87 protein-coding genes, 2 tRNA genes, 1 pseudogene and 1 riboswitch (2 of these 91 only partly in view) are annotated in these 115,343 nt (G+C 60.3%); of the genes and pseudogenes, 62 read left to right on the forward strand and 28 right to left on the reverse strand.

Annotation, left to right across the window (positions count from 1 at the left end; translation table 11 throughout):
- From AB4N41_RS11185 to AB4N41_RS11215, 7 genes are all read left to right on the forward strand, one after another.
- Positions 1-21 carry the 3' portion of a carbamoyltransferase family protein gene (locus AB4N41_RS11185; RefSeq protein WP_024011327.1) on the forward strand. The gene continues 1,737 nt to the left of window position 1, outside the view, so 21 of the gene's 1,758 nt are visible here — the last part of the coding sequence; the start codon falls outside the window, past its left edge; it ends in the stop codon at positions 19-21.
- The gene (locus AB4N41_RS11190) at positions 5-1,135 is read left to right on the forward strand and encodes a glycosyltransferase (protein ID WP_252877314.1); all 1,131 of its coding nucleotides are present in this window, start codon (positions 5-7) and stop codon (positions 1,133-1,135) included. Before AB4N41_RS11185 ends, AB4N41_RS11190 begins: the two co-directional genes overlap by 17 nt.
- Positions 1,135-2,031 carry an antimicrobial resistance protein Mig-14 gene (locus AB4N41_RS11195; protein WP_252877315.1) on the forward strand — a complete coding sequence of 299 codons (897 nt, stop codon included), beginning with the start codon at positions 1,135-1,137 and terminating at the stop codon, positions 2,029-2,031. Before AB4N41_RS11190 ends, AB4N41_RS11195 begins: the two co-directional genes overlap by 1 nt.
- Before the next feature lie 8 nt (positions 2,032-2,039).
- On the forward strand, positions 2,040-3,440 hold the full coding sequence (locus AB4N41_RS11200) for a PIG-L deacetylase family protein (protein ID WP_252878151.1): 1,401 nt from the start codon (positions 2,040-2,042) through the stop codon (positions 3,438-3,440).
- A gap of 81 nt (positions 3,441-3,521) precedes the next feature.
- Positions 3,522-4,478, forward strand: coding sequence for a glycosyltransferase (locus tag AB4N41_RS11205; RefSeq protein ID WP_252877316.1), 957 nt, complete (start codon positions 3,522-3,524; stop codon positions 4,476-4,478).
- 54 nt (positions 4,479-4,532) lie between these two features.
- Entirely contained in the window at positions 4,533-5,294 is a 762-nt protein-coding gene (locus AB4N41_RS11210) for a glycosyltransferase family 2 protein (RefSeq protein WP_252877317.1), read from the forward strand.
- 54 nt (positions 5,295-5,348) lie between these two features.
- Positions 5,349-6,443 (forward strand): glycosyltransferase, encoded by a 1,095-nt coding sequence (locus AB4N41_RS11215; protein ID WP_150638316.1) that lies wholly within the window; start codon positions 5,349-5,351, stop codon positions 6,441-6,443.
- On the opposite strand, the gene AB4N41_RS11220 is transcribed toward AB4N41_RS11215, so the two are convergent.
- Entirely contained in the window at positions 6,438-7,004 is a 567-nt protein-coding gene (locus AB4N41_RS11220; RefSeq protein ID WP_224787295.1) for a lipopolysaccharide kinase InaA family protein, read from the reverse strand. The two genes, AB4N41_RS11215 and AB4N41_RS11220, sit on opposite strands and share 6 nt — an antisense overlap.
- Before the next feature lie 150 nt (positions 7,005-7,154).
- Between AB4N41_RS11220 and AB4N41_RS11225 the strand changes: the two genes are divergently transcribed.
- The 3 genes from AB4N41_RS11225 (at position 7,155) to hldE (ending at position 11,669) form a co-directional block, all read left to right on the forward strand.
- Positions 7,155-8,327: an O-antigen ligase family protein gene (locus tag AB4N41_RS11225; protein ID WP_056787494.1), complete on the forward strand. Its 1,173-nt coding sequence runs from the start codon at positions 7,155-7,157 to the stop codon at positions 8,325-8,327.
- Between the two features lie 15 nt (positions 8,328-8,342).
- A complete protein-coding gene (msbA, locus tag AB4N41_RS11230) occupies positions 8,343-10,148 on the forward strand; it encodes a lipid A export permease/ATP-binding protein MsbA (RefSeq protein ID WP_016771984.1) in 1,806 nt (601 codons plus the stop codon).
- 99 nt (positions 10,149-10,247) lie between these two features.
- A complete protein-coding gene (gene hldE, locus AB4N41_RS11235; RefSeq protein ID WP_041477636.1) occupies positions 10,248-11,669 on the forward strand; it encodes a bifunctional D-glycero-beta-D-manno-heptose-7-phosphate kinase/D-glycero-beta-D-manno-heptose 1-phosphate adenylyltransferase HldE in 1,422 nt (473 codons plus the stop codon).
- Between the two features lie 78 nt (positions 11,670-11,747).
- Here hldE and AB4N41_RS11240 read toward each other — a convergent pair whose 3' ends face one another.
- The 4 genes from AB4N41_RS11240 to AB4N41_RS11255 form a co-directional block, all read right to left on the reverse strand.
- Complete coding sequence (locus tag AB4N41_RS11240; RefSeq protein WP_073471655.1) at positions 11,748-12,716, reverse strand: metal ABC transporter ATPase; 969 nt, start codon at positions 12,714-12,716, stop codon at positions 11,748-11,750.
- A 32-nt stretch (positions 12,717-12,748) separates the two neighbouring features.
- A complete protein-coding gene (locus AB4N41_RS11245) occupies positions 12,749-13,561 on the reverse strand; it encodes an aldo/keto reductase (RefSeq protein WP_095180984.1) in 813 nt (270 codons plus the stop codon).
- Positions 13,558-14,733 carry an NAD(P)/FAD-dependent oxidoreductase gene (locus tag AB4N41_RS11250; protein WP_252877319.1) on the reverse strand — a complete coding sequence of 392 codons (1,176 nt, stop codon included), beginning with the start codon at positions 14,731-14,733 and terminating at the stop codon, positions 13,558-13,560. The genes AB4N41_RS11245 and AB4N41_RS11250 overlap by 4 nt, the downstream gene beginning before the upstream one ends.
- A 202-nt stretch (positions 14,734-14,935) precedes the next feature.
- Positions 14,936-15,268, reverse strand: coding sequence for a DMT family transporter (locus AB4N41_RS11255; RefSeq protein WP_150638310.1), 333 nt, complete (start codon positions 15,266-15,268; stop codon positions 14,936-14,938).
- 107 nt (positions 15,269-15,375) lie between these two features.
- On the opposite strand from AB4N41_RS11255, the gene AB4N41_RS11260 reads away from it, so the two are divergent.
- Both AB4N41_RS11260 and waaA read left to right on the forward strand, forming a co-directional pair.
- Positions 15,376-16,272 (forward strand): LysR family transcriptional regulator, encoded by an 897-nt coding sequence (locus tag AB4N41_RS11260; RefSeq protein ID WP_252877320.1) that lies wholly within the window; start codon positions 15,376-15,378, stop codon positions 16,270-16,272.
- An 11-nt stretch (positions 16,273-16,283) separates the two neighbouring features.
- The gene (gene waaA / locus AB4N41_RS11265; RefSeq protein ID WP_252877321.1) at positions 16,284-17,558 is read left to right on the forward strand and encodes a lipid IV(A) 3-deoxy-D-manno-octulosonic acid transferase; all 1,275 of its coding nucleotides are present in this window, start codon (positions 16,284-16,286) and stop codon (positions 17,556-17,558) included.
- Positions 17,559-18,563: 1,005 nt separating this feature from the next.
- Here waaA and AB4N41_RS11270 read toward each other — a convergent pair.
- A complete protein-coding gene (locus AB4N41_RS11270; protein WP_150638304.1) occupies positions 18,564-19,997 on the reverse strand; it encodes a TolC family outer membrane protein in 1,434 nt (477 codons plus the stop codon).
- 204 nt (positions 19,998-20,201) lie between these two features.
- A riboswitch (TPP riboswitch) is annotated at positions 20,202-20,307 on the forward strand.
- A gap of 145 nt (positions 20,308-20,452) precedes the next feature.
- On the opposite strand from AB4N41_RS11270, the gene thiC reads away from it, so the two are divergent.
- The gene (gene thiC, locus AB4N41_RS11275) at positions 20,453-22,342 is read left to right on the forward strand and encodes a phosphomethylpyrimidine synthase ThiC (RefSeq protein WP_041477643.1); all 1,890 of its coding nucleotides are present in this window, start codon (positions 20,453-20,455) and stop codon (positions 22,340-22,342) included.
- Between the two features lie 140 nt (positions 22,343-22,482).
- Positions 22,483-23,775 (forward strand): putative hydroxymethylpyrimidine transporter CytX, encoded by a 1,293-nt coding sequence (gene cytX, locus AB4N41_RS11280; protein ID WP_056787515.1) that lies wholly within the window; start codon positions 22,483-22,485, stop codon positions 23,773-23,775.
- On the opposite strand, the gene AB4N41_RS11285 is transcribed toward cytX, so the two are convergent.
- Positions 23,744-24,490, reverse strand: a complete 747-nt coding sequence (locus tag AB4N41_RS11285; protein ID WP_252877322.1) for an RsiV family protein — start codon at positions 24,488-24,490, stop codon at positions 23,744-23,746. The genes cytX and AB4N41_RS11285 overlap by 32 nt on opposite strands.
- A gap of 227 nt (positions 24,491-24,717) precedes the next feature.
- On the opposite strand from AB4N41_RS11285, the gene AB4N41_RS11290 reads away from it, so the two are divergent.
- The 9 genes from AB4N41_RS11290 (at position 24,718) to AB4N41_RS11330 (ending at position 34,218) form a co-directional block, all read left to right on the forward strand.
- Positions 24,718-25,335, forward strand: coding sequence for an NUDIX domain-containing protein (locus AB4N41_RS11290; RefSeq protein ID WP_236168143.1), 618 nt, complete (start codon positions 24,718-24,720; stop codon positions 25,333-25,335).
- Positions 25,326-25,778, forward strand: coding sequence for a DUF1249 domain-containing protein (locus AB4N41_RS11295; protein WP_016771972.1), 453 nt, complete (start codon positions 25,326-25,328; stop codon positions 25,776-25,778). The genes AB4N41_RS11290 and AB4N41_RS11295 overlap by 10 nt, the downstream gene beginning before the upstream one ends.
- 97 nt (positions 25,779-25,875) lie before the next feature.
- On the forward strand, positions 25,876-26,691 hold the full coding sequence (gene cpdA, locus AB4N41_RS11300; protein WP_252877323.1) for a 3',5'-cyclic-AMP phosphodiesterase: 816 nt from the start codon (positions 25,876-25,878) through the stop codon (positions 26,689-26,691).
- Between the two features lie 291 nt (positions 26,692-26,982).
- Positions 26,983-27,591: a YqiA/YcfP family alpha/beta fold hydrolase gene (locus tag AB4N41_RS11305; protein ID WP_041477646.1), complete on the forward strand. Its 609-nt coding sequence runs from the start codon at positions 26,983-26,985 to the stop codon at positions 27,589-27,591.
- 41 nt (positions 27,592-27,632) lie between these two features.
- Complete coding sequence (gene parE / locus AB4N41_RS11310) at positions 27,633-29,540, forward strand: DNA topoisomerase IV subunit B (protein ID WP_095180975.1); 1,908 nt, start codon at positions 27,633-27,635, stop codon at positions 29,538-29,540.
- Entirely contained in the window at positions 29,540-30,529 is a 990-nt protein-coding gene (locus AB4N41_RS11315) for an esterase-like activity of phytase family protein (protein ID WP_150741674.1), read from the forward strand. Before parE ends, AB4N41_RS11315 begins: the two co-directional genes overlap by 1 nt.
- On the forward strand, positions 30,526-31,050 hold the full coding sequence (locus AB4N41_RS11320) for a retropepsin-like aspartic protease family protein (protein ID WP_150741673.1): 525 nt from the start codon (positions 30,526-30,528) through the stop codon (positions 31,048-31,050). Before AB4N41_RS11315 ends, AB4N41_RS11320 begins: the two co-directional genes overlap by 4 nt.
- Before the next feature lie 7 nt (positions 31,051-31,057).
- Positions 31,058-33,322 (forward strand): DNA topoisomerase IV subunit A, encoded by a 2,265-nt coding sequence (parC, locus tag AB4N41_RS11325; protein WP_024011349.1) that lies wholly within the window; start codon positions 31,058-31,060, stop codon positions 33,320-33,322.
- A 185-nt stretch (positions 33,323-33,507) separates the two neighbouring features.
- Positions 33,508-34,218, forward strand: coding sequence for a PqiC family protein (locus AB4N41_RS11330; RefSeq protein WP_024011350.1), 711 nt, complete (start codon positions 33,508-33,510; stop codon positions 34,216-34,218).
- Positions 34,219-34,566: 348 nt separating this feature from the next.
- Here AB4N41_RS11330 and AB4N41_RS11335 read toward each other — a convergent pair whose 3' ends face one another.
- Positions 34,567-36,078, reverse strand: a complete 1,512-nt coding sequence (locus AB4N41_RS11335) for an AhpA/YtjB family protein (RefSeq protein ID WP_095180973.1) — start codon at positions 36,076-36,078, stop codon at positions 34,567-34,569.
- Positions 36,079-36,212: 134 nt separating this feature from the next.
- Between AB4N41_RS11335 and serB the strand changes: the two genes are divergently transcribed.
- On the forward strand, positions 36,213-37,427 hold the full coding sequence (serB, locus tag AB4N41_RS11340; protein ID WP_041477650.1) for a phosphoserine phosphatase SerB: 1,215 nt from the start codon (positions 36,213-36,215) through the stop codon (positions 37,425-37,427).
- Between the two features lie 91 nt (positions 37,428-37,518).
- On the opposite strand, the pseudogene AB4N41_RS11345 reads toward serB, so the two are convergent.
- The 4 genes and pseudogenes from AB4N41_RS11345 to AB4N41_RS11360 form a co-directional block, all read right to left on the reverse strand.
- A pseudogene (locus AB4N41_RS11345) lies at positions 37,519-39,266 on the reverse strand (molecular chaperone).
- Positions 39,267-39,332: 66 nt separating this feature from the next.
- Positions 39,333-40,193, reverse strand: coding sequence for an archaetidylserine decarboxylase (gene asd, locus AB4N41_RS11350; protein WP_024011354.1), 861 nt, complete (start codon positions 40,191-40,193; stop codon positions 39,333-39,335).
- An 18-nt stretch (positions 40,194-40,211) separates the two neighbouring features.
- Complete coding sequence (gene rhdA / locus AB4N41_RS11355) at positions 40,212-41,027, reverse strand: thiosulfate sulfurtransferase (RefSeq protein WP_076565369.1); 816 nt, start codon at positions 41,025-41,027, stop codon at positions 40,212-40,214.
- Between the two features lie 42 nt (positions 41,028-41,069).
- Positions 41,070-42,608: an HDOD domain-containing protein gene (locus tag AB4N41_RS11360; protein WP_150638291.1), complete on the reverse strand. Its 1,539-nt coding sequence runs from the start codon at positions 42,606-42,608 to the stop codon at positions 41,070-41,072.
- A 166-nt stretch (positions 42,609-42,774) separates the two neighbouring features.
- On the opposite strand from AB4N41_RS11360, the gene motA reads away from it, so the two are divergent.
- Positions 42,775-43,626, forward strand: a complete 852-nt coding sequence (gene motA, locus AB4N41_RS11365) for a flagellar motor stator protein MotA (RefSeq protein WP_024011357.1) — start codon at positions 42,775-42,777, stop codon at positions 43,624-43,626.
- A gap of 3 nt (positions 43,627-43,629) precedes the next feature.
- Positions 43,630-44,676 (forward strand): flagellar motor protein MotB, encoded by a 1,047-nt coding sequence (gene motB, locus AB4N41_RS11370; protein WP_041480740.1) that lies wholly within the window; start codon positions 43,630-43,632, stop codon positions 44,674-44,676.
- Positions 44,677-44,735: 59 nt separating this feature from the next.
- Here the strand turns inward: motB and AB4N41_RS11375 are convergent, their stop codons facing one another.
- The 3 genes from AB4N41_RS11375 to rsgA all read right to left on the reverse strand — a co-directional run bounded on the left by AB4N41_RS11375 (position 44,736) and on the right by rsgA (position 47,525).
- A complete protein-coding gene (locus AB4N41_RS11375; RefSeq protein ID WP_041480739.1) occupies positions 44,736-45,221 on the reverse strand; it encodes a toll/interleukin-1 receptor domain-containing protein in 486 nt (161 codons plus the stop codon).
- On the reverse strand, positions 45,221-46,180 hold the full coding sequence (locus AB4N41_RS11380; protein ID WP_252879325.1) for a caspase family protein: 960 nt from the start codon (positions 46,178-46,180) through the stop codon (positions 45,221-45,223). The genes AB4N41_RS11375 and AB4N41_RS11380 overlap by 1 nt, the downstream gene beginning before the upstream one ends.
- Before the next feature lie 313 nt (positions 46,181-46,493).
- Positions 46,494-47,525, reverse strand: coding sequence for a small ribosomal subunit biogenesis GTPase RsgA (gene rsgA, locus AB4N41_RS11385; protein ID WP_024011360.1), 1,032 nt, complete (start codon positions 47,523-47,525; stop codon positions 46,494-46,496).
- A 107-nt stretch (positions 47,526-47,632) separates the two neighbouring features.
- Between rsgA and orn the strand changes: the two genes are divergently transcribed.
- From orn to AB4N41_RS11415, 6 genes are all read left to right on the forward strand, one after another.
- Entirely contained in the window at positions 47,633-48,175 is a 543-nt protein-coding gene (orn, locus tag AB4N41_RS11390) for an oligoribonuclease (protein WP_016771957.1), read from the forward strand.
- A 151-nt stretch (positions 48,176-48,326) separates the two neighbouring features.
- Positions 48,327-48,941, forward strand: coding sequence for a trimeric intracellular cation channel family protein (locus tag AB4N41_RS11395; protein WP_177342722.1), 615 nt, complete (start codon positions 48,327-48,329; stop codon positions 48,939-48,941).
- 177 nt (positions 48,942-49,118) lie between these two features.
- A complete protein-coding gene (locus AB4N41_RS11400) occupies positions 49,119-50,144 on the forward strand; it encodes a hypothetical protein (protein WP_150741669.1) in 1,026 nt (341 codons plus the stop codon).
- A gap of 185 nt (positions 50,145-50,329) precedes the next feature.
- Positions 50,330-52,849 (forward strand): leucine-rich repeat domain-containing protein, encoded by a 2,520-nt coding sequence (locus AB4N41_RS11405; RefSeq protein WP_460138391.1) that lies wholly within the window; start codon positions 50,330-50,332, stop codon positions 52,847-52,849.
- A 341-nt stretch (positions 52,850-53,190) separates the two neighbouring features.
- Positions 53,191-54,177, forward strand: a complete 987-nt coding sequence (locus tag AB4N41_RS11410) for a hypothetical protein (protein ID WP_323620032.1) — start codon at positions 53,191-53,193, stop codon at positions 54,175-54,177.
- 81 nt (positions 54,178-54,258) lie between these two features.
- Positions 54,259-59,001, forward strand: coding sequence for an RHS repeat domain-containing protein (locus AB4N41_RS11415; RefSeq protein ID WP_252877327.1), 4,743 nt, complete (start codon positions 54,259-54,261; stop codon positions 58,999-59,001).
- Between the two features lie 55 nt (positions 59,002-59,056).
- Here the strand turns inward: AB4N41_RS11415 and queG are convergent, their stop codons facing one another.
- On the reverse strand, positions 59,057-60,157 hold the full coding sequence (gene queG / locus AB4N41_RS11420) for a tRNA epoxyqueuosine(34) reductase QueG (protein WP_252877328.1): 1,101 nt from the start codon (positions 60,155-60,157) through the stop codon (positions 59,057-59,059).
- Between the two features lie 63 nt (positions 60,158-60,220).
- On the opposite strand from queG, the gene AB4N41_RS11425 reads away from it, so the two are divergent.
- The 9 genes from AB4N41_RS11425 (at position 60,221) to hflC (ending at position 70,292) form a co-directional block, all read left to right on the forward strand.
- Positions 60,221-61,720, forward strand: coding sequence for an NAD(P)H-hydrate dehydratase (locus tag AB4N41_RS11425; protein WP_252877329.1), 1,500 nt, complete (start codon positions 60,221-60,223; stop codon positions 61,718-61,720).
- Positions 61,708-62,178 carry a tRNA (adenosine(37)-N6)-threonylcarbamoyltransferase complex ATPase subunit type 1 TsaE gene (gene tsaE / locus AB4N41_RS11430; RefSeq protein WP_041480731.1) on the forward strand — a complete coding sequence of 157 codons (471 nt, stop codon included), beginning with the start codon at positions 61,708-61,710 and terminating at the stop codon, positions 62,176-62,178. Before AB4N41_RS11425 ends, tsaE begins: the two co-directional genes overlap by 13 nt.
- A 51-nt stretch (positions 62,179-62,229) precedes the next feature.
- Positions 62,230-63,609, forward strand: a complete 1,380-nt coding sequence (locus AB4N41_RS11435; RefSeq protein ID WP_370593506.1) for an N-acetylmuramoyl-L-alanine amidase — start codon at positions 62,230-62,232, stop codon at positions 63,607-63,609.
- On the forward strand, positions 63,606-65,513 hold the full coding sequence (gene mutL / locus AB4N41_RS11440; protein ID WP_252877330.1) for a DNA mismatch repair endonuclease MutL: 1,908 nt from the start codon (positions 63,606-63,608) through the stop codon (positions 65,511-65,513). The genes AB4N41_RS11435 and mutL overlap by 4 nt, the downstream gene beginning before the upstream one ends.
- Entirely contained in the window at positions 65,513-66,484 is a 972-nt protein-coding gene (gene miaA / locus AB4N41_RS11445) for a tRNA (adenosine(37)-N6)-dimethylallyltransferase MiaA (protein ID WP_150638272.1), read from the forward strand. Before mutL ends, miaA begins: the two co-directional genes overlap by 1 nt.
- Before the next feature lie 95 nt (positions 66,485-66,579).
- Entirely contained in the window at positions 66,580-66,846 is a 267-nt protein-coding gene (gene hfq / locus AB4N41_RS11450) for an RNA chaperone Hfq (RefSeq protein WP_016771947.1), read from the forward strand.
- Positions 66,847-66,858: 12 nt separating this feature from the next.
- Positions 66,859-68,160, forward strand: a complete 1,302-nt coding sequence (gene hflX, locus AB4N41_RS11455) for a ribosome rescue GTPase HflX (RefSeq protein WP_041480728.1) — start codon at positions 66,859-66,861, stop codon at positions 68,158-68,160.
- Between the two features lie 96 nt (positions 68,161-68,256).
- The gene (hflK, locus tag AB4N41_RS11460; RefSeq protein WP_252877331.1) at positions 68,257-69,423 is read left to right on the forward strand and encodes an FtsH protease activity modulator HflK; all 1,167 of its coding nucleotides are present in this window, start codon (positions 68,257-68,259) and stop codon (positions 69,421-69,423) included.
- Positions 69,423-70,292, forward strand: coding sequence for a protease modulator HflC (gene hflC, locus AB4N41_RS11465; protein ID WP_016771945.1), 870 nt, complete (start codon positions 69,423-69,425; stop codon positions 70,290-70,292). Before hflK ends, hflC begins: the two co-directional genes overlap by 1 nt.
- Before the next feature lie 17 nt (positions 70,293-70,309).
- On the opposite strand, the gene AB4N41_RS11470 is transcribed toward hflC, so the two are convergent.
- Complete coding sequence (locus AB4N41_RS11470; protein WP_252877332.1) at positions 70,310-70,516, reverse strand: hypothetical protein; 207 nt, start codon at positions 70,514-70,516, stop codon at positions 70,310-70,312.
- Positions 70,517-70,604: 88 nt separating this feature from the next.
- Here AB4N41_RS11470 and AB4N41_RS11475 point away from each other — a divergent pair, with 88 nt between their 5' ends.
- From AB4N41_RS11475 to AB4N41_RS11485, 3 genes are all read left to right on the forward strand, one after another.
- Entirely contained in the window at positions 70,605-71,792 is a 1,188-nt protein-coding gene (locus AB4N41_RS11475) for an ATP phosphoribosyltransferase regulatory subunit (protein ID WP_095180957.1), read from the forward strand.
- A gap of 54 nt (positions 71,793-71,846) precedes the next feature.
- Positions 71,847-73,136, forward strand: a complete 1,290-nt coding sequence (locus AB4N41_RS11480; RefSeq protein WP_016771943.1) for an adenylosuccinate synthase — start codon at positions 71,847-71,849, stop codon at positions 73,134-73,136.
- Positions 73,137-73,275: 139 nt separating this feature from the next.
- Entirely contained in the window at positions 73,276-75,210 is a 1,935-nt protein-coding gene (locus tag AB4N41_RS11485) for a methyl-accepting chemotaxis protein (RefSeq protein ID WP_217851188.1), read from the forward strand.
- Between the two features lie 90 nt (positions 75,211-75,300).
- On the opposite strand, the gene AB4N41_RS11490 is transcribed toward AB4N41_RS11485, so the two are convergent.
- The 4 genes from AB4N41_RS11490 to AB4N41_RS11505 all read right to left on the reverse strand — a co-directional run bounded on the left by AB4N41_RS11490 (position 75,301) and on the right by AB4N41_RS11505 (position 78,415).
- A complete protein-coding gene (locus AB4N41_RS11490; protein ID WP_095180955.1) occupies positions 75,301-76,866 on the reverse strand; it encodes an ABC transporter permease in 1,566 nt (521 codons plus the stop codon).
- Positions 76,866-77,876 (reverse strand): extracellular solute-binding protein, encoded by a 1,011-nt coding sequence (locus tag AB4N41_RS11495; protein WP_016771941.1) that lies wholly within the window; start codon positions 77,874-77,876, stop codon positions 76,866-76,868. The genes AB4N41_RS11490 and AB4N41_RS11495 overlap by 1 nt, the downstream gene beginning before the upstream one ends.
- A gap of 185 nt (positions 77,877-78,061) precedes the next feature.
- A tRNA-Leu gene (locus tag AB4N41_RS11500) sits at positions 78,062-78,148 on the reverse strand.
- A 180-nt stretch (positions 78,149-78,328) separates the two neighbouring features.
- Positions 78,329-78,415: transfer RNA gene (locus AB4N41_RS11505), tRNA-Leu, on the reverse strand.
- A gap of 225 nt (positions 78,416-78,640) precedes the next feature.
- Between AB4N41_RS11505 and rnr the strand changes: the two genes are divergently transcribed.
- The 7 genes from rnr (at position 78,641) to dnaB (ending at position 85,926) form a co-directional block, all read left to right on the forward strand.
- Positions 78,641-81,271 (forward strand): ribonuclease R, encoded by a 2,631-nt coding sequence (gene rnr, locus AB4N41_RS11510; RefSeq protein WP_024011371.1) that lies wholly within the window; start codon positions 78,641-78,643, stop codon positions 81,269-81,271.
- The gene (gene rlmB, locus AB4N41_RS11515; protein WP_252877333.1) at positions 81,268-82,035 is read left to right on the forward strand and encodes a 23S rRNA (guanosine(2251)-2'-O)-methyltransferase RlmB; all 768 of its coding nucleotides are present in this window, start codon (positions 81,268-81,270) and stop codon (positions 82,033-82,035) included. Before rnr ends, rlmB begins: the two co-directional genes overlap by 4 nt.
- A gap of 296 nt (positions 82,036-82,331) precedes the next feature.
- Positions 82,332-82,754 carry a 30S ribosomal protein S6 gene (gene rpsF / locus AB4N41_RS11520; protein WP_016771938.1) on the forward strand — a complete coding sequence of 141 codons (423 nt, stop codon included), beginning with the start codon at positions 82,332-82,334 and terminating at the stop codon, positions 82,752-82,754.
- A gap of 29 nt (positions 82,755-82,783) precedes the next feature.
- Positions 82,784-83,014: a 30S ribosomal protein S18 gene (rpsR, locus tag AB4N41_RS11525; RefSeq protein WP_002551829.1), complete on the forward strand. Its 231-nt coding sequence runs from the start codon at positions 82,784-82,786 to the stop codon at positions 83,012-83,014.
- Between the two features lie 36 nt (positions 83,015-83,050).
- On the forward strand, positions 83,051-83,944 hold the full coding sequence (locus AB4N41_RS11530) for a hypothetical protein (RefSeq protein WP_016771937.1): 894 nt from the start codon (positions 83,051-83,053) through the stop codon (positions 83,942-83,944).
- 18 nt (positions 83,945-83,962) lie between these two features.
- On the forward strand, positions 83,963-84,409 hold the full coding sequence (gene rplI / locus AB4N41_RS11535; protein ID WP_003221136.1) for a 50S ribosomal protein L9: 447 nt from the start codon (positions 83,963-83,965) through the stop codon (positions 84,407-84,409).
- A 119-nt stretch (positions 84,410-84,528) separates the two neighbouring features.
- Complete coding sequence (gene dnaB / locus AB4N41_RS11540; RefSeq protein WP_016771936.1) at positions 84,529-85,926, forward strand: replicative DNA helicase; 1,398 nt, start codon at positions 84,529-84,531, stop codon at positions 85,924-85,926.
- Positions 85,927-85,965: 39 nt separating this feature from the next.
- Here the strand turns inward: dnaB and AB4N41_RS11545 are convergent, their stop codons facing one another.
- Together AB4N41_RS11545 and AB4N41_RS11550 are read right to left on the reverse strand one after the other, a co-directional pair.
- Positions 85,966-90,606: an NEL-type E3 ubiquitin ligase domain-containing protein gene (locus AB4N41_RS11545; protein ID WP_252877334.1), complete on the reverse strand. Its 4,641-nt coding sequence runs from the start codon at positions 90,604-90,606 to the stop codon at positions 85,966-85,968.
- A 3-nt stretch (positions 90,607-90,609) separates the two neighbouring features.
- Entirely contained in the window at positions 90,610-93,315 is a 2,706-nt protein-coding gene (locus AB4N41_RS11550; RefSeq protein WP_252877335.1) for a hypothetical protein, read from the reverse strand.
- A 229-nt stretch (positions 93,316-93,544) separates the two neighbouring features.
- Here AB4N41_RS11550 and AB4N41_RS11555 point away from each other — a divergent pair, with 229 nt between their 5' ends.
- The 4 genes from AB4N41_RS11555 (at position 93,545) to AB4N41_RS11570 (ending at position 103,051) form a co-directional block, all read left to right on the forward strand.
- The gene (locus tag AB4N41_RS11555; protein ID WP_016771932.1) at positions 93,545-95,848 is read left to right on the forward strand and encodes a YgiQ family radical SAM protein; all 2,304 of its coding nucleotides are present in this window, start codon (positions 93,545-93,547) and stop codon (positions 95,846-95,848) included.
- 456 nt (positions 95,849-96,304) lie between these two features.
- A complete protein-coding gene (locus AB4N41_RS11560; RefSeq protein WP_252877336.1) occupies positions 96,305-99,580 on the forward strand; it encodes a transglutaminase family protein in 3,276 nt (1,091 codons plus the stop codon).
- Between the two features lie 88 nt (positions 99,581-99,668).
- Entirely contained in the window at positions 99,669-102,155 is a 2,487-nt protein-coding gene (locus AB4N41_RS11565; RefSeq protein ID WP_252877337.1) for a circularly permuted type 2 ATP-grasp protein, read from the forward strand.
- Complete coding sequence (locus tag AB4N41_RS11570) at positions 102,155-103,051, forward strand: transglutaminase family protein (RefSeq protein ID WP_024011377.1); 897 nt, start codon at positions 102,155-102,157, stop codon at positions 103,049-103,051. The genes AB4N41_RS11565 and AB4N41_RS11570 overlap by 1 nt, the downstream gene beginning before the upstream one ends.
- 208 nt (positions 103,052-103,259) lie before the next feature.
- Here AB4N41_RS11570 and AB4N41_RS11575 read toward each other — a convergent pair whose 3' ends face one another.
- Both AB4N41_RS11575 and AB4N41_RS11580 read right to left on the reverse strand, forming a co-directional pair.
- On the reverse strand, positions 103,260-103,448 hold the full coding sequence (locus AB4N41_RS11575) for a hypothetical protein (RefSeq protein ID WP_016771927.1): 189 nt from the start codon (positions 103,446-103,448) through the stop codon (positions 103,260-103,262).
- A gap of 68 nt (positions 103,449-103,516) precedes the next feature.
- Positions 103,517-104,104, reverse strand: a complete 588-nt coding sequence (locus AB4N41_RS11580; protein WP_252877338.1) for an LOG family protein — start codon at positions 104,102-104,104, stop codon at positions 103,517-103,519.
- A 342-nt stretch (positions 104,105-104,446) separates the two neighbouring features.
- Between AB4N41_RS11580 and azu the strand changes: the two genes are divergently transcribed.
- Positions 104,447-104,890 (forward strand): azurin, encoded by a 444-nt coding sequence (azu, locus tag AB4N41_RS11585; protein ID WP_252877339.1) that lies wholly within the window; start codon positions 104,447-104,449, stop codon positions 104,888-104,890.
- A 157-nt stretch (positions 104,891-105,047) separates the two neighbouring features.
- Here the strand turns inward: azu and nadE are convergent, their stop codons facing one another.
- The 3 genes from nadE to AB4N41_RS11600 all read right to left on the reverse strand — a co-directional run bounded on the left by nadE (position 105,048) and on the right by AB4N41_RS11600 (position 108,216).
- Positions 105,048-105,875: an ammonia-dependent NAD(+) synthetase gene (nadE, locus tag AB4N41_RS11590; protein ID WP_056787583.1), complete on the reverse strand. Its 828-nt coding sequence runs from the start codon at positions 105,873-105,875 to the stop codon at positions 105,048-105,050.
- A gap of 4 nt (positions 105,876-105,879) precedes the next feature.
- Complete coding sequence (pncB, locus tag AB4N41_RS11595) at positions 105,880-107,103, reverse strand: nicotinate phosphoribosyltransferase (RefSeq protein WP_252877340.1); 1,224 nt, start codon at positions 107,101-107,103, stop codon at positions 105,880-105,882.
- Between the two features lie 213 nt (positions 107,104-107,316).
- Positions 107,317-108,216, reverse strand: coding sequence for a LysR family transcriptional regulator (locus AB4N41_RS11600; RefSeq protein WP_150638256.1), 900 nt, complete (start codon positions 108,214-108,216; stop codon positions 107,317-107,319).
- 164 nt (positions 108,217-108,380) lie between these two features.
- Between AB4N41_RS11600 and amaB the strand changes: the two genes are divergently transcribed.
- The 6 genes from amaB to AB4N41_RS11630 all read left to right on the forward strand — a co-directional run.
- On the forward strand, positions 108,381-109,871 hold the full coding sequence (gene amaB / locus AB4N41_RS11605; RefSeq protein ID WP_095180947.1) for an L-piperidine-6-carboxylate dehydrogenase: 1,491 nt from the start codon (positions 108,381-108,383) through the stop codon (positions 109,869-109,871).
- Positions 109,872-110,068: 197 nt separating this feature from the next.
- Entirely contained in the window at positions 110,069-111,352 is a 1,284-nt protein-coding gene (amaA, locus tag AB4N41_RS11610) for an L-pipecolate oxidase (protein ID WP_252877341.1), read from the forward strand.
- A 368-nt stretch (positions 111,353-111,720) separates the two neighbouring features.
- On the forward strand, positions 111,721-112,854 hold the full coding sequence (locus tag AB4N41_RS11615) for an ABC transporter substrate-binding protein (RefSeq protein WP_041480713.1): 1,134 nt from the start codon (positions 111,721-111,723) through the stop codon (positions 112,852-112,854).
- Between the two features lie 244 nt (positions 112,855-113,098).
- Complete coding sequence (locus AB4N41_RS11620; protein ID WP_041480712.1) at positions 113,099-114,013, forward strand: ABC transporter permease subunit; 915 nt, start codon at positions 113,099-113,101, stop codon at positions 114,011-114,013.
- A gap of 3 nt (positions 114,014-114,016) precedes the next feature.
- Positions 114,017-115,318 carry a high-affinity branched-chain amino acid ABC transporter permease LivM gene (gene livM / locus AB4N41_RS11625; protein ID WP_016771917.1) on the forward strand — a complete coding sequence of 434 codons (1,302 nt, stop codon included), beginning with the start codon at positions 114,017-114,019 and terminating at the stop codon, positions 115,316-115,318.
- Positions 115,315-115,343, forward strand: the start of a protein-coding gene (locus tag AB4N41_RS11630) for an ABC transporter ATP-binding protein (protein ID WP_041480710.1). It continues 844 nt past the right edge of the window; only the first 29 of its 873 coding nucleotides appear in the window; the start codon lies at positions 115,315-115,317; its stop codon lies beyond the right edge, outside the window. The genes livM and AB4N41_RS11630 overlap by 4 nt, the downstream gene beginning before the upstream one ends.

Consider the following 115,343-nt stretch of genomic DNA (forward strand, 5'->3'; position numbering starts at 1 on the left):
GCTTATGACTCGCTCGGCTGAACGCCATGTGCTGCAGTTCTGTCACGGCTATGACGGGCCGTTCCTGGACTGCGCGCGGCAGTACGCCAGCCTGTTTGCCGGCACCGGCTATCGGGTGACCACGGTGTTTCTGACCGGGGCCGCCGATAGCGAGGTGGCCGCAGCGTGTGCTTCCGATGAAGTGTTGTTCATGGAGTACAGCTCCAAGGCCATTCGTGGCCTGAAACTAGGGGCTATCGGCGATCTGCGCAAGATCGTCGCCTCACGCAATTTCAGTCTTTGCATCGCCCATCGCTTCAAGCCGATCTATATCGCCTTGCTCGGCACATCGCTGCCGGTCATTGGTGTGCACCACGCGTTCGGCGATTACCAGCGTGGGACGCGCAAGTTGTTCGCGCATATTTTCCGCCAGCGCCTGAGCCTTCTCGGCGTGTCGGATGCAGTGCGTGACGACATGCGGCGCTGCCTGCCGAAATGGCCGGCAAGCCGAATCCAGACGTTGTACAACCGCATCGATGTGCCTGCACTGCAAGCCCGTCAGGTACCTTCCGAAGAAGCGCGGCAGATCCTCGGGCTGTCGCCGGATGCCTGGATTGTCGGCAACGTCGGCCGCCTGCACCCGGACAAGGATCAGGCCACGTTGCTGCGCGGGTTTGCCCAAGCGCTGCCAGGCCTGCCGGCCAACAGTCAGCTGGTCATTCTCGGCAGTGGTCGCCTGGAGCAGGATCTCAAGGGGCTGGCCCGTGAGTTGGGCATTGCCGACCGAGTGCTGTTTCTCGGTCAGGTGCCCGATGCGCGCAATTATTTCCGCGCCTTCGATGTGTTCGCCTTGAGCTCCGATCATGAACCGTTCGGCATGGTCTTGCTGGAGGCCATGGCCGCCGGCTTACCGTTGCTGGCCACCGCGTGCGGCGGGGCGAAGGAAGTGGTGGAGGGTGTGGGCATTCTGTTTCCATTGGGCGATGCCGAGCATCTGGCTCAGGGGCTGCAACATCTGGCCGCGATGGATGCGCAGCAGCGTCGTCAATGTGCGCAGATGATGCTCGAGCGACTGCATGAGCGTTTCTCCGACCGTGCGGTGCGCGAGACCTTCTGGCGCCTGCCGCCAGTTACCGATCTGGCAACGAGGGGCTGATGCTCAACCGATTTCAAGGCTGGCGCGAACGTGGCTGGTCGCCCGTTGACGCCTCGACCTACGCCACTGCCTGGCAACGTTATGGCGGCAGTGTCGCGACACATCCGCTGGTCATCGAGCGCCTGGCGGACCTGGCCGGGATCCCGGTGCGTTATCTGGCCTGGCAGCAGCAGGGCGAGGTTAAAGCCGCTATTGCTACCTGGGGGCGCGACCTGGCTCTGTCCAAGGACGTGCTCAAACGCAACGGCAAGAAAGGCCTGTTCGACCTCGGCAATGCCGAGCTGATCCTGCCAGCCGCCGTCGATGCCCAGGCATCGCTGCGACATCGGGCGCGCTATCTGTCGGCACTCAACGAAGGCCGTTTCAGTGGCCTGAAGTTGCAGGCTGAGCAACTGGCCATGGCCCGCACGCCGGAAGAGTTGTCGAAAAAGTTTCGCTATAACCAGCGTCGAGAGCGGCGTCTGCTGGAAGAAGCGGGCGGTGTGGTGCGAGCGGTCAGCGAGTTTTCCAGCGTTGAGCTGGCCGCGATGTACTGCGATCTGTTTCAGCGCCGCTGGGGCTTTCCGGCGACCGGCGCGGCGCGCATGGCCGAGGTCATCGAGTTGCTGCGCGAGTTGCTGATCGGCTCGGTCATTTTCCTCAACGATGCGCCGATTGCGATTCAATTGGTCTACCGCGTTGAGGCGGCAGAATGGATCAGTGTCGAATACGTGAATGGCGGCGTGGATCCCGAAACCCGCGAGTTCAGCCCCGGCAGCGTGCTGAGTTTTCTCAATACGCAAAGCGCCTGGGAACACGCACGGGCACTCGGCAAGCCGCTGCGTTTTTCGTTCGGTCGCGCTGACCGTGAATACAAGGACCGCTGGTGCAACCCTGTGCCGGTGTTCACCGTATGAGTCAGACCATGAGCCGCAAACAGCAATTGCTCAGACGCCATCGACGCAACAAGCGCGTGGCCATGTTGGTCGCGCTGGCCGCCATCATCGCGCTGAGCGTGCTGGTCGCCTGGTGGCTGGCGCCGGTGTTGCTGATTGGCGGCTGGATCGCCCATGAGGCGTGGTTTGCCGATCATCTTTTCTACGCGCCCGGCGACGATTACCAATACAGCTTCCCGGCGTATACGCCGCAGCCTAAGGTGCATCTGAACGGCGAGCAACTGCGTCTGGATGAAGGGGTGATGCTGGCTGACGAAGCCGTGCTGATTCTGGCTGTACAGGTCAAAAGCACTTGGCTGGGACGTTTTCTTGATCCTTTCATCGAGTTGTCGGGTGGCGCCAATCCTGACGTCCAGACCTTTGAACGCGGTGTCGGCGGCCTGCGCTATCTGAACCTGAGCGGTCAGGCGCAAGCGTTGTCCGAAGGAGTATTGCGTCTGCGCGGCCGTTTCTGTCGAGTGTCGGGCGAGCCGGTACTGTGGGCGCTGGAACACGCTGATTATCGTCGCCAGCGGGTCATGGTCATTGCCCCTCACGCGGATGATGCGGAGCTGGCGGCATTCGGGTTGTACAGTCAGGCCGATGAAGCCTGGATCGTCACCCTGACCGCTGGCGAAATCGAGGCCGAACATTATCAGCAGATGGGCATGAGCAAGGTCGACGCAGCGCGGCTGAAGGGACGCTTGCGCGCCTGGGACAGCCTCACCGTGCCGCAATGGGCTGGTGTCCCCCAGGAACGCTGCGTGCAGTTGGGCTATTTCTGCCTGCAACTGGCCGCTATGCGGGACAAGCCGGAGCAATCGGTGGGCTCGCGCGAGGCGGATTTGAGCGATACCCGTCTGTTCCGTCAATTCAACCGGTTTGTTCTGCCAAGTGACGCCGATGGCGCGCCGACCTGGAACAATCTGCTGGCTGATCTGCGCGAAACAATGCTGCGCGCGCGTCCGGACGTTATCGTGCTGCCGCATCCGACGCTGGACCCGCACCCCGACCACGTCTGCGCGCAGCAGGCTGTGCTTGAAGTGTTGAAGGGGCTGGACTGGCAGCCGACGCTGCTCGGTTATGCCAACCATCTGCACGATAACGACCGGTGGCCGATGGGCAATAGTGGCGATGGCGTGGCGCTGCCGCCAGCCTTTGATGCTGGCGTGCCGGTGCAGCCTGTATGCCTGACGTTGTCCGTGGAGCAGCAGCGTGACAAGGCAATGGCCCTGGGCATGATGCATGACCTGCAGCCGCCCGCGCCGTTCAAGCGTCGCTTGCGTCGAAGCTTGCAGCGATTGCTGGCTGGGCGCGCCGGTTCGCCTTATGGCGAAAACGAATTTTTCCGCAAGGCGGTTCGGCGACATGAACTGTTCTGGCGTTTGTAGCGACACAGGCGCCCGCGCAAGACTTTCTTGCGGGCGGGCATGTTCAGGTTTGCTCGGGTTGCTGTTGCGGCAAGGAAGACAATGAAAGTTCTATTTCTGGTGCAGAAAGATCAGCGGGCCATCCTCGATCGCTTGTATGAGGGTGTCGCCGCCCATTGTGAGTGCGATCTGCGCTGGTTGAGCGGTGACGAGCAGCGCAATCTGCGGCGATATTTCCGCCGCGAAGTCGATGTTACCCGCTATGACCGCATCGTGTTTTTCCTGCGCTTCAAGCAGGAGATCCGGCAGGTCGGGTTTATCCGCACTATCCCCAATCTGGTGATTCTGGAGCACGATGCCTATCAGAATTACATCCCCTGCAAGTACACCGGCAAGTTCAGTGCGCACTATCGGCGTTTGCCGTGGGCACGGGTGATCAGTTCCGGTTTCGTGGTGGCCGAGCGCTTGCGCTCGGAGGGCTTCGACGCCGTGTTCGTGCCCAAGGGCTACGATCAGACGCAATTGCAGGACCAGGGGCGCGAGCGGGATATCGAACTCGCCTTCGTCGGCAGCACCAACAGTGTGGCCTACAGTGGCCGCAAGGCGCTGCTGGATGAACTGGGCCAGGTCGAGCCGCTGCTGGTGACGCGGACCAAGTCCGGGGCTGAATACCTGGAAACGCTCAACCGTATCCGCTTTTTTGTCAGCGCGGACGTAGGCATGGGCGAGTTCATGATCAAGAACTTCGAAGCCATGGCTTGCGGCTGCGTCCTGCTGGCCTATGATCAAGGCGCCGCCGAAGCTGCGGCGCTGGGTTTGCAGGACATGCACAACGTGGTGTTCTATCAGACGATCGCGCAGTTGCAGGAAAAGCTGGCCACGCTGCGCGAGGATCCGCAACTGGCGCAACGCATCGCTGACAACGGTCGCGAACTGGCGGTGGAGCAGTTCAGCTTCGCGCGGATCGGTCAGCGCATCGTTGAAGAACTTGAGCCGCCGTTGCGTGATCGGGCGCCGCTGAGCCTGCTGGAAAAAATCCGCCTGAAAGTGGGCATTTGACAAGTGTCATATAGCCAGTGATATTGCTGGCGACTTCTGATTAACGAGATATCGGTGCAATTTTCCAAAGAAAGCCAGATTACATTGGTGGTTACCAGCTGCGGTCGACTCGATCTGCTCAAGGCCACTCTCGATAGCTTCGACCGGTACAACACGGCACCCATTCGTGAAGTGTTCATCACCGAAGATGCCGGCGACGAAGGCGTTGCCGGGATTCTGCCTGCTCACTGGAAAGAGCATTGCACGGTCTTCGTCAATCGTCCGAAGCTGGGCCAGTTGGCATCGATCGACCTGGCCTACGGACACGTCAGCACCCCCTACATTTTTCATTGCGAAGATGACTGGGAGTTCTATCGTCCGGGGTTCGTCGAAGACTCGATGACCATTCTGCAAGCGCGGCCGGAAATTCTGCAGATCTGGTTGCGCAGCTATAATCACGATCTGCGTGTTCACAGCCCATACATCCATTTGGGCGCGCGCGAGATTGTCGATGGCGTCGCGTGTTATCCGCTGATTTCCGACAAGCCGGAGTGGCAGGGGTTCTCGCTGAACCCGGGGTTGCGCCGACTCGAGGATTATCGGTTGTGTGCGCCTTTCGCCGGACACGGTGGCGAGAAGGCCTTGTCACAGCGCTACTCGCAACTGAACAGGGAGGCCTTGATACTCGAGGCAGACGCGGTCATGCACACCGGTTTTGGTTTGCATGTGCAAACGGATATCGAGCGTGAACGCAAAGCGCGCCGCAATCGCCGCGAGCAGATTAAATTTGCCTTGTTTCTGTTGCTGGGAGTCTGCATTGGCTGGTTCATCAACTGAGTTCGAGTACGCCGCAGCTTGTCCCCGCAAATCCGTGCAACGGCTTTCTGCCCTATGAATATTCTCAATATCATGTGGGCCGGTGGCGCTCCGTTCGCATCAATTCACAAAGTGCACCAGCAGATACTCTCTCAGGCTGCGCCGTCGGCGGTGGTCAAAACCTGGCTGCTCCAGGGGCAGGGAGCCGAGTGCGGCGTGGATGTCGGTGAGGTCCGGGAGTGGCAGTTATCGTCAGCCCGCCTGAAGGGCCGGCATTTCTGGCGTTTGGCCAAACCCGTGATGCGGGCGAGGTTTCGCCAGGCGCTCGTGGACAGTGACGCTCGATTGCTGCTGCTGGACGGCATGGGTGTCGCACGCACGTTATTACCGGTCCTCAAGAAACTGCCGCATATCCGCGCGGTAGTGATCTTCCACGGTTCGGCGCGTTTGAATGCCGGCGACCAGGCTCTATTCCAGGCAATCCCTGCGTCCCGGCTGAAACTGGTTGCCGTTTCCAGCACTCTCGCCGATTCACTGGCCCGCGATCTGCAGATGCCTGTCACCCCGTTGCGAAGTGCGTTCGATCCGGAAGCGTTTCGTGCTGACCTGTTCACCCGCGAGCAAGCCCGGACACGGTTGGGGTTGCCGCAAGGCGATACGCCGGTATTGGGCGCGGTAGGGCGGCTGGTCTCCGAGAAGGGGTTCGGTTATTTGCTGGATGCCTTTGCCGCAGCACTCGACAGCCGCCCGGACTTGCGCCTGGTCATTATCGGCGAAGGCTCCAAACGCGCGGCGCTGGAGCAGCGCATCGACGCGCTTGGCTTGCAGGAGAAGGTCTTGCTGACCGGGCATCTGAACGAAGCAGCGCAGCTTTATCGTGCGTTCGACTGGGTTGCCATCCCTTCGCTGGAAGAGGGCTTGGGTCTGGTGATGCAGGAGGCGGTGATGGCCGGCGTACCGGTGCTGTGCAGCGATCTGGAGGTGTTCAGCGAACAGCTGGGCAGCGCCGGCTGGTATGCGCCGGTCAATGACACGAAAGCCTGGGCCGAGGCCATCGACCGCGCCTTCAGTGCCTCATCTCAAGCGATCAATGCCGAGCAGTACAGGATGCTCGCTCCGGACGAGGCCTGGTCGAGCTTCAGCCAGGCTGCCCGCGCATTGTTTTCATGACGACAAGACCGCGCGCTCCAGTGCCTGCATCGGAAAGCTGTCGTTCAGCTTTTCGCGCGCAATATAGCGGGCGAAATGTTGCAGGTTGCGTTTGATCAAGCGCTTTGGCAACGGTCCGCGGGTGAAGCGCATGTCGGCGACATCGATCAGGCCCATGCGGTTGTCTGGTGTGACGACGATGTTGCCAAGATGCAGGGAGCGGAAATAGATGCCCGAGCGGTGCAGGCTGCGTATCAGCTCGGCCAGATCCGGCAATGCCTGAGTCCAGTTGAAACCTTGTTTTGCGGCGATCTGGCGCAGCGTTTGCCCGGGCAGAGGCTCATACAGCACGGCGGTCATGCCTGGTTTCTCAAGGCGAAAGAACTGGAGGATCTGCAAGGTCGGCACGCCGAGTTTGTGCAGCTCGACGGCGTTGTCGATGAATCGCTTCGAGTAGGGGCGAAACAAGGCGGATGAAAAAAACCTTTTGCGACGAAACAGTTTGAGAATTTTCCCATCCTGCAGCAGGTAGACTTTCGGCCCATAGCTGTCCGCTTCCAGAACTTTGGCGGCGTCGATCATTTGGTCTAGAGCGGCTTGTGAGAGCCGGGAGCATCGCATCGTAGGAAGCCTTGTCGAAAGTGCGGGGTGTAGTAGCGGGCAATGATGCCGAAAAGTTTCGATTTTAACCATGCCGCGTCGCATGGGCGAACCCTTGTCAGGAGCAGATTGATGCAGGAAACACGCTGGGCGCAACTATGGATGGCGATGGGGCTCTTGTGGTTTTTACTGGCTATTGCCGTAGCGCCCACCAACAAGGTCTACCAGCAGGGGCTGGTGGCTCTCGTCTGGTTGCCGGCGCTAGTGCTGGGCTGGGCTGCGCGGCACCGCGTCAGAGAAGTGCTCCATGAACAACGCTGGATCTACCTGCCATTGCTCGGATTGCTGGTCTGGTCGCTGATCAGTCTGGCATGGACAAACGCACCGGAAACGGGGCGCGAGGCCAAGCGTCTGTTGTATATCGTGGTGTTCCTGCTGTTTTTTCCGGTGTTTGCCAGCGGACGCCCCGAGCGATTGATTCGTCTCATGCAGTGGGGCGGGCTGGGATTGGCAGTAACTGCGCTGGTGGCCATCGTCAGGTTTTACGTCATCGAAGGTAACGCCTGGTCTGCCCGGGTGGAAGGGCTGGGTGAGCTGGCGCATCCGATCCTCGGCGGCTATGTCATCGGCCTGGCGGCGGTGTGGCTGGCCCTGTGGGCGCCGCGTGGCGTGATGTGGCAAGGGGTCTGGACACTGGCGTTGGCGGTGCTGGGTATCTTTGTACTGATGAGTCAGAGTCGAGGCGCGGCGCTGGCGTTGTTTCTGACCATCCTGGCCATGCCGATCTGGTGTCGTGACCGCCACAGCCGAATCGTCGCAGCCGTGGCCCTGGTGGTGGCGATTGTGGCGCTGTGGCTGTTCGAACCGTTGGTGCTGGCGCGCGGAGTTTCCTTTCGTCCGCAGATTCTGATGGCCTCTCTGGATATGATTGCCCAACATCCCTGGGGTGGGTTGGGCCTGGGTGGGGACTACAGGGTTTTCTGGTCGGGCATGACCTTCGATCACGCCCACAATCTGTTCACCCATGTCGCGATCGTGCTGGGTCTGCCGGGACTGCTGTTGTGGTCTGCCGTCTGGTTCGCCGTTATTTTCCAGGCGTGGAAAGTTCGGGAAACGCTGTATGCCCGGGGGATCATCGGTATCTGGCTGTTCTCGACACTGGCGATGCAGTTCGACGCTGCCAGCCTCACCGGCACCCCGCGCGCCGAGTGGTTCATCAGCTGGCTGCCGTTGGGGCTTGCCAGCGTTTTGGTATGGGCGCGGGCCAATGGCGGCGCTTGTGATAAAATTTCGCGTTCTTCTTAACCAGTGAGCTCTACGATGACTGACGCACCGCCCAAAGCGGAACAGGAATCCAGCCTGAAAATCTACTTTCGGCTGTTGGGGTACGTAAAACCCTATATCGGTCTTTTCCTGCTGAGTATCGTGGGCTTCGTGATCTTTGCTTCCACGCAACCAATGCTGGCCGGGATTCTAAAGTATTTTGTCGATGGCCTGAGCAACCCGGAAGCGGTGCTCTTCCCCAACGTTCCCTATCTGCGAGACGTGCAATTGCTGATGGCTGTGCCGTTGCTGATCATCCTGATCGCAGCGTGGCAAGGCCTCGGCTCGTTTCTCGGCAACTATTACCTGGCGAGGGTTTCGTTGGGGCTGGTGCATGACCTGCGTATCGAACTGTTCAACAAGCTGTTGGTACTGCCCAATCGCTATTTCGATACCCATAACTCGGGTCATCTGATCTCGCGCATCACTTTCAACGTGACCATGGTCACCGGCGCCGCCACGGATGCCATCAAAGTGGTGATCCGCGAAGGCCTGACCGTGGTTTTCCTGTTCGCCTATCTGCTGTGGATGAACTGGAAACTGACTCTGGTGATGCTGGCCATTCTGCCGGTGATCGCGTTCATGGTCGGCAACACCAGCAAGAAATTCCGCAAGCAGAGCAAGAAGATTCAAGTGGCCATGGGCGACGTCACCCATGTGGCTTCCGAAACCATTCAAGGCTATCGCGTCGTGCGCAGTTTTGGTGGCGAAGCTTATGAGCAGCAGCGTTTTGCGGCGGCCAGCCAGAGCAACACCGACAAACAGTTGCGCATGACCAAGACTGGCGCGGTGTATACGCCGATGCTGCAGCTGGTGATCTACACCGCCATGGCCGTGCTGATGTTCCTCGTACTGTTCCTGCGCGGTGATGCAACGGCCGGTGATCTGGTTGCCTACATCACGGCTGCCGGTTTGCTGCCCAAACCGATCCGGCAATTGTCTGAAGTCAGCTCGACCATCCAGAAAGGCGTGGCCGGAGCCGAAAGCATTTTCGAGCAACTCGATGTTGAACCGGAAATCGACACAGGTACGATCGAGCGTGATCGGGTCAGTGGCCATCTGGCGGTGAACAACCTCAGCTTCACTTACCCGGGCACTGAACGGGAAGTGCTGAAAAACATCAGCTTCACCGCGTCGCCAGGTCAGATGATCGCCCTGGTCGGGCGTTCCGGCAGCGGCAAATCGACGCTGGCCAGTCTCATTCCGCGCTTCTATCACCACGAGACCGGCGAAATCCTGCTCGATGATGTCGAAATCGAGGACTATCGTCTGCGCAATCTGCGTCGCCATGTAGCGCAAGTGACCCAGCACGTGACGCTGTTCAACGACACCATCGCCAACAACATCGCTTACGGCGATCTGGCAGGCGCGCCTCGCGAAGATATCGAGAAAGCCGCCAGGGATGCATTTGCCATGGACTTCATCGCGCAGATGCCTCAAGGCCTGGATACCCAGGTGGGCGAGAACGGTGTGCTGTTGTCTGGCGGACAGCGTCAGCGCCTGGCGATTGCCCGGGCCTTGCTGAAAAACGCCCCGCTGCTGATCCTCGACGAAGCGACTTCGGCCCTTGATACCGAGTCCGAGCGGCACATTCAGGCGGCACTCGACCATGTCATGAAAGGCCGCACCACGCTGGTGATTGCCCACCGTTTGTCGACCATCGAGAAGGCCGATCTGATCCTTGTCATGGATCAGGGCGAGATCGTCGAACGCGGCACTCATGCCCAACTGCTTGCTCATAATGGCTACTACGCGCGTCTGCATGCGATGGGGCTGGATGCTCCGGCTGAAGACATTGCCTGATCTGCAGATGAGGGTGGGCCAGCCTCACCCTCGTGTATTCCCGGCGCGCGCGATCCTGTTAATATCGCGCCCCTGTTCATTTTGTATGTGGGTTGCTCCATGAAATTGTCGATGCCGCGATTCGATCAAGCCCCTGTCTTGGTGGTCGGCGATGTCATGCTCGACCGTTACTGGCATGGCGGAACCTCACGGATTTCTCCTGAAGCGCCGGTGCCGGTGGTCAAGGTCGAGCAGATCGAGGATCGCCCGGGCGGTGCCGCCAACGTGGCGCTGAACATTGCCGCGCTGGGTGCACCGGCATCGCTGGTGGGCGTGACCGGCGATGACGAAGCCGCCGACAGCCTGAGCAACAGTCTCAAGGGCGCGGGCGTGCGCGCCTTGTTTCAGCGCATCGCGCACCAGCCGACCATCGTCAAGCTGCGGGTCATGAGCCGGCACCAGCAGTTGCTGCGTATCGATTTCGAAGAAGTGTTCGCCACCGATGCTCTGGCACTGGCCGCGCAGGTTGATGGGTTGCTTGAAGGCATCAAGGTGCTGGTGTTGTCGGATTACGGTAAAGGCGCACTGAAAAATCACCAGGCCCTGATCCAGGCCGCCCGTGCCAAAGGTATACCGGTATTGGCTGATCCGAAGGGCAAGGACTTTTCGATCTACCGCGGTGCCAGCCTGATCACACCGAATCTCAGCGAGTTCGAAACCATCGTCGGTGGTTGCGCCGATGAGCACGAACTGGTGAGCAAGGGCGCCGTCCTGATGCAGGAGCTCGACCTCGGCGCGCTGCTGGTGACCCGTGGTGAACACGGCATGACCTTGCTGCGTCCGGATCATCCGGCGTTGCATCTGCCGGCCCGCGCCCGCGAAGTGTTCGACGTGACCGGTGCCGGCGATACGGTGATTTCGACCCTGGCCGCGGCCATTGCCGCAGGCGAAGAACTGCCGCACGCCGTGGCGCTGGCCAATCTGGCAGCAGGCATCGTCGTCGGCAAGTTGGGTACCGCAGCGATCAGCGCCCCGGAACTGCGCCGCGCCATTCAGCGCGAAGAAGGTTCGGAGCGAGGCGTGCTGGGACTTGAGCAGCTGCTGCTGGCGGTCGACGATGCCCGTGCGCACAACGAGCGGATTGTTTTCACCAATGGCTGCTTCGATATCCTGCATGCCGGCCATGTCACCTATCTGGAACAGGCCCGTGCTCAGGGCGACCGCCTGATCGTCGCAGTCAACGATGACGCTTCGGTCAGCCGCCTGAAAGGCCCGGGCCGGCCGATCAACAGCGTGGATCGCCGCATGGCGGTACTCGCCGGTCTCGGCGCGGTGGACTGGGTGATCAGCTTCTCTGAAGGCACACCGGAAAACCTGCTGCGCGAGGTCAAGCCGGACGTGCTGGTCAAGGGCGGCGATTACGGTATCGATCAGGTGGTCGGCGCGGATATCGTCACCGCCTACGGCGGCACCGTGAAAGTGCTGGGGCTGGTGGAAAACAGCTCGACGACAGCGATCGTGGAAAAGATCCGCGGCCAATAAGCTCAAGAGATCGCAGCCTGCGCCAGCGCCTGCACAATTCTGTTCAGGCGCTGGCGCAGGCTGCGATCTTTTTGCTTTTCAGGAATTCACTTTCTTGCGCGGTACGATTTTCTTCAGCAGCTGCCTGGCCTTGCCGCGCAGGCGTGCCAGTCCAGTAGCCTTCTCGGGTGGCGTCAGACCCTGTTGGCGCAACCAGTCCTTCCAGCGAATCCGCTCATCACGCACCAGCCAGCCATCCTGTCGCGCGAAGCTTTCGGCCAGATACAGACCGCGGGTACTCGCCGGATACAGTTGATCCTTTTTCAGGGTGTACAACTCAGGCAGCGGCTGGCCGTCGTGCAATGGCATCAAGTACAGGTCTGGCCGTTTGCGATCGAGCCGCGCCACCAGTTGATCGCCTTCCAGACGCTCGTCGACATGAAACAGGCTCAAGGACTTCGCCTCCTTGGGCACGTCCAGGCGCAAGTCATAGATCAATTGCAGGGACGCCGTCGGCAGATGCACGTACGCCCTTGGTCGCTCCAGCAATTGCAGGTTGGCGCAGCGCACCGGACGCGCCGAACCGGACAACGGCGTCAGGCGAAACGGCAGCGCCTCGCGATAATGCAGTGCAGCGGAATAGGGTGCTGGTAGCCAGGTGTCGTTGAAACGCCCGCCGAGCCAGCCTTCCGGGGTTTCCAGCAGACACTCTTCGGCAATCTCCTGAATCGCCGTGTGCAGCGGAATGTTCAGCTCATGGGCCGGCACGTAGCCGGAAATGAGCTTCAGTACCACGTCGCCGCGATCCTGCCGACGCTGGCGCACCAGCACCCAGTAATCACGATTCTGCCAGTGCAGGGTCAGGCGCACGGACACGCCGAGGTTGGCCAGTTCCAGCGCGAAGCGCTCGCTGTCGGCGACACTGACCGGTTTGCGCCGTTGCAGGGTCTGGGCGAAGTTCAGCGGCATGCCGACGCTCTGATAGCTCAGGCCTTCGGGCGTGGCTTCGACGAACAGCGGCAGTGTCTTGAAGTTGCTCGGGTTCTTGCGGATGAGCGTGCGCGGCATATCGGCTCCTGGCTTAAGGCCGCGGGGCGGCGTCAGTGACTACGCAGGACCTGGGCAACGGTCGCTACGTTATGGGCGAGGTGCAGCGGATTGATCGTGCCGACAATAGCACTGGCAACGCCGGGATGAGTGAACAGCAACTCGAAGCTGGCGCGCACCGGATCGACTCCCGGACTCAGACAGACATGACCGCTGGCCAGGGCTTTTTTCACCAGAATGGCTTTGCCGTGGGCAGCAGCATAGTCAATGACCGCCTTTTCGTTTTGTTCGTTCAGATTGTAGGTGACCATCGCGCAGTCGCCTTGCTCCAGCGCTTTCAAGCCGCCTTCGACGGTTTTGCCGGAAAACCCGAAGCCGCGAATCTTGCCCTCGGCCTTCAGCGCCGCGAGGGTGGCGTAGACCTCTTCGTGCTCGAGGATGGCCATGTCGTTGCCGTCCGAGTGCACGAGGACCAGATCGATAAAATCCGTTTCCAGACGTTGCAGGCTGCGCTCGACCGACATTCGCGTGTGCGCGGCGCTGAAATCGTGACGCGACAGGCCATCGGCAAACTCTTCACCGACCTTGCTGACGATCACCCAGTCCTGACGCTGACCGCGCAGCAGCGGGCCGAGGCGTTCTTCGCTGCGACCATAGGCCGGTGCGGTGTCGATCAGGTTGATGCCCAGATCGCGCGCCTGGCGCAGCAGCATGCGCGCCTCGTCATCACCGGGAATCTGAAAGCCGTTGGGGTATTTCACCCCTTGATCGCGGCCGAGTTTGACCGTGCCCAGGCCCAGCGGCGAAACCGTCAGGCCGGTGCTGCCCAGTGGGCGATGCAGTTCGTGCAGAGTGGCAATGCTCATGGCAGCAGTTGCTCCCATGCGGGGACGCCGAGCGGCGGTTTCGGCAGCGGCGGCAGCGGCTCGGTCGCCTGCGGCTGGATGCCGTCGCGTTGCAGCGAGCCGATAACGCGGTCGGCGAAGTCCGGCGCCAGTGCCAGTTTGGTCGGCCAGCCGACGAGCAAGCGACCTTCCTCGGCGAGGAATGCGTTGTCCGGACGGGTCAGGCCGGTTTGCAGCGGCTCCGCGCGGTCGACGCGCAGGGTGGCCCATTGCGTGGTGCTGAGGTCGATCCACGGCAGCAATTGGGCGATTTCCTTTTGCGCAGTGGCGATCTGTTCGGCTGGCTCGCGGGCCACGCCTTCGCTTTCGGCGATGTCGCCGCCCATGTACCAGACCCACTGGCCATCAGCCGCCGGATGCGTGGTCACGGTAATGCGCGGCTTGGTCCCGCCGCCCAGGCAGTGCGCGTACAGCGGTTTCAAGCCGGGGCCTTTGGCGAGGATCATGTGCAGGGGGCGGCGCTGCATGGCCGGACGGCTCAGGCCCAAGGCTTCAAGCAGTTCGGCCGTGCCGGCGCCGGCGCTGAGGACGATGCGCTGAGCGCGGATCTCACGGCCATCGACTTTCAGGCCGACCAGCACGCCGGCTTCCAGCAACGGTTCGATGACCTGCCCGGCGAGCAGACCGTCGCCGGCCAGCTCGGCGAGACGCTGGATCAGGCTCGGGACATCCACTACCAATTCGGCGAGGCGATAGACTTTGCCCTTGAAACGCTTGTCTTGCAGGGCTGGCGGCAGTTCATCGCCCTTGACCTGATCGACCCGGCCACGCACGGCTTTGCTGGCGAAGAAACTGGTCAGGTTGCCGGCCAAAGTGCCTGGCGACCACAGGTAATGGGCTTCGGACAGCAGACGCACGCCGGACAGATCCAGCTCACCATTACCGGCCAGCGCCTCGCGCCAGCGGCGCGGCATGTCGGCGATGGCTTCCGAGGCCCCGGTCAGCGCGCCGTGCAGCGCGTACTTGGCGCCGCCGTGGATGATGCCCTGGGACTTCACGCTCTGCCCGCCACCGAGGCTGGCGCTTTCCACCAGCACGGTCGAGAAACCCTGACCGCGCAGGCGCGCATTCAGCCAGAGGCCGGCGACACCAGCGCCGACAATCAGAACGTCGGTGGAAATAACGGATGGCATGCAACGACCTCAGTGCTCAAGACGAGGGCGCAGTATACAGACTCGGGAAAGGGGCGGATTTGTCGATGATCAACATGCCGAACATATGGGCCAATGTGGGAGCGAGCCTGCTCGCGAAGAGGGAATGCCAGTCGACATATGTGTTGACTGATGTACCGCATTCGCGAGCAGGCTCGCTCCCACAGGGGATTGTGTCTGGCAGTTAATGGCCGGCGGTTTTCGAGAACAATTGAATCACCACCACGCCCAGCACGATCAACGCCATCCCCAGCATCGCCGGGATATCCAGCTTCTGCCCATAGATAAACAGTGCCGCCACGCTGACCATCACAATGCCCATACCGGCCCAGACCGCGTAGGCCACGCCGACCGGAACGGTGCGCACTACCAGCGTCAGCATCCAGAATGCAATCCCGTAGCCGACAATCACCAGAATCAGCGGTAGAGGAGTGCTGAAGCCCTTGACCGCTTTCATCGAAACGGTGGCGATCACTTCGGCGCAGATGGCGATGGCCAGATAGACGTAGGCGTTCATGGTTTGATCCTCAAATAAATCATTGCTTGCTGGAGTGACATTCTAGGGATTGCTCAGATGGGGTAAAGTCATTACCTATCTGTTCAGTAGATAGGTTGAAAAATCGTATGCAATGGAATCTTGAGCACCTGCGGGTATTTGTCGACGTCGCCGAACAGCGATCGTTCTCCGCCGTGGCACGTCGACAACGCAAGGCGCAATCGGCGATCAGCAGTGCTGTCGCGATGCTCGAAGAGGATTTGCGCGTGAGCCTGTTCGAGCGCAGCAGTGGCCGTCAGCCCAGTCTCACCGAGGCGGGCGAGGCATTGCTGGAAGAGGCGCGGGAAGTGTTGCGCCAGTGCGAGCGCCTCAACGGCCGCGCGATGGCCATGCTGCGCGGCCAGGAGGCGCAGTTGCGGGTGGCTCAGGACGAGGCGATGCCCTATCAGGCGCTGGTGGAAAGTTTCGGCGAACTGGCCGAGCAGTTTCCCAGCCTGGAAGTGCAACTGACCAGCGCCGCCCAAGGCGAAGTCGCGCGCAAACTGGTCGAACGCCGGGCCGATCTTGGCTTGTTGTTCTATCACGATGAAATCCCCGAAGCCCTTGAGCGGCGCGTACTAGGTCGAGTGGAAATGGTCACGGTCTGTGGCGTCAATCATCCGTTGGCGCAGCAGTCCTATGTGACCTGCCAGCAACTGGCGCAGCACCGGCAATTGCTGATGTCGACGCAGACCAGCGTCTATCCCGGCAACGAGCCGGCCAGCCCACAGGTATGGCGCGCCGACAGTTTTTACGTAATGTCCGAATGGCTGGTGCGCGATCTCGGCTGGGCCTGGTTGCCGCGCCACGTTGTGCAGTACTCGGCGTATCAAGGCCAGATGATTGAGCTCGACAGCGAATGGACGCCGCCAGCGCTGGTGGTGGAACTGGTCTGGCGCCGCGACGAACCGCTCGGCCCGGCCGCGCGCTGGCTGGCGGAACGTTTTGCCGTGCACTTGCGGGCGATCGGCGACAAAAGCCGATAAACTCCGCCGCCATGAATAGAACTCTCTACACCGCGCTGTTTTACCTGGGGCTGCCATTGGTGGCGATTCGACTATGGCTGCGTGCGCGCAAGGCGCCGGCGTATGCCAAACGCATTGGCGAGCGCTTTACTTATGGCATGCCGACGTTGCAGCCCGGTGGCATCTGGGTGCACGCGGTGTCGGTCGGCGAAAGCATTGCCGCCGCGCCGATGATCCGCGCGCTGCTGGAACGCTATCCGACGCTGCCGATCACCGTGACCTGCATGACCCCGACCGGTTCGGAGCGGATTCAGGCACTGTTTTCCAACGAGCCGCACATTCAACACTGCTATCTGCCGTATGACTTGCCTTGTGCGGCGGCGCGTTTTCTTGATCGCGTACAGCCCAGGCTTGCAGTGATCATGGAGACCGAGCTGTGGCCTAACCATATTCATCAATGTGCCAAGCGCGGGATTCCGGTGGCGTTGGCCAATGGGCGGTTGTCGCAGCGTTCCGCCAAAGGCTATGGCCGCTTCAGCAAACTCACTGCGCCGATGCTCGCCGAGATGAGTTTGCTGGCCGTGCAGACCGCAGCCGAGGCCCAGCGCTTCCGCGATCTTGGCGCACGTCCGGAAACTGTCGAGGTCACCGGTTCGATCAAGTTCGACCTGACCATCGACCCGCAACTGTTGCAGCGTGCAGCCGAACTGCGCAGCCGGTGGCAGGCGCAGGATCGCCCGGTATGGATCGCTGCGAGCACCCACGAAGGCGAAGACGAAGTGGTGCTCGACGCCCATCGTCGTTTGCTGGGCAGTCATCCCGATGCGTTGCTGGTTCTGGTGCCGCGTCATCCCGAGCGTTTCAATTCGGTGTTCGACTTGTGCCAGCGCGAAGGTTTCGCCACGGTACGTCGCTCGACCGGGGCCAATGTCGATGCGCAAACGAGCGTGCTGCTCGGCGACACCATGGGTGAGTTGCTGTTTCTCTATGCCCTGGCCGACAGCGCATTTGTCGGCGGCAGTCTGGTGCCGAACGGCGGGCACAACCTGCTCGAACCCGCCGCGCTGGCGAAACCGGTACTCAGCGGCCCGCACCTGTTCAACTTCCTCGACATCGCCGCGCAATTGCGCGAAGCCGGGGCGTTGGCCGAAGTGGATGATGCCGAAGGGCTCGCAGTCGAGGTGCAGCGCTTGTTCGAACTGCCGCGTGATGCGCAGCGCATGGCCGAGGCCGGGCTGGCGGTGATGCGCCGCAATCAGGGCGCGTTGCAGCGCTTGCTGGATGGCTTGGCGCGGCTGATCCAATAGTCGCCTGGAATATCAGGGTGGCGAGGGGATTCATCCCCGCTGGGTTGCGAAGCGGCCCAAAAACCATTCAGCGCGGTCATTCAGTCAGATCTGACAAGCAGGATTCACGACTGCTGCGCAGCCGGACGGGGATAAATCCCCTCACCACAGGGATTCATCCCCGCTGGGTTGCGAAGCAGCCCCAAAACCATTCAACGCGGTGATTCAGTCAGATCTGGCAAGCAGGATTTACGACTGCTGCGCAGCCGATCGGGGATAAATCCCCTCACCACAGGGACTCATCCCCGCTGGGTTGCGAAGCAGCCACAAGACCATTCAACGCGGTGATTCAGTCAGATCTGGCAAGCAGGATTTACGACTGCTGCGCAGCCGGACGGGGATAATCCCCTCACCACATGGGATTCATTCCAGATTGTTTATGGCCGGGGCCTTTGGCTGGATGGTCTGGCGCGGCTGATCCAATAGTCGCCTGGAATATTACTGTGGTGAGGGGATTTATCCCCGTTGGGTTGCGAAGCAGCCCCAAAACCATTCAGCGCGTTGATTCAGTTAGATCTGGCAAGTCGGATTTACGACTGCTGCGCAGCCGGACGGGGATAAATCCCCTCACCACAGGGATTCATCCCCGCTGGGTTGCGAAGCAGCCCCAAAACCATTCAGCGCGGTGATTCAGTCAAATCTGGCAAGCAGGATTTACGACTGCTGCGCAGCCGGACGGGGATAAATCCCCTCGCCACAGGGATTCATCCCCGCTGGGTTGCGAAGCAGCCCCAAAACCATTCAACGCGGTGATTCAGTCAGATCTGGCAAGCAGGATTTACGACTGCTGCGCAGCCGGACGGGGATAAATCCCCTCGCCACAGGGATTCATCCCCGCTGGGTTGCGAAGCGGCCCCGAAACCATTCAACGCGGTGATTCAGTCAAATCTGGCAAGCAGGATTTACGACTGCTGCGCAGCCGGACGGGATAAATCCCCTCACCACATGGGATTCATTCCAGATTGTTTATGGCCGGGCCTTGAGCTGCGCTTCCGCCGCCGACGCCAGATCCGGCGGCAGGAAGTCCTTGTCCGGGTTGTAATCGGCTTTCAGATAGCGCCGCAGATCTTCCAGATCACCCGGGTTCAGCGTCCCCGCCGCCTGCTTCAGGCGCAGGTTGTCGAGGATGTAGTCGTAGCGGGTGTTGTTGTAGTTGCGCACCGAGGTGTACAGCTGGCGCTGCGCATCGAGCACGTCGACGATGTTGCGCGTGCCGACCTGATAACCGATTTCCGTGGCTTCCACCGCACTCTGGTTGGAGATGATCGACTGGCGGCGCGCCTGCACCTGCTCGACGTCGGTGTTCACCGCGCGGTGCAGATTGCGGGTGTTTTCAACTACTTGCCGGCGCAGCGATTCGCGCTGCTGTTCGCTCTGATCCAGTTGCGCATAGGACTGACGCACTTGCGAACTGGTCAGCCCGCCGCTGTAGATCGGGATGTTCAGTTGCAGGCCCAGCGTGCTCTGCTCGACGTTGCCGCCATAAGGTGCGCCGAACGAGTTGGGGTTGGCGAAGCCGAGGGCGTCGTTGTCGCCTTTCTCGTATTTGGCCACGGCGTCGAGGGTCGGCAAGTGGCCGGCCTTGCGCTGCCTGAGCGTCTGCTCGGCGGAGCTGACCGCGTAGTTGCTGGCGAGCAGATTGAGGTTCTGCCGCGCCGCCGTGTCGACCCAGGATTTCGCATCGTTGGGCGAAGGCGGCAGAATCGGCAGCGTGTGGACGATGCCCTGAATCGAGTTGTACTGACGGTTGGTCAGGGTGATCAGCGCCTGGAACGCATCATCGACCTGACGCTGGGCGACGATGCGGTTGGCTCGCGCGGTGTCGTAACTGGCTTGCGATTGCAGCACGTCGGTCTTGTCCGAAAGGCCGACATCGAAGCGCTCGTTGGACTGATCGAGCTGACGTTTGAACGCCGCTTCTTCAGCCTTGGTCGAGGCCAGATTGTCCTGGCTGCGCAGCACGTTGAAGTAGCTTTCGGCGCTCTGCAGGATCAGGTTCTGCTCGGTGGCCGAGAGCTGCAGCGCGGCCTGTTCGTTGACGTCTTTGGCTGCTTGATACTGGAACCAGCGATCGGCGCGGAACAGCGGCTGCGCGAGTGTCGCCTGATAGGAATGCGCGCTGCGGTTGGCGACGGCCGAAGGCTGGTCGATCGAGGTGCGCACGTCGGCGACTTCGGCGCCACCGGACAGGTTCGGCAGCAGACCGGCGCGGGCCTGCGGCACCACTTCTTTCTGCGCGCCATACTGGGCGCGGGCCGCCGCGAGGTCGGCGTTATTGTCGACCGCTTCCTGATAGACGCTGACCAGATCGGTTTTGGTCGACAAGGGTGCTTCCGCTGCCCAGGCCATTGTGTTGGACGCACAGGACACGGCAACAGCCAATGAAAGTTTGCGCAGCATGAGGCGATCCCTAGCATGAATATTATGGAAGTAATCCGGGCGCCAAAGGTAAGGCGCAGCCCGCACAGCGTCAAGGCTGGGCAGGCCAAGCGAGTGTAGTTGCGCATTGCTCCGGCAACAATCGGCCAGCCTGGGTATTTACGCCATTCATCATGGCGTTCGCTGCGGTGTTGGCGTTCCTCGGTGGTTGTGTCTAGACTGGCCGGGTTCTTGTCGGGGTGCCTTGCTATGAGGCTGAGATCGAATAATTTCGGATCCCGTTGAACCTGATCAGGTTAGCGCCTGCGTAGGGAACAAGATTTCTCGTCACCCGGCGAGTCCTCTTGTGCTTCGTCCGGGATATTGTTCGACAATCGAACGCTCATGACGAATGCACAGCACCGGTCCTGGTGCGTCCGTGCCTTTCAGGTTCTGCTCCGACAATCCACTGCTGGATGCTGTCTGGAGAGCCCGTGATGACAACAAAAGAAAAAAACGCGATCAACCTGAGTGACTCGGCCAAGGTCGACGAGCAATCGGTCAAGCCGTTCACCCGTTCGCAAAAAATCTACGTTCAGGGCTCGCGCCCGGACATCCGCGTGCCGATGCGCGAAATCAGCCTCGATGTAACCCCGACCGATTTCGGCGGCGAGATCAATGCGCCGGTCACGGTCTACGACACCTCCGGCCCGTACACTGACCCGAACGTGGTCATCGATGTGCGCAAAGGTCTGGCCGATGTGCGTTCAGCGTGGATCGATGACCGTGGCGATACCGAGCGCCTGCCGGGCCTGAGCTCGAACTTCGGCCAGCAGCGTCTGGCCGATGCCGAGCTGACCAAACTGCGCTTCGCCCACGTCAACAACCCGCGCCGCGCCAAGGCCGGGGCCAACGTCAGCCAGATGCACTACGCGCGCAAAGGCATCATCACCGCCGAGATGGAATACGTCGCCATCCGCGAAAACATGAAGCTGCAAGAGGCCCGCGCAGCCGGTTTGCTCAAACAGCAACATGCCGGCCACAGCTTCGGCGCAAGCATTCCGCAAGAAATCACCCCTGAATTCGTCCGCGAAGAAATCGCCCGTGGCCGCGCGATCATTCCCGCCAACATCAACCACGTCGAACTGGAACCGATGATCATCGGTCGTAACTTCCTGGTGAAGATCAACGGCAACATCGGCAACAGCGCCTTGGGTTCTTCGATCGAAGAAGAAGTGGCGAAACTGACCTGGGGCATTCGCTGGGGCTCGGACACGGTGATGGACCTGTCCACCGGCAAACACATTCACGAAACCCGCGAGTGGATCATCCGCAACTCGCCGGTGCCGATCGGTACCGTGCCGATCTATCAGGCGCTGGAGAAGGTCAACGGCGTCGCTGAAGACCTGACCTGGGAGCTGTTCCGCGACACCCTGATCGAACAGGCCGAGCAGGGCGTCGACTACTTCACCATTCACGCCGGCGTGCTCCTGCGTTACGTGCCGCTGACCGCCAAACGCGTCACCGGCATCGTCTCCCGTGGCGGTTCGATCATGGCCAAGTGGTGCCTGGCGCACCACAAAGAGAACTTCCTCTACACCCACTTCGACGAAATCTGCGAAATCATGAAGGCCTACGACGTCAGCTTCTCGCTGGGCGATGGCCTGCGTCCGGGCTCGATTGCCGACGCCAACGACGAAGCGCAATTCGGCGAACTGGAAACCCTCGGCGAGCTGACCAAGATCGCCTGGAAACACGACGTGCAATGCATGATCGAAGGCCCGGGCCACGTGCCGATGCAATTGATCAAAGAGAACATGGACAAGCAGCTCGAATGCTGCGACGAGGCGCCGTTCTACACCCTCGGCCCGCTGACTACCGACATTGCGCCGGGCTATGACCACATCACCTCGGGTATCGGCGCGGCGATGATCGGCTGGTTCGGTTGCGCGATGCTCTGCTACGTGACGCCGAAGGAGCACTTGGGCCTGCCGAACAAGGATGACGTGAAGACCGGGATCATCACTTACAAGATCGCCGCCCACGCAGCGGACCTGGCCAAGGGACACCCGGGCGCGCAGATTCGTGATAACGCACTGAGCAAGGCGCGTTTCGAATTCCGCTGGGAAGACCAGTTCAACCTCGGCCTGGATCCGGACACCGCGCGCTCCTATCACGACGAAACCCTGCCGAAGGACTCGGCCAAGGTCGCGCACTTCTGCTCGATGTGCGGGCCGAAATTCTGCTCGATGAAGATCACCCAGGAAGTCCGTGAATACGCAGCCAACCAACGCATTGACGCGGTCGATGTGGACGTCGCCAAGGGGCTAGCTGAGCAGGCCGAGCGGTTCAAGAAGGAAGGCAGTCAGCTGTACAAGAAAGTTTGACCCCGTACTGATCGTTCCCGCGCTCCGCGTGGGAATGCAGCCCGTGACGCTCCGCGTCACTGGACGCGGAGCGTCCCGAGAGGCATTCCCACGCAGAGCGTGGGAACGATCACAACAAATGTCCCTTTGAGATAACACCCTTGAGCATTCAACCCGGCACTTATTCCCCCGATCTCGCCGTCCCCGCTGCAAAGCGTGTGTTCGGCGGGCGCGATCTGTTTTCCCTGTGGTTCTCCCTCGGCATCGGCCTGATGGTTTTGCAGACCGGCGCATTGCTCGCGCCGGGTCTGGGTCTGTCCGGTTCTTTGCTGGCGATCTTCCTTGGCACGCTGGTGGGCGTGCTGTTGCTGGCTGCAGTCGGCGTGATCGGCAGCGACACCGGCCTGTCATCGATGGCGGCGCTGAAGCTCAGCCTCGGCAGCAAAGGCGCGAGCCTGCCGGCGCTGCTCAATCTGCTGCAACTGATCGGCTGGGGCTCGTTCGAAATCATCGTCATGCGCGACGCCGCCAGTCTGCTCGGCAGCCGCGCCTTCAGCGAAGGTTCGCTGTGGGCCAATCCGATTCTGTGGACGCTGTTCTTCGGTGCGCTGGCGACCTTGCTCGCGGTGAGCGGGCCGTTGACGTTCGTGCGGCAGATTCTGCGCAAGTGGGGCATCTGGCTGTTGCTCGCCGCGTGCCTGTGGCTGACCTGGAACCTGTTCGCCAAAGCCGACCTCGCGGCGCTGTGGGCGCGCGCCGGTGACGGTTCGATGCCGTTCGCCGTGGGCTTCGACATTGCCATCGCCATGCCGCTGTCGTGGCTGCCGTTGATTGCCGACTACTCGCGTTTCGGCAAGCGTGCGAAGAATGTTTTCGGTGGCACGGCTGTGGGTTTTTTCATCGGTAACTTCTGGCTGATGAGCCTTGGCGTGGCCTACACCCTGGCGTTCGCGCCGAGCGGTGAAGTCAATGCGTTGCTGCTGGCCTTGGCTGGCGCCGGTCTGGGCATTCCGCTGTTGCTGATTCTGCTCGACGAGTCGGAAAACGCTTTTGCCGATATTCATTCGGCGGCGGTATCGAGCGGGATTCTGTTGCGTCTGAAAGTCGAGCATCTGGCCTTGGCCATCGGCGTGATCTGCACGCTGATCGCACTGCTGGCGCCGTTGGCGCAGTACCAGAATTTCCTGCTGTTGATCGGCTCGGTGTTCGCGCCGCTGTTCGGCGTGGTGCTGGTGGATCACTTCATCCTGCGCAAGCGCAGTGCTCAGGTCGCGTCAGCCGCATTGCGCTGGCCGGCGTTGCTGGCGTGGCTGGGTGGTGTGAGCACCTACCACTTGCTGGCGAATCTGTATCCGGATGTCGGCGCAACCCTGCCGGCGTTGGTGCTGGCAGGGCTGTTGCAGTTAGTGCTGGGCCGGGCCTTCAGTTACGGCCGGGAAACAGCTCAGGCTTGAGAATGCCGTTCAGGCGCGGGTAAGGAATCTTCAGTTCGACGTGGCCCAGCGCATAAGGCGCGATGGTAGTCACGTCGTACTTGAGGATCACGCCACCATAGGTCAGCGCCACGTGCGGGGTTTTCACGAACGGCCAGTTCGCGACGAATTCCGCCTCCTGATCGAGTTTGGTACTGATCAGCCAACTGTTGTGCGCCACTTGCGCGGCTTTCCAGAACGCCTCTTCCTGCCCCGGCAGCAACATGTCGGACAGGTTCAGCACCTTGTGCTGCTGGCGCGAATAGTTGATGAAACCGCGACCCGGCGTGCCGTGGGCGCCGCCGGTGTCGAGGTAGCTCGACAGCTCGATGATCACCAGTCCGTCATGCTGCTCGCGTACTTTCGCTTGCAGATAGCTGCTGTTGCGCGGGCCGGCGCTGGCGAGGAACTGCTCGCGGTAGGCGGCCAGGGTTGGCGCTACGAGTGCGTTCTTCTCGGTGCGGGTCATTTGCAGCAGACGTTTTTCGATGATGCCATCCAGCGCCGGCTCGTCCGGGAAGCGCAGGGTGTCGATGTTCACCAGCGGGCAATCGGGGTTGGAACAACCGGGTTTGAGTTGTTCCGAGGCGTCGCGGGTGGTTTCCAGCGGCGTGCGATAGTTGGGCTGGAACAGGCTGGCACAAGCGCCCAGAGTCAGGGCAATAGCGGCCACAGAGGCAATTTTGAAAAGCGACATGGGCGTCCTTTCGAAAGCAGGGGAAGGCAAAAAGATACCGCTTCGACTCTCAACGGAGCAGTCAGTTCGCCACTAAGCTGATTAGAGTGTGTTTCACCGTCACCGTCCATCCCGCTGACGGTAAAGGGGCTGCATCAAACGGTGCGGGCGCGTTAGGATGGCGCGAAGTCGAGGTTGCCGGTTGTACACAGCAACCTCGTAATGGATGTGCAGTAAAGAGGAAGATTATGACTGACTTTGCCAACGCCATTCCGACCGCCGTGGATATCGTGCGGCGCGAAAAATGCTACGAGGGCTTTTACAAGCTTGACCGTGTGCACCTGCGCCATGAGCTGTTCGCCGGTGGCATGAGCCGCGAGATCAATCGTGAAATCTTCGTGCGCCACGATGCCGTGTGCGTCCTGCCTTACGATCCGCAGCGCGATGAAGTGGTGTTGATCGAGCAGTTTCGTGTCGGCGCCATGGGCAAGGCCGACAACCCGTGGCTGGTCGAACTGGTCGCCGGTCTGATCGACAAGGATGAGCAACCGGAAGAAGTTGCTCACCGCGAGGCGCAGGAGGAAGCTGGGCTGGACATCAAGGCGTTGTGGCCGATGACCAAGTACTTCCCCTCGCCGGGTGGCAGCAACGAATTCGTGCATTTGTATCTGGGGCGTTGCAGCACCGACGGTGTCGGCGGTCTGCACGGGCTGGAAGAAGAGGCCGAAGACATTCGCGTAACGGTCTGGGCATTTGAAGATGCCTGGCAGGCCGTGCGTGACGGACGGATTGCCAACGCGGCGAGCATCATCGCCTTGCAGTGGCTGGCGCTCAACCGCGCCGAAGTGAGGGGGCTATGGTCGTAAACAAGCTGCGCGATCGTTATCGGGTTGACCTCGTAGGGCTGCAAGCCGCCTGCGAGGCCAACTACGCGCGCCTGATGCGACTGCTGCCGGACATGCGCAACGAACCCGAGGCGCGGCGTATCGCTGTGACCCAGGGCGAGCAGATGCTTGGAGTGCTCGCTCTCGAGGTGTTGCAGACCTGCCCGTACACCACGACCTTGCAGGTGCGCCAGGAGCACAGTCTGCCGTGGTTGCCGGTGCCGCAACTGGAAGTGCAGGTCTACCACGACGCGCGCATGGCCGAAGTGGTCAGCGCCGAGCATGCACGACGCTTTCGCGGCATCTATCCTTATCCGAACGCCGCCATGCACCAGCCCGATGAAAAGGCCCAGCTCAATGTGTTTCTGGGCGAATGGCTGAGTCATTGCCTGGCGTTGGGGCACGAGTACGAAGTCGTTCGCTAGTTGTGAACTGCGTCCGCTTCGGCGGTTTCCCCTTTGTGTCATCCCCCAGCATAATTGCCGCACCCATCCATTGCGTGCTTAGCCCCGGGAGAGCGCCTTGCCCAGCGTATCGACATTGACCAGCGCCGACCCGGCGCTGCTGGTGCAGTTGTCCGACAGCCACCTGTTCGCCGAGGCGGACGGCACGCTGCTGGGCATGAAGACCCGCGAGAGCCTGCAACAGGTCATCGACCTGGTGTTGGCGCAACAGGCGCAGATCGACCTGGTGCTGGCGACCGGCGATATTTCCCAGGACGGCACGCTGCAGTCGTATCAGGCATTCCGCCAACTGAGCGCGCAGATCAGTGCACCCGCGCGCTGGATTCCCGGCAATCACGACGAGCCGATGGTCATGGCCGAGGCGGCGGTGCAAAGCACGCTCCTGGAGCCGGTGGTCGATATTGGCAATTGGCGGGTGACGATGCTGGATTCTGCGGTGCCGGGTTCGGTGCCGGGCTATCTGCAGGATGATCAATTGCAACTGCTCGCCCGCGCGCTGAGCGAGGCGCCTGAGCGCCATCATCTGGTGTGCCTGCATCATCACCCGGTGTCGATCGGCTGCGCGTGGATGGAGCCGATCGGCTTGCGCAACCCGGAAGCGTTCTTTGAAGTGCTGGATCGCTTCCCGCAGGTTCGCGCGGTGTTGTGGGGGCATGTGCATCAGGAAATCGATCGCGAACGCAATGGCGTGCGTTTGATGGCTTCGCCTTCGACGTGCATCCAGTTCGAGCCGGGGAGTGCGGATTTCAAAGTGGGCGAGCAGGCGCCGGGGTATCGCTGGTTGCGATTGTTGCCGGACGGGAAATTGGAAACGGGCGTCGAAAGAGTCACCGACTTCGAGTTCACAGTCGATTACGGCTCCAACGGTTACTGAACTGACAATCAAAGACCCTCACCCCAGCCCTCTCCCAGAGGGAGAGGGGGCCGACCGCGGTGTCTTTGGCTGTGCATCGACCTGAAACAGCGATATCGATTATGGATTCGCAGCAAAACGCTCAGGTCGGTGTAGCTCTCGAATATCCCCCAGTCGGTTCCCCTCTCCCTCCGGGAGAGGGTTAGGGTGAGGGCAGCTTGTGCTGTCACACCAATTTATTGAACCCACCCCCAATCCCGGTCCTTCTCCCTGTAAACTCCGCTATCTTTCGCCGACAGCCAGGGAGCTCAAATGTCCGGTTCGATCCTCTATATCCACGGTTTCAACAGCGCGCCGGCCTCGAAGAAGGCCTGTCAGCTGGTCGCGGTCATGGAGCGGCTGGGGTTGAGCGGGCAATTGCGCGTGCCGGCGCTGCATCACCATCCGCGTGAAGCCATCGGTCAGCTCGAGCAGGCAATCGCCGAGCTGGGCCGGCCGTTGCTGGTGGGAAGTTCGCTCGGCGGCTACTATGCGACTCACCTGGCCGAGCGCCATGGCCTGAAAGCCCTGCTGGTCAACCCGGCGGTCAGCCCGCACCGGATGTTCGATGGTTATCTGGGCACGCAGCAGAACCTCTACACCGATGAAACCTGGGAACTGACCCACGACCACGTCACGGCGCTGGCCGAACTGGAAGTGCCACCACCGCAGGATCCGCAGCGTTATCAGGTCTGGTTGCAAACCGGCGACGAAACGCTGGATTATCGCCTCGCCCAACAGTATTACCGCGCCTGTGCCTTGCGCATCCAGGCCGGCGGCGACCACAGTTTCCAGGGCTTTGCCGGGCAATTGCCGGCGTTGCTGAGTTTTGCCGGCATGGCTGCCGATATGTATCAGGCAATCGATTTCACCACGCTGTGAAGTCTTGCCCCTCTTTCATGAATGACTGACGACGAGACCTTATGGCCACTCCCAGCGCTAGTTCTTATAACGCCGACGCCATCGAAGTCCTCTCGGGCCTCGACCCGGTGCGCAAACGCCCCGGCATGTACACCGACACCAGTCGGCCGAACCACCTCGCCCAGGAAGTCATCGACAACAGCGTCGACGAAGCCCTGGCCGGCCACGCCAAATCGGTGCAGGTCATCCTGCACGCCGACCATTCGCTGGAAGTCAGCGACGACGGCCGTGGCATGCCGGTCGACATTCACCCGGAAGAGGGTGTGTCCGGCGTCGAACTGATCCTCACCAAGCTGCATGCGGGCGGCAAGTTCTCCAACAAGAACTACCAGTTCTCCGGCGGCTTGCACGGTGTGGGTATTTCCGTGGTCAACGCGCTGTCGACCGAAGTGCGCGTACGGGTCAAACGTGACGGCAACGAATACCAGATGACCTTCAAGGACGGCTTCAAGGCCTCCGAGCTGGAAATCGTCGGCACCGTCGGCAAGCGCAACACCGGCACCAGCGTGTACTTCGCGCCGGACCCGAAATACTTCGACTCACCGAAATTCTCCATCAGCCGCCTCAAGCATGTGCTCAAGGCCAAGGCTGTGTTGTGCCCGGGGCTGCTGGTCAGCTTCGAAGACAAAGGCACCGGCGAGAAAGTCGAGTGGCATTACGAAGACGGCCTGCGCTCCTACCTGGTCGATGCGGTCAGCGAATTCGAACGTCTGCCGAACGAGCCGTTCTGCGGCGCTTTCGCCGGTAATAAAGAAGCGGTCGACTGGGCACTGTTGTGGCTGCCGGAAGGTGGCGACGCGGTGCAGGAAAGCTACGTCAACCTGATCCCGACCGCCCAGGGCGGTACGCACGTCAACGGTCTGCGTCAGGGCCTGCTCGATGCGATGCGCGAGTTCTGCGAGTTCCGCAGCCTGCTGCCGCGCGGCGTGAAGCTGGCGCCGGAAGACGTCTGGGAGCGCATCGCTTTTGTCTTGTCGATGAAGATGCAGGAACCGCAATTCTCCGGCCAGACCAAAGAGCGTCTGTCTTCCCGTGAAGCAGCGGCGTTCGTCTCCGGTGTGGTTAAAGACGCTTTCAGCCTGTGGCTCAACGCCAACCCGGAAACCGGTCTGGCCCTGGCCGAATTGGCGATCAACAACGCCGGCCGCCGTCTCAAGGCGAGCAAGAAAGTCGAGCGCAAACGCGTCACCCAAGGCCCGGCGCTGCCCGGCAAACTGGCTGACTGCGCCGGGCAGGACCCGATGCGTTCCGAGCTGTTCCTGGTCGAGGGTGACTCCGCCGGCGGTTCGGCCAAGCAAGCGCGGGACAAGGAGTTCCAGGCGATCCTGCCGTTGCGCGGCAAGATCCTCAACACCTGGGAAGTCGACGGCAGCGAAGTGCTCGCCAGCCAGGAAGTGCATAACATCGCCGTGGCCATCGGCGTCGATCCGGGCGCGGCGGACATGAGCCAGCTGCGCTACGGCAAGATCTGCATCCTCGCCGACGCCGACTCCGACGGTCTGCACATTGCGACTTTGCTGTGTGCGCTGTTCGTCCAGCATTTCCGCCCGTTGGTGGATGCCGGTCACGTCTACGTGGCGATGCCGCCGCTGTACCGCATCGACCTCGGCAAAGAGATCTACTACGCCCTCGACGAAGCCGAGCGCGACGGCATTCTCGATCGCCTGGTGGCCGAAAAGAAACGCGGCAAGCCGCAGGTCACCCGATTCAAAGGTCTGGGTGAAATGAACCCGCCGCAGTTGCGTGAAACCACCATGGACCCGAACACCCGGCGTCTGGTGCAGTTGACGCTGGGCGAAGACTTCGCCGAAACCTCGGAAATGATGGATATGCTGCTGGCGAAGAAACGCGCCGGTGACCGCAAGACCTGGCTCGAATCCAAAGGCAACCTCGCCGAGGTGCTGGCCTGATGCAGTTTGGCTGGGCCTTGGCGGGTGCGTTGCTGCTGAGTGCGCTGAGCGTGTCGGCCGAGCCGCTGCAACAATTGCGGCTGCTTTCCGAACACCCGGTCGAAGGCATGCGCGGCGGTAACCTGTCGGGTCTGGCCATGTGCGGCAATGAGCTGTGGACGGTTTCCGATCGCGATGACGAGCAGATCTATCGGCTCGATACCCGCGATCCGGTCTGGCAGGCGCAAACCGTGCACATCGACGTGCCGCCCGTGCCCGAGAGCGGCTTGCCGTGGGGCTTGAGCTCGCGTACCTGGGCGGCGTCGTTCATTCGCGGGGGCGAACTGGATTTCGAAGGCATCAGTTGCGACAGCGCTGGCAATCGCTACATCGTCAGCGAAGCCCATGCGGCGGTGTTGCAGGTGCCGGTCAGTGGCCCGGCGAACTGGCTGAAAATCTCGCCGCTGCTGGTTCGCGAAGCGCGGGCGAGCGGCCTGCTGCTCAAGTTCAATTCGATCTTCGAAGGCCTGGCGATCAACCCGGCCGGTGATCAGATATGGCTGGCCGCCGAACGGCAAAAGCGCGGCCTGCTGCTGATCAAGCGCCAGCAGACGGTGTGGGATTGTGACGGTCGCTGCGTGCTGCTCAGTGAGGGCGGCAAGGAGATGCAGCCGCCACAGTTTCCCAAGGCGAAAGCGGTTCATCGCGACTTTTCCGATATTTCCTTGTTCAACGGCAAGCTGTTTACCCTTGAGCGCAACGCTTTCGAGATCTGCCGTCGCGATGCACAGACGGCCAAGGTCGAGCAATGCTGGTCGTATGCTGGCGAACTGTTGCGGGAAAATCGCCGCTACTCGCAGAACTACGGACTGGAAGAAGCGCTGATCATTGATGCCGAAGGTGCGTGGATCGGCGTCGACAACAATTTTGGCCCGCGTGCCGACGGCGAAGTCCGCCCGGTGGTCTGGCGCTTCGCCGCGCCGGACGGTGGCTGGAGTGCCAGGCCATGAGCCAGCAACCGCCGGGCAAGCGTGCCGGTCGGGTGCTAATGGTCCTCGCCTGGTGCGCGGCACTGTTTCTCGCGACGAAATTTTTTGGGCAGTGGGAGCAGCGCCAGCAGAATCCGAACATCGTGGTCACGTCGGAGCAGGGCGAAGGTTTTATCGAAGTGAAACTGGCGAGCAATGCCCAAGGGCATTTTGTCGCCAGCGGCCAGATCAACGGCGAGCCGGTGGAGTTCATGCTCGACACCGGCGCGACCGATGTCGCGATCCCGGCGGATCTGGCCAAGCGTTTGAAGCTGCAAGAAGGTTTCGGCGTGACCCTGAGCACGGCCAATGGCCTGAGCCAGGGCTATCGAACGAAGATTGCCCGCCTGCAACTGGGCGACATCGTGCTGCGGGATGTCCGCGCACTGGTGGCGCCGGGGCTGCATGGCGACCAGGTGCTGCTCGGCATGAGCGCCCTGAACAAACTTGAATTTACCCAGCGCGGTGGCACCATGCTGCTGCGCCAGACAACGAACCGATGAGGCCCGCATGAGCGACTCCCTTGATCTCAGCCTGGATGGTGTAGAACGCCGCTCGCTGGCTGACTTCACCGAAAATGCCTACCTCAACTACTCCATGTACGTGATCATGGACCGCGCCTTGCCGCATATCGGCGACGGCCTGAAGCCGGTACAGCGGCGTATCGTCTACGCCATGAGCGAACTGGGGCTGGACGCTGATTCCAAGCACAAGAAATCGGCGCGTACCGTCGGTGACGTGCTCGGCAAGTTCCACCCCCACGGCGATTCGGCGTGCTACGAAGCGATGGTGCTGATGGCGCAGCCGTTCAGCTATCGCTACACGCTGGTCGACGGCCAGGGCAACTGGGGTGCGCCGGACGATCCGAAGTCCTTCGCCGCCATGCGTTACACCGAAGCGCGGCTGTCGCGCTATTCCGAAGTGCTGCTCAGCGAACTGGGCCAGGGCACCGCGGACTGGGGGCCGAACTTCGACGGCACCCTGCAGGAGCCGCTGGTGTTGCCGGCGCGCCTGCCGAACATTCTGCTCAACGGCACCACCGGTATCGCCGTGGGCATGGCCACCGATGTGCCGCCGCACAACCTGCGTGAAGTCGCCACCGCCTGCGTGCGCTTGCTGGATGAGCCGAAAGCCACGGTCGAACAGCTCTGCGAACACATTCAGGGTCCGGATTATCCGACCGAAGCGGAAATCATCACGCCGCGCGCCGACCTGCTGAAGATGTACGAAACCGGCAAGGGCTCGGTGCGTATGCGCGCCGTGTACCACGTCGAGGACGGCGACATCATCGTCACCGCGCTGCCGCATCAGGTCTCCGGCGCCAAGGTGCTGGAGCAGATCGCCGCGCTGATGCAGGCCAAACCGTCGAAAGCGCCGCAGATCGCCGATCTGCGTGACGAATCCGACCACGAAAACCCGTGCCGCATCGTGATCATCCCGGTCAACAGCCGCGTCGATCACGAAGCGCTGATGCAGCACCTGTTCGCCAGCACCGAGCTGGAATCGACCTACCGGGTCAACGTCAACATCATCGGTCTGGACGGCAAGCCGCAGCTGAAAAACCTCCGTGCGCTGCTGGTCGAATGGCTGGAATTCCGCGTGCTGACCGTGCGTCGCCGCCTGCAATTCCGCCTCGACAAGGTCGAGCGTCGCCTGCACCTGTTGGACGGTTTGCTGATCGCCTACCTCAACCTGGATGAAGTGATCCACATCATCCGCACCGAGGAACATCCGAAAGCCAAGCTCATTGAGCGTTTCGCCCTCAGCGAGATTCAGGCCGACTACATCCTCGACACCCGCTTGCGTCAGTTGGCGCGACTGGAAGAGATGAAGCTGCGCGACGAGCAGGACGAACTGCTCAAGGAACAAGCCAAGCTGCAAGCCCTGCTGGGCAGCGAAGCGAAGCTGAAGAAACTGGTGCGCACCGAGCTGCTCAAAGACGCCGAAACCTACGGCGACGACCGCCGTTCGCCAATCGTCGAGCGCGCCGAAGCCAAGGCGCTGAGCGAACACGATCTGCTGCCGAACGAGAAAGTCACTGTCGTGCTGTCGGAAAAAGGCTGGGTACGTTCGGCCAAGGGCCACGACATCGACGCTACCGGTCTGTCGTACAAGGCCGGCGATGGCTTCAAGACCTCGGCGGCGGGGCGCTCCAACCAGTTTGCCGTGTTCATCGATTCCACCGGTCGCAGCTACTCGGTCGCCGCGCATACCTTGCCGTCGGCCCGTGGCCAGGGCGAACCCTTGACCGGCCGTCTGACGCCGCCACCGGGCGCTTCGTTCGAATGCGTGCTGATGCCCGAAGACGATGCGCTGTACGTGATTGCGTCCGATGCCGGTTACGGCTTCGTGGTCAAAGGCGAAGACCTGCAAGCGAAGAACAAGGCCGGCAAGGCCCTGTTGAGCCTGCCGAACAACGCCAAGGTCATCGCGCCGCGCCCTGTGGCCGATCGTGAGCAGAACTGGCTGGCCTCGGTCACGACCGAAGGTCGCCTGCTGATCTTCAAAATCAGCGATCTGCCACAATTAGGTAAGGGCAAAGGCAACAAGATCATCGGTATATCCGGTGAACGCGTGGCCAGTCGCGAAGAATATGTCACGGACATCGCCGTCCTGCCGGAAGGCGCCACCCTGGTATTGCAGGCTGGCAAACGGACCCTGTCGCTGAAAGCCGACGACCTCGAGCACTACAAAGGTGAGCGTGGACGGCGCGGAAACAAACTTCCGCGGGGCTTCCAGAGAGTGGATGCGCTGCTCGTCGAAAACCTCAATTAGGCGAGAACGCCTTACTAGAGCGTTCGATCTGCGATTAAACGCGTAGATCGACGCTTTGGCGCTGGAGTCGGAACGCATATTCACGGATGATATGGCCTTTCAAGCGCCGGCGTGGCCGAGCGTTCTTCATATTTATTGAGTATTTTCACTGTGGTCAGCCTTGTGGCGGCCACCTGGACGGGATGATGACTGCTCTACGCCCCCTTATTTTGTTGCTCGCCGGCGTTCTTGGCCTGGCGGGTTGCAGCGTTCACCAGCCGGTGTCGCTGTACCAACTGGACAGCGGAAGTCCGGTTCAGCCTGCGCAAAGCGCGGGCATGGCGGTTTTGCTGGGGCCGGTAGTTGTTGCCGATTACCTGCAACGCGAAACCCTGCTGCAACGTCAACCCGACGGCAGCCTGCAAGCGGCGACCGACGGTCGTTGGGCTGGCAGCCTTTCGTCGGATATCGATCAACTGCTGATGCGTCAGGTGGCTGGTCACCTGGACAGTCAGCGTGTGGTGCTGGCGCCTGCTACTGCCGGATTCACGCCGGATGTGCAGGTTCTGCTGACCATCACCCGTCTGGATTCCGGGGCGAAACAACCGGCGATTCTCGATGCGCAATGGCGTTTGATCGATCGTCGCGGCAAGGTGCGCGATAACCGCATCATTCACCTGCAGGAAACGCACGCCGGCAGCACCGCTTCCCAGGTACAGGCACAAGGGGTTCTGTTGCAGCGTCTGGCCGAGCAGTTGTCGGTGGCGCTCAAGCCACTGGCCAACCAGCCGCCCGTGGCCGAGGCACCGCGTAAAGCCGCGCCGAAACCCGCAGCGCCGGCTGCGGATGCCGAGAAGCAGCCGAAGATCCCGATGGCCTCGCCGATTCGTACCGATATGGAAGTGTTTCGCTTCTGAGGCTGGAACGAGCCAGATCAGAGCCCGCCTAGTGCGGGCTTTGTTGTGTCTGGGGGTGGGGTGGAAGATCAAAAGCCCCTCACCCTAGCCCTCTCCCGGAGGGAGAGGGGACCGACCGAGGTGTCGGGCGTCTTACGTCGACCTGAAAGATGTTGGCGATTGTGGATTCACAGCCAAACGTGCATGTCGATGTAACTCTCGAATATCCCCCAATCTGTTCCCTCTCCCTCTGGGAGAGGGCTAGGGTGAGGGGCTTTTCAGGAATGCTCTCGAATCCAATAACGCCGCGCACAAAAAAGCCCGCAGACAATCACTCATCTGCGGGCTTTTGCGTATCTGGCCTAAGCCTTACGCCCGACGCTCATGCATCCGCGCCAGTTGCCGTTCGAGCATCGACGGATATGGCTCCATTAACCGCTCCACACAGCAAGCGCCTTCAGGGCTGGCGATCGGCCGGATCCGCGCACGCTGGCGGATCAACGTGTCATCGCTGATCTTGCGCTCGACCAGCAGCAGATTGCGGCTGTGTTGCGACAAGGCCAGTGCATCCTGGGCCGAATCGGTCAGCAGCAGATCAATCTGGCTCAAACCGAACAACTCATCGCCCAAGGTCAGGCCCAGCTGCAATTGCAGGGTGATGCCGCTGTCTGCGACCTCGATCTGCAACTGATGACCCAGAGCACGCAGCAGTTCGCCGCAGCAGATGGCATTGGTCAGGTAGTCGTCGCCGCAATCTTCGGTATGGAACAGCAACAGCGTGCTGCCATCGTTGAGGGTTTCGATTTCGCCCTGATACAGCGACGCGGCCTGCTCGAGGCAGTCGCGATAGCGTTCCTGCAATTCTTCCAGACGTGCGCGAGGCAAACGACGCAATTGTTCCTGCGAGCCCAGTTGCACGGCCAGTACGGCGGTGTGCTGTGGCACGTCAGGGCTCGGTTTGCGCGTCAGCGGTTGGGCGGCGCCGTTGAGCGATTCGTCGCGCAGGTCGGCGAAAGCGTCATCGTCATCATCGTCTTCGACGGTGCTGACCAGGTGACGCGGTGCCGGTTTCTTCGCGGCCAGCGGGCGGCTTTCGTCGAAGCTCGGATCGCGCAGGTTACGCACCTCGAATTCAGGCTCGTCTTCTTCCTCGGCGAATTCCGGCTCGGGTTCGGGCTCAGGCTCCGGTTCCGGGGCGTAGCTGGCATGCAGCTGGCGCGCCAGATCGCCGATTTCATCCTGGCGATCGATGCCCGGGGTGTGCGCGTCGATCCGGCGCAGCCACACGCGCAATTGCAGCAACGGCGTCGACAGATAGCGGCCCATGCGCAGACTCAGAGCCAATGACAGCGCCAGCAGAATCGCGCTCAGAATGCCCATGCTTTGCAGGCTGATGGTCATCGGCTGCTGGAACTGATCCATGTCCAGGCTGATGCGCAGTTGCCCGGCAGTCACGTCCTGGAATGTGATCTTGCTCTCGTACATGCCCTCGGCTTCGCCCAGCAGGCTGTGCTTGGGACGCTGACCGGACTCGGCGAGGATGCGGTTGTCCACACTGTAGATCGCCGCGTGGGCGACCAGTTTGTTCTTGGTCAGGTTGTTGAGCAGCACGTTGAGGCTGAGGATGTCGTTGGACACCAGCAGCTCGGTGGCGGAGGTGGCGGTCTGCGTGGTCAGGCTTTCGCCCAGCGCATCGGCCTGCTCGTGCATGGCCTGCTTGAATTGCAGACCCATCACCCCGGCATAGATCACCAGGGCCAGAGCGACCAGGATCACGTTGTGGCTGGCAATGCGCAATGCAATCGGTACACGGCGATGGCGCAGTGCACGGAAGATCAGCAGGAAGAAGTTATCGGTTTTGACTGGCGTGGGCCGGTTCACTTGAGCTCGGCTCTTTGTCCGTGAAGTTGACGCGCAGTATAGCGACAGGCCCCAGACCGGCAAAGCGCTCGCGGTGCCCGATGGTCACTGAAAGTGGGTAGAATGCGGTTTTTTTCCAGTTGCGGGGGTGCGCGTTGCGCGAAATCGTCCTGATTAACATCACGGGAGTCGACCGTCCCGGTCTGACAGCGGCCATCACCGGTGTTCTGGCACAAGGTGGTGTGAACATTCTCGACATCGGTCAGGCGGTGATCCACGACACCCTGTCGTTCGGCATCCTGGTTGAAATTCCCGATTCCGAACAGGGCAAGTCAGTGCTCAAGGACATCCTGTTCAAGGGCTACGAACTGGATCAGCAAGTGCGTTTCACCCCGGTGTCCGAAGAGGATTACCAGCAGTGGGTGGGCAATCAGGGCAAGAAACGCCATATCGTTACCCTGCTGACGCGCAAAGTCACAGCCGGCCAGTTGCAGGCGGTCAGCGCGATCACCGCCAAATATGGCTTGAACATCGACCATATCGACCGTCTGTCGGGGCGCATGCCGCTGGACACGCCGGCCGACAAGGGCAAGGGTTGCATCGAGTTTTCCGTGCGCGGCGAAGCCGCCGATCCGCAGGCTTTGCGCGCCGAATTCCTCAGCGTTGCCCAGGAATTGAACGTCGACATCGCCTTCCAGGAAGACTCGCTGTTTCGCCGCAACCGGCGTCTGGCGGTGTTCGACATGGACTCGACGCTGATCGAAGCGGAAGTCATCGATGAGCTGGCCAAAGCGGCCGGCGTGGGTGACCGGGTTTCGGAAATCACCGAGCGCGCCATGGCCGGTGAACTGGATTTCCGCGCCAGCTTCAAGGAGCGTCTGGCGCTGCTCAAGGGCCTCGACGTCAGCGTGCTCGACTCGATCGGCGCCTCGCTGCGCCTGACCGAAGGCGCCGAAACCCTGTTCGCCGAACTCAAGCGCCTTGGCTACAAAACCGCCATCCTGTCCGGCGGCTTCACTTATTTCGCCAAGCAGCTGCAAGCCAGGCTTGGCATCGACTACGTGTTTGCCAACGAGCTGGAAGTGGTCGACGGCAAGTGCACCGGCGTGGCGATCGAACCGATTGTCGATGCGCAGCGCAAGGCTGATCTGCTCAAGGAGCTGGCGCACAAGGAAGGGCTGCGTCTGGAGCAGACCATTGCTGTCGGCGACGGCGCCAACGACTTGCCGATGCTGGCGATTGCCGGGCTGGGCGTGGCGTTCCGCGCCAAACCGTTGGTCAAGCAGTCGGCGAAGCAGGCGATTTCAACGCTGGGGCTGGATGGTGTGTTGTATCTGCTGGGTTTCCGGGATCGTGACGGGCAGTTGTAACTGACAAAGCACAAAGATCGCAGCCTTCGGCAGCTCCTACATTTGGAATGCATTTCCCTGTAGGAGCTGCCGAAGGCTGCGATCTTTTGCTCTAAAGCGAATTCCACAACGAATCAAAATCCTCCTCACCCCCGCCATTCTGCGCAGGATCCAGCGAGCGATAGGCGAACTGGTTGAAGCTGTGCGTACTCGCCACCCGCCGATCCAGCCCGGCGCGGTGTTCTTCGCCCTGGGTGTTGATCAACACCTTGTTGCCTTCCTGGAACGGCAGGCGCGGCGCAAGCACGGTGGCCGGCACATCGATCGCACTGATCTCCGGCAACAGCAAACCGCGCAGATAATGGCTGTGATCGTCCTTGGAACGAACCAGTTGCAGCCCGCACGGCTGCGCGTGTGGCGCGACCAGTTCAATGCCCATCTGCGTGCCGCTACCGCGCACCTGGCGGATCCAGCGAATCACCGCAATGCTCCAGCCTTTGCCCTCGCTGTCCTGAATGCCGAGCATTTCCCCGGCCTGCAATTCCGCCGGCACCTCGCTCGGCCAGGCCAGGCAATAGCCGCCGGGGCTATGGTTGATCACCGGCAAGGCGTAAGTCGGATAGTTCGGCGAGTTGCCGGGGCCTTCATCCTCGCTCAACTGGTCGTACTGGATTTCCTCGTACGGCAACAGCTCATCGTTACTTTGCGGGGCAGCGTCGAACGCCTGACTCCAGCTGTCCTTTTCGCCGTTGGCCACCACGCTGCTGAAATTTGCCGCGCGGGCACCGGGATGTTTGAGCAACTCGCTGAAGGTGCGCTCGCCGCCGAGGTAGAAGTGCAGGGCGCTCATGCCGACGCACACGGTCAATGTGCCCTGGCCGGCGCTGCGCTGAAAACTGCGTTCGGCAGCCTGGCCCCAGGTCGCGTGCAGATGTTGCAGGGTATCGATGCTGAGACCGGCGGAAACAGGCAGGGGGGCGAAGTCGGCTGCTGCAGCAGGTGCGTTTCGAGCTGCTTGACCAAGGGCTGCGGGTCGAAGCCCAGGAGCGCGCTCTGTTGTTCACTGCGAAACATCTTGCGGTAGCGTGGACCAACATCCAGTTCCGGACTGACCGCAAACAAGCCGTCGTCGGCGCTGTCGGGATGCAGCTTGAGCAGGGCGCTCCACGGCTCGATCACCTCGGCCAGCCGGGCAATCTGGCTCTGACGCAATTGATTGCAACGGGCACTGCCCAATAGCAGTGCGGCGATGTAGGTCTGTTCGACGCTCAATTCGCTGGTCAAAAACGCCAGATCATCGCGCAGCCGCCGTTGTTGCAGCTGTAATTGCGCAGCGCTGCGATACAGCTGATGCAATTCCAGCCACGCGTGTTCCGGCGGTGAACTGTACAGCTGCGTGGCGCGCACCAGTTGCGCCTTGAGGGCATGCGCCGCGCGTTGCAAGGCGGTGCCGACCAATGTCGCGCGGTCCTTGGTGTATTTGGGCAGGATGCGCAGAACAATCTGTTTATAGCCGATGGCCAACTGACCTTGCAGCGCCTGACACAGGTTGCTGACTTTGCGCGAACGCTCGTCGAGCATGATCGCCTGATGCAGAAAATGCCGTTCCAGATGCTGGCAGACGAAATACACCTCGGGCCGCAGCAGCTCAAGCAATTGCAGGCGATTGTCGCTGGGGGTGAGCAACAGGTTCAGTTCGCCGAGGCCTTGATACAGCAAGCGGGCGGTTTCGCCGATGTTGGCTTTGGGCAGGCTGGCGATCCAGCGCTTGAGGTCGCGCGGGCTGGCGTCGCAGAACGACAGGCGTGTTTGCGTGGGAGTCGGAGCGCGCAGCTTGGGAGAAAAGTTGGTCTGGCTCATGAGCAAAACCATAGCAGCAAATGCCGCAGTTTGCGGAAGCAGCCTCGGCTGCTTCCGCGAACAGGGTCACGCTTTTGGCAGTGCCAGGCCTTGGCCCATCTGCACGGGTGAACCGGCCACCAGCTCTTCGGCCCACTTCACCTGATCCGGGCCAAACAGCACGATCGCCGTCGAACCCAGCTTGAAGCGCCCAAGTTCCGCGCCTTTTTCCAGATGAATCGGAGCGCGTGCGGCTTCGTCGTAGCGGAAGGTTTTCAGCTCGCGCTTCGGTGGGGTGACCAGACCGGCCCACACGGTTTCGATCGAAGCGACAATCATCGCACCGACCAGCACCACGGCCATCGGCCCGCGTTCGGTGTCGAAAATGCACGCCACGCGCTCGTTGCGGGCGAACAGCTCCGGGACGTTTTCGGCAGTGGTCTGGTTCACCGAAAAAATGCGGCCCGGGATGTAGACCATTTCGCGCAGGGTGCCGGCCAGCGGCATGTGCACGCGGTGATAGTCCTTAGGCGACAGGTAAATGGTAGCGAAGTCGCCGCCCATGAACGGCGCTGCGTTGGCCGCATCCCCGCCGAGCAACTCCAGCACGCTGAAGCTGTGGCCCTTGGCCTGGAACACACGACCGTGCTCGATCGGGCCGAGCTGGCTGACCGCACCGTCGGCCGGGCTGAGGATCGCGCCCGGCGTCTCGTCCAGTGGACGCGCGCCGTCTTTCAGGGCACGCGTGAAGAAGGCGTTGAAGTGCTCGTAAGCGGTCAGGTCTTCGACCAGCGCTTGCGACATGTCCACTTGATAACGCTTGGCAAACCATTGGGTGAAGGCATTCTTGAACCAGCGCACGCGGCATTCGGCGATGCAGCCGGCCAGGCGCGACAGCAGGTGATGCGGCAGCAGGTACTGGCTGAGGATAAACAGACGCTCTTTCATTAGTTGTCCTTAAAAACCTTAAATCTCGACTGGCGTGTCAGGGTGGTTGCCCCATTCGCCCCAGGAACCGGCGTAGCCCTTGACCCGCGGATAACCGAGGGCTTTGGCCACCAGATAAGTGAAGCCCGACCGGTGATGGGTCTGGCAGTGGGTAATGATTTCCTTGTCCTTGGTGATCCCGAGGTTTTCGAGGATCTGCGGCATGTCGCTGCGGATACGCAACTGACGCGTCTGGTCCATGCCGGCAGTCCATTCGAAATTGACCGCACCGGGGATGTGGCCACCCTTGGCGGCGAGGACTTTCTCGCCGGAATATTCCAGCGGCCCACGCGCGTCCCAGATCGCCAGATCGGCGGCGCCGAGACGGCTTTGCAGGTATTCGCGGGTGGCGGTCGGTTCGTCGTGCAGGGTCAGCGACACTGGGCCACCGACGGCGGCCGGCACTTGAATCGACATGGGCATGCCGTCCGCCAGCCAGGCCGGCAGACCACCGTCTATATAGTGGTACTTGTCGTGGCCAATGACATCGAGCAGCCAGATGAAACGCCCGGCCCAGCCGCCGCCCTCATCGTCATACACCACGTAGACCGCGTCTTTGCGATGACCGAGCTCACCAAACAACGCTTCCAGATCGGCCTTCGCCGGCATCAGCCCGGGGGCCGGTGGCTGGCCGAGCTGGGTGCGTTTCGGGTCGACAAAACGTGCGCCGGGCAAGTGACCTTCGGCATACCGGGCAGGGCTGGTCAGGTCCACCAGGATCAGTTCCGGGGACTCCAGACGCGGCAGCAGGTCGCTCGGCTCGATGACAAGCGGCAAGCCAGAGAAGTCAGACATGTGAGGTCTCCAGAGCACAAAGGGGAGGATTGTAGCGCAGGCTCATTGGCCACGGCTGCTAAAGCTGTGCAGGGCTTTTTCGATGCACTGCGCGGTTTTGCCGAAGGCTTGCACAGTGATGTCGGCGAAGGGGCCGCCGCCCTGATCGGCAACGACGATCATGATCACCCGACCATTGTTGACCAATGAACGCAGAAACAGATGTTCGCCACGAAACAGCGTGCGCAGGCTCGCCGGTAACAAGGCCGAGAATTGTGCGTTGTTCTCCGGCGTGATCCGCACCTGTGCCTGCTGAGCGAGCAGGCGTTGCAGGACTTTGCTCTGGCTGACGACAAAACTCAGCGCCGCCGCATCCTTCGGCAAACCGGCGGTCTGGTGTACGCGCAGGGTCGAGTGCGTGCGGTCGGCCATCAGAATCATCACCCGGCGCATGCCGCTGGCCACCAGTGCCTCGCGGGCGGCGACGGTCAGGCTCATGGCATTGGTGAAGCGGCTGGGTTCGGCGAGCAGTTCGGCGCATTGCCGACGCCATTGGCCCAAGTCATCCGCATTCGGCGCTGCTGCCGGGAGCATGCCGGCCGGCAAGCGACGAGTGCCCCACGGCCAGATCAGCGAAACCGCCGGGTGCCACAAATCGGGCATCGCATGCTGACGCGCGCTGTTCGCCGCTTGCTGGTGCAACTGTTGCTGCACTTCGTCCATGGAAATCTGCAGATAGAGGCTGGTCAGGTACTGCCAGCGCTTGCTGTGCGGACTGTCCCAGGCCTGTTGCGCCGACAGCGCCAGCCCATTGGCCAGCAGCACGGTATTCGCCGGCTGGTTGAGCCAGCGGCGCAATGTCGGGTCATCGTCGAGGCGATTCTGCTGGCGCAGCGGGTGTTCACTGTCGCGGGCGATACGCAGCACTTTGACCAGTTCGCGTTGTTCGCTGAGCAGCAATTTGTAGCCTTGCTCGACCCAGATCGGCAGATGCCAGGCGTGGACCAGCGCCTCGGCGATCTTCAACAGGCGCACGCCGAACAATTGCTTTTCGACCACACGTGCCGACTCGCCCTTGTGGATCACGCGCAGTTCCCACTCCTCGAGCAACTGCGGATACGTCAGTGCCAAGGGCCACAGCGGCGACAAAAACAGCAAGCTGCCCCAATGAATGTCCTGCCACAGCCGCGCGAGGCGACTGGCAAAAAAACCGTTGGCCTGTTGTGTCGCGTGTTGGCTGATCAGTTGCAATTGGCGCAAACCCTTGGGGATTTGCCGGTGCGGTTCGGCGGGCAGGCGCGCGAGCAATTCTTCGGTGCGGGCAAGGCCCAGGCGATTGATTGCCACCTCAAGATTTTCCGCCGGCGCGGCCATGGTGCCGTGGGTGTGACGATTCGCCTCACGGATGACGCTCAAGGCCAGCGCCGGGCTGTCCTGCATCAGATCGGCGATGTCGCGCAGCGAGCTGCGATTGTCGCGGATCGCCCGGCAGACTTTGTCGTGAGCCTCTTGTGGTACGGGCAGGCGGACGCTGTCGAGCAGCTTGACCCAAGCCTGGAGCGTGGTCGGTATTACCGATGGAATGTTCGTTTCATTAGCCATGTCTGGACGAGATCTTCACTGACTGTAGACGCGCCCGGCATGGGCTAAATTGGCTTTTCGCCTGAACTGGCTATAGTCTGGCGCAGTTTTGCCGATAAGTAGAAGAAGAGATTTTTTAACTTCCGAATATGACCTTGAACCCGACTTAAACAAGTACCTTCTACCTATGGCTAAAATTATCGGCATCATCGTCGTATTCGCGAGCGTGCTCGGCGGATACGTGCTCTCCCACGGCAAGATTGCCGCTCTGATCCAGCCCTTCGAGGTGATGATCATCGGCGGTGCGGCCCTCGGCGCATTTCTCCAGGCCAACCCCGGTTACATGACGATGCACGTGCTCAAGAAATCCCTGAGCATGTTCGGTTCGCGCTTCACCCACACCTTCTACCTGGAAGTGCTCGGGCTGATCTACGAGATCCTCAACAAGAGCCGCCGTGAAGGCATGATGGCGATCGAAGGCGACATCGAAGATGCCGCCGCGAGCCCGATCTTCGCCAAGTACCCAGCGGTGCTCAAGGATGAACGCATGACCGCGTTCGTCTGCGATTACCTGCGCATCATGTCCTCCGGCAACATGGCTCCGCACGAACTGGAAGGCCTGTTCGACATGGAACTGTACAGCCTCAAGGAAGACCTCGAGCACCCATCGCACGCAGTCAACGGCATCGCCGACGGCATGCCCGGTTTCGGTATCGTTGCGGCGGTACTCGGTATCGTGGTGACCATGGCCTCGCTGGGCGAGGGCGACCAGGCGTCGATCGGTCTGCACGTGGGTGCGGCACTGGTCGGTACCTTCTTCGGTATTCTCGCGGCATACGGTTTCTTCGGTCCGCTGGCGCATTCCCTGGCCCACGATGCCAAGGAAGAGCTCAACGTCTACGAAGCCATCAAGGCCTCGCTGGTGGCTTCGGCGTCCGGCATGCCGCCGTCGCTGGCGGTCGAGTTCGGGCGCAAGGTTCTGTACCCGGCGCACCGTCCAAGCTTCGCCGAGCTGGAACAAGCGGTTCGCGGTCGCTAAGTCATGGAAAATAATCAGCCGATCATCGTCAAGCGCGTCAAGCGCATTGCCGCCGGGCACCACGGCGGGGCGTGGAAAATCGCCTTCGCCGACTTTGCCACGGCGATGATGGCGTTCTTCCTCGTGCTGTGGCTGCTGTCCACCGCTACGCCGGAACAGAAGATCGCCATCGCCGGTTATTTCAAGGACCCGGTCGGCTTCTCCGAAAGCGGCACGCCGTACATCATCGACTTGGGTGGCACGCCGACCCTGGCGCCGGAAAACACCCTCAACCCGGAAGTGAAGTCGCAACCGCAACCGGACAAGGTTACGGTCGACACCGATCAGGTTGAAGGCATGGCCGAGCAGGTCGAGAAGGAGCGTCTCGAACTGCTGCTGCAAGAACTGCAGAACAAGGTCGACGAGAACCCGCAACTGCAGAAGTTCAAGGATCAGATCCTTTTCGAGATCACGCCGAACGGCTTGCGCATCCAGATCATGGACGCCGAGAACCGGCCGATGTTCGACTCCGGTTCCGCACGCCTGAAACCGTACTTCGAGGACATCCTGCTGGCCATGGCCGACACCATCAAAGCGGTGCCGAACAAGATCAGTATCAGCGGCCACACCGACGCCAAGCCGTACATTGGCACTGGCGACTACGGCAACTGGGAGCTCTCGGCCAACCGCGCCAACGCGGCTCGCCGTGCCTTGGTCGCGGGCAGCTATCCGGATGCGCAGGTGGCGCGGGTGGTCGGTTATGCCTCATCGGCGTTGTTCGATCGGGAAAATCCGTTCAACCCGGTCAACCGCCGGATCGATATTGTCGTGCTGACCAAGAAAGCCCAGGCCGCCATCGAAGGTGCGCAGGGGCCTGAGGCAGCGAAACCGGCGGATCAGGGGCAGAACGGTGCTGCTCCGGCAGCCCCGGTTGATCCGAATGCGTTGCCGGCGGACAAACAGCCGGTGCCGGCTCACGAGTTGCGCGAGCGGTTGAATCTGTTTGACGATGCGGCGCCGAAACCGGCTGAGCCGGGTGGGGCGGCGCCTGCGCCTGCGCCGAAGCAGTAAGTGAAAAAAAGCCGACAGTGATGTCGGCTTTTTTTTGGCTATCACAAGCCGGCACAGTCTCAGAATCCCCGACGAATCCGGTTCTTCAGCTGTTCATGAAACATCTCTGCATCGCGCTTGTAAGCCCCTTTGACCGATTCGCTGATCGAATCCAGCGCCATCGACCGCTTGTTCGACACCTCGTCACGATACGCATCGATAAAGAAATCCAGATCGCTGGCCGTGCTCAGCTTCGGCCATTTGTCCAGATAGATCGGCAGTTGCGCAGGTCCGGTCTTGAACGTACAGATCCGCCGATTGCTGATCGTCGCCTCGCCAATTTCGAACGGCACCCACCACGACAGTGCAGTTGTCTCCGACACCACCGCCAGCAGATGCGTGCACTCGGTGATGTTGCGGGTAATGACCCCGGTGATGTCGTCCGTGGTCTGCGATTCCGGATCGAGGACATCGAGATATGTCCTGATCTTCGCCTGGGTCAGGCGGGTGTTGATGGCGATCGCATGGGCGCGATCCATGTGGCGATAGCTGATAAAGACTGGCATCAGAAATGTCCTTTGAGGGCGAGTTCGCGGTAATAGGCGCCGAGTGCCGTCAGGCGGCAGCCGGTGGAGTTGAGGGCGGCGTAGTACATGTGCTCGGCGTCGACCGGCTCGATCAGGCTGTGGCGGTTGCACTTCTGCAACTGGGCGAAGACCTCGCCGTGCTCAGGCACGAACGCCTTTTCGGTGGGCTCATGGCTGGGGTCGAGCGGGTAGACCGATTCGGCTTCGGCAAACCAGTCGGGCAATTTGCGCAGGATCTCCTTGGGGATCAGCGGCGAGACTTCGCGCAGGGAAATGAACTGCGACACATTGGTCTTGAACACCGGACGCTGTTCCCAGGCGCCGAGGGCGTTGTCGACAAAGGAATACAGACTGCCGGGGGTGATTTTGCCGAGAATATTCGCCGCGCCGCCGTGCAGCGCTTGCAGGAGCAGGCCGGTGAACACGCCGTGCTGCGCGCCCTCCATTGCCGGCTCGGCTTTTTTGCAGGCGGTGAGGATCGTCATACCCTCGCTGACCATGCTGCTCTCGCTGCGCAAGGCGCGCACTTCGCCGGCCGAACCGCTTTCGCAGCAGTCGAGGATAATCACTTTGTTTTTGATCCGCGTGGCCTTGTCCGCCCAGTTGAGGATGTCGCTGATGCGGATGCCGTCCTTGGCGTTGCGGTAGTCCTGGGGTATCAGCATGCCTTCGTCAGTGTCGGCGTCGAAACCGCCATGGCCGGCGAAATACAGCAGGGCGACGTTGCAGTCACCGGAAAACAACTCGCGGATCTGATCTTCGAGTTTTTGCCGGCTCAAATAATCCTCGGCGGACGTCAACACGACATTCTTGAAGTTGGGGTCGCCGTTGGCATTGGTTTTCAGCACCGAAGCCATGGCCATGGCGTCGTTGCAACAGCCGCTCAGGCCGCCGATATGCGTGTAATCGTTGATGCCGATGAACAGTGCCTTGCGCATGCTCATACCACCGTGTGCAGGCGGATCGCGCCGACGATGCTGTGGGCACTGCACGCGTGGATGTAGCGAGACGAATGGCGGATGAATAAAACACAGGTTGGCATGGCTTTCCTCGAAGGTCGCTGTGAGCGAAGGAGGAAAGGAATGTAGGCCGCTGGCTCAGGCCTACAAGGTCTGCGCGGCAAAACAGAAAGGTCCTGCAAGCAGCCGCGCAAAAGCCTACAGCAGAGGCTTATGTTTAAGTGGGGGAGAACTGATTCAGATGCGGTCCGACAACCGGCAGCCCGTGGTGCGGGGCTGCCGGCGCGACGGTTTAATAACCGTTTTCGGGCAGGCTGGCGATGATCGAGCGATAGCTGTTCATCCGTTGCTGCTGGATGCGGCCATCTTCCAGCGCCTTGAGCAGCGCGCAACCCGGTTCGCGGTCGTGCTTGCAGTCGCGGAAACGGCAAGTGCCGAGCAGGTCATCGAACTCGATGAAACCGGCTTCGACATCGGCGCGGCTGACGTGGCCCAGACCGAATTCACGGATGCCCGGGGAGTCGATCAGTTCGCCGCCGCCAGGGAAGTGGAACAGGCGCGCGGTGGTGGTGGTGTGCGTGCCCTGACCGGACAATTCCGACAACGGCCCGACGCGGGTTTCGACTTCCGGCAGCAGGCTGTTGACCAGCGACGACTTGCCGACGCCGGACTGACCTACGAACACGCTGATGCGCCCGTCGAGCTGCTTTTGCAGCTGCTCCATGCCATCACCGTGGTGAGCCGAGACTTCCAGCACCGGATAACCCAGCGTGCGGTACACCGCCAGCAACGCGTTCAGCGCCGGGGCGTTCTGCTCGTCGATCAGGTCGAATTTGTTCAGCAGCAGAAGCGGGCGGATGCCGGCATGTTCGGCGGCGACCAGATAGCGGTCGATCAGGTTGGCGTGAGGCTCGGGCAGCGGCGCGAAAACGATGACGATCATGTCGACGTTGGCGGCAACCGGCTTGAGCTGGCCACGACTGTCTGGGCGGCACAGTTCGGTGCTGCGCGGCAGTTGCGCGACGATCACGCCAATGCCTTGGTTGCCGGCGCGCCAGACCACTTTGTCGCCAGTGACCAGCGCTGGCAGGTTGGCGCGCAAGTGGCAGCGGAACACTTGACCGGCGAGTTCGCCGTCGACGGCTTCGACTTCGACCTGCACGCCGAAGTGGGCGATCACCAGGCCGTGTTGCTCTGGGCCAAGGTCGCCGCCCTCGAGGGCTTCGACCGCCGAGGACTCGCGTTTGGCGGCGCGTGCGGCGCGCTCGCCCTGGATCTTTTCGATGCGCCAGTTTTGACGACGATTGAGTTGGCGTTTGGCCATGGGTGTTCCGTCTGAAGAATGCAGCGATTAGGTAAAACGGCCGCGAGTTTAGCACGCCCGGCCACCGGCCTAGGCTAAACTGCGCAGCATTGCCTAGGAGCCCGAATATGCAAAACCCGCAGAACCTGATCTGGATCGACCTGGAAATGACCGGTCTGGACCCGGACAACGATGTCATCATCGAAATGGCCACTATCGTTACCGACAGTGAGCTGAACACATTGGCTGAAGGTCCGGTGATTGCCATCCACCATAGCGACGAAGTGCTCGCGCGCATGGACGAGTGGAATACCCGCACCCACGGCAACTCCGGTCTGACCCAGCGTGTGCGCGACAGCCGCATCAGCATGGCTGAGGCAGAAGCTGAGACCATCGCCTTTCTGGAAAAGTGGGTGCCGAAGGGCAAGTCGCCGATCTGCGGCAATAGCATCTGCCAGGATCGTCGCTTCCTTTATACCCACATGAAGGCGCTGGAAAGCTACTTCCACTATCGCAACCTCGACGTCTCCACGCTCAAGGAACTGGCCGCGCGCTGGGCGCCGGATGTGCGCGACAGCTTCAAGAAGGGCAGCACCCACCTGGCTTTGGATGACATCCGCGAATCGATCGCCGAGCTGCAGCACTACCGCAAGCATTTCATCAAATTCTGATGCGGCGGCATCAGCCCTGACGCTTTCGCGAGCAGGCTCGCTCCCACATGGAATGCGGCTTATGTGGACGCGAGCCGGCTCGCGAGAGGCGCGCCCTCTTCTGGTGCGGCGCCGAAATGGCTAGACTGCGCGCCTTCCTGCCTGGACTGCCATCATGTTGCTGATGCTCTATCTGATCGCCATCACTGCCGAAGCCATGACCGGCGCGCTGTCTGCCGGACGACGCGGCATGGACTGGTTCGGCGTGGTGCTGATCGCCTGCATCACCGCGCTCGGTGGCGGTTCGGTGCGCGATGTGTTGCTCGGGCACTACCCGCTGACCTGGGTCAAACATCCGGAATATCTGGTGCTGACCTCGGTGGCGGCGATGTTTACGGTGTTTGCCGCACGCTGGATGCGTCACCTGCGCTCGCTGTTTCTGGTGCTCGACGCGGTGGGGCTGGTGGCGTTCACCTTGATCGGCTGCATGACCGCGCTGGAAATGGGTCACGGCATGCTGGTGGCATCGGTCAGCGGCGTTATCACTGGTGTGTTCGGCGGCATCCTGCGCGACATTTTCTGCAATGACATTCCGCTGATATTTCGCCGCGAACTTTATGCCAGTGTTTCATTCGCTGCGGCATGGTGCTACATGTTTTGTCTCTATATAAATGTGCCGGGCGAACAAGCCATTCTGATCACTTTATTTGGCGGGTTCCTGTTACGTCTGCTGGCCATCCGTTTCCATTGGGAAATGCCGAAGTTCGTCTATAACGACGAACATTGATCATTCTTGCGTTGGTGTATTGGAGGCTGGTTTAAAGGCATATGAGTTGCCGGCGGCTGGTGCGCGCATATTTCTTACACTTTTCACTTTGATATTTTCTCGGTGGGTATGTAACTTTTTTTGCTGACATGTTTTCGATGTCACTATCAAGTTATATTCTCACGGAGGAGCTGTATTATGAGTGAAAGCATGGACGCTACAGGTAATCAACAAAGCACTTCGCCCGTTCTTGTGGGGTTGTCCAGTCTGAAGGTCAAGTTTGACGCCAGTGATAACACTCAAAGCAGGGCACTTTTTGCTAATGGCCGGATGCAAGTCAAAGTTCAGGTGCTGGTTGCCGGAGTAGACGCCGACGGCAACGCTGTGCATGTACCGGAAGATGTAATGGAAAGCATCCAGCTTATTCATTACGCGACCGGCAAGACCTTGCGCGATGGTTGGGTCGCGAGCGCAGTCCAAGGGCGGTTTACGCGTGAGGCACGGCCTGCACCGGATGCCTTGGACAGGCACGATGATGATCTTGAGAATGACAGCGTACATCCACAGGTGCGTACGTTCTGGGTTTCCTCGTCGAGTGCCGGAACGACTGAGGTCGGTGCGCGCCTGTCTCTCAACGGGGAGAGGATTTTGAGCAACGGAACCACCCCTGTCAGTGTTCATTACAGCAGCGTGACTCTGGAGGCTGAAAAGCCCGCGACATATGGAGTCTTTCAGTTGTATCAGAACAGGATTGGTAATGAGTCGCCTGGTAATCGTATCTGGAAGTACCATCTGGGGCTGTACCCGGACGGGAAGCAAATCCGCCTGGTCGATTGGATGGTCGAGGGGGCTGAAGAGGGCGAAAACCTCGATTTTGCGGGCGGGAACAGGCTTAACGAAATCAAAACCAATTATATGAAGTGCATTTTCGTCCGTCCCGAAAAAACCAGTGTGACCGTCACCTTGCCTGATAGGGGTGATCCGTTTGTATATGCTTTCACCGGCGATGCGCAAACATGGAATCACAAGCATTACAAAGTAAATACGCAAAGCGACGGAGAACTCACTATTGTGCAGGCGTTATCCGAATACTCGGAAAATACCGGTGCGCAAAAATATGGAAGTGTCCTCTACTTTATCGCTATCGATGAATATGGTACCGGGCATAAGTTGGCGATTCGCGTGAGTTTTTATGAGCGCAATTTGTCTCTTCAGCGAGGCTGAGTTTCATCATCCATTGATGCAATGTCTTGGGATGTAGTAGCTGTATATGCGTTTGGCATCGCGGCTGCAGATAAGCTGCCATGTTCGATGATCAGGCATATGCACGAAAGTGCTTTATCTGATGTCTTGCGCTGGCCCCGCAGCGATGTGTGGCCAGCGTCACCACTCCTCAAGGATGAGCATTCATGACTGGCAAACCGCCGAAAATCAAACCTGTATCTGCCCCAACCAGACCCATCGAGTCCAGCGGGGATGGCCTGCCCCGGGCTCTGAACCCGTCTTCGACAATGCCGCATTCGACTGTTGCACATCATCAGGGACCCTTGCCTTCGCCATCTTCTTCAGATTCGCTTGCAGTGTTGCCTGTCATCAGTGTGAGCACGAGGCCGAAATATTCCACGATCGACGAGTTCGCAAGTGTGTCCGCAAGGAATTCGCTGGAGAACTACTGGATACCCACGCAAGAGCGTCTCGACGAGACCGATGCATGGGGCATCGCAATCATGAAGCAGCGTCAGTATGTTGCCGTCGCTGACAATCACATCGTACAAGTGGTCCGAGACCCCGAGAGCGGCCTGTTTCGCGCCACACATGCCAGAGAACTGCATCCTTCCGGTCCGCTGTTGAGGCCTGACAGCGAGGGCCGTTTGTGGCATCCGCTGGATGATCCTGAGTCGGCCAATCCAGTTGCAACTGTCTTTACCGGACGAAATCGCACGACAGAGCTTCCCGGCACGGAGTATTCAATAAAGGATTTCCCTCCACTGATGACCCAACGCATATTTGCCGTGAGCGGCGTCGACGCGATGATGGCGCACAGGTCCGACATTCATCCCGCTTCGCTGGCATTGCTGCAGGACACAGCGAGACGCTTCGCCCTCGATCAAAAGATCCGCCAGTTCATCACCCAAGTGCAACATTCCGATCCGACCGTGCGTGCGCAGGCCGATTCACAACTGCAGGCTTTGTTAACGCTACAGGCAACTGATCTGAGCGAGCGCGTTATCGAACAGTCCCGCGCTTTGCTCTTTGAGCAGAGCGAGCGGGCGTTCGAACTCGATTGCGATGACAACACATTGCAGATGCGACGGATTTTTCCTCATCTGCCCAAGACGATTGCTCAGGCATTGTGGCGAGAGGCCAGTGCCGCCGACCATAGGCATTTGCGCCTGCGGCCGGGAATGCCGAGGCACATGGCAGAAAAAACGCTGGTGGCGCTACGCGAGGTGCGTCTCGCCAGGGCGTGCGAAGGAATCTATCTGGATGCGGTAGCCAGTCTGGACAGTGACCAACTGGCTTTGCAGATGCTCGGGCAGCTTGATCAGTGGCCGCGACAGATTCGTATCGAGATTCGTCTGCAAGCGTCAGAGGGTGAGTCATTGAGTGCTATTGGCGATGCTCGATCGCCAGTGCGTCACATATTGATTCGTCAGCATGAAGGCTACGTTATCCAACGCAGCGGCATCGCGTCCCCCCAGGATCGGATGGATCTGTATGCCGCCGTCTGGCGCCTTTTACTGCCCGGGCAGCGCCAGTTGCTCGGTGTAGCGCAGGGCGGTGGTGCGGCGCTGCGGCAACTGGTACGCGCACAGCCATTGCCGTCGCGCCAACGCGTGAGCGAATTGTTGGGACTGGCACCGGTGCAGGTAACGGCTGTTCCGGCCAGCGCCCAATACGCGCAAGCGGGGCTGCGAGGCGGCGGCGATGTCAACCCGATGTTGACAGGATCCGTTGTGGAACGTGTCCGTAGCCTCTATCCGCAACTTGATGACAAGGAGTTGGCCGCGTTCGTTTCCGAGCGCCTGGGATCTGAGCCGTCCACAGTTTTAGCGCGCCTGGAGACAGACCTCGCAATATTGCGCAATGAATTGGCGATCTGGAGTGCGGAAGGATTATCGACCCAAGCGGACTCTTCGCAGGACGCAATGCAGATCGCAGAACAGCGCCCGGCTCGCGAGCAATTTAGCGCAAAACTGCAAGATATCTGGCGACGCAAGTCGGTTTCGAGATGGGGTTACGGTGACTATCATTTTTCCCATCATGTCGATTTTACTGGTGAGTTACCAAGATTATCCGCCAGGTTCGACTATGTAACAGAGTTGATATTGACTGTGGAAACGCCAGGCGCACGCATCGGCGCTTTTTTTGACAGTTTTCCCAATGTTCAATATTTGATGGTCACTGGCATAAAAATGGAGGACTTCCCGTCAGGGATATTCCAAATGCGCCAGTTGCGTCAACTGGTGCTGGACGATTGCTCGCTTGAATTATCTGAAGCGACGGCTGAAGGTGTGTCCAGGATCGAGACGCTCACTTTGTTGAATCTGGCCAACAACCCTCTGACAGTTGCTCCGCATGTAGGCTTCATGACAGGTTTGACCGAGTTGATGCTATATAACGCCAATCTCTCCAGCCTGCCTTCCGGTATAGACAGGCTCGGAGATCTTCGGGTCATGGCGTTACAGGATAATAATATCTCAGACGTAGGGGGCGATCTGTTCGATATTCCGGATACTCAAGATCTATATGTTGGTTTATTGAACAATCCGCTGAGTGACGAGTCGATGCGGCGGATTAATCAATATCTTGAAAATTCCAGTATGGACCGGAAAGTGGAAATCCAAACGGAAGAAACAGTTTCAGACGTTGATTCCGATAGTGAGTCATCGGAGAGCGGATTTTCGACAGGTCCAGATAGCGACTGAGTGTTGTCGAAAGTAACGGATCGATCACGCTGCCAACATGATTTGGCAAACATAAGCTACTCGCTGACTCCCCTTCCGGTTCGGGTTGATTGAATTCGGAAGGGGTAACAGGCCATCGTGGGCCAGAATCAAAGGGGTGAAAGGCTTAGTTTTGAATCTCGTAACATGCAGATCGCATTTTTTGAAGTTATTAGCATCTGTGTGAATTATTAAAGATGATGTTGAAAGTTTGCTTTTTCACAAAATGTCAAATGTCGCGGCTGTTTATATTTAAATTCGACGTTAATACTTTGCCGAGCCCTTGAGGGGCGAAATATATTAATCGGCTGAGGTGTTATCAGATGTTTGATGAGCAAGTTGGTATTTCCCGTATCGAGGTAAAACTCGACGCCACAAATCATGGCCAGCACAAAGTGCTTTATGCCAACGGTCGCATGCAGGTGCGTGTATTGGTGCTTCTGCACGGCATCGATAACAATGGCGACGGCGTATCGCTGCATGGACATCCTGCATTGCCGTCATTGCGGCTGATTGCCTACAACGGTGCTCGGCCTCTGGAGGGAGACTGGAGTGTTTCGATTCAGGAAAATCGTTACGCTCACGAAATGTCGGGTGGGGCAACGCGCCTGACAGAACTCCCTCGGGTCAGTGACAACCAGATAAGCAACGCCGCAGATCCGGTACAGATTTTCCAGTTCTGGGTCTCGGCTTCCCGACCTGGAATTATGGAAGTGGCTGCCGAGATCTCCTTGAATGGCGTGGTATTGCGAAGTAATGGGGTTGGTTTCGACAGCAGTGTCACGCTGGAGGCGATTCCTCCGAAAAAATACAATCAGAACAGTTTCTCTCTTTATAAGTACGGTACTGTCAGCGAAAGAGTGTACGAGGAGCGCATTCAGTATTTTCATCTCGGGCTTCACGCTGACGGTCGCCAGATCAACATTCTTGACTGGTATAGCACCGATATAAGACTTAATCCGTATGATGCTGAAGACGCGGTAATGGTGTACTCGTCAGGCACGATAAACCACTACAGTGGTGGCGGCAGGAGTTTTTATGGCTATCTGGCGCCAATCTATGGGCGATCGGCTTCGGTCAATACGCCTCTGGGTTTCATTACTTTCCCGATTAACGATGTGCCTGGTGTATTGACGCTGGTGCAGCGCACGACTCTACAGGCGGAGGAGAAGCCGGCGACGAGAGGTGCGTTCGAATTCGCCGTGATTGATGAGTTCGGTACGGAGCATTGGCTTGCTATCAAGGGTGATACAGAACAGCGAACTTTTATTCTGGATGAGTCGAAACGGTCAACAAAACAATTTGCCTGATTTCATTTGTGTGATTCAGCGAATTTTCGTTAGTCAGCTTGACCTGTTTAAATTTGCATCTGGAAAAAAGGATATTTTTCTATGGAAAGTAATTCATCTTCCGCTGTTCACTCCAACGCTTTCAACTTTGGTGAATTTGTTTCAGGAGGCGTTGATCCCCGCACGGGCATGTACACCTGCGCATTTTCGCTTGGCAAGTTGCACTCGGCGGATCTCAATGGTCCGGAGCTTGCACTTTCAGTGGGCTTTAATCCGCTCAATCAGGCGGATAGTGGTTTCGGCGTTGGCTGGTCTTTGACACTGACCAATTATGACTTGCGCAGCAAAGTGATGACCTTGTCCAACGGTGAGCGCTACAAGGCTGTCGAGACGTCTACCGGCCTTAAGTTCAAGGAAATGAAACTGCAAACGGCGAAAGTGTCAGTCGCTGGAGCAGGACGCTATGAAGTTCGATACAAGGATGGCCGGCGTGAACTGCTCAAAGTCCTGGCCGGCACTCAGGTCGCCGTCGCGGAAAAAATAATAGCGGCGAACGGTGTGAGCATTACCCTGAAGCATGAGTTGTTCAACCAGTTTCCCCGATTGGCCGAAGTCCGTGATGCCAAGCGCTGCCTGTTGAAAATCACCCGCGCGGCAGGTCAGGTGACGCTGTCCCGGCATCCCGACACTACTTCCAGTTCCAACTACAAGCTGATCTTGAAGAACTCTCGAGTGACGGCCATCGAGCTGCCGGTTGGTAAGGGTTGGGACCTTGAGTATGAAGTCATCGCTGGAGCCAGCTATGTTCATCGCATCGTCAATCCGCTGCGCGGGGTCGAAATCATTCGCTACAAGCGGCACGGCCACCGCTTCATCAGCGGTGTGGAACGGACACTGCCGTTTGTGATTGCTCACGATGTCTACCCAGGGCGCGGTCAGCCCCGACTGTGCAAGACCTACACGTACTCCGACCATAACTTCCTTGGGCAGGGCCTCCTTCCTGCCAAGGATAGTGACCTGGATCCTCTCTATCTGGCGCCCGGCCACTACGTCTACACCTCGGACGAGCACTTGCTGGTCAGCGGCAAAGTACATACCCGCATCAAACGCACCTACAACAAATTCCATCTGTTGGTGGCTGAGGTTACAACCTGTGGTGACGCCCAGATCGCCACCACCACGGAGTATCACTGTTCCATTACCAAGCCATTCAGTGAGCAGGTGGCTCAGTTCCGCATGCCTAAAGTCCACACGGTGACGTACCTCGATCGGCGCACCCAACAGCAGCGTGTGGAAACCACCGTCACCGAGTTCGATGACGAAGGTAACTTGCTCAAGCAGGTCGAGCCCACTGGGGTGACGACGACCACGGAATTTTATCCGGCCAGTGGTGGAGATAACTGCCCAGAGGATCCGCTGGGCTTTTCCAGATTCCCGAAAAAAAGGACGGTGACTGCTGCCGCATCCGATGGTGCTTCGACAGTCACCTACTACGACTACGCGCTGCATCCGGCGCTGGACGGTGCGGAACTGGCATCCGTGTTACCGGTCGAGGAGCGTTTTTGTGAAGTGTTGGAAGGCGTTGAGGTATTGCGTTCGAAAACCGCACGCAGTTATTTGAATACGCCCGGGGATCCACTCAAGCATGGAGCCACGAAAGAGCAGAGTGTCATCCTGAATGATAAAAAAACCGCTATCGAGTTTTCCTATGAACTTGAGGGTGACAGGTTGCGAGTCAGGTCCAGCACGCGCGGATTTGACGGCACGCTGCAGACCAGTGAGAAAGTGCTGTCGACGCTGACCGGATTACAGGTCTCTGAAGTCGGTGTCGATGGCGAGCACATCGAGCATGAGTACGACGCAATCGGTCGGGTAGTGGGCAAAACGGTTGCTGGCGGCACCCCATATGCGGCCGTTACCCGGTGGACCTATCTGGCTGCCAGCAAACAGCATCCGGCGACAATGGTGACCACGGATCCTGCTGGCGGCGAGCAAAAAGTGACTTATGACGGGATGGAACGGGTGATCACCGTTCATGAAAAGGACTGCGACCATCCCGACAAGGACGGTCTGATTCAGACACGCACGCTTTATTCTGCGCTGCATGATTCGGTCGGCTACAAGGTGAAAGTGACGCTGACTGATTGGCGTGATGGCAAGCCTTATCCGGTCAGCACCGGCTACGAATTCGATTCCTGGGGCCAGGTCAGCAAGACGCTGCACGATGATGGACGTATCGAACACAGCGAGGCGGACCCGGTTCTTCGCCGGCAGACCCATTGGCTCCAGGGGATGGGCAAGACGATCACCCTCGTCAATGATTTCGGTAAACCGCTGAGTGTCGAGAGCTTCAATCTGAAGAACAAAAGTCTCGGCAAAACCGTGTACACCTATGACGGCTACGGGCGCACAACCAGTCAGACAGACCCTGTCGGCAATACCAGCCGATATGAGTACGACGTTTTTGACCGGATAACCCGCAGTGTCCTGCCCGACGCCACTGCGGTCGTGACCGACTACGCCGGGCACAGTGATGAAGGTCTGCCGATCAACATCAAGGTCGCTGACAAAGTGTTGGGGCAGCAAACTTATGACGGTCTGGGTCGCTTGATCCGAAGTACCGTTGGCGGACGTAAGTCCGAGGCAGGTTATGAAGCGGGCTTCACCCAGCCGCAGTGGTACAGGAGTGCTGATGGCAAAAAAACCGAATTCACTTATTTGCGGGAACTGGGCGGCCTGCTGACTGAGCGCAAGGCAGGGGATCTGGTCACGACCATGACGTATGACCCCCTCAGTGGCAATCCCTTGACCTGTACCGAAAACGGCAGAGAGCGCAGCTTTACCTATCACCCCTCCGGGCGTGTGAAAACCGAAACGACGACCCTCGGCGCGATCACCAAAGCAACCTCCAGTATCTGGTCCCTGCAGGGGCGACCGATCAACCATGTCAATGTGCTCGGAGTCGAAAGCACATCCGAATACGATAAGCACGGCCGCCTGCTATCCACCTCCCAGGGCTCGCTTAAAACCGAATTCCACTACAACGCGCAGACGGGGATGCTGGACTGGACGAAAACCGAAGAAACGTCAATCAAGCGTCAAATGCTCACCCGGTTTGCCTATGACGATATCGGGCGTGAAACCCGCCGAACATTCGAGATTCAGGGGCAGCCAGACCAGACCCTTGAATCGACTTACACGCTGGCTGGCAAACTGGCGCAGAAAGTGTCCAGACGTGGCACTCAACTGTTACGTGATGAACAGTTCACCTACGATGTGCGCGGGCGCTTGATCCAATACGACTGTGCCGGCACGCAAAAGCCGCGCGATCCGTATGGCAAGGAAATTGTCCGCCAGACATTCACCTTCGATGCATTGGATAACATCCTCACCGTGCAGACGAAGTTCCCGCTGGGGGTGAATCTGACCACCTTCAGTTACGACAATCCTGATCCTGCACAGCTCAGCGCCGTCAAACATTCCCACGTCGACTATCCCTCGGCAGTGACGCTGGAATACGACGCCAACGGCAGGATGATCAAGGACGACCAGGCGCGAACGCTGGCCTATGACGCGTTCGGACGTCTCGAGCAGTTGTCCAGCGCAGGGGGATCAGTGATTCGTGGCTACCATTACGACGGTTTCGACGATCTGGTGGAGCTGTCGCAAGCCGAAAAAGCAATTGTGCAGCGTTACTACTACGCAGGCCGGGTTGCCAACGAGGTGAGTGGTGAAAGTTCAACCAGTGTTGTGCGTCACGGTGGAGCGCTCGTGGGGCAACAGCAATCGGGGTTGAACCCCGACGCGCAGCTATACGCCACCGATCAGCAGCAAAGTGTGCTGGCAACGCTGGGCAAGGAGCAGCTCACCGATTGCGCCTACAGCCCTTATGGGCATCGTCCCGCCGAAGGTGGATTGTTCAGCGTGGCAGGGTTCAACGGCGAACAGCTGGATCCGGTTACCGGGCTGTATCTGCTGGGCAACGGTTACAGGGCTTATAGTCCGACACTGATGCGCTTTCTCGCCCCCGACAGCATGAGTCCATTTGGCGCGGGCGGATTGAATGCCTACAGTTATTGCCTGGGCGACCCTGTCAATCGTGTCGACCCTACCGGGCATATCTCCTGGCAATCGATCCTGGGCATCGGCCTCAGTGTTCTCGGAATTGTTGCCAGCGTGGTGACGATGGGCGCGGCGACGCCATGGGCAGTGGCGGCATTGGGGCTGGCGGTTGCTTCAGGCCTGGCGGGTATTGCCAGCGAGGTGGTCAATGAACTCGCACCGGGTTCTCAAGCGGGCGAGATATTGGGCTGGATCAGTTTTGGTCTTGGGCTGGCTTCGGTGGGGGCAGGGCTGGCAGCTGGTGCCAAAGCGGGCATCAATGCTGGCAGGAAACTGGCTGGCGCCTTCAAGCAGGGCCTGAGTAGTAAAGGCTCCAAAGCAGCGGGTCAAGAGATGGCCCGAGGCATGATCAAGGGTAAGGGAAACAAGGCGGCGGCCAAGGCGAAGGCGAAGGCCAGCGCGGCCGTTCAGGAAGAGGCCGAGAAACCATGGTCACTCGTCAGGGTCGACCCCAAAAAGAACATCCTTGAGAAAGAGGGCCTTACCGGCTTGCTTGAAAAGGCCGAAACCTTCATGCAGCACATTGAGGCGGGTAACTCCCCGACGTCTTCTGCAGCGCTGATTCATGCCAAATACACGCCAATGCATGGTCCATCCGGCTCAGCATCAAAGCCGATGCATCTCTATCTGTCGCAAGGAGACCGAATATATATGACCGAAAACGCCAAGGAGCGGATCGCGGTCATCAACCAGCTGGGTGGTCATTTAAAGGAAAAAAAGTAAGTCGGAGCACGCAACGAAACGATACAAGGCGAAAGCAGGAACACTCAAGGTCCGGCTACGATTTGAACAGTGCGCTTGCCGGTTTTGCGAGCGCGCGGTGGGCGTGCTGTTCCAGTGCCCACTCGACATGTTCCCTGACCAACTCTGACGGATAATCACGTCGCGCCTTCAACGCTTCCAGCACAGGAATCGTTGAAGGCGCATTGCCCAGCCCCACCGCCAGATTGCGTAACCAGCGCTCGTACCCGGCACGCCGCAACGGTGAACCTTCGGTGCTGCTCAAGAACTTTTCTTCATCCCACATGAACAGTTCAGCCAGCTCGGCATTATCGAAATTGTGCCGTGGCTTGAAATCGCTTTCTCCAGTCGGCCGAGCGAAGCGGTTCCATGGGCAGACGATCTGGCAGTCATCGCAGCCAAACACCCGATTGCCTATCAATGGCCGCAATTCTTCGGGAATCGCGGTTTTCAGCTCAATGGTCAAATAGGAAATGCAGCGCCGGGCGTCCAGCACGTACGGGCCGACAAAGGCGTTGGTCGGGCAGATATCCAGGCATGCGGTGCAACGCCCGCAATGTTCAGTGCTGTGCGGTTCGTCCACCGGTAGCGGCAGGTCGACGAACAGTTCGCTCAGGAAGAAATAACTGCCGGCCTTGCGGTTCAACACCAAGGTGTTTTTACCGATCCAGCCCAGTCCAGCCTGTTCGGCGATGGCTTTTTCCAGCACCGGTGCGCTGTCGACAAACGCACGAAAGCCGAACGGGCCGATCTCCGCCTGGATCTTGTCGGCCAATTGTTGAACACGTTTACGGATCAATTTGTGGTAATCGCGGCCCAAGGCATAACGCGACACGTAAGCCTTCTCCGGCTCAGCCAGGCGTTTGGCCATTTCGGTATCGCCTGGCAAGTAGTCCATGCGCAGGGAAACCACGCGCAACGTGCCCGGCACCAGCTCTTCGGGATGCGAGCGTTTGCTGCCATGGGCGCCCATGTAGTCCATGTCGCCGTGGTAGCCGGCCTCGAGCCAGCGCTGCAGATGCTGCTCGTGTTCGGCCAGGTCCAGACCGCTGATGCCGACTTGCTGGAAGCCCAGCTCGCGGCCCCAATCCTTGATCGATTGGGCGAGGGCGGGCAGGTCTGTGGTGATGGCGGACATGAGGCGAGAGAAACCGGAGCTGAGGTGCGTATAATTCTGCCAGACATCGGAGCCCGAAGACGCATGCCGCAGACGAAAGATGAATTACCCGACGCGCTGTACCGCGCCGCGCAGGTGCGCGAACTCGACGCGCGGCTGATCGCCGCCGGCACGCCGGGCTTCGAATTGATGCAACGCGCCGCCCGCGCGACGTGGCGCGCACTGGTGCGCAAATGGCCGGGCGCGAACGAGCTGACCGTGCTCGCCGGCCATGGCAACAATGCCGGTGACGGTTATCTGGTGGCCGGGTTGGCGCTGCGGGCCGGCTGGACCGTGCGCGTTCTCGCCGTCGGCGATCCGCAACGTTTGCAGGGCGATGCCGCACTGGCCCATGCCGAATCCGTGGCTGCTGGTGTTGTGGTGCAAGGCTGGCAGGCGCAAAGCGAGCTGTGCGGTGTCGTCCTCGATGCCTTGCTCGGCACTGGCCTGAGCGGCGAAGTGCGTGAGCCCTATGCCTCGGCGATCAAAGCGATCAACGCCTGCGGCTTGCCGGTAGCGGCGGTCGATATTCCTTCCGGGCTGTGTGCCGATACCGGGTGTGAACTGGGTGTCGCGGTATGCGCCGATCTAACGGTGACCTTCATTGCTATGAAGGTCGGGCTGTTGACCGGTGATGCGGCGGATCATATCGGTGAGCTGGTCTTCAGCGACCTGCAAGCCCCCGACGAAATTTTCAGTGACATTCCTGTCTGCGCTCAGCGCCTGAGCGCCGCTAATCTTCCAGCACTTGCGCCGCGCGCGCCGACCTCGCACAAGGGCCGCTTTGGCCACGTGTTGCTGATCGGCGGCGATCACGGTTTCGGCGGAGCGATTCTGCTCAGCACGGAAATGGCCTTGCGCGGCGGCGCGGGCATGGTCTCGCTGGCGACTCGCCCAGAGCATGTGCCGGCGGCGCTGACTCGGGTCCCGGAGGCGATGGCGCTCGGCACTTCGTCAGCCAATCAACTGATGGGGCTGCTGGAAAAGGTTTCGGTGCTGGTGGTCGGACCGGGTCTCGGTCAGGCCAGTTGGGGCCGTGCCCTGTCGTCGGCGGCCGCCAATGCTGCGTTGCCGCAAGTGTGGGACGCCGACGCGTTGAACCTGCTGGCCAGCGATTTTGTCCAGTTGCCCAAGGATTGCGTGATCACCCCGCATCCGGGTGAAGCGGCGCGCTTGCTTGGCATCAGTACCGCCGAAGTGCAGGCCGATCGCCCGGCCGCTGCTCTGGCGTTGAGCAAAAAGTATTCAGCGGTAGTGGTTCTGAAAGGGGCCGGCAGTCTGATCGCCCATCCCGATGGGCGTCTGGCCCTATGTCATCAGGGCCATCCGGCGATGGCCACGGGCGGGTTGGGGGATGTGCTGGCCGGTCTGACCGGCGCATTGCTGGCCCAGGGCATGGACGCGTTCGATGCGGCATGCCTGGCCGTCTGGCTGCACGCCAACGCGGGTATGCAACAAGGCAAATTCGGCCGTGGGCTGGCGGCCAGTGATCTGATTCCAGCCATTCGTCAGTTGTTGGAGGAGCAAGCACCGTGTCTGAAGTAACCCTGTACCTGGCCGATGAACAGGCGATGAGCGACTTTGGCGCACGAATCGCCCGCGTCACCCAGGGCCATGGCCTGATTTTTCTTGAAGGCAATCTGGGTATGGGCAAAACCACCCTGTCACGGGGCATCATTCGTGGGCTGGGGCATGTCGGCGCGGTAAAAAGTCCGACCTTCACATTGGTCGAGCCCTACGAGATCGGTGACGTTCGTGCCTTCCACTTCGACCTCTATCGCCTGGTCGATCCCGAGGAGCTGGAGTTTCTCGGCATCCGCGACTACTTCGAAGACGATGCCCTGTGCCTGATCGAATGGCCCGATAAAGGTGCAGGCTTTTTGCCAAAGCCTGACCTGACCATTACCATTAGCCCGCAAGACAGCGGGCGTTCGCTGAAAATTTTAGCCCAGGGCTCGCGTGGCGAGGCCTGGTGTGCCGCTTTGGCATTGGAATCCAATTAAATGATGGGGTTTGGTATGCGCTTTCGCGCGTTGGTGGCTGCCGCTGGACTGATGTTGATGGCAGTAACCGTCAACGCTGTGGCCGATTCAAAGGTCAACAGCGTGCGCCTGTGGCGTGCGCCGGACAATACGCGACTGGTCTTTGACCTCAGCGGCCCGGTGCAGCACAGCGTTTTCACCCTGACAGCCCCTGATCGGCTGGTGATCGACATCAACGGCGCCACCCTCGGCGCGCCGTTGAACGTGCAGACCGCGAACACGCCTATCACCGCGATGCGCTCAGCCCAGCGCACGCCGACCGACCTGCGGGTGGTCATCGACCTGAAAAAAGCCGTCACCCCGAAAAGCTTCTCGCTGGCGCCGAACGCGCAGTACGGCAACCGTCTGGTGGTCGATCTGTTCGACAACCCGGCCGATGCCGCGCCGCCGCCAGCCCCGACGCCATCGGTAGCGACCGTGCCGGCGGTGCCGGTGACTCCGACCGAACCGGCGATCAAGCTGCCGCCAGCCCCGGCTGGCAAGCGCGACATTATCGTCGTGATCGATGCCGGCCACGGAGGGGAAGACCCGGGCGCGTCCGGCTCGCGCGGCCAGCGTGAGAAAGACGTGGTACTGCAGATCGCCCGCGAATTGCAGCGTCAGGTCAACGGCATGAAAGGCTTCCGCGCCGAGCTGACCCGTACCGGCGACTACTTCATTCCATTGCGCGGGCGTACCGAAATCGCCCGCAAGAAGGGCGCCGACCTGTTCGTCTCGATCCACGCCGACGCTGCGCCGTCCGCGGCCGCTTTCGGTGCTTCGGTGTTCGCCCTGTCCGATCGTGGCGCTACCTCCGAGACCGCCCGCTGGCTGGCCGACAGTGAAAACCGTTCCGACCTGATTGGCGGTGCCGGCAACGTCAGCCTCGACGACAAGGACCGCATGCTCGCCGGCGTGTTGCTCGACCTGTCGATGACTGCGTCGCTGACCTCCAGTCTCAACGTCGGCCAGAAGGTGCTGACCAATATCGGTCGCGTTACGCCGCTGCACAAACAGCGTGTGGAACAAGCCGGGTTCATGGTGCTGAAGTCGCCGGACATTCCGTCGATCCTGGTTGAAACCGGCTTCATTTCCAACGCCAACGAAGCGAACAAGCTGTCCGCGTCGAGCCATCAGCAAGCGCTGGCCCGTTCGATCAGCAGCGGCGTACGCCAGTTCTTCCAGCAGAATCCGCCGCCGGGCACCTACATCGCCTGGCTGCGTGATTCCGGCAAGATTGCTCAAGGCCCGCGCGACCACCGTGTCGGCCCGGGGGAAACCCTGGCGATGATCGGCGTGCGCTATCAGGTTTCGCCGGCCACCTTGCGCGCCGCCAACAATCTGAAAAGCGATGAGCTGAAAGTCGGTCAGCACCTGACGATTCCTGGCACCGAACTGGCGTCCAAAGAATGAACCAGGTATTGAACACTGCGCGCATCGAGCTGCTCAGCCCGCGGCTGGCGAACCAGATTGCCGCCGGTGAGGTGGTCGAGCGCCCGGCTTCGGTGATCAAGGAGTTGCTGGAAAACAGCCTCGACTCCGGCGCCAAGCGTATTGACGTCGATGTCGAGCAGGGCGGCGTCAAGTTGCTGCGCGTGCGCGATGACGGCAGCGGTATTTCCGCCGATGACCTGCCGCTCGCCCTGGCCCGTCACGCCACCAGCAAGATTCGCAATCTTGAGGATCTCGAACAGGTGATGAGCCTGGGTTTCCGTGGCGAGGCGCTGGCGTCGATCAGCTCCGTGGCGCGTCTGACCCTGACCTCGCGCACCCGCGATGCCGATCAGGCCTGGCAGGTCGAAACCGAAGGCCGGGACATGGCGCCGCGCGTGCAGCCGGCGGCGCATCCGGTCGGCACTTCGGTGGAAGTCCGCGACCTGTTCTTCAACACCCCGGCCCGGCGCAAATTTCTCAAGACCGAAAAAACCGAATTCGATCACCTGCAGGAAGTGATCAAGCGTCTGGCGCTGGCGCGCTTCGACGTGGCTTTTCATCTGCGCCACAACGGCAAGACCATCCTCAGCCTGCACGAGGCCCACGATGATGCGGCCCGCGCACGGCGTGTGGCGGCGATCTGCGGTTCGGGTTTCCTTGAGCAGGCGTTGCCGATCGAGATCGAACGCAATGGCTTGCACCTGTGGGGCTGGGTCGGTTTGCCAACCTTCAACCGTAGCCAGGCTGACTTGCAGTATTTCTTTGTGAACGGGCGGGCGGTGCGCGACAAACTGGTGGCGCACGCGGTACGCCAGGCTTATCGCGACGTGCTGTTCAACGGTCGGCATCCGACCTTCGCACTGTTTTTCGAGGTCGATCCGGCAGCAGTAGACGTCAACGTGCACCCGACCAAGCACGAAGTACGCTTCCGTGACGGGCGCATGGTCCACGATTTCCTGTATGGCACGCTGCACCGTGCGCTGGGCGATGTGCGTCCGGAAGATCAATTGGCCGGCTCGGTCACCACGGCGATCGTTCGGCCGAGCGGGATCGAGGCGGGCGAGTTTGGCCCACAGGGCGAGATGCGTCTGGCCGCCAATGCGCTGCTGGAGCAGCCGCAGGCGCAACCGGCGTTCAACACGTCATCCGGCGCCAGCGCTGGCGGCGCTTATCAGTATCAATACACGCCGCGTCCGCAATCGGCGGTGCCTGCTGCCGAGGCGCAAGCCGCATACAAGGAATTTTTCGCGCCGCTGCCTGAAGCCAATGCCAGCGCACTGCCGACCGGTCAGGAAGATATTCCGCCGCTCGGCTATGCACTGGCGCAGCTAAAAGGCATCTATATCTTGTCCGAAAACGCCCATGGCCTGGTGCTGGTGGACATGCATGCCGCCCACGAGCGGATCATGTACGAGCGCCTGAAAATCGCCATGGCCAGCGAAGGTCTCAGTGGCCAGCCGTTGCTGGTGCCGGAATCGCTGGCGGTCAGTCAGCGCGAGGCCGATTGCGCTGAAGAACACGCCGCCTGGTTTCAGCGTCTTGGTTTTGAATTGCAGCGACTGGGGCCGGAAACCCTGGCGATCCGGCAGATTCCCGCTTTGCTCAAGCAGGCCGAAGCCAATCGACTGGTCGGCGACGTGCTCTCTGACCTGATGGAATACGGCACCAGTGACCGTATCCAGGCGCACCTCAACGAACTGCTCGGCACCATGGCCTGCCACGGCGCGATCCGCGCCAACCGGCGTCTGGCCCTGCCGGAAATGAACGGTCTGCTGCGCGATATGGAAAACACCGAGCGCAGTGGTCAATGCAACCATGGCCGACCGACCTGGACCCAATTGGGCCTGGACGATCTGGACAAACTGTTCCTGCGCGGTCGTTGATGAGCCAGCTGCCTCCAGCGATTTTTCTGATGGGCCCGACCGCTGCGGGCAAGACCGATCTGGCCATCGAGCTGACCAAGGTGCTGCCGTGCGAGTTGATCAGTGTCGATTCGGCGCTGGTCTACCGCGGCATGGACATCGGCACGGCCAAGCCTTCGAAAGAGTTGTTGGCCGAATACCCGCACCGGCTGATCGACATCCTCGACCCCGCTGAAGCGTATTCCGCTGCCGATTTCCGTCGCGACGCGTTGCAAGCCATGGCCGAAATCACTGGGCGAGGAAAGATCCCGCTGCTGGTCGGCGGCACCATGCTCTATTACAAGGCTCTGGTCGAAGGTCTGGCGGACATGCCGGCAGCCGATCCCGAGGTCCGCGCGCAGATCGAGGAAGAAGCTGCACGCCTCGGCTGGCAAGCCCTGCACGAACAGTTGGCGCAGATCGATCCGGTGTCGGCGGCGCGCATCCATCCCAATGATCCGCAACGCTTGAGTCGGGCACTGGAAGTGTATCGAGTCAGCGGGCAGAGCATGACCGCTCTGCGCGAGCAACAATCTGTGCAAAGTACTGAAGCAGCCGCTTCGGGACGGCAACAATTGCCCTATACTGTCGCGAACCTGGCCATTGCTCCGGCGAATCGTCAGGTTCTGCACCAGCGAATTGAACAAAGATTCACAAATATGTTGGAACAGGGATTCATCGACGAGGTCGTAGCCCTGCGTAAAAGAAGTGACCTGCATTCGGGGTTGCCGTCTATACGTGCGGTAGGCTACCGCCAAGTCTGGGATTACCTGGACGGCAAGCTGACATTGGCCCAGATGCAGGAGCGGGGCATCATCGCCACGCGCCAATTGGCCAAACGCCAGTTTACCTGGCTGCGCAGCTGGGACGATTTGCATTGGCTGGACAGTCTTGATTGCGACAATCTGCCACGCGCCTTGAAATACCTTGGGACCATCTCCATATTGAGCTGAGTCCTTGCAATTGCCGTCTATCCTTGGGGGTGTGACGGCCGAAGCCATCTGAATTTACCTGTTTTTATTATTGAATCCTTAAAGGAGTGCGGCACATGTCAAAAGGGCATTCGCTACAAGACCCTTACCTGAACACTTTACGTAAAGAGAAAGTCGGGGTTTCCATCTATCTGGTCAACGGTATCAAGCTGCAAGGGACGATCGAGTCGTTCGACCAGTTCGTGATCCTGCTGAAAAACACCGTAAGCCAGATGGTCTACAAACACGCTATCTCGACCGTCGTGCCGGTTCGTCCAATTCGTCTGCCTAGCGCAACCGAAAACGAACAGGGCGATGCCGATGCAGCGCCGGGTAACGCCTGATAGGAGTCTCCTTTGTTCTTTGAGCGCCACGGTGGTGGTGAACGAGTCATCCTCGTTCACTTGGATGGACAGGACCCTGAGGCGCGCGAAGATCCGCAGGAGTTTCAGGAGTTGGCAAATTCGGCTGGCGCCGAGACCGTCGCGTTTTTTAACGTGCCGCGTCATCGGCCAACCGCCAAATATCTGATCGGCAGCGGCAAGGTCGAGGAACTGCGCGACCTGGTCAAGGCTGAAGAAGCCGATCTGGTGATTTTCAATCACATCCTCACGCCCAGTCAGGAACGCAACCTTGAACGTGTCTTCGAGTGTCGCGTGATCGACCGCACCGGGCTGATTCTCGATATTTTCGCCCAACGCGCACGCACCCATGAGGGCAAGCTGCAGGTCGAACTGGCCCAGCTTGACCACATGAGCACGCGGCTGGTTCGCGGCTGGACTCACCTTGAGCGTCAGGGTGGCGGTATCGGTATGCGCGGTCCGGGTGAAACCCAGCTGGAAACCGACCGCCGTCTGCTGCGGGTTCGCCTGCGTCAGATCAAGGGGCGGCTGGAGAAGGTGCGCAGTCAGCGCGAGCAGTCGCGCCGTGGCCGATCCCGTGCGGACATCCCTACCGTTTCGCTGGTGGGATACACCAACGCCGGCAAATCGACACTCTTCAACAACGTGACGAAGTCCGAGGTGTACGCGGCCGATCAACTGTTCGCCACGCTCGACCCGACCCTGCGCCGGCTGGAGCTTGACGACCTCGGTCCCATCGTCCTCGCCGACACCGTGGGGTTCATTCGTCACCTGCCACACAAGCTGGTCGAGGCATTTCGGTCTACGCTCGAAGAGTCGAGCAATTCCGACCTGCTGTTGCACGTGATCGATGCGGCCGAACCGGATCGCATGTTGCAGATCGAGCAGGTGATGGTGGTGCTGGGCGAGATTGGTGCCCAGGACTTGCCGATCCTCGAGGTCTATAACAAACTCGATTTGCTTGAAGGCGTCGAGCCGCAGATCCAGCGCGATGCCGATGGCAAGCCGCAACGGGTCTGGCTCTCGGCGCGTGATGGCAGCGGTCTGGAATTGCTTGAACAGGCCATCGCCGAGTTGCTCGGCAGTGATCTGTTCGTCGGTACCTTGCGCTTGCCGCAACGATTCGCTCGGCTGCGTGCGCAGTTCTTCGAACTCGGGGCGGTGCAGAAAGAAGAATACGATGATGAAGGTGTCAGCCTGCTGGCCGTTCGTTTGCCCCGGATCGAGTTGAATCGATTGGTAAGCCGCGAAGGATTGCAGCCGATGGAATTCATCGAGCAACACACTTTGCAATAAAAGCCTGACAAAGCGGTTGTGCCGCAACGGCAGGCATTCTGTAGCATTGGTCGGCGCGCCGTGGGTGCGTCTTTGCTTTATCAGATGGAGAGCGCTATGGCTTGGAATGAGCCGGGTGGCAACTCGAATAATCAGGATCCCTGGGGTGGCAAGCGCCGCAATAACGGCGACCGCAAGGGACCACCGGATCTCGACGAGGCCTTCCGAAAGCTGCAGGAAAGCCTGAACGGGTTGTTCGGTGGTGGTAAGAAACGCGGTGATGACGGCGGCGGGTCGGGGCGCAGCAGTGGCGGCTTCGGCGGTCTGCTCGGCATCGGCCTGGTCGTGTTGGCGGCTGTCTGGCTGTACAGCGCGGTCTACGTGGTGGACGAGCAGGAGCAAGCCGTTGTGCTGCGCTTCGGCAAGTACTACGAGACTGTCGGCCCGGGCCTGAACATCTACTTCCCGCCGATCGACAAGAAGTACATGGAGAACGTGACGCGTGAGCGTGCGTACACCAAGCAGGGCCAGATGCTGACTGAAGACGAGAACATCGTCGAAGTGCCGCTGACCGTGCAGTACAAGATCAGCAACCTGCAGGACTTCGTGCTGAACGTCGATCAGCCGGAAATCAGTCTGCAGCACGCGACCGAAAGTGCACTGCGTCACGTGGTCGGTTCCACCGCCATGGACCAGGTGCTGACCGAAGGTCGTGAATTGATGGCCAGCGAAATCAAGGAGCGTCTGCAACGTTTCCTCGATACCTATCGCACCGGTATCACCGTGACTCAGGTCAACGTACAGAGCGCAGCGGCACCGCGTGAAGTGCAGGAAGCCTTCGATGACGTGATCCGCGCCCGTGAAGACGAGCAGCGTTCGCGCAACCAGGCTGAAACCTACGCCAACGGCGTCGTGCCGGAAGCCCGTGGTCAGGCCCAGCGCATCATCGAAGATGCCAACGGTTATCGCGACGAGACCATCTCGCGCGCCAAGGGTGAGGCCGATCGCTTCACCAAACTGGTCGCCGAGTATCGCAAGGCACCTGAAGTCACCCGCGAGCGTCTGTACCTGGACACCATGCAGGAAGTCTTCAGCAACACCAGCAAGGTGCTCGTGACCGGCAACAAGAACGGCCAGAGCAATCTGCTTTACCTGCCGTTGGACAAAATGATCCAGAATAGCTCGGGCAACGCACCGGTGACCGGTTCGGCCGCCAGCAACAACACGGACGTCACGCCGCATGTCACTGACGTGCCGCAGGCGCGTACAAGGGAGACCCGCTGATGAGCAATAAATCGCTGATCGCCCTGATCGTTGGCGTCGTTGTGGTACTGGTGGGCTGGAATTGCTTCTACATCGTCGCTCAGACCGAGCGCGCGGTGCTGCTGCAATTCGGTCGTGTGGTTCAGGCCGATGTCCAGCCAGGTCTGCATGTGAAAGTGCCTTACGTCAACCAGGTGCGCAAATTCGACGCGCGTCTGCTGACGCTGGATGCACCGACGCAGCGCTTCCTGACTCTGGAAAAGAAAGCCGTGATGGTCGATGCCTACGCCAAGTGGCGGGTGAAAGATGCCGAGCGCTTCTACACCGCGACTTCGGGTCTGAAGCAGATCGCCGACGAGCGTTTGTCCCGTCGTCTCGAATCGGGCCTGCGTGACCAGTTCGGCAAGCGCACCCTGCACGAAGTGGTGTCGGGTGAGCGTGATGCGCTGATGGCTGACATCACTGCATCGCTGAACAAGATGGCGGAAAAAGAGCTGGGTATCGAAGTGGTTGATGTCCGGGTCAAGGCCATCGATCTGCCGAAGGAAGTGAACCGCAGCGTGTTCGAGCGTATGAGCACCGAGCGTGAGCGTGAAGCTCGCGAGCACCGCGCCAAGGGTAACGAGCTGGCCGAAGGCATCCGTGCCGACGCCGATCGTCAACGCCGCGTGCTGCTGGCCGAAGCCTATCGTGAATCCGAAGAGGTTCGCGGTGACGGTGACGCCCAGGCAGCTGCGATCTACTCCAAGGCCTACGGTCAGGATCAGGAGTTCTACGGTTTCTACCGTAGCCTGCGTGCCTACCGTGAAAGCTTTGCGAACAAATCCGACGTCCTGGTCCTCGACCCAAGCAGCGACTTCTTCCGTTACCTGGAAAAAGCCAAACCTTGATACGACGTTGACCTGAATCAGTCCGCCCGGCGGCTAAAACCTCGGGCGGGGTGATCCTTTTGGAAAACGTGTGTATGATGCGGCAGCCGGGAAATTCCCGGCTTTTTTGCGTCTGCACGTTTGATTGCTGTTTTTGTTGCAGGCATCGGGTTTGAATAGCCCGAGCGTTTTTCGAGGAAAGTGATGGGCGAAGCCGCCAGCCGGCCTTTCGCTGCGTCGTTCATGCGCGTGCGTTTTGAACGCTCCGGTCATTTTCTGCTTCACTCAAGGCTCGCCTAGTGCTGGCCGCCCGGATCAAAGGGGAATGGCGTAATGGCAACGGTAGACCGCTGGCTGCTGCCAGATGGCATCGAAGAAGTACTGCCACCGGAGGCGGCGCGCATTGAAGTCGCGCGTCGTCAGGTGTTGGATCTGTTCCAGAGCTGGGGTTACGAGTTCGTCGTGACTCCCCATATCGAGTACCTGGAATCCCTGCTGACCGGCGCGGGCCAGGACCTGGATCTGCGTACCTTCAAGGTCATCGACCCGCAATCGGGCCGGCAGATGGGTTTCCGTGCCGACATCACACCGCAGGTGGCGCGTATCGATGCGCACACCCTGCGCCGCGAAGGCCCGAGCCGTCTGTGCTACGCAGGCAGTGTCCTGCACGCCCAGCCGCGTGCATTGTCGTCCTCGCGCAGCCCGATCCAGCTGGGCGCCGAGCTGTACGGCGACGCCAGCCCGAGCAGCGACGTCGAAGTCATCAGCCTGATGCTGGCCATGCTGCAACTGGCCGATGTGCCGGACGTGCACATGGACCTCGGGCATGTCGGCATCTACCGTGGTCTGGCGCGTGCCGCTGGTCTTTCCGGTGAAGTCGAGCAGCAGTTGTTCGATGCCCTGCAGCGCAAGGCCATCGATGAAGTGATTACCCTGACCGAAGGTCTCCCGGCCGATCTGTCGGGGATGCTGCGTGCCTTGGTTGATCTGTGCGGCGGCCGTGAAGTATTGAGCGCTGCCCGCGAGCGTCTGGCCAATGCGCCGGCGCCGGTGCTGGCGGCGCTGGAAGACCTGCTGGCGATCGCCGAGCGTCTTTCCGTGCGCTTCCCGCACCTGCCGCTGTATTTCGACCTCGGTGAGTTGCGCGGCTACCACTACCACACCGGTGTGGTGTTCGCGGTGTTCGTGCCGGGCGTTGGCCAGTCCATCGCTCAGGGCGGTCGTTACGATGACATCGGTGCCGACTTCGGTCGCGCCCGTCCGGCGACTGGTTTCTCTACCGATTTGAAAACCCTGGTGACCCTGGGGCGTGCTGAGATCGAGCTACCGTCTGGCGGTATCTGGATGCCTGACAGTACGGATGCGGCACTCTGGCAGCAGGTTTGCCAGTTGCGCAGTGAGGGTCAGCGTGTCGTTCAGGCCTTGCCTGGACAACCTTTGGCCGCCGCCCGTGATGCGGACTGCGACCGGCAATTGATTCAGCAGAACGGGCTTTGGCAAGTATCGCCACTGGCTTCTTGAGTTTTCCTGCCGGCCATCGCCGGCACCAAGTTTGCGCGAATGAGGACAAGTGTTATGGGTAAGAATGTCGTAGTCCTGGGCACCCAGTGGGGTGATGAGGGCAAAGGCAAGATCGTTGATCTGCTGACCGAACATGCTGCCGCCGTAGTGCGCTACCAGGGTGGCCACAACGCGGGTCACACGCTGGTGATCGACGGCGAGAAAACCGTCTTGCACCTGATTCCGTCGGGCGTGCTGCGCGAAGGCGTGCAATGCCTGATCGGCAACGGCGTGGTGGTTGCACCTGACGCCCTGCTGCGCGAGATCACCAAGCTGGAAGAGAAAGGCGTACCGGTGCGCGAGCGCTTGCGTATCAGCCCGTCCTGCCCGCTGATCCTGTCCTTCCACGTCGCGCTGGACCAGGCCCGTGAAAAGGCCCGTGGCGAGCTGAAGATCGGTACTACCGGTCGCGGCATCGGCCCGGCGTACGAAGATAAAGTTGCCCGTCGTGGCCTGCGTGTCGGCGACTTGCTGAACATGCCACGCTTCGAAGACAAGCTGCGTGAACTGGTGGATTACCACAACTTCATGCTGGTCGGTTACTACAAAGAGCCAGCCATCGAATTCGAAAAGACCCTGGCCGAATGCAAGGAATACGCTGAGCTGCTCAAGCCGCTGATGCTCGACGTGACTGCCGAGCTGCACGACCTGCGTCGTGCCGGCAAGGACATCATGTTCGAAGGCGCGCAAGGTTCGTTGCTCGACATCGACCACGGCACCTACCCGTACGTGACCAGCTCCAACACCACTGCGGGTGGCGTGGCGACCGGTTCGGGCGTTGGTCCGATGTTCCTCGACTACATCCTGGGCATCACCAAGGCTTACACCACTCGCGTCGGTTCCGGCCCGTTCCCGACCGAGTTGTTTGACGAAGTCGGTGCACACCTGGCCAAGCAGGGTCACGAGTTCGGCGCCACCACTGGTCGCGCCCGTCGCTGCGGCTGGTTTGACGCCGTCATCCTGCGTCGCGCTATCGATGTGAACAGCATCTCGGGCATCTGCCTGACCAAGCTGGACGTACTCGACGGTCTGGAAACCATCAACATCTGCGTCGGCTACAAAGACGCGCAAGGCAATGCTGTTGCCCCGACCGATGCTGACAGCTACGTAGGCCTGCAGCCTGTGTACGAAGAAGTGCCAGGCTGGAGCGAATCGACCGTGGGTGCAAAAACCCTGGAAGAGCTGCCGGCCAATGCTCGTGCCTACATCAAACGCGTTGAAGAGTTGATCGGCGCGCCGATCGACATTATTTCGACGGGCCCGGACCGCAACGAAACCATCGTTCTGCGTCATCCGTTTGCTTGATAAGTCGTTGATGTAAAAAACAAAGGCCCCTTAATCGGGGCCTTTGTCGTTTATGCCTGTTGGACGGCATGACCTTTGCTGTGAATCTGTCTACAAGAGTGCCATCAAATTAATGGCGTCAGAAGTAGAGGGATTTAAAGTGTCAGCCGTTCTCTCACTGTTACAAAGCCGTTTGTTGCGGCCGGTGTTCGTTACCCTTGGTATCGCCCTTTTGGTGCAGGTGTTGGTGGCGGTTGCCCTGACGCGGAGCACGGTCACCGCGCTGGAAGCCGATCTGGCCGTGCGCCTGGGTGCCGACAGCCAGAAGCTCTCCGGTGAGCTGGAGCAGGCCGGGCGTGAAGTCACTTCGAGTCTTGATGCGTTATCGGCCAGCACTCGTCAGCGCCTGACGGTCGGCCTGTCCGCGCGTCTGAAAGAAGAGCAGGCGCAGCTGCGAGCGACGCTGGAAAAGGACCTGAAGGATTCGGCCAACGACATGGCGCAGTTGCTTGCATCCGTAGCGCCGCGTGCCATGTGGGACAGCGACGTGCCGACGCTCTCGGAGTTCGCCCGCCGCGCCCAGCGCAATCCCAACGTGCTGTTCGTGGTGTATGACGACGCCACCGGCCAGCATCTGACCCGTTATCTCAACCGTGAAAACCCGATCAACAAGGCCTTGCTGGAAAAAGGTCAGGGTGAGCGTGCGTTGGATAAAGTGCTGGATGCGGCGAAGAATGATCCTTCGGTCTACTACCTCGAGGCCTCGATCAATCCCAATGGCGTGGAGATCGGCAAAGTGCTGATGGGCGTTTCCACAGCCTCGGTGGAAACCGATCTGGCCGAGCTCGACAAGCGCTTCCTGGCGCTGATTGCCAGCAGCGATCAATTGGTCGGCGACAGCCTCAAAGGCGCGGCGGCGGACAGCGCCAAAGCGATGCAGGCGCGTCTGCAATCGGCGCAGGGCACCGCTGGCGAAATGAAAGCCAACACCGCACAAACCGTTCAAGACGCTGCCGCGACACTGCGCTGGCGTATCGGCCTTGGCCTGGCACTGGTCGGTTGCGGCGTGCTGCTGTTGCTGGCCGTGGTGCTCGGTCATCGCGTGGTCAATCGCCTGAAAATGCTCAATGCGGCGATGGACGATCTGGCGGCGGGCGAGGGCGACCTGACCAAGCGTGTGCAGATCAACAGCAAGGATGAAATCGGCGACATGGCGTCGGCGGTCAATCGCTTCGTCGACAAGCTGCAGCCGATCGTGCGCGAGGCGGGCGATGTCGCGCAGCGCACTGGCGTGGAAATTGGCGCGATGACTTTGCGCAACGCTGGCGCCGATGCGGCTGCCGGAATGCAGCGCGATGAAGTTGCAGAAAGCCTGCGCGCGCTGTCGCAAATGGCAGACGAGGCGCAGTCGGAAAGTCAGGCAATGCAGGCGGCGCTCAAGCAGGTTGTCGATATTCGTCAGGCCACCGATGAGAACACCCGGACTTCGGCGAAGGTTGGCAGCCTGATCGAAGCGCTGGCCGGGCAGGTCGATACCGGGGCGAAGGTTATCGAGCGACTGGCGCAGCAGAGCGAGCAGATTGAGGTGGTGCTGACGGTGATTCACGGCATCGCCGAACAGACCAACCTGCTGGCATTGAACGCTGCGATCGAGGCGGCGCGGGCCGGTGAAACCGGGCGTGGGTTTGCCGTGGTGGCGGATGAAGTTCGTGCGCTGGCGAGCAAGACGCAAAGCTCCACGGGTGATATTCAAGCGCACATCGTCGCTCTGCAACAGGGCGCACGTGAGGCAGTCGAGGCGATTGGCCAGGCCGGACGGCAGGCCAGCGAAGGTTTGCTGGTCTTGCGCGACAGTGCGCGCTTGCAGCAATCGGTGCAGGCTTCGGTCGAGCAGGTGCATGCGGCGATCGGTCTGGCGACGCAAGCAGCAGCGCATCAGGCGCAGGGTGCACAGGCAGTGCGTGGGCGCGTCGAAACGATTCATGCCCAAGCCGAGAAAGCGGCGCAGGCAGTGGTGGAAACCACCGCCAGTGGCAAGGTGCTGGATGGTCTGGCGGCGCAGTTGAAGGCTAGCCTGGGGCAGTTCCGCGCTTGATGTTATCCGGGCTGGCATCTTCGCGAGCAGGCTCGCTCCCACGGGGAAACTCAATCCATCGTGGGAACGAGCCTGCTCGCGAAAACGGTATCAGCGGCTCAGATACATCCGCGTCGTCAGCAGATAAACCGGCAACCCCGAGACCACAATCAACAACGCCGCATAAGGCGCCGCCGCCGCAAACTCGACATTCGCTGTATGCGCCCAGACCTCGGTCGCCAGCGTATTCAGTCCGGTTGGGCTGAGCAGCAACGTCGCCGTCAATTCCTTCATCGCATCGAGAAACACCAGCGCAAACGCCGCGCCCAGTGCCGGGAAAATGATCGGCAAGGTCACCCGGCAAAACGCCGTGAACGACGATGCGCCCAAGGTCCGCGCCGCTTCTTCCAGCTGTGGCGCAGCCTTGTTCAGTGCCGTACGAATCGGCGCCTGCGCCAGTGGCAGAAACAGCAGCGCATAGGCGATCAGCAGCAAGCCCGACGTCTGATACAGCACCGGTACGTAATGCAGGGCGAAATACACCAGCGTCAACGCAATCACCAGGCCCGGCAGCGCGTGCAGCAGATAAGGCAGGCGTTCGGCCCAGATTGCCAATTGGCCTTTGTAGCGCACCACCAGCAAGCCGACTGGAACCGCCAGTACCAGGCACAGCGCCGCGCCGCCCAGCGACAGTGCCAGTGACGACAACAGCGCTTCGGTGATCGCCGCTACCGGGAACGCCGCCGATGAGCCGACCGCCAGCCAGTAGGCCAACATGCCCAGCGGAACGCCGCTGCCGATAATCGCCAGCAACAGGCAATACAACTGACCTGCCGCAGCCCATGGCCCAAGCTTTACTTGCTCAGCCTGTCGCGCTGCACCTTGGCCGGTGCGCACATGCCGGCCCTTGCCGCGCACCCGCAGTTCCAGCCACAACAGCAGCAGGCACAGCGCCAGCAACACCGCCGAAAGCATCGCTGCGTTGGCGTTACTGAATTCCAGTTCGAATTGCTGGTAGATCGCCGTGGTAAAGGTCTGCAAACCGATGATCGACAGCGCGCCGAATTCCACCAGCATGTGCAGGGCAATCAGCAGCGAGCCGGCCAACAGCGATGGCCACAACAGCGGCAGGGTGACGCGGAAAAACACGCCCCAGCGATTCTGTCCCAGCGTGCGGGCGGATTCTTCGAGAGAGGGATCGAGATTGCGCAGGGTCGCCGCGACTGGCAGGAAGATCAGCGGATACTTCGACAGGCTCATCACCAGAATCGCTCCGCCGAGGCCTTCGAACTGCGCACTCAGCGACACCCAGGTGAAGCTGCTGACAAACGCCGGCACCGCAAACGGCAGGCACAGGATCACGCCCCACAGGCGTCGACCCGGCAGATTGCTGCGTTCCAGTAGCCATGCCAGCGACAGGCCGATCACGGCGCAGGTGATCGTCACGCCGACCATCAGTGCCAAGGTGTTGCGCAACAGGCCAAACACATACGGGCGCCACAGCAAATGCAGCGCCTCGGCCCAGCCGGCCTGCCAGGCTTTCACCCCGACGTAGGCCAGTGGCAACAGGCTCAGTACCACCAGTAGCAATACCGGCAGCACCAGCCAGATCGACGGCCGCTTGCGCCTTGGCACATAACCCCCGCGCGCGGCGGGGGGCGATAACGATGCTGCCATCAGTTCAGGCCAACTTCGCGTTCCAGTTCCAGCGCTTCTTCAGCGTTGCCCAGATCCGCCGGGGTGACGTTCGGCGCTTCCAGTTCGCTGAACGGCTTGAGACCGCGATCCGATTCCATGCCTTTGTGCAGCGGATATTCAGCGGTGGTCTGGGTGATCACGCGCTGACCTTCTTCGCTGGCCATGAAGGCGAGGAATTGCTGGGCTTCTTTTGGATGTTTGCTGGATTTCAGTACGGCAGCGCTGGACACGGTGATCAAGCCGCCAGCGTCGCCGCCGGTGAAGTAATGCAATTTGGAATCGAGCTTGCCCTTCTCGCGTTGCAGGGCGAACCAGTAGTAGTTGTTCACCAGTACGGTAGCGACTTCGCCGTTTTCCACCGCTTTGAGCGCGACCATGTTGTTGCTGTAGGTCTTGCCGAATGCGCGCAGGCCGGTCAGCCATTCTTCGGCGGCGTCACGACCGTGCAGCTTGATGATCGCTACGGCCTGCTCCTGGAAGGCGCCGCTGGTCGGAACGAAGCCGACCTTGCCCTGCCACTGCGGCTCGGAAAATTCCATCACCGATTTCGGCAGGTCTTTTTCATCGATCAGTTTCGGATTGAACGCGACCACGCGTACGCGGGCGGTAACGCCGATCCAGGTGCCATTGGCGGCGACGTATTTTTCCGGCAGAACTGCCAGCGTGGCGTCATCGGCCTTGGCCAGCAGACCCTGTTCGCCGAGGTTATTCAGCGGCGGCGACTCTTCGGTGTAGATCACATCGGCGGGGGAGCGGTCGCCTTCTTCGATGATCTGGCTGGCGAGCTGGTTGCTGCTGCCTTTGCGCACGTTGACGTGGATGCCGGTCTTGGCTTCGAAAGCCTTGGCAATCGCGTCGCCGACTTCCTTGTGCTGGCCGTTGTAGAGAGTCAGGGAAACCGCATCGGCAGCCTGGGTGAGGGGAGTGGCGAGTGCCAGGCCGAGGAGGGTGAAGGTCAGGCCTCGGCGCAGGGTATTTCGAAACGTCATTCGCAGGGTTCCTCACTGTCGCATTGCAAAAACTTGCAACAATGATAAACGATATTGTTTCTCAAGTGCGCCTTGTGGGGCGACTGGCGATCCTGTAGGGATGGCGAAATTCAGGAAGCCAGAAACGCAAAAACCCGCTTTCGCGGGTTTTTGTGAAATCCAAGGCCTGAACCTTGAATTTGAATTGGTGCCCAGAAGAAGACTCGAACTTCCACGACCGTAAGGTCACCAGCACCTGAAGCTGGCGTGTCTACCAATTTCACCATCTGGGCAATCATCGCAAGCGTTGCCGCTGTTGATGTGGCGCACTATACGGAGGCCTTTTTGATCTGTAAACCCCTGATTTGGTTTTAATAAATCAGTGTGAACAAAAGCTTTCCCGCAAATGCAAAAAACCCGCTTTCGCGGGTTTTGTGTGAGTCTTGAAACTGATCTAGTCTCAAACTCGAAATTGGTGCCCAGGAGAAGACTCGAACTTCCACGACCGTAAGGTCACCAGCACCTGAAGCTGGCGTGTCTACCAATTTCACCACCTGGGCATCATCGAAAGCGCTTGTGCGTCGTCGATGGCGCGCACTATACGGAGCGCCTTTTTAACTGTAAACCCCTACTGCAGAAAAAACTGAATTTTTTTACCAGCGGCGTTCAAAACCCTATCAGAGCGTCGATACAGGGCCATGCAAAGCCTTATAGAAGCGGAAATTTCCCGTTTCCCGGCGCCTATGCCAAACTAACCCGCATATAGACAAGGTGAAAACTCTCTAATGGCCGATTGGCAGTCCCTCGATCCCGAGGCCGCTCGTGAAGCGGAAAAATACGAAAACCCTATTCCCAGCCGCGAACTGATCCTGGCGCACCTCGCCGATCGGGGTTCGCCTGCTGCCCGCGAGCAACTGGTCGAAGAGTTTGGTCTGACCACCGAAGACCAGATCGAGGCCCTGCGCCGCCGCTTGCGCGCCATGGAGCGCGACGCTCAACTGATCTACACCCGCCGTGGCACTTACGCGCCGGTGGACAAGCTCGACCTGATCCTCGGCCGCATCAGCGGTCACCGTGACGGTTTCGGCTTCCTGGTTCCGGACGACGGCAGCGACGACCTGTTCATGAGCCCGGCGCAAATGCGTCTGGTGTTCGACGGTGACCGCGCGCTGGCCAGGGTTTCCGGGCTCGACCGTCGTGGTCGCCGTGAAGGCGTGATCGTCGAAGTAGTTTCCCGCGCTCACGAAACCATCGTCGGCCGCTACTTCGAAGAAGGCGGCATCGGTTTCGTCGTTGCCGACAATCCGAAGATCCAGCAGGAAGTGCTGGTGACGCCGGGCCGCAACGCCAATGCGCAGATCGGTCAATTCGTCGAGGTGAAAATCACCCACTGGCCAACGCCGCGTTTCCAGCCGCAAGGCGATGTGGTCGAAGTGGTCGGCAACTACATGGCGCCGGGCATGGAAATCGATGTTGCCCTGCGCACCTACGATATCCCGCACGTCTGGCCTGAAGCGGTTGTGAAAGAAGCCGCCAAGCTCAAGCCGGAAGTTGAAGAAAAAGACAAAGAGAAGCGCATCGACCTGCGTCATCTGCCGTTCGTCACCATCGACGGCGAAGATGCCCGCGACTTCGACGATGCGGTCTACTGCGAAGCCAAACCGGGCAAGCTGCGTCTGTTCTCCGGTGGCTGGAAGTTGTACGTGGCGATTGCCGACGTTTCCAGTTACGTGAAGATCGGCTCGGCGCTGGACAACGAAGCTCAGGTTCGCGGCAACTCGGTGTACTTCCCCGAGCGCGTGATTCCGATGCTGCCCGAGCAACTGTCCAACGGCCTGTGCTCGCTGAACCCGCAAGTCGATCGTCTGGCCATGGTTTGCGAGATGACCATCTCCAAGTCCGGCGAAATGACCGACTACTGCTTCTATGAAGCGGTGATCCATTCCCACGCCCGTCTGACCTACAACAAGGTCAGCGCGATGCTGGAAACGCCGAAGGCTACCGAAGCGCGCAAACTGCGCGGCGAGTACACCGACGTCGTCCCGCACCTCAAGCAGCTCTACGCCTTGTACAAGGTATTGCTGGCCGCCCGTCATGTGCGTGGCGCGATCGATTTCGAAACCCAGGAAACCCGGATCATTTTCGGTTCCGAGCGCAAGATTGCCGAAATCCGTCCGACCGTGCGCAACGATGCGCACAAGCTGATCGAGGAGTGCATGCTGGCCGCCAACGTAGCCACTGCCGAATTCCTCAAGAAGCACGAAATCCCTGCGCTGTATCGCGTTCACGCCGGTCCGCCGCCAGAGCGTCTGGAAAAGCTGCGCGCATTCCTTGGTGAGCTCGGCCTGTCCCTGCACAAGGGCAAGGACGGTCCGTCGCCGAAGGATTATCAGGCCCTGCTGGCGAGCATCAAGGATCGTCCGGATTTCCATCTGATCCAGACCGTCATGCTGCGTTCGTTGAGTCAGGCGGTGTACAGCGCTGAAAACGACGGCCACTTCGGCCTGAATTACGAAGCCTATACCCACTTCACCTCGCCGATCCGTCGTTACCCGGACCTGCTCACGCACCGCGCGATCCGCAGTGTGATCCATTCGAAACAGGACACCCCGCACGTTCGTCGTGCCGGTGCGATGACCATTCCGAAGGCGCGCATCTATCCGTACGACGAGGCGGCGCTGGAGCAGCTTGGCGAGCAGTGCTCGATGAGCGAGCGTCGTGCCGACGAAGCGACCCGTGACGTGGTGAACTGGCTCAAGTGCGAGTTCATGAAGGATCGCGTCGGCGAATCGTTCCCGGGCGTGATCACCGCTGTGACCGGGTTCGGTCTGTTCGTCGAGCTGACCGATATCTACGTCGAAGGCCTGGTGCATGTCACCGCGCTGCCGGGCGATTACTACCACTTCGATCCTGTGCATCACCGCTTGGCGGGCGAGCGCACCGGTCGCAGTTTCCGTCTTGGCGACACCGTTGAAGTACGCGTCATGCGCGTCGACCTCGATGAGCGCAAGATCGACTTCGAGATGGCCGAGAAAACCATCAGCGCGCCGATCGGTCGCAAGAAACGTGGCGCCGAAACCGCTGCGCCTGCTGCCAAGGCTGCGGAAGAAAAGGCTCCAGCGAAAACCGCCAGCCGTCGTCCGGCCAAGGAAAAGGTTGCCGAAGCCTATCGTCCGAGCGATGCCGTGGCGAAAAACGCCGAGCTGCGCAAAAGCCGTGAATTGAAGAAGGCCTTGCTGGCCGATGCGAAAAACGGTGGTAAAGCGGCGTCCGGGGGAAAGACCGGACGGTCGGCGCCTGACAGGGCGACCGACGGCAAGCCAGCCAAACCGAGCAAACACCGTAAGGGCCCGCCAAAAGCGGGTTCCGCTCCAGCCAAAAGTGGCGGGGCGCGTAAACCGAAGGCGAAGTCATGAGTCAGTTGGAAAAAATCTACGGCGTTCACGCGGTAGAAGCGTTGCTGCGTCACCACCCCAAGCGCGTCAAGCAGATCTGGCTGGCGGAAAGCCGCAACGATCCGCGCGTGCAGACGCTGGTCGAGCTGGCCAATGAAAACCGTGTTCAGGTCGGCCAGGCCGAGCGTCGCGAAATGGACGCCTGGGTTGAAGGCGTGCATCAGGGCGTTGTCGCTGAAGTCAGCCCGAGTCAGGTCTGGGGCGAGGCGATGCTCGACGAGTTGCTCGATCGCACCGAAGGCGCGCCGCTGTTGCTGGTGCTCGACGGCGTGACCGATCCGCACAACCTCGGCGCCTGCCTGCGTTCGGCCGATGCGGCCGGTGCGCTGGCGGTGATCGTGCCGAAAGACAAGTCGGCCACGCTGACCCCGGTGGTGCGTAAAGTCGCCTGCGGCGCGGCGGAAGTGATCCCGCTGGTGGCCGTGACCAACCTGGCGCGCACGTTGGAAAAACTTCAGCAGCGCGGTTTGTGGGTAGTCGGCACCGCTGGTGAAGCCGAGGTCAGCATTTATGACCAGGACCTGACCGGCCCGACCATTCTGATCATGGGCGCCGAAGGCAAAGGCATGCGTCGCCTGACCCGCGAGCACTGCGACTATCTGGTGAACCTGCCGATGGCCGGCAGCGTCAGCAGCCTCAACGTCTCGGTCGCCACCGGCGTGTGCCTGTTCGAAGCCCAGCGCCAGCGCGGTGCGAAGGCCAAGGCTGCCGCGAAGAAGTCCTGACCTGCTGCAAATCCCCTGTAGGAGCTGTCGAGTGAAACGAGGCTGCGATCTTTTGATCTTGCTTTGAAAAAATCAAAGTCAAAAGATCGCAGCCTTCGGCAGCTCCTACACGGGTCGCCCGGTGGTTGTTCAAATATTCACCAATTGCCTTGCGCGCCCGCAGTCCCTTCTCTACAATTGCGCCCCTTGCTGTGACGGCAGGCACGCATGTGCCCCGCGCCAGCAAGTCCATAAGTGTCATTCACTCCTTGTCTGACCGTTTTTGAGCGGCAGGCTACAACCCGTAAGGAGCATTCATGCGTCATTACGAAATCATCTTTCTGGTCCACCCGGATCAGAGCGAGCAAGTCGGCGGCATGGTTGAGCGTTACACCAAGCTGATCGAAGAAGACGGCGGCAAAATCCACCGTCTGGAAGACTGGGGCCGTCGTCAACTGGCCTACGCAATCAACAATGTTCACAAGGCTCACTACGTGATGCTGAACGTTGAGTGCACTGGCAAGGCCCTGGCCGAGCTGGAAGACAACTTCCGCTACAACGATGCAGTGATCCGTAACCTGGTCATCCGTCGCGACGAAGCCGTTACCGGCCAGTCCGAGATGCTCAAGGCTGAAGAAAACCGCAGTGAGCGCCGTGAGCGTCGCGACCGTCCTGAGCACGAAGGCGCCGAAGGCACCGACAGTGATGACAGCGACAACAGCGATAACGCTGACGAGTAATCCACGGACCTTATTAAGGAGCCTATCAAATGGCACGTTTCTTCCGTCGTCGTAAATTCTGCCGCTTCACCGCTGAAGACGTGAAAGAGATCGACTACAAAGATCTCAACACTCTGAAAGCCTACGTATCCGAGACCGGCAAAATCGTTCCAAGCCGCATCACCGGTACCAAAGCTCGTTATCAGCGTCAGCTGGCCACCGCTATCAAGCGCGCCCGCTTCCTGGCCCTGCTGGCCTACACCGACAGCCACGGCCGCTGAGACCGGGCAGTCGACAAGTAGCAAAGGATTGAATGCATGCGCGCCTTAGCTGAGTTCATCATGCGAGGCCGAATGCAGGCCACTCTCGTGGTGGCCGGATGTGCAACATTGCCGTTGTTGTATTGGTTGGGTGCTGCCGCCGGGAGCCTTGTGCTGCTGCGGCGCGGATTGACGGACGCCCTTGGCGTTCTGTCACTGGGACTGCTGCCGGCCTTGATCTGGTGGCTGTATGCCGACGACCCACGGGCACTTCTGGTGCTGCTGGGGTCTTCGGGGCTTGCGTTGGTTTTGCGCGCAAGCGAATCCTGGGTCCGCACGCTGCTGGTCAGCGTAGTGATCGGAGTGGTGTTTTCAGTGGTGCTCGGGGTCGCGTTTGCGGCCCAGATCGAGATGCTTGCACAGGCCCTTATAAAGGTCATGCCGGCACTTCTCGGTGAGACCTACAAGCAATTGTCGGTCGATGAGCAAGCGCGTTTCGCGTCCCTGATTGCACCGGTCCTGACCGGACTGATTGCGGCCTTGTTGCAGATCGTCAGCGTGCTGAGCCTGATTGTCGGGCGGCATTGGCAGGCGTTGTTGTACAACCCGGGTGGTTTCGGTCGCGAGTTTCGCGCCATCCGCATCCCGCTGGGGCCGGCGATGTTACTGCTGGCGTTGATGCTTCTGGGCCCGAATCTCGGTGCACAGATGGCCATGTTGACGCCGTTGTGCAGTGTACCGCTGGTGTTCGCCGGGCTAGCCCTGATTCACGGGCTGGTCGGGCAGAAGCGACTGGCCGGTTTCTGGCTGGTGGGGTTGTACGTCACGCTGCTGTTGTTCATGCAGCTGATCTATCCGTTGCTCGTGGTTCTGGCCATTGTCGACAGCCTGATTGATTTTCGCGGTCGTCACGTGTCGAAAGACACCGACAGCGCGAACGGTGAAGGTTAAAAGTTAGAGGATTTTCACATGCAACTGATCCTTCTGGAAAAAATCGCCAACCTGGGCAACCTGGGCGACAAAGTAAACGTTAAGGCCGGTTACGGCCGTAACTACCTGCTGCCTTTCGGCAAGGCTACCGCTGCGACCGCTGCCAACCTGGCTGCGTTCGAAGAGCGTCGCGCCGAGCTGGAAAAAGCCGCCGCAGACCGTAAGGCATCGGCTGAAAGCCGTGCTGCCCAACTGGCCGAGCTGGAAGTGACCATCACTGCCACCGCTGGCGACGAAGGCAAGCTGTTCGGTTCGATCGGTACTCACGACATCGCTGACGCACTGACCGCCTCCGGCGTTGAAGTGCAGAAGAGCGAAGTTCGTCTGCCGAACGGCACCATCCGCAACGTGGGTGAATTCGACGTGGCCGTGCACCTGCACGCCGAAGTTGAAGCCACCGTACGCGTTGTCGTGGTAGCAGCTTAAGCAACATCGATCGGCTGGCGGCTTGTCCGTCAGACGGTTAACATCGGGCACGATCCTGTTTACAGGTCGTGCCCTTTGTCTTTCTGAATTCCCTGCTTTTCACTAATACTCAAGTGGCCATGAACGATATCTCCGCTCCCGAGCAATACGATCTGCAAACCGCTGCCCTGAAGGTGCCGCCGCATTCCATCGAGGCCGAACAGGCCGTACTCGGTGGTCTGATGCTGGACAACAACGCCTGGGAACGCGTGCTCGATCAAGTCTCCGATGGCGATTTCTATCGACATGACCACCGTCTGATCTTCCGAGCGATCGCCAAACTGGCTGATCAGAACTCGCCGATCGACGTCGTGACCCTTGCCGAACAGCTGGACAAGGAAGGTCAGACGTCGCAAGTCGGCGGCCTCGGCTATCTTGGCGAACTGGCGAAAAACACCCCGTCCGTCGCCAACATCAAGGCCTATGCGCAGATCGTCCGCCAGCGTGCGACGTTGCGCCAACTGATCGGCATCAGTACCGAGATTGCCGACAGCGCCTTCAACCCCGAAGGCCGCACCGCCGAAGAGATCCTCGATGAAGCCGAACGGCAGATCTTCCAGATCGCCGAAGCGCGGCCAAAGACCGGCGGCCCGGTCGGCGTCAATGAGTTGCTGACCAAGGCTATCGACCGGATCGATACCCTGTTCAACACCGCCGACGCCATCACCGGTCTGTCTACGGGTTACACCGACCTCGATGAAAAGACCAGCGGCTTGCAGCCGTCCGACCTGATTATCGTCGCCGGCCGTCCGTCGATGGGTAAAACCACCTTCGCGATGAACCTGGTGGAAAACGCCGTGTTGCGCAGTGAGAAGGCTGTCCTGGTTTACTCCCTCGAGATGCCAGGCGAATCGCTGATCATGCGTATGCTGTCTTCGCTCGGCCGAATCGACCAGACCAAGGTGCGTTCCGGCCAGCTCGAAGATGACGACTGGCCGCGCCTGACGTCAGCGGTGAACCTGCTCAACGATCGCAAACTGTTCATCGATGACACCGCCGGTATCAGCCCTTCGGAAATGCGCGCGCGGACCCGGCGTCTGGTGCGTGAGCACGGCGATGTCGGCTTGATCATGATCGACTACCTGCAACTGATGCAGATCCCCGGTTCCAGCGGTGACAACCGCACCAACGAAATTTCCGAGATTTCGCGATCGCTGAAAGCGCTGGCCAAGGAATTCAACTGCCCGGTAGTCGCCCTGTCGCAGCTCAATCGTTCCCTCGAACAGCGCCCGAACAAACGCCCGGTCAACTCCGACTTGCGCGAATCCGGAGCGATCGAGCAGGACGCCGACGTGATCATGTTCGTTTATCGCGACGAGGTGTATCACCCGGAAACCGAGCACAAGGGCATTGCCGAAATCATCATCGGCAAACAGCGTAACGGCCCGATCGGGTTTATTCGGCTGGCGTTCATCGGCAAGTACACGCGCTTCGAAAACCTCGCGCCGGGCAGTTACAACTTCGACGACGACGAGTAACAGCAGACAGGATCATCCGGCCTGCTGTCGTGGTCGGTTTCAATCGGCCGAAGCTGCCGTCTCGCTGCTTGCAGTTGTTTCGACTCCGTCACCGGGGCGAATTTCCTCGCGGGTCAGTGCCTGGATCAGCGTCGCTTCGCTGATGGCCAGCTGTGCTGTGACGTCATTGGTTTGCGCCTGATATTCGGTTTCGGTCAGGGCATTTGTCGCAGACTGCGCGTCCAGTGCGGCCTGTTTCTGTTGATAGGGCTGACGTGCGGCGTCGAACCGGGACGAGTATTTGTGCGTGATGAAGTCCTGCCAGAAATCCATCGATACCAGAGCCTGAAACTCATCGGGGGAGTCGTTCAAGGCGATGACCTTTCGGTAGGCCACTTCCAGCATCGGCGATGTGACGCCGGCCATGCCGATAAAGGACAGTGTCTGCGGCTGAAACGGTAACTGCAGCCGATCCTTGAGCCCAAAGCGGTAGGCCATCGTCATCTCGTGCGGGTCGCGCAAGCGCAGCTGATGGATATTGCGCTCCCTCGCTGAAGTTTGCGGATCGTCGACGATTGCCCTGCTCGCAGCGATTTCGGCTGCGGCCAGATCATCGACCTGTCTGAGTCTGAACAGGCTTCTGGACAGGTCCACCAATCGAGCACCATTGCCGTCTTGCCTCGCCTGCATTCGCGCCTTGTGCGTCATGGTCAGTACTTGCATGTCTGTAAACGTGGCAGCGGCAAGGTCAGTGCAGCCAGCCTCGCAGGCGCGATCAAAAACGTCTCTGCGCAGCGCACGTGTCTGCACGCTGTTCTCGCTGATCGCATCGACCACGTCCCAGATCTGTCGGCGGAAATCGGCATGGTGGGCGAGCTTGGAAATGATGTTGAAAAAGCCATCTGAGCCCACCTGTGCTTTGAGCCTGTTCAATTGCTCGGCGCGAATCATCGCCTCGTCTGCCGTCATGCCGACGGTCAACTGCGGATAGACCGAAACAGAGTTCGTTGCCACTGCTTGCGGGTGGGCTGCCGAAAGAGAAGTCGTCAGCAGGTTCAATGGATTGTAGAGCGATGCTGCGGAGCGGTTCAGCCATTCACCGTAGCCGGCCAGGCGTTCTCGTGTGTATGCGCTCAGGGGATTACCGCTTATCTGAGTGCCACTGTTGACCTGAATCGAATGCGTCAGGCGATCCGCTGCCGGTGCGACGACAAAGTCGGGCAGACTCGTGATCCGGTTGTCGTTCAGATGGACCTTGCCCAGCAGGGGCTGATCGAACAGTCCGGTTGGCCAGCTTTCGATGCCCGTATTGGACATGTCGACCTCGCGCATGTCAGTGATCGCACTGAAATCCGGGCTCACGCTCAAGTGCGGGTTGTCGTGAATCCACAAGGCCCTCAGAGTGGTTCTCCCGGCCAGTATCTGCGCGGTCTCGGCGGTGAGTTCCAGTTGATTGCCCTGCAGGAACAACCGCGTCATCCCGTGCATCTCGCCGATCGCCGGAGGGAGATCCCTGAGTCGATTGTTCGCCATGTTCAGCCAGCGCAAATGCCGGAAGCGGGTCAGGAAACCTTCCGGGGATTCGGTGAGATTCATGTTGTTGAGTTTGAGTGAGCCGACATGGCTGAAGTCGCTGCTCAGATCCGGCAGGGTTGGCAGTGTCAAACCGCTCAAATCCAGTTCAAGACCTATCGGCGTGCCGTCGAAGGCGTGTTGCTCGGGCGTTTCACGTCGCCAGCAACTGATGATCCGGTCACGTGCCTCGATGCGCTCATTGCGGGTTTGAGTGTTGGCGTGCAATTGATTGACGCGGATATAGCGCAGACGATTGCTGCCTCCGGAAAAAACCCAGTCATCCAACTGGTTTTTCAGCACGGCGAAATCCTGCTCGAGCGCCAACAGCCTGGTCGCGACAGTGCCCTTGTCTTGGCTCCAGATAACATCCCGGCAGGCCTTGATGCTTTTGCCCGGAAACAGTCTTCGGTAGCGTTGCGCTCGCGAGTTCTCAGTATCGAATACGGCGGGGTGGGCTGGAGTCATCAACTCGGGATGCAGTTCATTGAGTCTTCGCCAGTAGCCATCGAACTTTCTCCAGTAAGGCGAAGGGAAGTCGTTGCCCTCAATCAGCGTGCGGTTGTTGATCCGCGCGACCACGGCCAATTGATCGGCAGGCGGGTTGATATGCGCGTCGGGGACGTTGCGCAGTTTATTGTTGCTGAGGTCGACGCCGGTCAAGGTGGTCTTGTCAGCCAGCCCGAGGGGCCACTCGCTGATTCCGGTGTTCCTCAGCTCCAGTGTCTGCAGTCCGGACATCGCGCTGAAATCGGGCGGTATCTGCAGTGGGTTGTCAGAGAGCTTGACGGTAACCAGCTGATGCAATGCACTCAATGCACCAGCGCTGTGCTCATCGAGTTTTATCTGGTTTTCAGTCAGATTGAGGTGGGCGAGCCGGCTCATCCCGCTGATGGCTGCGGGCAATTTTTTCAGGCCGGAGCGGGTGATCGTCAGAATGTCCAGATCAGGCAACCGCGACAGGAACGTGTCGGCAGTGTCGGACCAGACGACGTTATTGAGGATGAGCATTTTCAACCGACTGAAGTCGGCAGTCAGTGACGGTAGCGGTCCGTTCACTGCTGGCAGCATGAGCGACGTCGATTCCTGGAGCCAGCAGTCCTTGATAGTCCGGGCAATGTATTCTGCCCGAAGCTTTTCCTGGCCGGCGGCGCTGGATGCTGCCGACGTGCTGTCGGCGACGTAAGCCTGCAGCTGTGCGTCGAGCACCTTGAACTCCTCGAAACGCCGGCTGATCGTGGCTTCTGCATCATCCCCCAGACCGATCAGGTATTCCCGGGCAGTTTGCGGGGTTCTCTCTGGATGCATCTGCAGCAGCATGGCGACTTCTGGAATGGCGCCATCAATCCGGAATGCAGCCGTGCGTGCGCTGGTGATCAGTGCCGGGTATTGCGCCGTAACCCGCTGCCAATAGACTTCCAGCCGCCGCCAATAACCGCTGGCGAAGGGATTGCCTTCGATCAGGGTGACGCGGTTGATGTTGGCGATGTCGAGCAACTGATCACTCGCCGGATTGATGATTGCCTGCGGAATTTCGCGCAATCGGTTGTCGCGCAGATCGATTGACTCTATCGCTAGCTGATCTCGCAGCCCCGTTGGCCATTCATCCAGCCCGGTGTTGCGCAGACTCACGGTCTTGAGCTGGAGCATGCCGCTGAAGTCCAGGGTCTTGCCCAGCGGGTTGTCCGACAGATCAAGGTTTTCCAGTTGGCTGAGCGAAGCCAGCTCGCCGGCGGTTTGCTCGCTCAGTTCAATGCGGTTCGCTCGCAGGTCCAGTTCCTTCAGGCCGGGCATCTGCGTGAGATTCGCCGGCGGTGTATCGAGCGCCGAAGCGTTGATTTTCAAGCGTTCTAGGGCTGTGAACCCCTTGAGAAAAGTTTCGCACCCCGCCGACCATGCCACCGCCTGCAAGTGCAGCGTGCGTACATGGCTGAAATCTGCCGAGAGCGCAGCGATGCCGGCGCCGCCAAGATCCAGCTGCAGCGTTGTTCCCGTCTGCCGTTTCCAGCAACGCTTGATCTCTTGCGCGGCGCGCTCCACCGAGGGATGGGCCGCCCCGCCGGCCAGCGTACTGGTCTTCAGCCACGTCGCGAGTTCCAGCTTCAAGGTCTTGTATTCAGTCTCGACGCGGGTCAAGAAGCCTTGTACATCGTCGCCGTGGGGGCTCAGCAGAGTGCGGATCTGCTCGCTGTCCAGAGAGGGATAAAGTTTTCGCAGTCGCGATTGTGGCGTGCGCAGTCGGTTGAACGCGGTGTTGAGCCGTTCCCTCAGCCCCGGTGAAGCCGGTTGGTCGGGACTGCCACGCTGCATTCCGCCGGCTCCGCCGACTACGATGCCTTGCCAGCCCTGACGGGCATCGAACACCACAGGCTCTGATCTGCCAGGGCGCGTAGCGCTGTAGATGTTGTCGACGTCGGCGGCGACAGGATCTTGCGGGCGAACGATGCGCATCACTTCGGCCAGAGGCGTCGATGCATCGGAATCGTACAGGACCTGATAGCCGTGATTATCGATCACTGCATAGAGCTTGCCGTCATGGCGGTGCAGCCCGTCGCTGTCGGGTGAGCTGGTGCTGAAGTCGAGCGGCGTGCGAAACGGCTGCAGACGCGCCCCTGATAAAGCGAAGGTGCTTGGTTGCGAAAACTCCAGCGCATGCCATCGCCCATTGTCGGGGTCGTGCAGCATCAGCGGTCCGGAGGGGATCGATTCACTGGCCAGCCTGGCGCGCCAGAGGCCGCTCTGCGCATCCTTGCCCACCTGCACGAAGCCACCATCGGTCATTTCCACGTAATGGCGGCCCTTGAATGTTCTCAGGCCTTCAGCGTCGGCATCGGGCAAGCCGATCGTTGCACTGAGCCGGTAATGCTCAGGCGGGTGGCCCACATGAGCGAAGGCGTCATGCATTGAAGCAATCGCCTGCACTGTGACGTTGGGAGCAGGAACGATTGCATCAGGATCGATACCGTCTGTGGGCCTGTTCGCGCGGATTGACGGGCCGCTCAACGTGGTCGGATCGAGGCCGGGGCGCGGGGTCAGGTTGAGGCGTGGCGGGGGCGTATCCATGGATGTGTCCGGTCGAATATGTGAATGACCGGGAAGCGTCACTTTCGACGGCGGTTTGCTTGGCATGTCTTACATTCCTTGTAGTCGTTGCACGGTAGCTTCTTCAGCGGAAGCTGCCGGCCTGTTCGGCGTCATTGCCTGAGGCTGTGTCATCGGGTGAGCGGAGGCGGCGGCCAGGTCGAAGATTTTCTGCGCTGTGCGTCCATCGAGATATTCGCGCCAGACAGGTTGATGCGGCCGCTGCGCCAGTTCTTCCCTGCGCTGCGATTGAATACCCCTGCTGCTTTGTTCAAGGGTTTTCAAATGCGCGCCGCGCACGTTGAAATTCAAGTCCGGGGAATCCTGTCTCGCATAATGAAAATGTGCGTGCCAGAGGGGATCGTGGGTATGTGCATCGGTGACTAGATAGATGTCGAGATATTGCCGGTCCGAACCCTTGCCACGTTTCAATCGGCTCTCGATTTTCCGGGCGTTCACGTGGCCCTTGTCGATCAGGTACAGCAGTCGGTCGACGTTCAGAACATGCTTGTCCTTATAGATTCGCAGGCGGATGGTTTCGCCCTCATTGCGCAGACGTTCACTGGCGTCCTGCAGGCGTCGAATCAGCGCGGCGGTCTCATCATGGGCCGGTTCCGCCCGCTGCAACTGCAATACGGTGTCATCCATTGCCCCGGCGCTGCTTTCGAGCATCTCGACAATGTTGTCCGGATGGTTTCTTTGCCGTTCTTCGTGGAGGGCAGCGCGGACATGCGCGTCGACACGGTCAAGGTGCCGAGTGGCTTCGGCAACCAATGACGGCAAGCTCCTCTGCGGCGTTGTCCGCGGCGAACGCCATTCACCGCGTCCTCGGTCATAGGTCTGTGACGGCTGCCTGGGATTGTGGAGGTTGCGGACCTCAATCACCTCTTCGTTTTGCGCGGTGCGTCGAGACTCGCCGACATTGAGCTTGTAGACGCCGTTTTTCTTTGCCCGAAAGATGAGCTTGGGCGGCGGTTGGAGACCGCTTCTGTCCTGGGCCGGAATGAACTCGAAATCAATGTTCTGCTGGTCGAACGTCAGCACCGGACGGTCAGCCTGATGGAGAAACTGGTTCAAGCGGCCTACCAGCGTCTGCTCGAATATTTCGATTTCCGCAGTGATCTCCCTGCGTGAAGTGGCGTGCTGCTCCCCCGGTGCCAGATCAAGGCGTTCGAACCAGTGGCGGATGGCTGTGCATTCCTGGAACAGGTTATTCAATACGGCAGGGTGGGAAACTTCGGGAACTGCGCCAAGCGCTCCGTAAACAAAGGTCACCTGACCAAAGCGGGTGGCCAGTTCCGATGCCAGAGGGGCGTTGCCGGCCGATTGTGGGGTATCCAGCATCAGACTTTTGGTCAGGACCCAGGAGGCAACAACGTTATGGGTGTCCATTGGTGAAAGAACATCCGCGCTGAACTCGTCTGGAGAGACCCGCCATTTGTTCACCAGATTGTCGGCGATTTGCTGGCGCTCTTTCAGATGACTCAGCATCCTGCCCAGAACGTTGACTGTTCGCGGCAGCCGCTCCGGGTCGAGGTCGATCATCGGACCCTCCAGGGCGTGGCGCGTCAAGCCGCATTCGATCAGTTGCTGATAGGCGAGCATCTGTTTTTTTTGCAGCCTGATTATGTTGTTCAGGTAAGCGTCCTGCTTCATGAAGCGCTTGATCGAGGATTTTTGCTCCTCGTAGTATTTCAGCGCCTTTCCAAGGTGTTTCAGTTCTTTGTGGCAGTGAACCTCGCGATCAAGCAGCGCCATTGTTTCGCGTCGAACGGTTTGCGCATGCTCTCCCTGCGCGTTACTCGCCTCCAGCCAGGCGTTTATCAGCTGTTCACGTTTATCCTGATCCTGCTTGATCCGCTTGTTGATACCCTCGAGTGCGACTGTCACCTCCAGATGCAGCCATAAGTCTGAGGGTCGCGCCGCTGCGCCTCTCGGCATTCCGGCTACACCTGTCAAGGAGGTTCCGCGCCAGCCGGATTGAGCATTGAAAGTAATCGCTTCCGACCTGCCGGGACGTGATGCGACGTAAACGTTTGTCGCATCGGCGGCGATCGGATCTTCAGGGCGAACGATGCGCATCACCGCTCTGTGCGGTGTCGAGGCGTCGAGATCATGCAGAACCTGATAGGCGTAGCTCTCGATCTGCACATAGAGTTTGCCGTTGAAGCGCAACAGGCCATCGCCGTCCGGCTCGACCGTGCTGAAATCCAGATCGGTGCGAAACGCCTCCAGCCGGGTCGTGGACAAGGGGTAGGTGGAGGGCGCCGAGGTGTCGATGGGCTGCCAGAGACGGCTGTCGGTATCGAAGCGCAATAGCGGTCCCGACGCGTGCAATTCGCTGGGCAATTTTGCCCGGTAGAAACCGCTGGCCGAGTCCAGACTCACCTGTACGGTGCCACCCTCCGGTACCTGGACATACTGGCGTCCATTGAGCGTCGACATGCCTTCGGCATCGGCCGCCGGCAGCACAACCAGCGAAGTGATCCAGTAATCCTTCAAAGGGCGGTCGTGCACAAAGGCAACAGATTGCGCTACCGCTGCCGTTCTGACCGCCGCCCGCGCAGGCATGGGGATAATGTGGTTGAGCACGTGATCGATCGCTGTTGCGATCGTTGTCGTCGGGCGCGTGGGAATCCTGAGCCCCGACGTGCCATCGAAGGACAGGGGGAAACCAGGCCGGGTTAGCGAATAATCGGGTCGCGGATTATGGATCGAGACGGTAGTGATGCCTCTGATTGGCGGTTTGGGTGACATTGCCTGTCTTCCTTTACATTGAATGCCCCGTTACTCCCGGGGGAGTGCTGCGGGCGGGCGGCTTCCTTGCCGTTTTGGTGCGTCGTACGCTCAGCGAAAACTCGTGATGTGTCGCGGGCTGGCTGCGCGAGACCAGCTCGCAGAGAAACCGACCACCGTCGTCGGAATTGGTCAAAATTTGTGCTATATTCCGCGCCCGCGATTTTTCACTTCAGCACCGGTCGTCGACATGCAAGCAGCCAAGCCGTTATTTGACTATCCAAAATATTGGGCCGAATGTTTCGGGCCAGCGCCATTCCTGCCGATGAGCAGGGAGGAGATGGATCAGCTCGGCTGGGATTCGTGCGACATCATCATTGTTACCGGTGATGCCTACGTCGATCATCCGTCGTTCGGCATGGCGATCATCGGCCGGCTGCTGGAGTCGCAAGGCTTCCGCGTCGGGATCATCGCGCAGCCGAACTGGCAGTCCAAAGACGACTTCATGAAGCTCGGCGAGCCGAACCTGTTCTTCGGCGTCGCGGCGGGCAACATGGACTCGATGATCAATCGTTACACCGCGGACAAGAAAATCCGTTCCGATGACGCGTATACGCCCGGCGGCATGGCCGGCAAGCGTCCGGATCGCGCCAGTCTGGTTTACAGCCAGCGCTGCAAGGAAGCCTACAAGCATGTGCCGATCGTGCTCGGCGGCATCGAAGCCTCTTTGCGCCGCATCGCCCACTATGACTATTGGCAGGATCGCGTGCGCAACTCGATCCTGATCGACGCCAGCGCTGACATTCTGCTGTACGGCAACGCCGAGCGGGCCATTGTCGAAGTTGCCCAGCGCCTGTCGTGGGGCCACAAGATCGAAGACATCACCGATGTGCGCGGCACCGCGTTCATCCGTCGCGACACGCCACAGGGCTGGTACGAAGTCGACTCCACGCGCATCGACCGTCCGGGCAAGGTCGACAAGATCATCAACCCGTACGTGAATACCCAGGACACCCAGGCCTGCGCCATCGAGCAGGAAAAAGGCCCGGTCGAAGATCCGCAGGAAGCCAAGGTCGTGCAGATCCTGGCCAGCCCGCGCATGACCCGTGACAAGACCGTGATTCGTCTGCCGTCGATGGAGAAGGTGCGCAACGACCCGGTTCTTTACGCCCACGCCAACCGCGTGTTGCACCTGGAAACCAACCCGGGCAACGCCCGTGCGCTGGTGCAGAAGCATGGCGAGCTCGATGTCTGGTTCAACCCGCCGCCGATTCCGATGACCACCGAAGAAATGGACTACGTGTTCGGCATGCCTTACGCCCGTGTGCCGCACCCGGCGTACGGCAAGGAGAAGATCCCGGCCTACGACATGATCCGTTTCTCGGTGAACATCATGCGTGGCTGCTTTGGTGGCTGCACCTTCTGCTCGATCACCGAGCACGAAGGCCGCATCATCCAGAACCGTTCCGAAGAGTCGATCATTCGCGAAATCGAAGAGATCCGCGACAAGGTGCCGGGTTTCACCGGCGTGATTTCCGACCTCGGCGGCCCGACTGCGAACATGTACCGCATCGCCTGCAAGAGCCCGGAAATCGAATCCGCCTGCCGCAAGCCGTCGTGCGTGTTCCCCGGTATCTGCCCGAACCTGAACACCGACCACTCGTCGCTGATCCAGCTGTATCGCAGCGCCCGTGCCCTGCCGGGTGTGAAGAAGATCCTGATCGCCTCCGGTTTGCGTTACGACCTCGCCGTCGAGTCGCCGGAATACGTCAAGGAGCTGGTGACTCACCATGTCGGCGGTTATCTGAAGATCGCCCCGGAGCACACCGAGGAAGGTCCGCTCAACCAGATGATGAAGCCGGGCATCGGCAGCTATGACAAGTTCAAGCGCATGTTCGAGAAGTACACCAAGGAAGCGGGCAAGGAGCAGTACCTGATTCCGTACTTCATCGCCGCCCACCCGGGCACCACCGACGAAGACATGATGAACCTTGCTCTGTGGCTCAAGGGCAATGGCTTCCGCGCCGACCAGGTGCAGGCGTTCTACCCGTCGCCGATGGCCACCGCCACGGCGATGTACCACTCGGGCAAGAACCCGCTGCGCAAGGTGACGTACAAGAGCGACGGCGTGACCATCGTCAAGAGCGAAGATCAGCGTCGTCTGCACAAGGCGTTCTTGCGTTATCACGACCCGAAAGGCTGGCCGATGCTGCGTGAAGCGCTGATCCGCATGGGCCGCGCCGATCTGATCGGCCCGGGCAAGGATCAACTGATCCCGGCGCATCAGCCGGCCACCGACAGCTACCAGAGCGCCCGTCGCAAGAACTCGACGCCGGCCGGCAGCCACAAGGTCGCCAAAGAGAAGACCACCAAGATTCTCACTCAGCACACCGGTCTGCCGCCGCGTGCCAGTGATGGCGGTAATCCGTGGGACAAGCGTGAACAGGCCAAGGCTGCGGCATTCGCCCGCAACCAGCAGGCGGCCAAGGAGCGCAAGGATGCGGCCAAAGGCAAAGGGCCGAAGCCGACACGCAAGCCGGTCGTGCCGCGCTAAACACTGCTTGAGCTGAACAGAACGCCAACCTTCGGGTTGGCGTTTTGCTGATCGTTCCCACGCTCCGCATGGGAATGCCTCTCGGGACGCTCCGCGTTCCAGCCGTTACTCGCAGTATTGTCGAACATGGTTGTGACGCGGAGCGTCACGGGCTGCATTCCCACGCAGAGCGTGGGAATGATCAAGTTGTTGCCACTGGCCTCTTCGCGAGCAGGCTCGCTCCCACAGGGGAACGCATTCCAAATGTGGGAGCGAGCCTGCTCGCGAAAGCGTCCGATCAAACACCGCAAGAATCAGCGTCCGCAACATTTGCGTGCAACTGAGTCCAAGCATTTCCTCGCATCGCCCGGTTTTGGTGCTGTACTGCCTTGAGCATTTCGCGAAAGCGCGCAAGCCTGTGCATGGCATAAGTCTTGCGCGCTTTCCCATACGCCCAAGGCTCGCAGGAGGCACGCCGTGTCGATTCATGTCGCATTGCATCACGTCACGCATTATCGCTACGACCGCGCTGTCGAACTCGGCCCGCAGATCGTCCGCCTGCGCCCGGCGCCCCACAGCCGCACGCGAATTCTTTCCTATGCGCTGAAAGTCTCGCCCGAGCAGCATTTCATCAACTGGCAGCAGGACCCCCAGGGCAATTACCTGGCACGTCTGGTGTTCCCCGAAAAAACCGCAGAGCTGCGCATCGAAGTCGATCTGGTCGCGGAAATGGCGGTGTTCAATCCCTTCGACTTCTTCCTCGAACCGTACGCCGAGAGAATTCCGTTCAGCTACGCCGCCGATGAACGCAAGGAGCTGGCGCCGTACCTCGAAACCCTGCCGCTGACGCCAACGTTCAAGGCTTACCTGGACAGCATCGACCGCACGCCACTGCCGGCGGTGGATTTTCTGGTGGCGCTCAATCAGCGCCTCAGTGAAGACATCGGCTACCTGATCCGCATGGAGCCCGGCGTGCAGACTCCTGAGCACACACTGCAACACGCCTCCGGTTCCTGCCGTGATTCGGCATGGTTGCTGGTGCAGCTGTTGCGCAATCTCGGTCTGGCGGCACGGTTTGTTTCCGGCTACCTGATTCAACTGACCGCCGATTTGAAAAGCCTCGACGGCCCGTCAGGCACCGAAGTCGACTTCACCGACCTGCACGCCTGGTGCGAGGTGTATTTGCCGGGTGCCGGCTGGATTGGCCTTGATGCGACCTCCGGGTTGTTCGCCGGGGAAGGGCATATTCCGTTGGCGTGCAGTCCCGATCCGTCCTCGGCGGCGCCGATCAGTGGTCTGGTCGAACCTTGCGAGACACAGTTCAGCCACGAAATGTCGGTCGAGCGAATCTGGGAAGCGCCACGTGTCACCAAGCCCTACACCGATGAACAGTGGCGGGCGATCCAGGCGCTGGGGCGGCAAATCGATGCCGACCTGCTTGAAGGCGATGTGCGCCTGACCATGGGCGGCGAGCCGACCTTCGTTTCCATCGACGACCCGGACGGCGCCGAATGGAACACTGCCGCGCTGGGGCCGGACAAGCGCCGGCTGTCCGCCGAACTGTTTCAGCGCATGCGCAAGCAATATGCACCGCAGGGGCTGGTGCATTTCGGTCAGGGCAAGTGGTATCCCGGCGAGCAATTGCCGCGCTGGTCGCTCAATTGTTACTGGCGCCGCGACGGTCAGCCGATCTGGCACAACGACGCATTGATCGCCGACGAACAGCAGGACTATGGCGCCGACGGCGAACTGGCCGGACGCTTTCTCGCCAGCGTCGCCGAGCGTCTGAAGTTGCCTGCGCGCTTCGTCTTCCCGGCTTACGAGGATCATCTCTATTACCTCTGGCGCGAGGGCGCGTTGCCCGGCAACGTCAGCGCCGAAGATTCGCGCCTGGAAGAACCGCTGGAGCGCGCGCGGTTGCGCAAGGTCTTCAGTCAGGGCCTGAACAAGGTGATCGGCCAGGTGCTGCCGCTGGCGCGCACGGCCAAGGGCGATCAATGGCAGAGCGGGCGCTGGTATCTGCGCGATGAGCACTGTCGCTTGGTGCCGGGGGATTCGCCGCTGGGTTACCGCTTGCCGCTGGCCTCGCAGCCGTGGGTGAAAGCGGCGGAATATCCGTTCATCTATCCCAACGATCCGAATCAGGACTTCGCTGAACTGCCGGATCCGGCGCAGCTCGGTGTGCACGGCGAACCTGCTGCGCTGGATGAGCGGGTGCCGAAAATCGATGAGTCCGCCGACTGGCTGACCCGTACCGCATTCTGCGCCGAGGCCCGCGAAGGCCGGCTGTATCTGTTCATGCCGCCGCTGGAGCGGGTCGAGGATTATCTGGAACTGGTCTCGGCCATTGAGGCCACTGCCGAAGAATTGCATTGCCCGGTGCTGCTGGAAGGCTATGAACCACCAAGTGATCCGCGCCTCAGCAATTTCCGTGTCACTCCGGACCCGGGCGTGATCGAGGTCAACGTGCAGCCATCGGCAAGCTGGGACGAGTTGGTCGAGCGCACCGAGTTTCTCTATGAACAGGCACGGCAAACCCGCCTGACCACCGAAAAGTTCATGATCGACGGGCGCCACACCGGTACCGGCGGCGGCAATCATTTCGTCCTCGGCGGCGCGACACCAGCGGACTCACCGTTTCTGCGGCGGCCGGATCTGCTGCGCAGCCTGATCAGTTACTGGCACAACCATCCTTCGCTGTCGTACCTGTTTTCCGGGCTGTTCATTGGTCCGACGTCCCAGGCTCCACGGGTTGATGAGGCGCGCAATGACGCCTTGTACGAACTGGAAATCGCCTTTGCGCAAATGCCGGAACCGGGCGAGGAATGTGCACCGTGGCTGGTCGATCGACTGCTGCGCAATTTGCTGATCGACGTCACCGGCAATACCCATCGCGCCGAATTCTGCATCGACAAACTGTATTCACCGGACGGCGCCACCGGGCGTCTTGGCTTGCTGGAACTGCGCGCTTTTGAAATGCCGCCCCATGCGCGCATGAGTCTGGCTCAGCAGTTGTTGCTGCGGGCGCTGGTCGCGCGGTTCTGGCGCGAGCCTTATGCGCCGGCGAAACTGGCGCGCTGGGGCACCGAGCTGCACGACCGCTTTCTGCTGCCGCACTTTATCGAAGAGGATTTCGCCGACGTTATCGTCGAACTCAACAAAGCTGGCTACCCGTTGCGCGCCGAGTGGTTCGCGGCGCATCTGGAATTTCGTTTTCCCAAGGTCGGCGACTACGCCGTCAATGGCATCGAGCTGGAGCTGCGTCAGGCGCTTGAACCCTGGCATGTGCTGGGCGAGGAGGGCTCGGCGGGCGGCACGGTGCGCTACGTCGATTCATCGCTGGAGCGCTTGCAGGTCAAGCTCAACGGCCTGCCGCCACAGCGCTATCTGCTGACCTGTAATGGCGTCGCGGTGCCGTTGCACCCGACCGGACGAGTAGGCGAGTTTGTCGCCGGGGTGCGCTTTCGGGCCTGGCAACCAGCCAACTGTCTGCATCCGACCATAGCGGTGCACGCGCCGTTGGTATTCGACCTGCTCGATACCTGGATGGGGCGTTCGCTGGGCGGTTGCCAGTATCACGTGGCCCATCCCGGCGGGCGCAATTACGAAACCTTGCCGGTCAACGCCAATGAAGCGGAGAGTCGGCGCATGGCGCGGTTTTTCCGCCTCGGACACACGCCGGGGAAGCTTCCCGTACCCAAAGTAGAAATCAATGACGAGCTACCGATGACCATCGATTTGCGCCGTTTCTAGAGCCTGCGCAACACGCGGATTTTTCGTATATCCGCGTGTCATGTGCCTGCGTTAGTCTGACCGTTCCCTGCTGTCTGCCGAGCTTTCCATGCCTGACCTGCTAGACCGCTACCCGCTGACTGCGGGCACCTATCATGAACTGCTCGACGGCAGCGGCGCGGTGCGCTCGCATTGGCAGCGCTTGTTCGATCAGTTGCAGCGCAGCAGTCCGGCGCAACTGGTGCAGCGTCAGGCCTTGCTGGCGCGGCAGATTCAGGAAAACGGCGTTACCTACAACGTCTATGCCGATCCCAAGGGCGCTGACCGGCCGTGGGAGCTGGATCTGCTGCCCCATGTGATCGCGGCAGATGAGTGGCAGCAATTGTCCGCCGGCATCGCTCAGCGTGCGCGCTTGCTCAATGCAGTGCTGGCGGATCTGTACGGTCCGCAGCGGTTGATCAGCGAAGGCCTGCTGCCCGCCGAGCTGGTATTCGGACACAACAATTTTCTCTGGCCCTGTCAGGGCATTGCCCCGCCCGAATCAGCCTTTTTGCATTTGTATGCCGTGGATCTGGCGCGCACACCGGATGGTCGCTGGTGGGTCACTGCCGATCGCACCCAGGCGCCGTCCGGGGCCGGCTATGCGCTGGAAAACCGCACCATCGTCTCCCGCGCCTTTCCCGATTTGTACCGGGATCTTAAGGTCCAGCATCTGGCCGGTTTCTTCCGCACCTTGCAGGAAACTTTGGCCCGTCAGGCACCGGAGGGCGATGACGCACCGCTGGTGGTGCTGCTGACACCGGGGCGGTTCAATGAAAGTTATTTCGAACATCTGTATCTGGCGCGCCAGCTCGGCTATCCGCTGGTCGAGGGCGGCGATCTGACGGTGCGCAATGCCACCGTTTACTTGAAAACCCTCAGTGGCCTGCGCCGGGTGCACGCGATCATGCGCCGCCTCGACGATGATTTCTGCGACCCGCTGGAACTGCGTACCGACTCGGCGCTTGGCGTCCCCGGTCTGCTTGAGGCGGTGCGGCAGGGGCGGGTGCTGGTGGCTAATGCGCTCGGCAGCGGCGTGCTTGAATCGCCGGGCCTGCTGGGTTTTTTGCCGAAGATCAATCAGTACCTGTTCGGCGAGGAACTGATCCTGCCGTCGATCGCCACCTGGTGGTGCGGTGAAGCGCCGGTGCTGGCGCAGGCGCTGGAAAAACTTCCGGAGCTGTTGATCAAACCGGCGTTCCCGTCGCAGAGCTTCGCGCCTGTTTTCGGCCGTGATTTGAGTGAAAGCCAGCGCCTCGAGCTGGCGCAGCGTATGCAGGCACGGCCTTATGCCTACGTCGCGCAAGAGCTTGCGCAACTGTCGCAGGCGCCGGTGTGGCAAGCCGAAGACGGTCATCTGCAACCCCGCGCGATCGGCATGCGCATGTATGCGGTGGCCAGCCACGATGGCTACCGCGTGTTGCCGGGCGGTCTGACCCGAGTGGCGGCCGAGGCTGATGCCGAAGTGGTGTCGATGCAGCGCGGCGGGGCGAGCAAGGACACCTGGGTGCTCAGCGACCGTGCGCCGAGTGGCGAGCAGTGGAAGGCGCAGCGCAATGTCGGCGTGCACGATCTGGTGCGGCGCGATCCTTACCTGCCATCGCGGGTAGTGGAGAATCTGTTCTGGTTCGGCCGCTACTGCGAACGCTGCGACGACAGCGCGCGGCTGCTGCGCATCATGCTCACGCGTTACGTCGATGGCGATGATCCGCAGGCGCTGCAAGCAGCGGTCGATCTCGGCGAGCGGCTGGCCTTGCTGCCCGATGAAGGCGAACTGCCGGAGCGCCTGCTCGCTGCGTTGCTGGGCGAGGATTGGTCGTTCAGCCTGCGCTCCAACTTGCAACGCCTGCAATGGGCCGCCTCGCAAGTGCGCGGCAAGCTGTCCCGGGAGAACTGGCAGGCGCTGGTCGAATTGCAGCGCGAGGCGCTGGAGCTGGAAGTCGATGAACCGGACTTCGGCGAACTGCTGGATTTCCTCAACCGTCTGGTGATGTCGCTGGCGGCGCTGTCGGGGTTTGCGCTGGATGACATGACCCGCGATGAAGGCTGGCGCTTTCTGATGATTGGCCGGCGCATCGAACGCCTGCAATTTCTCAGCAGCAGTCTGGCGGCGTTTCTGCGCGGCGCGGGTGCGTTCGATCAGGCGGGGCTGGAGTGGTTGCTGGAGTTGGGTAACAGCAGCATCACCTACCGCTCACGCTATCTGGCGGTGGCGCAATTGATTCCGGTGCTCGATCTGCTGTTGCTGGATGAGCAGAACCCCCACGCGGTGCTGTTTCAGCTGAAACTGGTCACCCGCACGCTGAAACGCTTGAACGACGACTTCGGCGCACCTCGCGAAACCGCGCTGCCGCAGCTGGTCGAATGCCTCTCGCGGTTTGATCTCGGTTGTCTGGAGAACCCGCTGTTCGGCAAATCCAGCGTACGTGCCGCGCTGGATGGTCTGGCCGATCTGTTGCAGGAAATCGCCGAAGCCAGCGGCCAGGTATCGGATCGTCTGGCCCTGCGCCATTTCGCCCATGTCGATGATGTCAGCCAGCGAACGGTGTCCGTGTGATGAGCGCTCAGTACCAGATCTTTCACGACACCTGTTATCACTACGACAGCCCGGTCTCCCTCGCGCAGCAACTGGCGCACCTGTGGCCGCGCGAATGCAGCTGGCAGCGCTGCACCGAGCAGCAGTTGCTGATCAGCCCCGAACCGACCATGCGCCGGGATGAGCTGGATGTTTTCGGCAATCCGCTGACGCGGTTGGCCTTTGAGCGGCCCCATGACCAATTGCAGGTCAACGCCCGGCTGACGGTCGAAGTGCTGGCGCGACCGGCGCTGGATTTCAATCAGTCGCCGGCGTGGGAGCAGACCCGCGATGCGCTGACCTACAGCAGTCAGCCGTTGTCCGCCGACTTGCTCGAAGCCTGTCGCTACCGGTTCCAGTCACCTTATGTGCATTTGAAGCGCAGCTTCGTCGAGTTCTCGCAAAGCTGTTTTCCGCCAGGGCGACCGTTGCTGCTCGGCGTGCAGGCGCTGATGCAGAAGATCTTCAGCGAATTCACCTTCGATGCCGAAGCCACCCAGGTGGCGACGCCGCTGGTGGAAGTGCTGGAGCGTCGACGCGGCGTGTGTCAGGACTTCGCTCATCTGATGCTGGCCTGTGTGCGCTCGCGCGGTCTGGCGGCGCGTTATGTCAGCGGCTACCTGCTGACCCAGCCGCCGCCGGGACAGCCACGCCTGATCGGCGCCGACGCCTCGCATGCGTGGGTATCGGTATTCTGTCCGGTATCGGGCTGGGTGGATTTCGATCCAACCAACAATGTGCAGCCGGCGCTGGAACACATCACGCTGGCGTGGGGGAGGGATTTTTCCGATGTGTCGCCGCTGCGTGGGGTGATTCTCGGTGGCGGTAATCACGACCCGGAAGTGCGGGTTACGGTGATGCCCTTCAATGAGCGATAAAATACCCTGTGGGAGCGGGCTTGCCCGCGATGACGGAGTGTCTGTGACGACGTTGTTGGATGTGCCGCAGCCATCGCGGGCAAGCCCGCTCAAACAGGGGCAGCGTCGTTTTCGGTAATAGGATAAAGGGCTGTGAAGGCCGGCAGCAGAACTGCCAGCCCCGTCACAAATCCGCAGGGTCTGATTCGATCATCAAACCCGGTGGGGCTCAGGCGTCGGGCGTCTGATCTTTCGGTGCATCGGATGCATCAACATCATCATCGGTCGCCACTTCACCGTCAGGGTTCAGTGCCGCTTCTTCAGCGGTTTGCTTCTTGCGCTGAAGCTTTTCCTCTTTCTTCTGTTCCTTTGCCAGGTCTCGTTGACGTTTGGCGAAGGAGTAATTGGGTTTGGCCATGGGCGATCCTCTGGGGTCGAAGGTGAGGTTGAGCGGCGCGTATTCTGCCCTGTATCGGTGTCCGGGGGTTAACCGGGTTTTTGGTCGACCCACTTGGGCGTGACGGTCGGCTGCCACTGATCGAGGGCATCGAGCAGGGAATCTGGCGATTCGCTCACTTGCAGCATGTCACGGTGTGGCGCGCGAACGAAGCCTTCGCCGACGATATGATCGAGAAAAGCCGTGAGTTTGCTGTAGAAACCGTTCACTTCCAGCAGCCCCAAAGGCTTGCCGTGGTAGCCGAGCTGGCCCCAGGTCCAGACTTCGAACAGCTCTTCCAGCGTGCCGAGGCCGCCGGGCAGGGCAATGAATGCATCGCTGAGTTCGGCCATCCGCGCCTTGCGCGCATGCATGCCGCCGACCACTTCCAGGCGCGTCAGGCTTTTGTGGCCGATCTCCTTGTCCATCAGGCTTTGCGGAATGATGCCGATCACTTCGCCGCCAGCGGCCAGCGCGGCATCAGCCACAATGCCCATCAAGCCGACCGCGCCGCCGCCGTAGACCAGCGTCAGATTTCGCTCGGCCAATGCCCGGCCAAGGGCCACGGCAGCTTCGGTATAGGCCGGTACGGTACCGGCATTGGCACCGCAAAACACACAAACGGATTTCAGCGACATGCGTTACTCCTGGGTCGATCAGGCGCACAGCGTAACGACTGGCACGCTGCGCTCCAAGGACTAGACTTCGCGTTCGGGTGATTCAAAAGTACCGCTGGCGCCACAGGCGTAGGCGGCGAGCAAGCTGCACAACAGACCGTTAAAGAACATGACTGGCACTCCGTTTCAGTAGGTGGGCCGATCATAGGGCTGGCCTTACGAAATGGCCGTTAGATTGTGTCGATGGGTGCCATAGCCTGAAAGTTGTATACAATTTTTGACTCAAGTCATATGAACTTGCGATGATTTCAGGCAGTCTTTCCACCACTAGTGTTTTTGTTAACCCTGCCTTGGAGATTCACCATGTTTTCCAAAGTTGTTGCGGTATCCCTGCTGGCGCTGGCCAGCAGCCAATTGATGGCTGCCGAGTGCAAAACCACCGTTGATTCCACCGATCAGATGACCTTCAACACGAAGGAAATCGTGATCGACAAGAGCTGCAAGACCTTCACCGTCGAACTGACCCACTCCGGCAGCCTGCCGAAGAACGTCATGGGCCATAACCTGGTGATCAGCAAAGAAGCTGACATGCAGCCAATCGCTACCGACGGCCTGGCAGCCGGTATCGACAAGAACTACCTGAAGGATGGCGACGCCCGCATCATCGCGCACACCAAGATCATCGGCGCCAAGGAAACCGATTCGGTGACCTTCGATGTGGCCAAGGTAGCTGACGGTGACTTCGGCTTCTTCTGCTCGTTCCCTGGGCACATCTCGATGATGAAAGGCACTATCGTCGTCAAGTAAACCAGGCACAAAAAAAGCGTCCCCCCGGGACGCTTTTTTTGTGTAGGAGCTGCCGAAGGCTGCGATCTTGTGATCTTGATCTTCAAAGCAAGATCAAAAGATCGCAGCCTCGTTGCACTCGTCAGCTCCTACAGGCTCGTGCAGGCATTTCCATACCTCAAGGCGCAAACGGCATCACGCGCTTGTGATGGGTCTTGTTGTACGTGTCGACAATGATCTTCGCCGCCTCGTCCCGCACCGCTTCACCGTGCAGAAACGCATCGATCTCGGCATAGGTCACGCCGTGCGCCGCTTCGTCCGGTTTGCCTGGCGAAAGATCTTCGAGGTCGGCGGTCGGGACTTTTTCGACCAGCGATTCCGGCGCGCCAAAGCTGCGGGCAATCGCACGCACCTGATTTTTCACCAAGCCACTGAGCGGGGCGAGGTCGCAGGCGCCATCGCCGAATTTGGTGAAGAAACCCATCACCGCTTCCGCCGCATGGTCGGTGCCAATCACCAGACCGCCCGCCACCCCGGCAATCGTGTACTGCGCCACCATGCGCATCCGCGCCTTGGTATTACCCAGCACGAAGTCCACCGACGCCGCCGGTTTGCCTTCGAACGCTGACACCTGAGCCGCCAGTGCCTTGACCGCCGGGCCGATGTTCACGGTGTGGATTTCGTCAGGGGCGATGCAGTCGAGCGAAGCCTTGGCGTCGTGCTCGTCGAACTGGGTTTCATACGGCAGGCGCACGGCGATGAATTTGTAGCGGTCGTCGCCGGTTTTTTCGCGCAGTTCACGTACCGCGCGCTGGGCCAGGAGGCCGGCGGTCAGTGAGTCGACGCCGCCGCTGATGCCCAGCACCAGGGTCTTGAGCCCGGAATTGACCAGACATTCCTGGATGAACGTCAGGCGCCGGGCGACTTCGGCCTGCAGGGCCTGATCGTCGGCGAACGGTGGTTGCACCTTGAGCTGCTCAGCAATCTCACGCTGTACGGCTTGCATGAATTCACTCCTTGCTAGATAGACTGGATTCGGCAGGAACCTTGAACACATGTCGCAAATAGGCGACGAAATTCGGATCTTTGCAGTGGGTCTTGCCAGGCTCGTCGGAGATCTTCGCCACCGGCTGGCCGTTGCAGGCGGTCATTTTAAGCACGATGCTCATCGGTTCGACACCCGGGATATCACAAGTGAGGTTGGTACCGATGCCGAAGCTCACATTGATGCGACCGTGCAGCGCGCGGAAAATCTCCAGCGATTTGGGCAGGGTCAGACTATCGGAAAACACCAGGGTCTTGCTCATCGGGTCGATGCCGAGCTGGTGATAGTGCGCGATGCACTTTTCACCCCACGCCACCGGGTCCCCGGAATCGTGGCGCAGGCCATCGAAGAGCTTGGCGAAGAACAGATCGAAATCGCCAAGAAACGCATCGGTGGTAATGCAGTCGGTGAGGGCAATGCCGAGCAGGCCACGGTACTCGCGAACCCAGCAATCGAGCGCGGCGATCTGGCTGTCGATCAGGCGCGGGCCGAGTTGCTGATGGGCCATGATCCATTCGTGGGCCATGGTGCCCAGCGGTTTCATGTCCAGTTCGCGGGACAGATGCACGTTGCTGGTACCGACGAAACGCCCCGGGAAGTCATGCTTGAGGACGTTGACCACTTCGGCCTGCACGCCAAAGGAAAAGCGCCGGCGCGTGCCGAAATCGGCAACCTGCAGTTGCGACAGCTCATCGGCCGAGGCATTGGCGGTCAGCCAGTCGAACTTGCGATACAGCTGTTCGCGTGCCTGCTCCAGCGAAGTCTCCCGGTAGCGATAGCGGTTGCGCACTTCGCTGACGATCGCCAGCAGCGGCACTTCGTAGAGGATCACATGCAGCCATGGCCCGCGCAGACGGATGAACAGTTCTCCGCTCTCGATGCCGGTGTGCAGGTAGCGCAGGTTGAAGCGGAACAGGCCAAGGAAACGCAGAAAATCCGGTTTCAGAAAGCTGATGCGCTCGAGAAAACTTAACTGATCAGCACTCAGGCTCAGCTCGGCCAGACGCTCGATCTGATGACGAATCTCGGCCAGATACGGACGCAGATCCTCGGCGTTGCGGCAACGGAACTCCCATTCGACTTCGACGTTGGGGTAGTTGTGCAGCACCGCCTGCATCATCGTCAGCTTGTAGAAGTCGGTGTCGAGCAGGTTCTGCACGATGCGATCGGCAAACACACTCTCGCTCATAAACGGGTCTCCAGTTGCGCCGCGCCCGGCGCGGTCTATATCGATGGCGCTAGTGGCGCATATCGGCGGTGGGGATTGCCAGCATTTTTTCAGAGCGCCGCAGATCCACTGTGGGAGCGAGCCTGCTCGCGAATGCGGTGTGTCAGTTAAAGATGATGTGGCTGACCCGACGCTTTCGCGAGCAGGCTCGCTCCCACAGGGATCCCGGTTGACTCACACCGGGCTATCGATTTGTTCAAGCATCCATTTGACAAAATCCCGCACCTTCGGCACTTCCGCCGCGTGCTCCGGGTAGGCCAGGTAATAGGCATCGCTGCTGGGCATCGCATGCTGCCAGGGTATGACCAGTTTGCCTTCGGCCAATTCCTCTTCCACCAGAAACCGTGGCAGCAGCGCCACGCCACAACCGACCTGGGCGGCGCGGATGCACATGTAAAAGGTTTCGAAACGCGGCCCGTGGTAGCTGTGCTCGGTGTGGTGGCCCTGACTGTCGAACCAGTCGTGCCAGGCCTGCGGTCGCGAGGCATTTTGCAGCAGCACCAGGTCGGTGAGTTGCGTCGGGTCAGTGAATGGCGTGTCCGGCAGGCTGCCCGGGGCGCAGACCGGTACCAGTTGTTCGCCGAACAATTTCAGGCATTCGGTGCCCGGCCGCGAAGCCTGGCCGAAATAGAAGGCCAGATCGCTGCGCCCCTGCAACAGATCATCGGCCTCCTGTTCGTTACACAGATCCAGATGAATCGACGGATGGCGCAGGCGCCAGCCTTTCAGGCGCGGCACCAGCCAACGGGCGCCGAAGGTCGAAGGGGTGGAAACGCGCAGGACTTCGGTCTCGCCGCCGTAGGAACGCAGGTAATGCGTCGACATCTCCACTTGGCTGAGGATTTTTCTGACCTCGACCAGATACAAATCCCCGGCCGGTGTCATCTGCAAACGCCGACGCACGCGGCGGAACAGCAAGTGCTGCAACAGCTCTTCAAGCTGTGCGACCTGTTTGCTCACCGCACTCTGGGTCAGGTTCAGCTCTTCAGCGGCGCGGGTAAAACTCAGGTGCCGGGTCACGGCCTCGAAGCATTGCAGCGCGGTGATCGAGGGCAAGTGGCGTCTGTTCAGCATGGCCAGTCCTTTTTCTTGTCTTTCGCTAGGCAGCATGAATAAACGGAATGATATCTGGCGTAAAGGTCGTTTGTTGCATCGCCGCAGTGAGGCTACAACTAAAGGCCTGCCCGGCCATGCAAAGGATGGCCGCACACATTCTGTTTTTGCTTGAGGAGAGACCGATGGTAGCCGCATTGCTTGATCGTCTGGGAGTCAACCCGGCCCTGTACCAGAACGGCAAGGTGCCGGTGCATTCGCCCATCGATGGCGGTGAAATTGCCTCGGTGAACTGGGAGGGCGCTGCCGAAGTCGAGCAACACATCAGTCGCGCAGATCATGCATTCGAGCAATGGCGCAAGGTGCCGGCACCGCGTCGCGGTGAGCTTGTGCGCCAGTTCGGCGAAGTGTTGCGCGAGTACAAGGCCGATCTCGGCGAGCTGGTGTCGTGGGAGGCGGGCAAGATCACTCAGGAAGGCCTGGGTGAAGTACAGGAGATGATCGACATCTGCGATTTCGCCGTTGGCCTGTCGCGCCAGTTGTACGGTCTGACCATCGCCTCCGAGCGCCCGGGCCACCATATGCGTGAAACCTGGCATCCGCTCGGCGTGGTCGGCGTCATCAGCGCGTTCAACTTCCCGGTCGCAGTGTGGGCGTGGAACACCACCCTGGCGCTGGTCTGCGGCAACCCGGTGGTGTGGAAGCCATCAGAGAAAACCCCGCTGACCGCGCTGGCCTGTCAGGCGCTGTTTGATCGCGTAGTGAAGAATTTCAGCGATGCCCCGGCGAGCCTGTGCCAGGTGGTGATCGGCGGTCGCGATGCCGGCGAAGCGCTGGTCGATGATCCGCGTGTTGCGCTGATCAGCGCCACCGGCAGCACGCGCATGGGCCGCGAAGTGGCGCCGAAAGTCGCCGCGCGTTTCGCCCGCAGCATTCTTGAACTGGGTGGCAACAACGCGATGATCCTCGGCCCGAGCGCCGATCTGGACATGGCAGTGCGCGCGATTCTGTTCAGCGCCGTCGGCACCGCCGGGCAACGCTGCACGACTTTGCGCCGTCTGATCGCCCATGAATCGGTCAAGGAAGAAATCGTCACGCGCCTCAAGGCTGCCTATTCGAAAGTACGCATCGGCCATCCGCTGCAAGGCAATCTGGTCGGCCCGCTGATCGACAGGCACAGCTTCGAAAACATGCAGGATGCGCTGGAACAGGCGCTGAGCGAAGGCGGCCGGGTGTTCGGTGGCAAGCGCCAACTGGAAGAGCAATTCCCCAATGCTTATTACGTGTCGCCGGCCATCGTGGAAATGCCCGAGCAGAGCGATGTGGTCTGCAGCGAAACCTTCGCGCCGATTCTCTACGTGGTCGGCTACAGCGATTTCGAGGAAGCGCTGCGCCTGAACAACGCCGTGCCGCAAGGCTTGTCATCGTGCATCTTCACCACCGACGTGCGTGAGGCCGAGCGGTTCATGTCGGCGGTCGGCAGTGACTGCGGCATCGCCAACGTCAACATCGGCCCGAGCGGCGCGGAAATCGGCGGCGCCTTTGGTGGCGAGAAAGAAACCGGCGGCGGCCGTGAGTCCGGCTCCGATGCCTGGCGCGCGTACATGCGGCGGCAGACCAATACCGTCAACTACTCGCTGGAATTGCCGTTGGCGCAGGGCATTACATTCGACTGACAGGTGGAGATCCTCTGTAGGAGTGAGCACTGTGGCGAGGGGATTTATCCCCGTTCGGCTGCGAAGCAGTCGTCGCTTTTGAAATTTTGGGGCCGCTCCGCGACCCAGCGGGGCGGTGCGACGTTTCGCTAAATCCCCTCGCCACAGGGGGCTCACTCAGGTTTGTGTGTTTGTTGGGTTTCTGTTGGAGTCTGGCAATGCCGTTACGCGAAGAATGTCTGTGGGAAACGCTCACGCCACAACGCCCGGATAACACCGCGCTCAAGGGCGAGGTCAAGGTCGATGTCTGTGTGATCGGCGCCGGGTTCACCGGGTTGTCAGCGGCGCTGCATCTGTTGGAAAAAGGCAAAAGCGTCTGCGTGCTGGAAGCGCATCGCGCAGGGCACGGTGGCTCCGGGCGCAATGTCGGGCTGGTCAACGCCGGCATGTGGATTCCTCCGGACGAGATCGAAGCGGGGTTCGGCGAGGCGGTCGGCAGTCAGCTCAACCGCATGCTCGGTGCGGCGCCGGCGCTGGTGTTCAGCCTTGTGGATAAATACGCTATCGATTGCCAATTGCGCCGCGAAGGCACTTTGCACATGGCGCATAACGCCAAGGGCGAGGCGGATCTGCGCAGTCGCGAGCAGCAATGGAAACGTCGTGGCGCGCCGGTCGAACTGCTCACCGGCAAGGCCTGCGAGCAAGCCACCGGCACGCAGAAAATCGCCGCCGCGTTGCTTGACCGCCGCGCCGGCACGCTCAATCCGATGGCCTATGTCACCGGGCTGGCCAATGCCGTGCGCGGGCTCGGCGGGCAGATGTTCGATCATTCGCCGGTGACTCGCCTCGAGCGCGTCGGGCAGAAGTGGTCGGTGCAAACCGCCCAGGGTTCGGTACTCGCCGAACAAGTGGTCATCGCCTCCAATGCTTACACCGAAGGCGACTGGACCGAACTCAAGCGCAATTTCTTTCCCGGCTATTACTACCAGGTCGCCTCGGTGCCACTTACCGAAGACGCTGCGCAAGAAATTCTCCCGGGCGGGCAGGGCTCGTGGGACACCCGTCAGGTATTGAGCAGCATCCGCCGTGACAAGGACGGGCGCCTGTTGCTCGGCAGCCTCGGCAATGGCAACCAGAAACCGACCTGGTTTCTCAAAGCCTGGGCCGATCGGGTGCAGCAGCATTACTTCCCCAATCTGAAGCCGGTCGAGTGGCAATGCACCTGGACCGGGCGCATCGCGTTTACCCCTGATCACCTGATGCGCCTGTTCGAACCGGCGCCGGGACTGGTGGCCGTCACCGGTTATAACGGTCGCGGCGTCACCACCGGCACGGTGGTCGGCAAAGCTTTTGCCGATTACCTGTGCAACGGCAATCCGCAGGCACTGCCGATTCCCTTCGCACCGATGCAGCCCCTGGCCGGTGTGGGCTTGCGCAGTTGCCTGTACGAGGCCGGGTTTTCCCTGTATCACGCGGGCCAGTGCCTGCGCATCGTTATTTGAGTGTTGAAATTTGTTGCCGCAAGCGGCGCTTTTGCATCCAGCGACTAGCCTGTAATGGTGCGGGTTGTAGCAGTCCCGCACCAGCAGTGTGCAGTTCGGTGACGCGGGCTGTTACAGGCTGGTTGCACGTCATTTGTCGCTGCGGTTGCAATGATGGCGCGTGCGGGTTGCGCCTGAAAAAACAAATGGTTTCACCTTCCGCGGTTTAGACGGTTGCACGCCCAATGAAAATGGGACCGAAACAGTCGAAATAACAACAACGCAGCGACTTTTTGAAGAATAAAAAGCCGATGGCACGGGCCTTGCTCTGAGCTTTGAGTGAAGTGAAGTCGCAGTGCCAACTAAAAAAAACCTTGGAGCACCACCTCATGTCCCAGACGTTTTACAAGAAAGGCTTTCTGGCCCTCGCAGTCGCTACTGCGCTGGGTGTTTCTGCGTTTGCTCAAGCTGATATCAAGATCGGTGTAGCGGGTCCTATGACCGGTGCCAACGCGGCATTCGGCGAGCAGTACATGAAGGGTGCACAGGCGGCGGCCGATGCGGTCAACGCGGCGGGTGGCGTCAACGGGGAAAAAATCGTCCTGGTCAAAGGCGACGACGCCTGCGAACCGAAGCAGGCAGTGACGGTCGCCAAGGACCTCACCAACCAGAAAGTCGCCGGCGTGGTCGGTCACTTCTGCTCCTCTTCGACCATTCCAGCGTCGGAAATCTACGACGAAGCCGGGATCATCGCGATCACTCCGGGCTCGACCAACCCGCAAGTGACCGAACGCGGCCTCAGCGCCATGTTCCGTATGTGCGGACGTGACGACCAGCAAGGCATCGTTGCCGGCGATTACATCGTCGACATGCTCAAGGGCAAGAAAGTCGTTGTGCTGCACGACAAGGACACCTACGGCCAAGGCCTGGCTGACGCCACCAAGGCTCAGCTGGAAAAACGCGGCGTCAAGCCTGTGCTGTACGAAGGCCTGACCCGTGGCGAGAAAGACTTCAGCACCATCGTCACCAAGATCCGTGGCGCCGGCGCCGATGTCGTCTATTTCGGCGGCCTGCACCCGGAAGCCGGTCCGCTGGTTCGTCAGCTGCGTGAACAAGGTCTGAAAGACGTCAAGTTCATGTCCGACGACGGCATCGTGACCGACGAACTGGTGACCACCGCTGGCGGCCCGCAATTCACCGATGGCGTGCTGATGACCTTCGGCGCCGACCCGCGCCTGTTGCCTGAAAGCAAGACCGTAGTGGACGCGTTCCGCAAGGCCGGCACCGAGCCTGAAGGCTACACCCTGTACGCCTATGCCTCGGTTCAGACCCTGGCGGCAGCGTTCAATGGCGCGAAGAAAAACGACGGCGAAGCCGCTGCCAAGTGGCTGAAAGCCAATCCGGTGAAAACCGTGATGGGCGAGAAGACCTGGGACGCCAAAGGCGACCTGAAAGTCTCCGACTACGTGGTTTACCAGTGGGACAAGGACGGCAAATACCACCAGCTGGAAAAGCAGAAGTAAGGGCTGAAGCGATCATCTGATCACCACCGATCCCCTGTGGGAGCGAGCCTGCTCGCGAAGACGCACTGACAAACAACCTCTGCGTTGAGTGTTCAACCGCTTTCGCGAGCAGGCTCGCTCCCACAGAGGGATCAGTGGCGATCGGGCTGATCACGCTCCGACATTGCTCCGACGTACATCTGTATTTTTCCTAGAAGAACCGCGCGTCATGGGCGCGCAGGTTCTCACTGCGTGAGATTGCGTTATGGATGGTATTTTCCTGCAGCAACTGGTCAATGGCCTGACCCTCGGGTCGGTCTATGGCCTGATCGCCATCGGCTACACAATGGTCTACGGCATCATCGGCATGATCAACTTCGCCCACGGCGAGGTTTACATGATTTCCGCTTACCTGGCGGCAATCAGTCTGGCTCTGCTGGCTTACTTCGGTATCGAATCCTTCCCGCTGCTGATGCTCGGCACGCTGATCTTCACCATCGTCGTCACGGCGGTGTATGGCTGGGTCATCGAGCGTGTTGCCTACAAACCCCTGCGTAACTCGACCCGCCTGGCGCCGCTGATCAGCGCTATCGGTATTTCGCTGATTCTGCAGAACTACGCACAGATCGCTCAGGGCGCCAAACAACAGGGCGTGCCTACGCTGCTGACCGGTGCCTGGCGTGTTGAAGTCGGCACCGGCTTCGTGCAACTGACCTACACCAAAGTCTTCATCCTGATCGCCGCGTTTGTCGGCATGGGGCTGCTGACCTACATCATCAAATACACCAAGCTCGGCCGCATGTGCCGTGCGACCCAGCAAGACCGCAAGATGGCCTCGATCCTGGGGATCAACACCGACCGGGTGATTTCCTACGTGTTCATCATCGGTGCAGCCATGGCGGCACTGGCCGGTGTGCTGATCACCATGAACTACGGCACGTTCGACTTCTATGCCGGCTTCATCATCGGCATCAAGGCGTTCACCGCAGCGGTGCTGGGCGGCATCGGTTCACTGCCCGGCGCGATGCTCGGCGGGATCATCCTCGGCATCTCCGAGTCGCTGTTCTCCGGTCTGGTCAACTCCGACTACAAAGACGTGTTCAGTTTCTCGCTGCTCGTCCTCGTACTGGTCTTCCGGCCGCAGGGCCTGTTGGGCCGTCCTCTTGTGTCGAAGGTGTAAGCGATGTCTGCAACCACTGAAAAATCCATCGATATCAAAAAAAGTCTGGTCGAGGCGATTCTTGCCGGCCTGATTGCGCTGATCGTGTTCGGGCCGATTGTCGGCGTGGTCCTCGACGGCTACAGCTTCAACCTCGAAGCGACTCGCGTGGCGTGGATCATTGCCATCGTCATGGCCGGTCGCTTTGCCCTCAGCCTGTTCCTGCAAACACCCAAAGGCTTGAAGATCCTCGACGGATTCGAGAGCAGCGGTTCCGGTGTGCACGTGCTGCCGGCGGATTACAAATCACGGCTGCGCTGGATCATCCCGCTGATTATCGTGCTGGCGATCATCGTGCCGTTTGTCTCCAACTCCTATCTGCTGGGGGTGGTCATCCTTGGTTTGATCTACGTGCTGCTGGGGCTGGGGCTGAACATTGTGGTCGGTCTGGCCGGGCTGCTCGATCTCGGTTACGTGGCGTTCTACGCCATCGGCGCCTACGGTCTGGCATTGGGTTACCAGTATCTCGGTCTGGGTTTCTGGACCGTGCTGCCGCTGGCGGCAATCACCGCAGGCCTGGCTGGCTGCATTCTCGGTTTCCCGGTGTTGCGTCTGCACGGTGACTATCTGGCGATCGTGACCCTGGGTTTTGGTGAAATCATTCGTCTGGTGCTGAACAACTGGCTGTCCCTGACCGGCGGCCCGAACGGCATGCCGGCGCCATTGCCGACGTTCTTCGGTCTGGAGTTCGGCAAGCGGGCGAAGGATGGCGGGGTGCCGTTTCATGAGTTCTTCGGCCTGACCTACAACCCCGACGTGAAGTATTACTTCATCTACGCGGTGCTGTTCCTGGTGGTGCTGGCGGTGTTGTACGTCAAGCATCGGCTGGTGAAGATGCCGGTCGGTCGCGCCTGGGAAGCCCTGCGTGAAGATGAAATCGCCTGCCGCTCGATGGGCCTCAACCACGTACTGGTCAAGCTCTCGGCGTTCACCATCGGTGCGTCGACGGCGGGTCTGGCCGGGGTGTTCTTCGCCACCTATCAAGGCTTCGTCAACCCGACCTCGTTCACCTTCTTCGAATCGGCGCTGATCCTCGCCATCGTCGTGCTCGGCGGCATGGGTTCGACCATCGGCGTGGTCATCGCCGCATTCGTGCTCACCGTCGCCCCGGAACTGCTGCGTGGCTTCGCTGAATACCGCGTGCTGCTGTTCGGCATCCTGATGGTGTTGATGATGATCTGGCGACCACGCGGGCTGATCCGCATCAGCCGCACCGGGGTCAAACCACGCAAAGGTGCCATTCACTACGAGAGGACTGCGCCATGAGTGAAGTCGTACTCTCTGTTGAAAA

This window comes from Pseudomonas sp. S2_A10 (assembly GCF_054668465.1).

Excerpts from the sequence above, each read along its gene's own strand:
- AB4N41_RS11575 (WP_016771927.1), bottom strand. The coding sequence starts at position 103,448 with ATGGCCAAACCCAATTACTCCTTCGCCAAACGTCAACGAGACCTGGCA.
- AB4N41_RS11550 (WP_252877335.1), bottom strand. The coding sequence starts at position 93,315 with ATGTCACCCAAACCGCCAATCAGAGGCATCACTACCGTCTCGATCCAT.
- AB4N41_RS11260 (WP_252877320.1), top strand. The coding sequence starts at position 15,376 with ATGCAATGGAATCTTGAGCACCTGCGGGTATTTGTCGACGTCGCCGAA.
- AB4N41_RS11240 (WP_073471655.1), bottom strand. The coding sequence starts at position 12,716 with ATGCCGCGCACGCTCATCCGCAAGAACCCGAGCAACTTCAAGACACTG.
- asd (WP_024011354.1), bottom strand. The coding sequence starts at position 40,193 with ATGAAAGAGCGTCTGTTTATCCTCAGCCAGTACCTGCTGCCGCATCAC.
- AB4N41_RS11190 (WP_252877314.1), top strand. The coding sequence starts at position 5 with ATGACTCGCTCGGCTGAACGCCATGTGCTGCAGTTCTGTCACGGCTAT.
- AB4N41_RS11405 (WP_460138391.1), top strand. The coding sequence starts at position 50,330 with ATGACTGGCAAACCGCCGAAAATCAAACCTGTATCTGCCCCAACCAGA.
- AB4N41_RS11470 (WP_252877332.1), bottom strand. The coding sequence starts at position 70,516 with ATGAACGACGCAGCGAAAGGCCGGCTGGCGGCTTCGCCCATCACTTTC.
- rlmB (WP_252877333.1), top strand. The coding sequence starts at position 81,268 with ATGAGTCAGTTGGAAAAAATCTACGGCGTTCACGCGGTAGAAGCGTTG.
- pncB (WP_252877340.1), bottom strand. The coding sequence starts at position 107,103 with ATGAGCGAGAGTGTGTTTGCCGATCGCATCGTGCAGAACCTGCTCGAC.
- AB4N41_RS11305 (WP_041477646.1), top strand. The coding sequence starts at position 26,983 with ATGTCCGGTTCGATCCTCTATATCCACGGTTTCAACAGCGCGCCGGCC.
- rpsR (WP_002551829.1), top strand. The coding sequence starts at position 82,784 with ATGGCACGTTTCTTCCGTCGTCGTAAATTCTGCCGCTTCACCGCTGAA.
- AB4N41_RS11360 (WP_150638291.1), bottom strand. The coding sequence starts at position 42,608 with ATGGCTAATGAAACGAACATTCCATCGGTAATACCGACCACGCTCCAG.
- AB4N41_RS11245 (WP_095180984.1), bottom strand. The coding sequence starts at position 13,561 with ATGAGCATTGCCACTCTGCACGAACTGCATCGCCCACTGGGCAGCACC.
- dnaB (WP_016771936.1), top strand. The coding sequence starts at position 84,529 with ATGAACGATATCTCCGCTCCCGAGCAATACGATCTGCAAACCGCTGCC.
- AB4N41_RS11315 (WP_150741674.1), top strand. The coding sequence starts at position 29,540 with ATGCAGTTTGGCTGGGCCTTGGCGGGTGCGTTGCTGCTGAGTGCGCTG.
- AB4N41_RS11295 (WP_016771972.1), top strand. The coding sequence starts at position 25,326 with ATGGTCGTAAACAAGCTGCGCGATCGTTATCGGGTTGACCTCGTAGGG.
- AB4N41_RS11580 (WP_252877338.1), bottom strand. The coding sequence starts at position 104,104 with ATGTCGCTGAAATCCGTTTGTGTGTTTTGCGGTGCCAATGCCGGTACC.
- AB4N41_RS11410 (WP_323620032.1), top strand. The coding sequence starts at position 53,191 with ATGTTTGATGAGCAAGTTGGTATTTCCCGTATCGAGGTAAAACTCGAC.
- mutL (WP_252877330.1), top strand. The coding sequence starts at position 63,606 with ATGAACCAGGTATTGAACACTGCGCGCATCGAGCTGCTCAGCCCGCGG.
- azu (WP_252877339.1), top strand. The coding sequence starts at position 104,447 with ATGTTTTCCAAAGTTGTTGCGGTATCCCTGCTGGCGCTGGCCAGCAGC.
- livM (WP_016771917.1), top strand. The coding sequence starts at position 114,017 with ATGTCTGCAACCACTGAAAAATCCATCGATATCAAAAAAAGTCTGGTC.
- AB4N41_RS11320 (WP_150741673.1), top strand. The coding sequence starts at position 30,526 with ATGAGCCAGCAACCGCCGGGCAAGCGTGCCGGTCGGGTGCTAATGGTC.
- AB4N41_RS11225 (WP_056787494.1), top strand. The coding sequence starts at position 7,155 with ATGCAGGAAACACGCTGGGCGCAACTATGGATGGCGATGGGGCTCTTG.
- AB4N41_RS11435 (WP_370593506.1), top strand. The coding sequence starts at position 62,230 with ATGTTGATGGCAGTAACCGTCAACGCTGTGGCCGATTCAAAGGTCAAC.
- AB4N41_RS11545 (WP_252877334.1), bottom strand. The coding sequence starts at position 90,606 with ATGCCAAGCAAACCGCCGTCGAAAGTGACGCTTCCCGGTCATTCACAT.
- AB4N41_RS11530 (WP_016771937.1), top strand. The coding sequence starts at position 83,051 with ATGCGCGCCTTAGCTGAGTTCATCATGCGAGGCCGAATGCAGGCCACT.
- AB4N41_RS11415 (WP_252877327.1), top strand. The coding sequence starts at position 54,259 with ATGGAAAGTAATTCATCTTCCGCTGTTCACTCCAACGCTTTCAACTTT.
- msbA (WP_016771984.1), top strand. The coding sequence starts at position 8,343 with ATGACTGACGCACCGCCCAAAGCGGAACAGGAATCCAGCCTGAAAATC.
- amaA (WP_252877341.1), top strand. The coding sequence starts at position 110,069 with ATGCCGTTACGCGAAGAATGTCTGTGGGAAACGCTCACGCCACAACGC.
- AB4N41_RS11565 (WP_252877337.1), top strand. The coding sequence starts at position 99,669 with ATGCCTGACCTGCTAGACCGCTACCCGCTGACTGCGGGCACCTATCAT.
- AB4N41_RS11425 (WP_252877329.1), top strand. The coding sequence starts at position 60,221 with ATGCCGCAGACGAAAGATGAATTACCCGACGCGCTGTACCGCGCCGCG.
- AB4N41_RS11290 (WP_236168143.1), top strand. The coding sequence starts at position 24,718 with ATGACTGACTTTGCCAACGCCATTCCGACCGCCGTGGATATCGTGCGG.
- AB4N41_RS11480 (WP_016771943.1), top strand. The coding sequence starts at position 71,847 with ATGGGTAAGAATGTCGTAGTCCTGGGCACCCAGTGGGGTGATGAGGGC.
- hfq (WP_016771947.1), top strand. The coding sequence starts at position 66,580 with ATGTCAAAAGGGCATTCGCTACAAGACCCTTACCTGAACACTTTACGT.
- AB4N41_RS11495 (WP_016771941.1), bottom strand. The coding sequence starts at position 77,876 with ATGACGTTTCGAAATACCCTGCGCCGAGGCCTGACCTTCACCCTCCTC.
- AB4N41_RS11195 (WP_252877315.1), top strand. The coding sequence starts at position 1,135 with ATGCTCAACCGATTTCAAGGCTGGCGCGAACGTGGCTGGTCGCCCGTT.
- AB4N41_RS11380 (WP_252879325.1), bottom strand. The coding sequence starts at position 46,180 with ATGCGCAAGGCACTGTTCATCGGCATCAACGATTACACGCATATCGGC.
- AB4N41_RS11330 (WP_024011350.1), top strand. The coding sequence starts at position 33,508 with ATGACTGCTCTACGCCCCCTTATTTTGTTGCTCGCCGGCGTTCTTGGC.
- AB4N41_RS11205 (WP_252877316.1), top strand. The coding sequence starts at position 3,522 with ATGAAAGTTCTATTTCTGGTGCAGAAAGATCAGCGGGCCATCCTCGAT.
- AB4N41_RS11400 (WP_150741669.1), top strand. The coding sequence starts at position 49,119 with ATGAGTGAAAGCATGGACGCTACAGGTAATCAACAAAGCACTTCGCCC.
- motB (WP_041480740.1), top strand. The coding sequence starts at position 43,630 with ATGGAAAATAATCAGCCGATCATCGTCAAGCGCGTCAAGCGCATTGCC.
- miaA (WP_150638272.1), top strand. The coding sequence starts at position 65,513 with ATGAGCCAGCTGCCTCCAGCGATTTTTCTGATGGGCCCGACCGCTGCG.
- AB4N41_RS11600 (WP_150638256.1), bottom strand. The coding sequence starts at position 108,216 with ATGCTGAACAGACGCCACTTGCCCTCGATCACCGCGCTGCAATGCTTC.
- thiC (WP_041477643.1), top strand. The coding sequence starts at position 20,453 with ATGACAACAAAAGAAAAAAACGCGATCAACCTGAGTGACTCGGCCAAG.
- AB4N41_RS11220 (WP_224787295.1), bottom strand. The coding sequence starts at position 7,004 with ATGATCGACGCCGCCAAAGTTCTGGAAGCGGACAGCTATGGGCCGAAA.
- AB4N41_RS11555 (WP_016771932.1), top strand. The coding sequence starts at position 93,545 with ATGCAAGCAGCCAAGCCGTTATTTGACTATCCAAAATATTGGGCCGAA.
- nadE (WP_056787583.1), bottom strand. The coding sequence starts at position 105,875 with ATGCAAGCCGTACAGCGTGAGATTGCTGAGCAGCTCAAGGTGCAACCA.
- hldE (WP_041477636.1), top strand. The coding sequence starts at position 10,248 with ATGAAATTGTCGATGCCGCGATTCGATCAAGCCCCTGTCTTGGTGGTC.
- AB4N41_RS11570 (WP_024011377.1), top strand. The coding sequence starts at position 102,155 with ATGAGCGCTCAGTACCAGATCTTTCACGACACCTGTTATCACTACGAC.
- AB4N41_RS11270 (WP_150638304.1), bottom strand. The coding sequence starts at position 19,997 with ATGCTGCGCAAACTTTCATTGGCTGTTGCCGTGTCCTGTGCGTCCAAC.
- AB4N41_RS11490 (WP_095180955.1), bottom strand. The coding sequence starts at position 76,866 with ATGGCAGCATCGTTATCGCCCCCCGCCGCGCGCGGGGGTTATGTGCCA.
- AB4N41_RS11475 (WP_095180957.1), top strand. The coding sequence starts at position 70,605 with ATGGCAACGGTAGACCGCTGGCTGCTGCCAGATGGCATCGAAGAAGTA.
- AB4N41_RS11285 (WP_252877322.1), bottom strand. The coding sequence starts at position 24,490 with ATGTCGCTTTTCAAAATTGCCTCTGTGGCCGCTATTGCCCTGACTCTG.
- rnr (WP_024011371.1), top strand. The coding sequence starts at position 78,641 with ATGGCCGATTGGCAGTCCCTCGATCCCGAGGCCGCTCGTGAAGCGGAA.
- motA (WP_024011357.1), top strand. The coding sequence starts at position 42,775 with ATGGCTAAAATTATCGGCATCATCGTCGTATTCGCGAGCGTGCTCGGC.
- rhdA (WP_076565369.1), bottom strand. The coding sequence starts at position 41,027 with ATGTCTGACTTCTCTGGCTTGCCGCTTGTCATCGAGCCGAGCGACCTG.
- parE (WP_095180975.1), top strand. The coding sequence starts at position 27,633 with ATGGCCACTCCCAGCGCTAGTTCTTATAACGCCGACGCCATCGAAGTC.
- parC (WP_024011349.1), top strand. The coding sequence starts at position 31,058 with ATGAGCGACTCCCTTGATCTCAGCCTGGATGGTGTAGAACGCCGCTCG.
- AB4N41_RS11375 (WP_041480739.1), bottom strand. The coding sequence starts at position 45,221 with ATGCCAGTCTTTATCAGCTATCGCCACATGGATCGCGCCCATGCGATC.
- waaA (WP_252877321.1), top strand. The coding sequence starts at position 16,284 with ATGAATAGAACTCTCTACACCGCGCTGTTTTACCTGGGGCTGCCATTG.
- queG (WP_252877328.1), bottom strand. The coding sequence starts at position 60,157 with ATGTCCGCCATCACCACAGACCTGCCCGCCCTCGCCCAATCGATCAAG.
- rplI (WP_003221136.1), top strand. The coding sequence starts at position 83,963 with ATGCAACTGATCCTTCTGGAAAAAATCGCCAACCTGGGCAACCTGGGC.
- rsgA (WP_024011360.1), bottom strand. The coding sequence starts at position 47,525 with ATGGCCAAACGCCAACTCAATCGTCGTCAAAACTGGCGCATCGAAAAG.
- AB4N41_RS11620 (WP_041480712.1), top strand. The coding sequence starts at position 113,099 with ATGGATGGTATTTTCCTGCAGCAACTGGTCAATGGCCTGACCCTCGGG.
- AB4N41_RS11215 (WP_150638316.1), top strand. The coding sequence starts at position 5,349 with ATGAATATTCTCAATATCATGTGGGCCGGTGGCGCTCCGTTCGCATCA.
- AB4N41_RS11250 (WP_252877319.1), bottom strand. The coding sequence starts at position 14,733 with ATGCCATCCGTTATTTCCACCGACGTTCTGATTGTCGGCGCTGGTGTC.
- hflK (WP_252877331.1), top strand. The coding sequence starts at position 68,257 with ATGGCTTGGAATGAGCCGGGTGGCAACTCGAATAATCAGGATCCCTGG.
- AB4N41_RS11200 (WP_252878151.1), top strand. The coding sequence starts at position 2,040 with ATGAGCCGCAAACAGCAATTGCTCAGACGCCATCGACGCAACAAGCGC.
- AB4N41_RS11615 (WP_041480713.1), top strand. The coding sequence starts at position 111,721 with ATGTCCCAGACGTTTTACAAGAAAGGCTTTCTGGCCCTCGCAGTCGCT.
- amaB (WP_095180947.1), top strand. The coding sequence starts at position 108,381 with ATGGTAGCCGCATTGCTTGATCGTCTGGGAGTCAACCCGGCCCTGTAC.
- orn (WP_016771957.1), top strand. The coding sequence starts at position 47,633 with ATGCAAAACCCGCAGAACCTGATCTGGATCGACCTGGAAATGACCGGT.
- rpsF (WP_016771938.1), top strand. The coding sequence starts at position 82,332 with ATGCGTCATTACGAAATCATCTTTCTGGTCCACCCGGATCAGAGCGAG.
- hflC (WP_016771945.1), top strand. The coding sequence starts at position 69,423 with ATGAGCAATAAATCGCTGATCGCCCTGATCGTTGGCGTCGTTGTGGTA.
- AB4N41_RS11255 (WP_150638310.1), bottom strand. The coding sequence starts at position 15,268 with ATGAACGCCTACGTCTATCTGGCCATCGCCATCTGCGCCGAAGTGATC.